This window comes from Pantoea sp. ICBG 1758 (assembly GCF_002928325.1).
Taxonomy (GTDB): Bacteria; Pseudomonadota; Gammaproteobacteria; order Enterobacterales; family Enterobacteriaceae; genus Pantoea; species Pantoea eucrina.
In genome coordinates this window covers 1-113,361 of the sequence record NZ_POWL01000001.1, presented here as the reverse complement: position 1 = coordinate 113,361, position 113,361 = coordinate 1, and the positions used below count along the sequence as shown (strand labels likewise).

The following is a 113,361-nucleotide window of genomic DNA, read 5'->3' as shown; positions in this document are numbered from 1 at the left end:
CCACGCTGATACCCACCAGCACCACCAGCGAATAGAGCTGCAGCGGCAGAAACGTCATCAGCCACCAGAACGGGATCGCGGCCACCGAGCCTACGGTACCCGGCATAAAAGGGCTTAATCCGCTGCCAAAACCGGTTGCCAGCAGATGCCAGGGATTGCGCATCCGCAGGCGACTTTTCGCTACATCTTTATCGCGCGTCAAAATGGTCAAATCCTTTATGGTTAAAGCGGCGCGGCTTGCCGTGCTCCAGCAGCGTCAGCCCTTCCGCTTCCGGGGCGATCTGTCCGATACAGGTATAAGGTGCGCCAAGCCGGCCCAGCGCCACATCCAGCGCGCCGCGGTTAACTTCAGGCACCGTGAAGCAGAGTTCATAATCTTCACCGCCGCTCAGCGCCCAGCGCAGCACCTGCTCCGGCGCAAAATGATCGCGCAGCGTAGCGGAGAGCGGCAGCGCGTCGAGATTCAGGCGTGCGCCAACCCGGCTGGCCGTCAGAATATGGCCAAGATCGGAAATCAGGCCATCAGAGATATCGATCGCCGAGGTAGCAAGGCTGCGCAGCGCCTGGCCCTGCAGCACGCGCGGCATCGGACGCAGATGACGCTTGATCAGCACCTCGTGCACCGCCGGATCGTCAAGACGATGATGATGCTGCAGCAGCGACAGTCCCGCCGCGCTGTCACCCAGCGTGCCGGTAACGTAGATCCAGTCACCTGGCTTTGCACCGGAGCGCTTCAGCGCGCGCCCGACAGGCACCAGCCCGTGAATACCCAGCGTCAGGCTGAGCGGACCGCGCGTGGTGTCGCCGCCAATCAGCTGCATATCGTAGTAGTCGAGCAGCTCAAACAGGCTGTCGCTGAAGCCCGCCAGCCAGGTCTCATCGACCTCAGGCAGCGTCAGTGCCAGCGTCAGCCATGCCGGATCGGCGCCCATCGCAGCTAAATCGCTGAGGTTTACCGCCAGCGCTTTGTAGCCGAGATCGGCCGGATGGATATCGCGTAAGAAATGGACGCCCGCTACCAGCGTATCGGTGCTGATAGCGAGGGTCTGTTTGTCAGGAACGTTCAGTAACGCACAGTCATCACCAATGCCCTTCTCCACGTCGCGACGGGAGCTGGTTACACGGTTGAAATAGCGTGCGATCAGTTCAAATTCACCACAGGACATAAATCAGGTCTCAATGAAAAAAGGCCGGTCACCCGGCCTTCTGCACTACTTTCTGTTTGGTCGTATTTGCGGAGCGGCTTTATCCAGCACGCCGTTGACAAACTTATGGCTGTCTTCAGCGCCAAACACTTTTGCCAGCTCAATACCTTCGTTGATGGCGACTTTATAAGGCACATCCGCACGCTTGCTCAGCTCATAGAGCGAGAGGCGCAGGATCGCTTTTTCTACCTGACCCAGCTCTTCAAGCTGGCGCGACAGCCAGGGTTTCATCAAGCCATCCAGGTACGCGCTGTTGGTCGCCACACCGGCCAGCAGTTCGCGGAAATAGCTAATATCGACGTCTTTGACGTCTTGTTCCGCCAGAAACTGGTATTCCACATCGGCAATGTCGTTGTTGGACAACTGCCAGGAGTAGAGCGCCTGGACAGCGCACTCACGGGCGCGACGACGAGCAGCAGGTTTCACAAAATTCCCCTTACAAAAATCAGGCTTTAATGGCTTTCAATACGTTGATCATTTCAAGTGCGGTCAGCGCGGCTTCTGCGCCTTTGTTACCCGCTTTCGTGCCGGCGCGTTCAATCGCCTGCTCGATATTTTCGGTGGTCAGAACGCCGAAGGTGACCGGGATTTCGCAGCTCATTGCCACGTTAGCGATACCGGAGCTCGCTTCACCTGCCACATATTCGAAGTGGGCAGTGCCGCCACGGATCACCGTGCCCAGCGCAACAATCGCGTCGTGCTTACCGGTATTCGCCAGCGCGCGCGCGGCCAGCGGCAGCTCATAGGCGCCCGGCACCCAGACCACGGTGATGTTTTCAGCTTTAACCTGACCGATACGCTTCAGCGCATCTACCGCGCCATCCAGCAGACTGTCATTGATAAAGTTGTTAAAACGCGCAATCACGATGGCAATTTTAGCATCAGGCGTGGCAACAGCAGCTTCGATAACGTTCATACATATCCTTTGGGTGTGTGTTTTATAGCCCCCGCAGAAGGGGGCGGATTCTATCATACTCTTTAGCCGGGCGCTCAGGCTTTTCCGTGCATGCTTAACGCAGGGTCAGGGTAAGACGCAGATCGTCACCCACTTTGCGCACATCACGAAAATCGAGGCGCGGCGCGGCGCTCAACGCCTCCAGCCCGGGGAGCGTACAGAGCCCGCGTCCGGCGTCGCCAAGCAGTATCGGTGCGATATAAACAATCAGCTCATCCACCAGTCCGGCCTGAATCAGCGCGCCCGCCAGGCCCGCTCCCGCCTCGACCCAGACGCTGTTAATCTGACGCTGACCGAGCAGCATCATCATCGCGACCAGATCAAGCTGTTCGCCGCGCGGCGGCACCGCAATCTGCGTTACGCTCTCCGGCCACGCGGCGTCATCGGGAGCGGTACGCATCAGCCAGCTCTCACCCGGCTGATGAATCAGCCGGTGCTGCGGCGTCACGCGCTGCTGGCTGTCAACCACCACCCGCACCGGCTGCCGCAGAGTCTGCGTATCCAGCTGCTGGAGAACGCTGTCGCTGAGTTCATCTGCGCGTACCGTGAGTGACGGATCGTCGGCCAGCACGGTGGCACTGCTGGTAAGAATGGCGGAACTCTGCGCGCGGAACTGCTGCACATCCCGGCGGGCGGCCGCCGAGGTGATCCACTTGCTCTCACCGCTCGCCATCGCTGTGCGGCCATCCAGTGAAGCGCCAAGCTTGAGCTGTATCCAGGGAAACCCGGTGCGCATACGCTTGAGAAACCCGCGATTGAGCGCTTCCGCTTCCGCCATCATCAGCCCGTGACTGACTTCAATTCCCGCCTGCTGCAGGCGCCAGAGACCGCGCCCTGCGACCTGCGGGTTAGGATCCTGCATGGCGACCACCACGCGGCTGACGCCAGCAGCAATCAGCGCATCGCAGCAGGGTGGCGTCCGGCCATGATGGCTGCACGGCTCCAGCGTAACGTAGGCGGTTGCGCCGCGCGCCTGCTCTCCGGCCATGCGCAGCGCATGCACTTCAGCATGCGGTTCACCCGCGCGCTGATGCCAGCCTTCGCCGACAATTGTGCCGTCACGCACGATCACGCAGCCGACGTTGGGGTTGGGCGTGGTGGTGAAACGACCGCGTCGCGCCAGTTCCAGCGCGCGCGCCATATAGCGAGCATCGGTCATGATTCAGTCCTGTAAGCGGGCGATCTCTTCGCCAAAGTCGCGAATATCTTCAAAGCTGCGGTAGACCGAGGCGAAGCGGATGTAAGCGACCTTATCCAGTTTTTTTAGCTCTTCCATCACCAGATTGCCAATCAGCTTGCTGGCAATCTCACGTTCGCCGGTCGCACGCAGCTGGGTTTTAATGTGATTGACTGCGCTATCGACCGCATCAGCACTGACGGGGCGCTTCTCCAGCGCCTTCATCATGCCGCTGGTCAGCTTATCTTCGTTAAAAGGCTCACGCACGTCGTTGCTTTTTACCACGCGCGGCATCACCAGCTCCGCCATCTCAAACGTGGTAAAGCGCTCATGGCAGACCAGACACTGACGGCGGCGGCGCACCGAGGAACCTTCACTGACCAGGCGTGAGTCGATCACTTTGGTATCCACAGCGGAACAGAATGGGCAATGCATGACGTTTCCTGTCGCGAGATTTTGGGCCACATAGTGTAACGCGAACTCACATTTAACAAAACAGAGGCCGCCTGCGTGGCAGTTTTTTCAGCGCTCATAACCGCTTCTGCCAGCAAATGTCAAAAACGCACTACGCTTAAAGAGCCAATCCGGCACAATCACAGGAGGAACTATGGGTCTGTTTAACTTCGTCAAAGAAGCAGGAGAGAAACTGTGGGACAGCGTGACAGGCGGTGATGACTCCAGCAAAAAGCTGCAGGATCACATCAACAAGCTCGGCCTGCCAGACAGCGATAAAGTCAACGTCAATGTGCAGGGTGATACCGTAACCGTCAGCGGCGATGGCATTTCACAGGAGCTTAAAGAGAAGATTCTGGTGGCAGCCGGTAACGTTGCCGGCATCACTAAAGTGGATGATAAAGTCACCGTCAGCGACACCGCACGCGAAGCCAACCTCTACACAGTGAAAAAAGGCGACACCCTGAGCGCTATTTCCAAACAGGTCTACGGCGATCCGAATCAGTACAACAAAATCTTCGAAGCTAACAAGCCGATGCTGAGCCATCCGGACAAAATCTATCCGGGCCAGGTACTGCGTATTCCGGAATAAGGTGTGGGAGAGAGCATGAGACTCAGGAGCTTACCGGTTCCGGCGGTGCTGTCGCTGCTGCTGCTGAGCAGCTGCAGCACTCCGCCTCCTGCCCCGCAGGTCAGAGAGCTGCATCAGGAGGTGAGCCAGCTCAATCAGCAGATGCGTCATCTCACCCGCCGCGCCGGCGCGCTGGAGCAGCAGGGCCAGCTTAACAGCCGCTCCACTCAGGGCGCATGGCTGGTACCCGGTTCCGCGACGCCGGTTGATCTGGAGACGCAGCTGGGTACGCTGCGTCTCGCACTGCTGAACGTGAGTGCAGAAGCAAACGGCAGCCAGGCCAGCCTGGTTATCCGCTCTGCTGATGACAAGCCGGTACCCGCGCTGAGCGCGACCGTGGTGTGGGGTGAAAGCGATCTCGCCAGTGGTCAGCCGCTGGCCGCCGACAGCCTGAGTCAGCGCATCAGCGTGCCCGCCAGCCTGATGCCGCGCAGCACGGTAACAGTGCCGCTGCACCTGAGTGGCCTGACACCGGATCGGCTCGGCTATGTGCGCGTACATGAGGTAACGGCAGACGCCGCGCCATAAAAAAAGGCCCTTCCGGAGAAGGGCCTTTTTGCATCGGTCAGCGCCGGGCTTACGGCAGAATAGAAGGCTGATCGGCGCCCTCTTTTTCCACTTTCTGCACCAGCATATGCTCACGCTTCATCCCCAGCTTCAGCGCCAGCGCTGAAGAGACGTAGATGGATGAGATCGTACCGATCGTCACACCAATCAGCATCGTGAGCGAGAAGCCTTTCAGCAGCGCGCCGCCAAAGATGAACAGGATCAGGATCATCGCCAGCGTGGTGATAGAAGTGATCAGGGTACGGCTCAGCGTCTGGGTCAGCGACACGTTGGTGATATCGTAAGAAGAACCGCGACGGATCTTACGGAAGTTCTCACGAATACGGTCAGAAACCACAATCTTATCGTTAAGCGAGTAACCAATCACCGACATCAGCGAGGCAACGATGGTCAGATCGATTTCAATGCTGAATAGCGCCAGCAGGCCGCAGGTGATGATAACGTCATGCGCCAGCGCCAGCACGGTGCCCAGCGCCAGACGCCATTCAAAGCGAAACCCGATGTAGATAAGAATAGCGATCAGCGCAGAGAGCAGCGCCATCGCCCCCGCCTGCGCCAGGTCGCTACCTACGCTTGGTCCGACAAACTCAATGCGTTTTACCGTCGCGTTCTGCTGCGTGGTCTGGTTGATAGAGGACAACACCTTGTTGCCCAGCTCCTGACCCGCATTGCCGGTCGCAGGTGGCATCCGCACCATCACGTCGCGGCTGCTGCCGAAGTTCTGCACCAGCGGCTCGTCAAAGCCCGCTTTTACCAGACCTTCGCGCAGCGCATCGAGATCTGCAGGTTTCTCCAGGTTAATCTCAATCACCGTACCGCCGGTGAAATCGAGTCCCCAGTTAAACCCGCGCACGCCGATAATGGCGATTGACGCCACGATCAGCAGACCCGAGATGATAAACGCCAGCGTATCCCAGCGCATAAAGTCTACGACCTTACGCCCGTGGTTCAGCTGTTCAATACTATATTCCTGTGCCACAACGCACTCCTCAGATAGACAGCTTGTTGATGCGTTTGCCGCCGTACACCAGGTTAACGATGGCACGGGTGCCGACGATAGCGGTAAACATCGAGGTTGCAATACCGATAGCGGTGGTGATTGCAAAGCCTTTGATGGAGCCGGTACCCACCGCATAAAGAATGATGACTTTAATCAGCGTGGTGACGTTGGCGTCGACGATACTGGAGAAGGCGCCTTTGTAGCCCTCATGAATCGCCTGCTGTACCGAGCGTCCGTTACGCAGCTCTTCTTTAATACGTTCGTTAATCAACACGTTGGCATCTACGGCAACCGCCAGCGTCAGCACGATACCGGCAATGCCCGGCATGGTGAGCGTGGCGCCTGGCAGCAGCGACATGATGCCGACAATCAGCACCAGGTTACACAGCAGCGCGCTGGTCGCAATCAGACCAAACTTTTTGTAGAACACCACCATAAAGATGATCGAAGCGATCAGACCCCACAGGCAGGCTTCCAGACCCTGGGTGATGTTCTGCTGACCCATAGTCGGGCCAATGGTACGCTCTTCGACAATCTGAATCGGCGCAATCAGCGCACCGGCACGCAGCAGCAGCGACAGCTGACGCGCTTCGTTCGGGTTGCTGATACCGGTGATGCGGAAGCTATTACCCAGCCGTGACTGAATGTTCGCCACGTTGATCACTTCTTCCTGCTTCGCCAGAATCGCTCTGCCGTTGGCATCTTTCTTGCCGCTGTCCTTGTACTCCACAAACAGGGTCGCCATCGGCTTGCCGATGTTGTCCTTGGTGAAATTCGACATGATGTTACCGCCCGCGCCATCCAGTGAAATATTCACCTGCGGCTGGTTGTACTCATCCATGCTGGACGTGGAATCGGTGATGTGATCGCCGGTAAGAATGACACGCTTATAGAGCACAACCGGCTGCCCTTCCCGCGTTTTCTTCACTTCTGAGTCACCCGGCACGCGTCCATTTGCCGCAGCACCCGGATCTACGCTGGTATTAACCAGACGGAACTCCAGCGTCGCGGTGGCACCAAGGATCTCTTTTGCCCGCGCGGTATCCTGGATACCCGGCAGCTCAACCACGATGCGGTCGGCACCCTGACGCTGCACCAGCGGCTCAGCAACGCCCAGCTGGTTAACACGGTTGCGCAGGATATTAATATTCTGCTGTACCGCATATTCCCGCGCTTCACTCAGGCGCGCATCGGTCATCACCGCGCGCATTGCATCGCTGCCCGCACTGGTGAATACCATATCGCGGTGGCGTGGCGTCAGGTAGCCGATCGCGTCATCGCGGCTTTTGGCGTCGCGGAAACGCACTTCCACACCGTAGTTAGCGAGTTTGCTGACGTTGGTATAAGGAATATTCTTTTCACGCAGATCGCTGCGCAGGCCGTCTGCATTCTGCTCCTGCAGCTTGCCCAGCGCGGTATCCATATCCACTTCCATCAGGAAGTGCACCCCGCCCCGCAGGTCCAGACCGAGTTTCATCGGTTCCGCTGCCAGCAGAGTGAGCCAGCGCGGCGTGGCCGGTGCGAGATTGAGGGCTACCACGAAATCGTCACCCAGCGCAGTTGTAAGCGCTTCGCGCGCGCGCAGCTGCACATCGGTGTTAGCGAAACGCGCCAGAATAGCGCCATTTTCCAGTGCGAGGGATTTGCTCTGAATGTTGTCTTGTTTGAGTACGTTCTGGATCTGATCCAACGTCTGCTCACTGGCGGCGCTTCCGCGCGCACCAGTGATCTGAACGGCCGGATCCTCACCATAAAGGTTAGGAAGCGCATACAGCAGGCCGATAAGAATAACGGCGACCAGCATGATGTACTTCCACAAAGGATAACGGTTTAACACGGCAGTTCCCTTCGGGAAGATAAAATTACAGCGCCTTCATCGACCCTTTCGGCAGGACGGCGGCCACGAAATCACGTTTAATCACTACTTCAGTGGTGTCGTTCAGGGCGATAGCGATATAACCGGTATCAGCAACTTTAGTGACACGACCCACCAGGCCGCCGTTGGTCAGCACTTCATCCCCTTTCGAGATGGAGTCCATCAGCTTTTTATGATCTTTGGCGCGCTTCTGCTGCGGACGCAGGATCATGAAGTAGAAAATCAGACCAAAAACCACCAGCATGATCACCAGAGAATACGGACTTCCCTGTGACGGAGCGCCCGCTGCTGCGACGGCGTCAGAAATGAAAAAGCTCATTTAATTTCCCTCATTGATAGAATAATCAGACGTTTAACGGTGGAACCGCTTTGCCCGTCCGTAGGTAGAACTCGCTAACAAAGTGCTCTAATTTACCCTCTTCGATAGCCTGGCGTAAACCCGCCATCAGACGCTGGTAATAGCGCAGATTGTGAATCGTATTCAGGCGTGCGCCCAGTATTTCGTTACAGCGATCAAGATGGTGCAAGTAGGCGCGACTGTAATTGCGACAGGTGTAACAATCACACTCCGCATCCAGCGGCGCGGTGTCATCTTTATACTTCGCGTTGCGGATTTTCACCACGCCGTCGGTAACAAACAGATGACCGTTGCGCGCGTTGCGGGTAGGCATAACGCAGTCAAACATATCGATACCGCGGCGTACGCCTTCCACCAGATCTTCTGGCTTTCCGACGCCCATCAGATAGCGCGGTTTATCCTGCGGAATTTGCGGACAGACATGTTCCAGAATACGGTGCATATCCTCTTTCGGCTCACCCACCGCGAGGCCGCCCACAGCGTACCCATCAAAGCCAATCTCTACCAGACCTTTGACGGAGACATCTCGTAAATCTTCGTAAACACCACCCTGGATAATCCCGAACAGCGCATTTTTATTACCGAGCGAATCGAAGCGATCGCGGCTGCGTTGTGCCCAGCGCAGCGACATCTCCATCGAACGTTTTGCATAATCCCAGTCAGCCGGATATGGCGTGCACTCATCGAAAATCATCACGATATCGGAGCCGAGATCGTACTGGATCTCCATCGATTTTTCCGGATCGAGGAAAATCGGATCGCCGTTGATGGGGTTGCGGAAATGCACGCCCGCTTCGGTGATCTTACGGATATCACCCAGGCTGAATACCTGGAAGCCGCCCGAATCGGTCAGAATCGGTCCCTGCCAGTTCATAAAGTCATGCAGATCGCCGTGCAGCTTCATGATCTCCTGCCCCGGACGCAGCCAGAGGTGGAAAGTGTTGCCCAGCAGGATCTGCGCACCGGTCTCTTTCACTTCTTCCGGCGTCATGCCTTTAACGGTGCCATACGTGCCCACCGGCATAAATGCCGGGGTTTCAACCACGCCGCGATCGAAAACCAGACGTCCGCGACGCGCGCGTCCGTCTATTGTATCTAATTCAAATTTCACATTAACCTCATCAGAGAAACAGTCTGATTTACCCGACTGTAGCCGTGCCACCCGCAGGCGGCACCGGAACATTAAGGGTGTGTGCTTCCGACAGGTTCGTCAGGAGCGTGCGGATTACGGGTGATGTACATCGCATCCCCGTAGCTAAAGAAACGGTACTGTTCGGCCACCGCGCTCTGGTACGCCGCCATGGTGTTTTTATAGCCGGCAAACGCAGAAACCAGCATAATCAGCGTCGATTCCGGCAGATGGAAGTTGGTAATGAGCGCATCGATAATCTGGTAGCGATAGCCAGGATAGATAAAGATCTGCGTGTCATCAAAGAAAGGCGCCAGCGGCGCATCCTGACTCGCCTGAGCGGCGCTCTCCAGCGAGCGCACCGACGTGGTCCCTACCGCGACAACTTTATTGCCGCGTGCTTTACAGGCCAGCACCGCGTCAACCACATCCTGCGGCACCTCTGCATATTCCGAGTGCATGATATGGTCATTGATATTTTCAACGCGCACCGGCTGGAAGGTACCGGCCCCGACGTGCAGCGTCACAAACGCCATCTCCACCCCTTTAGCTTTCAGCGCCTCCAGCAGCGGTTCATCAAAGTGCAGCCCGGCGGTTGGTGCTGCCACCGCGCCAGGACGGGCGCTGTATACCGTCTGGTAAAGCTCGCGATCGGCCTCTTCATCCGGGCGATCGATATAGGGCGGCAGCGGCATATGGCCTACGCTATTGAGAATATCGAGCACCGCGCGTTCATCGGTAAAGGCGATCTCAAACAGCGCATCGTGCCGCGCCACCATGGTCGCTTTTACGCTCTCATCGTCGCCCAGCAGCAGCTCAGTGCCCGGCTTTGGCGCCTTTGAGGCACGCACGTGCGCCAGCACCCGCTTATCATCCAGCATACGCTCTACCAGCATTTCAATCCGGCCGCCGCTGGCTTTACGTCCATAGACGCGCGCCGGGATCACCCGCGTATTATTGAACACCAGCAGATCGCCGGGATTAAGCTTCTCCAGCACATCGGTAAAGACACCGTGCGTCAGGGCGCCGCTCGGGCCATCAAGGGACAGCAGACGGCATCCGCTGCGCTGCGCCTGGGGATAGTGGGCAATCAGGGATTCGGGCAACTCAAAGCTAAAATCGGCGACACGCATGTATAACTTTTCCGGACTCAAAAACAGGCGGCATAGTTTAGCGGAAAAGTGGGAAATTCTGAACAACTGGCTGCAGAGACGCGATTCTGCCTATAATAGCGCATGAATTTTCTTGCTCACCTTCATCTTGCCACGCTGGCAGAAAGCTCGCTGCTGGGCAACCTGCTGGCCGACTTTGTGCGCGGCAACGTTCAGGCGCAGTGGCCGGCACCGGTTGCAGCGGGGATCGCCCTGCACCGCCGTATCGATGTGCTGACGGACAACCTGCCTGAAGTGCGTACCGCCCGGCAGTGGTTTCGTCCGGAAACGCGGCGCGTAGCCCCGATTACGCTTGATGTGATCTGGGATCATTTTCTTGCGCGCCACTGGCAGCAGTTCCAGCCCGATATCTCACTCGCCGCCTTTAGTGAGGCTGCACAGCAGCATATTGTGCCGCAGCTTGCGGGAACGCCAGAAAGCTTTATTGAGCTCAACGCGGTGATGTGGCGCGAACGCTGGTTTGAACACTACGCCGAACCGGCGCGGCTGGAGCGGGTGCTGCGCGGCATGGCGTATCGCCGTCCCCGTCTTGCGGCGCTGCGCGACTCCTATCAGGATTTTGTTGATCACTATGACGCGCTGGAAGCGCTGTTTTTTGCTTTCTATCCGCGTCTGATGGCGGATGCTCGCGCACAGCGCCTCTGAATCCATAATCCGCGCCAATACCTCCTCTCCCCTCTTGCCAGCCGCATATATCTGCGGCTTAATGAAGCCTTTCTTAACTTTACCAGACCCGGCCACACCACCATTCCGCCTGTTCAGGCACGTCTGGTTACTACACCAGCCAGAAAATGATAAGAGGGAAACATGTCATCAGCTACGTTAACTGAATTAGAGGCGCGCTATCAGTTTGCCTGCGAGGTCGCCAGAGCCGCTGGCAGTCGCGCCATGTCGTGGTATCAGCAGCGTAACCAGCTGGTTGCAGAATATAAGAAGGATTTACAGGATCTGGTCAGTGAGGCTGACCGCAACGTTGAGGAGTTAATCCGGCACCTTATCCTTGAACGCTTTCCTGAAGACGCGGTTATCGGTGAGGAGAGCGGCGGAGACGCCGGACAGGCACGCTTTATCTGGGTAGTTGACCCGATTGATGGCACCAGCAACTTTCTCAGCGGTCTGCACAACTGGTGCGTGGCGCTGGCGATTGTGTGTGAAGGCGAACCGGTTATTGGCGTGGTATGCGATCCCAATCATCAGGAGATCTTTCACGCCTGCCGGGGCAAAGGCGCATGGATGAACGAGCAGCGTATCCGGGCACACAGCGCCGGCCAGCTGAGCCAGGGGCTGTTTGGTCTGGGCTGTTCCACCAGTCAGCCTGCGGCTCCGCTGCTCGACTTTATCAGCGCGCTGCTGCAGCAGGGCGGCATGTTTATCCGCAACGGTTCCGGGGCGCTGATGAGCGCGTGGGCGGCGGCCGGGCGGCTGACCGGCTATTACGAAGCGCGCATGCAGCCGTGGGACGGCCTGCCTGGCATCGTACTGATGCGGGAAGCGGGTGGAGAGACCAACCGTTATGAGCAGAATAATGGCCTGACGCAGGGCAATCCGGTGCTGCTGGCTAACGCCACGCTCTGGCCGCAGATCAATGCGCTGCTGGCGGAGCCGCTGACGTGAAATCGCTGCTGATATTGCTGCTGCTGCCGCTGCCGCTGCTCGCCACCGCAGCCGATCCCTGGCAGCTGGAAAAGGTGGTGGAGATCGGCCGGCACGGCGTACGTCCTCCGACGGCGGCTAACCGGGCAGAGATTGAAGCGGCCACGCAGCGCCCCTGGCCGCGCTGGAGCACGGCGGATGGCGAGCTTACCGGTCACGGCTACAGCGCGGTAGTAAATAAAGGACGCTGGCAGGGTAACTACTATCGTCAGGCGGGCCTGCTCCACGCGGGCTGCCCTGACAGCCGGCAAATTTATGTGCGCGCCAGCCCGCTGCAGCGCACGCGGGCCACGGCCCAGGCGCTGACTGACGGCGCGTTTCCCGGCTGCGGTGTGCCGGTGCACGTTGTCGCCGATGGGCCGGACCCCCTGTTTCAGAGCGATAAATTTCCATTTGCCCGGACCGATCCTGCCCGCGAGCAGGCAGCGATTGCCGCACGGGCTGGCGACCTTGCTGCGCTGCAGCAGCGGCTGCAGCCGGCGATCCGGCAGCTAAATGCGGCGGTCTGTGACGGCGATTGCCGCTTTTTTTCGCGCCCGTGGCAGCTGAAGCAGACCCGGAGCGGCCACAGCTATATCCAGGGATTAAGCGTCATGGCGAGCATGGTGGAAACGCTGCGTCTCGGCTGGAGTGAAAATCTGCCGCCAGAGGCGCTGGCGCAGGGGCGCCTGAACAGCGCGCAGCAGATTACGGCGCTGCTGCCACTGCTCACCGCAAATTACGATCTGAGTAACGATGTCCCTTATCTGGCACAAAAGCGCGGCTCAATATTGCTCGATGCGGCGATCGCGGCGCTCGAAGATCGTCCCGGCTCGCCCGATACCCGCTGGCTGCTGCTGGTAGCCCACGATACCAATATCGCAATGGTGCGCACCCTGATGAATTTCAGCTGGCAGCTGCCGGGCTACGCGCGCGGTAATATCCCGCCGGGCAGCAGCCTGGTGTTTGAGCGCTGGCGCGATACGCGTGACAACAGCCGCCGGCTGCGCATTTACTTTCAGGCGCAGAGTCTGGATGCGCTGCGCCAGCTCGCGCCGGTGGATCGGCAGCACCCTTTACTGCAGGCAGAGTGGCATCAGCCAGACTGTCACGACAGCGCCATCGGCACGCTCTGTCCTTATCAATCGACGCTGGCTCAGCTCAGGCAGGGAGTCGACAGCAGCGCCCTCGCCCCCGTCACATGGGCTCCCTGAGTCAGTTGCACCTTTGTTCAGCCCGCCATGCGGGCTTATCAGTTTCCCGGCCGCCTCTTCGTTCTGCTGAAGCGTTTTTATGGCTGAATTGCGATAATTCTATATTTGTCCGCTGTGACATAACGCTATGAAATTTAGCGTATTCTGAGTGCGTCAATCATCCCTTAGTTTTGACCTATTTTTCCGTTTTGGTTCTATTTTTCGGCGACAGGATGCGCCGAATACTTTTTTTCCCATAAAAAAAGTCGCCACACAGGGCGACTCTTTTCTTTTTAGCCTGACGCTCAGCGTTTCTGCTTTTTCACCAGCGGCCACGCCAGCAGCAGCAGCACAATCCAGGCAAAGCCCACGTAGAGTGAAATTCGCGTATCAGGGAAATAGCCAATCAGCGCAATGATAAAGGCGAGAAACAGCACGCCTGCCCAGGTGGTGGCACTGCCGCCCGGTACGGCAAACTGCAGCTGCGCCGCCTGCGCCTTGCCAATTTTGCGCCGGAATGCGATCTGCGACAGCAGGATCATAATCCATACCCAGACCGTGGCAAAGGTCGCCAGCGAGGCGATCACCAGGAAGACTTTTTCCGGCATCAGGTAGTTCAGATAAACGGCGATAAGCATCGCAAACATCATCACCACCACCGTCACCCACGGGATGCCGCGCGAAGAGACTTTCTGGAACACTTTAGGCGCATGGCCCTGCTGCGCCATACCGTGCAGCATACGCCCCACGCCAAACACATCGCTGTTGATGGCAGATAGCGAAGCGGTCAGCACCACAAAGTTAAGAATTGACGCCGCCGCAGCGATACCCAGATGCTGGAACGTCAGCACAAAGGGGCTGCCCTCGGTACCGACCTGATTCCACGGGTAGATCGACATGATGACAAACAGCGTACCCACATAAAACACCAGGATACGCAGCGGCACCGAATTGATCGCGCGCGGAATCGATTTGGCGGGCTCATCCGCTTCACCGGCGGTAATACCGATGATTTCGATCCCGCCATAGGCAAACATCACCATCTGCAGCGAGAGCAGCATACCCACAATACCGTGGGCGAAAAAGCCGCCGTTGCTCCAGAGATTATGGATCCCGGTCGGCGTTCCGCCGTTGCCGATGCCCCAGAAAATCATGCCAAAGCCCGCCACAATCATGATGATAATGGTGGCGACCTTAAAGAAAGAGAACCAGAACTCTACTTCGCCAAACACCTTCACGCTCATCAGGTTGATGGCGCCGATAATCAGCACTACCGACAGCACCCAGATCCAGTGCGGTACATCCGGAAACCAGACGCCCATATAGATGCCAAATGCGGTGACATCCGCGATCGCCACAATCAGGATCTCAAAGCAGTAGGTCCAGCCGGTGATATAGCCCGCCAGCGGACCGAGATAATCCTGCGCATAGCGCGAAAAGGAGCTTGATTGCGGATTGTTAACCGACATTTCCCCCAGCGCACGCATGATGATATAGGCCACCGCGCCACCAATAATATAGGCCAGTAAAACGCTGGGCCCCGCCATCCTGATAGCATCCGCCGAGCCGTAAAACAGCCCGGTACCGATTGCCGATCCCAGCGCCATAAAGCGAATATGGCGCGTGCTCAGTCCGCGTTTGAGCGTGTTGGTTTCTTGCATAACAAACAGGTCCTGTGAAAATGAAAAAACCACGGGCAAGCCCGTGGTCGGAATGAACAGCCGTGTCGTTTACTGCCGGACGACTACCTGCTGTGGTCCTTTAACGCGATCCACGACGGCAGCAATCACCATCATTGCCAGCGAAGGCGGCAGCCAGGCGAGTCCCTGGTCGGCCAGCGGCAGATGCTGGCTGAACAGCGGCAGTATCTCTTTAAAGCTGGTGGTTTTGATTGCATCCACAATGCCAAACAGCAGGCTGACCAGCATGGTTGGCGCAATAATACGCGCGCTGCGGTTCCACCAGTTGAGGGTGAAGCTTAGCACTATCAGCACGATACAGGGCGGATAAATTGCTGTCAGCACCGGGATGGAGATCTGAATCAGATGGCTCAGCCCCAGATTTGACACCACCATCGAGAACAGGCCCAGAATAAACACCAGCGCTTTGTACGAGAGCGGCAGATACTGTGCAAAGAACTCAGCGCAGGCGCAGGTCAGGCCAACGGCCGTTACCATGCAGGCGATAAAGATCAGCGCCGCGAGGAAGAAGCTGCCCATGCTGCCAAACGTCTGCTGTACATAAGCGTGCAGAATAGCGGCGCCGTTGGCATTCTGGTCAACCAGGCCGGCGCTGCCGGAGCCAAGCTTGAACAGGCTCAGGTAGACCAGCGTCAGTCCGACACCGGCGATCAGGCCAGCCAGCATGGTGTAGCGCGTCAGCAGTTTCGCATCTTCAACGCCGCGCGAACGCGCCGCATTCACAATCACGATACCAAACACCAGGGCGCCCAGCGTATCCATGGTGAGATAGCCATTTACAAAACCGGTAGAGAACGCCGCGCGCTGATAGTCTGCCGTCGCAGGCGCAATACCGCCCGCCGGCCAGACCAGCGCGGCAACGCCGAGTATGGTCAGCGCGACAATTTTCAGCGGCGCCAGCACGTGCCCGACGGTATCCAGCAGCTTGCCCGGATAGAGGGAGATCCCGATAACCAGCGCAAAGTAAATAAGGCTATAGATAAACAGCGGCAGCGGGCCGTCACCGGTCAGCGGAGCGATACCGACTTCAAACGAAACGGTCGCGGTACGCGGCGTCGCAAACAGCGGTCCCACGGCCAGATAGCAGACCGTCGCCAGCAGCAGACCCGCTGCTTTACCGATTGGCGAACTGAGCGCATCGATGCCGCCGCCAACGCGCGCCAGCGCGATCACGGTCATGACCGGCAGGCCGACCGCGGTCGCGAGGAAGCCGAGTGCGGCGACCCAGACGTGTTCACCAGACTGAATTCCCACCATCGGTGGAAAGATAATGTTGCCTGCGCCAACGAACAGGGCAAAGGTCATAAAGCCCAGCGCAAGGATGTCCCTCGAGGTTAAACGGTATGTCATAACTTCTGTCGTGCCTGTAGCTGATGTTGCGGTGGAAGTTGAGTTTGTGTTGTCCCCTGATTGCGCGATAACAATGGCTTAGCTGGATTACCCAGTGCGAAATGCGGGCCGAATCGAGACAGCGCAGGTGATTTAATCTGCTTTTCTTCTGTTCACAGAGGGATGAATCGACAACGGCGCAAATTAAAACGTTTATAGCGGAGAAAGACAATACAGGATCGGAAAACCAGAAGGATATCGCGCATAAGCGTACGCAGGCAGTGAATATGGGCGAAATAGCCGCTAAACACCCCAGATGATTTGTTTAAAATTCAGACAAAGCGAAAGTTGTTCTTGCATAAGTGCGGTTCAGGATGCACAAAAGGCGCGATTTACGCGCCTGTCTGCACAACTTTACACTCTCACCACACCTGTTTAGCGATATCCACCACCAGACGGATCTTCTGCCACTGCTCCGCTTCGCTCAGGCTATTACCCTCTTCGGTGGAAGCAAAGCCGCACTGCGGGCTGAGGCAGATCTGATCGAGGCTGACGTACTGCGCCGCTTCCTGTAGCCGCGCTTTAACCTGTTCAGGATCTTCCAGCGCGCCGGTTTTGGTCGTGATAAGGCCGAGTACCGCTTTCTGATGACCTGGCTTAATAAAGCGCAGCGGCTCAAATCCGCCGGAGCGTTCGTTGTCATACTCCAGGAAAAAGGCGTCGATATTCACGCCGCCAAACAGGATCTCCGCTACCGGCTCATAGCCGCCTTCTGATATCCAGGTCGAGCGAAAGTTACCGCGGCACACGTGCAGCCCGACGGTGAGATCGGCCGGTTTATCTGCCAGCGCCGCGTTCAGCACCTGGGCATAAGTGCGGGCCAGCGCCTGCGGATCGTCGCCGCGTGCGCGGATCTGCTCCTGCTGCTCCCCGGAGCAGAGATAGGCCCAGACGGTATCGTCCAGCTGCAGATAGCGGCAGCCGGCAGCATAAAACGCGGCAATGGCGTCTTTATAGGTCTGCGCCAGATCGGCAAAGTAGGCATCCAGATCGGGGTAAACCGTGGCGTCGATAACCTTGCGGCCGCCGCGGAAATGCAGCACGCTCGGGCTGGGAATCGTCATTTTAGCGACCGCGTCGCCGGCGATACTCTGCAGAAAGCGGAAGTGTTCCAGCATCGGATGCGCTGGATTAAACGAGACTTTACCGGTGACTTTTACACCGTGCGCTTTGGTCTGTACGCCGTTGAACTGGATCCCCTGCTCCGCTTCGAACAGCTCTACGCCATTCAGATCGCCAAAGAAATCGAAGTGCCACCACGCGCGACGGAACTCGCCGTCAGTGACAACCTGCAGGCCATTGGCACGCTGCTGCGCGACAACATCGCGAATAGCCTGGTCTTCCACTTCGCGCAGCTGCTCAGCGCTAATCTCACCACGGGCGTGCTGTTCGCGCGCCTGTTTGATCGCAGCGGGACGCAGAAAACTGCCGACGGTATCGGCGCGGAACGGGGCGTGCTGAGCGGGCATAGATTCTCCTTGCAGACCGGTAGTTGCGGTCAGGTATAATTTCTTCTGGTTATTTCAGCCATCTGGATGGCTATATGTCCAAAGAGTGCCACGCTTCCGCGCGCGGGGCAACGGAAGAATTTTCAGCAGACATGAAGAAAATTCATTTTCCTGAGCACGCGCTTGCTGCTTATTCAATGGCCGCCCGCGCAGCGGAGATTTGCGCATCGGAGAGAGGTAAATAGCCCGCTTCCGCCACCCGCCGCTGTCCCTGCGACGACAGTACCTGATGCAGAAATGCCGCCACCAGCGGCGGCAGCGGCTTGCCCGGTGGTTTGTTCACGTAAATATAGAGCGGCCGGGACCAGGGATAGCGGCCGCTGCGGATGGTATCGGCATCGGGCATGATGCTTTCGCCGGTCCGGGTGACAATCGGCACGATCTTCACACCGCTGAGATGAAAGCCAAAGCTGGCGTAGCCGATACTCTCTGGCGTGGTCGCAACCGCCTGCACCACGGCAGCCGAACCGGGAAACTCCGCCACGTCAGCGCGAAAATCGCCGCGGCAAAGCGCCTGCTGCTTGAAGAACCCCCAGGTGCCGGAGGCAGAGTTGCGGCCAAAGCGCTGGATGCGCCGCTGCGCCCACTTATCATCTGTCACGCCCGTATCGCCCCAGCGCTGCGGAACCTGCGTGCCGCCGCACAGCCGGGTAACAGAATAGAGCGCATCAAGCTGCGGCTGGCTGATACGCTGCAGCGGATTAGCCTGGTTCACCACCACGACCAGCGCATCCATGGCGACCGGTACGGCGAGCGGCGGATAGCCGTAGCGGGCAATAAACAGCTGTCGCTCATCGTTCTGCATAGGCCGGCTCATCGCGCCCAGCTGTGCGGCTCCCGCTGCCAGCGCCGTTGGCGCGGTCGAAGAGCCCGCCGCCTGTACCTGAACGTTGACGCCGGGCGCCTGCAGGCTGAAATCTTCCCCCCACAGCGTCATCAGATAGCCCAGCGTATCTGACCCGGCGCTGCTGAGGTTGCCGGCCAGCATCGCTTTTTGCGCCTGCGCCAGCACAGAGAAGAGCAGCAGAAGTGTGAACAGCAGAGATTTCAGCATGGAGCCGCCGTCAGAGAGAAGAAGAGCGCTATTGTGGCAAGCCTGCGAAAACGGCGCAATGCAGATTACCCCGCCCGCTCCTGCGCGGCCTCTTCCACAATCAGACGCGACGGCAGCAGAAAGCGAAAGCAGGTCTCCTGATGCGGCCAGCTGCTGATCTCCAGCCGCGCACCGTGATGGCTCAGCGCATGCTTGACGATCGCCAGCCCCAGTCCACTGCCCCCGGTAGCGCGCGACCGCGCTTTATCAACGCGGTAAAAACGCTCCGTCAGGCGCGGCAGATGCTCCTCGCTGATGCCGGGACCGTTATCGCAGACTTTAAACTCCGCTCCCTGCCGCGTGCGCAGCCAGCTGATATGAATATGCGTGCCTTCCGGCGTGTGGTTAACCGCGTTATAGACCAGGTTAGAGATAGCGCTGCGCAGCTGCTCGTCGTTACCCAGTACGCGCAGATGAGGATCGGTATGGAAGTGAATAACATGGCGCCCCTGGCTCAGCGTTTCCGCTTCGCGCTGCAGCAGATGCAACATGGCCGGTACATCGACCCGCTCTTTGAGATCGAGCGCCGGGGCCGCCTCAATGCGCGACAGCGTCAGCAGCTGCCTGACCAGGCTGTCCATGCGCCGGGTCTGCTCCTGCATCGTGCCCAGCGCTTTGCTGCGCGTGCGCGCATTCATCGCCTCATCGTCCATCATCTCCAGATAGCCCTGCAGCACCGTGAGCGGCGTGCGCAGTTCATGACTGACGTTGGCAAAAAAGTTGCGGCGGGCGCCCTCCAGCTGATGCATCTGGGTCACATCGCGCGCCACCATCAGCCACTGCCCCTCGCTGTAAGGCATCACGCGGAACTCCATGTGCCGCTGATTATTCAGCACTACCGTCAGCGGCCGGGCAAAGTCGCGCTGGCGGATATAGCGGGAGAATTCGGGATAGCGCAGCAGGTTGAGAATATTCTGGCCGTTATCCTCCGGCCAGCGCAGTCCCAGATGCTGCTGAGCGAGGCCGTTGCACCAGAAAATGGTGCCCTCTTCGGTGGTGAGCACCACGGCATCCGGCAGCGACTCCGCGCCGCTGCGAAAGCGCCTGATCAGGTTTCCCAGCTCGCGGCGGCGGCGGCGATTACGCAGCTGCATCTGGTAGAGGCCATAAAACAGCGGTTCCCAGCTGCCGCGCCCGGTGGGCGGCGTCATTGAGCGGTCGACCCACAGCCAGTGGGAGAGCCGCATCAGATTAGTAAAGTGCCAGGCCAGAACGCCTGAGACGGCTGCCAGCAGCCACCACGGCAGATAACCAAACAGCAGGCCGAACAGCAGCGCAGGCAGACAGGCCAGCGCCAGCTCGGTCAGTAATCGCTTCCAGGAGAGGCGTTCCAGCACGGTAGCAGGCTCCGTTTAGTAGCGGGCAGAGAAACGATACCCTGTTCCGCGTACGGTTTGCACCATACGATCGTGGCCGGAGATTTCCAGTGCTTTACGCAGGCGACGAATATGCACATCTACGGTGCGATCTTCGACATAGACATTGGTGCCCCAGACGTGGTTCAGCAGCTGTTCGCGGCTGTAGACCCGCTCCGGATGCGTCATGAAGAAATGCAGCAGCTTATATTCGGTTGGCCCCATCTCCAGCGGCGTGGTCTCTGACATCACGCGGTGTGAGGAGGGATCGAGACTCAGCCCCTGCATCTCAATCACCTCTTCGACCGCCATCGGAGAGATGCGCCGCATGACGGCTTTGATACGCGCCATCAGCTCTTTCGGTGAGAACGGCTTGGTAATGTAATCATCTGCGCCTACTTCCAGTCCACGTACGCGATCCTCTTCCTCACCGCGCGCGGTCAGCATCATGACCGGGATATCGCGCGTCATGGCTTCGCGCTTCAGATGCTTGATAAACTGGATGCCGCTGCCGCCGGGCAACATCCAGTCCAGCAGGATCAGATCGGGCCAGGGTTCAATCAGCCGGCTAATCGCGCTGTCATAATCTTCCGCTTCAATAGGCTGATAGTCGTTCTGTTCCAGCACAAAACATAACATTTCCCGGATGGGCGCTTCATCTTCCACAACCAAAATGCGCTTGGCCATTATTGCTCCTGCGAGTGTGACGGGATGTCACTAGGATATGCGGCGTCATTATGCGTCAGTTTTATGACACTTTTATGAAAAACCCGGCCGGTAAGCAAGAGATAAAAACCACCCTCGCACCGGCAAAAACGTCTTTTTTCCTTTGTGCCCGAAGCCGTTATACTGGCCGCCAGCTTTCAGGCAGGACACCCCATGCGCATTATTCATACCGCAGACTGGCACCTCGGTCAGTTTTTTTACAGCAAGAGTCGCGCCGCCGAACACCAGGCTTTTCTTGACTGGCTGCTCCGGCAAATTGCTGAGCATCAGGTTGATGCACTGATCGTGGCAGGCGATCTGTTTGATACCGGTTCGCCCCCCAGTTACGCCCGTGAAATGTTTAACCGGTTTGTGGTCGCGCTGCAGCCCAGCGGCTGTCAGCTGGTTGTGCTGGCGGGCAATCACGATTCAGTCGCCACGCTGAATGAGTCGCGCGAACTGCTGGCCTGCCTTAACACCCGGGTGATCACCAGCGCTACCCCCGGCGGTGAACAGCAGGTGCTGACGCTGACGCAGCGCGACGGATCGCCGGGCGCGCTGCTGTGCGCCATCCCCTATCTGCGCCCGCGCGATATTCTGCGCAGTCGGGCCGGTCAGTCCGGTCGCGACAAGCAGTTATCGCTGCTGCAGGCGATCGAGCAGCATTACCAGCACTGCTATAGCGCCGCCGTGGCAGAAAGAGAACGGCTGGATGAGCCGCTGCCAATCGTCGCCACCGGCCACCTCACTACCGTGGGCGTGACCAAAAGCGACGCGGTACGCGATATCTATATCGGCACGCTGGATGCGTTTCCGGCGCAGGCGTTTCCGCCCGCAGACTACATTGCACTCGGCCATATTCACCGCGCGCAGCGGATTGCCGGCACGGAACATATTCGCTACAGCGGCTCACCGATCCCGCTCAGTTTTGATGAGAGCGGACGTGATAAAAGCGTCTGGCTACTCGATTTTGGCCGCACGCTGGAAAGCGTAACCGCGCTGACCATACCCGCCTTTCAGCCGATGCAGATGCTAAAAGGTTCGATGGCAGAGATTGAGGCGCAGCTGGCACAGTTTGCCCGCTATGAGGGATCGCTGCCGGTATGGCTGGATATCGAGATCACCACGCAGGAGTACCTCACCGATCTGCAGCGGCGTATTGAACAGCTCACGGCCACGCTGCCGGTAGAGGTGCTGCTGGTGCGCCGCAGCCGCGCGCTGCGTCAGCGCAGCCTGGAACGGCTGACAAATGAGACGCTGAGCGAACTGAAAGTCGAAGAGGTTTTTGCCCGTCGCCTGGCACAGGAGTCAGAGCTGGACGCGCAGCAGAGTGACGGACTGACCCGCCTGTTTCGCAGCGCGCTGGCCGCCCTCGAGGATCCATCCGCATGAAAATTCTGACGCTACGTTTTAAAAATCTCAACGCGCTGCGCGGTGAATGGCTGATCGACTTCCGCCAGGAGCCGTTCGCCAGCAACGGTCTGTTTGCCATCACGGGCGCTACCGGCGCCGGCAAAACCACGCTGCTGGATGCGATCTGCCTGGCGCTCTATCACCAGACGCCGCGCCTTGGCGGGCTGTCGCAGAGTGAGAATCAGCTGATGACGCGCGACACCGCTGAGTGTCTGGCTGAAGTCGAGTTTGAAATCAAAGGTGAAGCCTGGCGCGCCTTCTGGAGCCAGAACCGGGCGCGCGGTCAGGCTGACGGCAAGCTGCAGGCGCCGCGCGTGGAGCTGGCGCGGGTCGCTGATAATCAGATCGTGGCGGATAAAGTCGGCGATAAGCTGAAAGCCATAGAGTCGCTCTCCGGGCTCGATTTTGCCCGCTTCACCCGCTCAATGATGCTGTCACAGGGTCAGTTTGCCGCGTTTCTCAACGCCCGGCCCGGCGAGCGTGCCGAACTGCTGGAGGAGCTGACCGGTACCGAAATTTATGGCGATATCTCCATCTATATCTTTGAACGCTGGCGCGCGGCGCGCGGCGCGCTTGAGACGCTGCGCGCCCGTGCCGGCGGCATCGCGCTGCTGGATGAGGCGCAGCGGGCGTCGCTCACACAGCAGCTGGAGACCTTAAGCGCGGAGGAGCGCGCGCTGAATGCACAGCTTACGCAGGCGCAGACGCAGCAGCAGTGGCTGGCGCAGGCACAGCAGCTGACGCAGGAGCAGCAGGACGCTGACGCGGCGCGCCAGGCAGCGGAGCAGGCGTGGCAGCAGGCGTCCGCAGAGCGCCAGCAGCTGGCGCGCGCCGAGCCGGCAGAGAAGCTGCGCGCCGGACTGCAGCTGCGTGAACAGCTGCAGCAGGACAGTGATGCACAGCAGCAGCTGGTCCGGCAGCTACAGGCGCAGCAGCAGCAGGCTGAAACCACGCTGCAGCAGGCGGAACGCGATTATCAGCAGGCGCTGCAGAAGCGCGATGAGGCGGTGGAAGCCGGACAGCAGCTCGAAACGCTGCTGACTGAGCAGGTGCTGCCGCTCGATCAGCAGATAGCGCGCACCGCGCAGCAGCTGAGTGAACAGCAGCAGCAGCTGACGCAGCAGCAGCAGGCGGTCGCCCGCAGCGAACAGGCGCTGCAGCAGCAGCAACAGGTGAGTGAACGCTTACAGCTACAGCTGGCTGAACAGCAGGCGTGGCGCACGCGCGAAGCGGCTACCGCCGGCTGGGGGCCGGAGCTGGCGCGCTGGCAGGCTGATATCGGACACCTTGAGGAGCGTGAACAGGCGGCGACGCAGCTTGCCGGACAGCAGCAGCGGCAGCAGCAGCAGCTGGCGCAGCTACAGCAGACGCTGGCAGCGCGTGAACAGGCGGCTAAGCCATTAGCGCAGGCGGAGACGGAGAGCCGCCAGCAGCGCGAACAGGCTGAGCAGGCGCTGACCTCTCTGGAAAATCAGCAGCGCAGCGCCGATCTGCGCAATGCTCTTGCGCGCTATCAGCAGCAGCGCGCCCCGCGTCAGCAGCTGACGCTGCTGGCCGCGCAGTGGCAATCGCTGCAACCGCAGCGCGTACAGCGGGCTGCCCGGCTGACGCAGCTGCAGCAGAGTTACCTGCAGGGTGAAGAGACACTGCAGAAACTGCGCGACAGCTGGAAGCGCGAGCATCAGGCGCTGCTCGATCTGCGTCGCCTGTGCGAACTGGAACGGACCATTGCCCGGCTCTCTGATGAGCGCGCCAGACTACAGCCTGACGCCCCCTGCCCGCTGTGTGGTTCCTGTCAGCACCCGGCGGTAGCGGACTATCAGCAGCTCCGGCCGGATGAGAATCAGCAGCGGCTTACCGCGCTGGAGACGGCAGTGGCGCAGCTGAAAGAGGCGGGCACGGCACAGGGCGAACAGCAGAAACTCTCTCTGCAGCAGCAGCAGGCGCTGGAAGAGGAGCTGGCTGAACTGGATCGCCAGCTGGCCACCATCGATACCAGGTGGCAGGCGCTGTGCACCCCGCTGGGGCTGCACTTTACGCCGGCGCAGCATGCAGAGTTCACTGCCTGGCAGCAGCAGCTGGAGGCGCAGGAGCTGACGGAGCAACAGCAGCTGCAGGCGCGTGAAGAGGCGGCAGCAGTGCTGCAGCAGGCTAAAGATGCCCATCTGCAGCAGCAGCAGCGGTGGCAGCAGCATCTGCAGGAGCAGCAGCTTGCACAGCAGCAGCGGGAGAGCGCACAGCAGCAGCTGGTCGATCTGGAGCAGCGTTTCAGAGATGAACAGCAGGCGCTGCAGCACGCTGCGGCGCGGCTGACGGAGCAGCTCGCGGCCCATCAGCTTCGCCTGCCGGAACCCGCCGGACGCGCCAGCTGGTTTGCCGCACAGCGGCAGCGCTGGCTGCGCTGGCAAGAGAGTGAGCAATTACTGACTTCTCTGCAGCCGCAGATCGCCAGAGCGGGGAGCGAGCAGCATAGCCTGCAGCAGACGCTGCAGCGTGAACAGCAGCAGCAGGAGAGCCTGCAGCACGCTCTGACGCTGATGCAGCAGCAGCAGCAGGATCTGCAGCAGCAGCGCAGCCAGCTGTTTGGCACGCGCAGCGTAACGGAGGCGCGCCGGCAGCAGCACACGCTACTGCAGCAGCTGGAACAGGCGCTGGCAGGGGCGCTGCAGCAGTGGCAGCAGGCGCAAAGCGGACTGCACAGCCTGCAGGGTCAGCTGGCGCAGACGTACAGCCAGCAGGCCGCCCTGACGGAGCGCCTGCAGCAGGCGCAACAGCAGTTCAGCCAGGCGCTGCGGCAGAGCGAATTTGCTGATGAAGCAGCACTGCACGCGGCGCTGCTGCCGGAAGAGGTGCTGCTGCCGCTGCGCGCCCGTCTGCAGCAGCTGGAGCAGCAGCGTTTGCAGCAGATTGCTCTTTATGAACAGCTGGAGCAGCGGCTGGCGCAGCATCAGCAGCAGCGTCCCGCTGGCTTCAATGATGAACAGGCTGCCGCTCTCAGCCAGCAGCTGGAGACATTACGCCTGGCGCTGCGTGATAACGCGCGCCAGCAGGGAGAAGCGCAGCAGCAGCTGCAGAGTGATGCACACCTGCGTCAGCAGCAGCAGGCGCTGCTGGCAGAGATCGCCGCCGATGAAGCTGAGCTGGTGCAGCTGAGCCGCCTCAACGATCTGATCGGTTCAGCCAAAGGTGACAAGTTCCGCCGGTTTGCGCAGGGGTTAACGCTGGATCATCTGGTCTGGCTGGCGAATCGTCAGCTCGATCGCCTGCATGGTCGCTATCTGCTGCAGCGACGCCTCAGCGATGAGCTGGAGCTTGAGGTGGTGGATACCTGGCAGGCGGACGCAACCCGCGATACCCGGACGCTTTCGGGCGGTGAGAGTTTTCTGGTGAGTCTGGCGCTGGCGCTGGCGCTCTCCGATCTGGTCAGCCACAAAACCCGCATCGAATCTCTGTTCCTTGATGAAGGGTTTGGCACGCTGGATGCTGAGACGCTCGATACCGCACTCGACGCGCTGGACGCGCTTAACGCCAGCGGGAAAACCATCGGCGTGATCAGCCACGTTGAGGCGATGAAAGAGCGTATCCCGGTTCAGATCCGGGTGCGGAAAATGAATGGTCTGGGATACAGCAAGCTGCAGCTGCCGGGGGAGTAACCTGCGACTGATTCTGGTTCTGCAGAGAGTCAGAGGAATGCCATAGCTTTCCGCCCGGCGCGCGGTAGACTCAGCGGCTGGCTCCCGTTTTTCAGGTTCTGTTATGAGAATAAATTTGATCGCCGCCGCAGCCGGTCTGCTGCTGGCAGCGCTGACGCTGACTGGCTGCGCCCGTCCGCCTGCCACGCCGCCAGCCGCATTAAGCAACCTGTGCGAGCCGGACGTGGCACCGGAAAGCGCCTCCTGCCACTGGACGCGCAGCGTTCAGCATCAGCTTAACCAGCAGTTTCGCGATGCGGCGCACTACGCCGGACAGCAGTGCTGGCTGCGGCTGGAGTGGCAGGCCAGCGGGCGCTTTGCCGTTACCCAGACGCAGGGAGATGAGGCGCTGTGCCTGCGCGCCTGGCAGCTGGTTGGCCAGTCCGCCGCGCTACCGCCGCCGCCCGATCGCACCCAGCCAGCGTGGTTTGGCTTTGCACCGCGTAAGTCATAACGTCGCCTGTCCCTCCAGCGGCCAGAGCCACGCTGCGCCGCGAACGCCGCTGGAGTCGCCGTGCAGCGCTTTACGCACCGGCGTTTCACACTCGCGGCCAAACACCCAGGGTTGCATCAGGCCGGGCAGCGTCTGGTACAGACGGTCCACATTGCTCATTCCGCCGCCCAGCACAATTACGTCGGGATCGAGCAGATTCACCACCTGCGCCAGCGCTTTCGCCAGCCGCTGTTCGTAGCGGTTCATCGCCTGCTCTGCCAGCGGATCCTGCTGCGCAATCAGCTGCATAATCTCCGCACCGCTGAGCGCCTGCCCGCTTAATCGCTGGTAATCAGTGGCAAAACCGGTTCCGGAGACAAAGGTTTCAATACATCCCCGTAAGCCGCAGTAGCACGGCACCTCCTGCTGAAAGCGCTGCTCATCGGCATCCATCCACGGCAGCGGATTGTGCCCCCACTCGCCGGCGTTGCCATTGAGCCCGATACGCGACACGCCGTTCATGGCGATCCCCGCGCCGGATCCGGTGCCGATGATCACCGCAAACACCAGCGGCTGACCGGCGCCGGCGCCGTCGGTGGCTTCAGAGACCGCCAGACAGTTTGCATCATTGGCAATACGCACCTCCCGGCTCAGCGCCTGCGCCAGATCTTTATCCAGCGGCTGTCCGTTCAGCCAGGTGGAGTTGGCATTTTTAACCCGCTGCGCATAGGGCGAAATCGAGCCGGGAATACCGACCCCGACGCTGCCCCGCTCTCCGGTCTGCGCTTCGGCCAGACGAACCAGATCCGCCATCACGCCGACCGTAGCAGCGTAGTCGTTGCGCGGGGTATTCACGCGATGACGGAACAGCTGCGTGCCGTCATCCGATAAAGCAATAACCTCTGTCTTGGTGCCGCCTAAATCGATACCGATACGCACGGGTTATTCCTCATTATTCACATGGGGTGGAGATACAGTAGAGGGGCGATTCGGGAAAGGCAATGAAACCCGGCGCAGGTTTCGCTATCATGCGCGCTCCCTGTTTGAGACTTGTGCGCCCGATCGCACCCACGGTAAGGAATCCCGATGTTGTGGTTTAAAAATATGATGGTTTATCGTCTGAATCGTGACCTTCCGCTGTCCGCAGACGATCTGGAAAAACAGCTTGATGCATTTACGTTCTCACCGTGCGGAAGTCAGGATATGGCCCAGACCGGCTGGGTATCGCCGATGGGTAACCGCGGGGAAGCGCTGGCCCATGAGGTCAACGGACAGATAGTGATCTGCGCCCGTACCGAGCAGAAAATTCTGCCTTCACCGGTCGTGAAGCAGGCGCTGGATGCCAAAATTGAGAAGCTGGAGGCGGAACAGAGCCGCAAGCTGAAGAAAACCGAAAAAGATTCGCTGAAAGATGAAGTGCTGCACAGCCTGCTGCCACGCGCTTTCAGCCGTTTCAGTCAGACCTTTCTGTGGATCGATACGGTCAATAACCTGATCGCTGTTGACTGCGCCAGCGCCAAAAAAGCGGAAGATACGCTGGCGCTGCTGCGCAAAAGTCTCGGCTCGCTGCCGGTCGTGCCGCTGACCATGGAGAAGCCGATTGAGCTGACGCTGACGGAGTGGGTGCGCGGCGGCGACCTGCCCGCAGGCTACGCCCTGATGGATGAGGCGGAGCTGAAAGCGCTGCTGGAAGATGGCGGCGTGATCCGCTGCAAGAAGCAGGATCTGATCTCCGATGAGATCGCCAACCACATTGAAGCGGGCAAAGTGGTGACCAGACTGGCGCTCGACTGGCAGGAGCGAATTCAGTTTGTGATTGCTGATGATGGTTCAGTAAAGCGCCTGAAATTCAGCGATACGCTGCGTGAACAGAATGATGATATCGATCGCGAGGATTTCGCTCTGCGCTTTGACGCTGACTTTACGCTGATGACCGGCGAACTCGCTGCGCTGATCGCCAGCCTGACCGACGCACTCGGCGGCGAAGCACCACGCTAATCAGGCATAAAAAAAGCTGCAGCCTGAAGGTTGCAGCTCTGTCTCTCTTGCGCCGTTTACAGGTAGCGGCAGAGATAGGAGGTAGGCTCAGCTACCTGCAGATGAAACTCACTGTGGCCAGGGACATTAAATGTGCTGCCCGCCTCATACCACTTCCACTCCGCCTCACCTGGCAGCAGCACTTTCAGTGCGCCGCTCACCACCGTCATCTCTTCCGGCTGGCCGGTGCCAAAGGTGTACTCGCCTTCAGCCATAACGCCTACGCTGGCGCGGCCGATGGTCACGCTGTCGAACCCGATCGATTTCACTTTTCCGTCGAAATAATCACTGACATTGAGCATGCTTTTTCCTCGCAGCACATGAAGGTTATCAGCAGATTACAAGGGAAGCCCTCAGGGTGTCACGCAAATAAATCGCTGCTGGCGCAGCGGCAGGAAAATTCAGGAGAGTGCGGAGAATTCACTGGCGTCCCTGCCAGTGCGGCTTATTCTTTTTCCACATCTTCGTAGCGATCTTTCGCATCCTGCGCTTCCTGCTCAGATTCATGCTCGCTGATCAGGGAATTCTCTTTAGGATGATCGGCACGCAGTTCATACCAGGTAACTTTTTTACCTTCGGGCCCTTTTTCGACGGCCACAACACGGGCTTCACGCGGATAGGGTGGTCTGGATGGCATCGTTTTCCCTCTCTTATCAGTGTTCCACACGGCAGTGGCGATCCGCTGCCTGTTACTGAGTATAGACCAGCATGCATTGATGCCAGCAAAGCGGGAGTTTTCTGATAAAAATCAGCTGGCGCGGGCCAGCGCGAGCGAACGGATGATCTGTTCTGCCACCTGCTCCGGCGGCTGCATGGCATCAACCTGATAGTGGGCCGCCTGCTGATAGAGCGGCGCGCGCAGGCGCAGGATCTCATCCATCTCCTCGGCAATTGGCTGGCCGGTAAGCGTGGGCCGCTGCGCGGTTTCAGGCTGCTGCTGCAGCCGGTTCGCCAGCGCTTCCGCCGGCGCGCTGAGCCAGATCACATGCCCCCGCTCGCGCATAAAGCGGCGGTTCACTTCAGCCAGCACCATCCCGCCGCCGGTAGCTATCACCGCTGCTGGCGTGGTGACGGCGCGCAGCGCCTCGGTTTCGCGCGCGCGGAAGCTCTCCCAGCCTTCGCTGGCAACAATTTCAGCCACGCTGCGCTGCGCGGCCTGCTGCAGGTAGTGGTCGGTATCGCAAAAGGTGTAATTCAGCATGCGCGCCAGCACCTGGCCGATAGTGGTTTTGCCGCATCCGCGTGCGCCGATAAGATAGATGGGTAATGACATCCTGGCTTATTCTCCGCCGTGCTCTGCCGCGCCGGCAGGCGATCAGGTCAATAATGCGTCGCATAATATCCGGATTTTATTTCAGCAGCCAGTTTCGAAGCACAAAATACGCGCACTCTGGCGGCTGCTATAATTAGCTCACTGAATTTACAGCGAAAAACCATGCGCATTTTGTGCATTACCCGGGCGGTGTAAGCGGGCAACATTTGCTTACCACGTCAGTGATTTACTTTCGCGCCCCCTGCCCGCATATAGATAGCCTTAACGCCAACGGAGGTTCACCATGCAAAATCAGGAACAGCAACTCATTGAAAATCTCTTTAGCCGGTTAAAACAGGCCGGTGAGCAGAGTGGCCCGCGCGATGCGGGCGCGGAACAGCTTATCCGTCAGCATCTGCAGAACCAGCCCGACGCGCCCTACTACATGGCTCAGGCGATTCTGATTCAGGAAGCTGCGCTGAAAAAGCTGAATGCCCGCATCACCGAGCTGGAAAATAACCAGGCACAGCAGCAGGCTCCGCAGCAGAGCGGCGGCTTTCTTTCCGGTTTATTTGGCGGCGGTTCGCGTCAGCAGCAACCGCAGCAGCAGCAGCCTGGCTGGAACAGCCCGCCCCCGCAGTATGCGCAGCAGCCAGCCGCACCGGCCCGCGGCACGGGCTTTCTCGGCGGCGCGCTGCAGACGGCCGTGGGCGTGGCAGGTGGCGTGGTGATGGCGGATATGCTCACCAGCCTGTTTCATCACTCGCAGCCGGAAGAGATCGTGAATATTATCAACGAACCGGCGCTGCCGCAGGTGGATGAGAACCTGGATACGTTCAACGGCAACGACAGCAGCAATGCGTTTCTCAGTGACAACAGCAGCTGGAATGACAACAGCTTTGCCGACAACAGCGATCTGAATGATTTTGACAACGGCGGCTTTGATGATGATGACAGCTTTGTCTGATCAGCGCTGACGCAGCCACTTGTCGAGTTCGTTGGCAAACAGCTGGCGGTCACGCGGGCTCAGCGCCGCCGGACCGCCGCTCTGAATGCCGCTGGCGCGCATCGTTTCCATAAAATCGCGCATGGTCAGGCGCTGCCGGATGGTATCAGGCGAGTAACGCTCGCCGCGCGGATTCAGCGCAGCAGCCCCTTTTTCCAGCACTTCTGCCGCCAGCGGAATGTCGCCGGTGATCACCAGCTCGCCGGGCTGCACGCGCTTCACAATTTCATTGTCCGCCACGTCAAAACCGGCCGCGACCTGCAGCGTCTTCAGAAAGGGTGAAGGCGGCACGCGCAGCGGCTGGTTAGCGACAAAGGTCACCGTCACTTTTGTCCGTTCGGCAGCGCGGTAAAGTACCTCTTTAATGACCACCGGACAGGCGTCAGCATCGACCCAGATTGACATAATGGTTTCCCTGTAATGAATCACAGGCGCGATCTTGCCGCGCTGGTCAGGAAAGGCAATCGATATTTTGCCGGCACTTGTTATTCACGAGCGCTGACGTAAGCTAACCCGCAGCGAAATCAATACGATTAAGGAGAGAGCGATGCTGGAGAAAAAAATCGGCTTTATCGGCTGCGGCAATATGGCCCGGGCGATTATCAGCGGCCTGGTCAACAGCGGGCTTATCGCCCCGGCCAATATTCTGGTATGGGACCGCAAAGCGGAAACTAACCAGCAGATGGCGCAGCAGTACGGGATCAGCGCGGCGGAGAGCGCAGAAGCACTGGCGCGCGAGGCGGATATCCTGTTTGGCGCGGTCAAACCTGATGTGATTCTGAAAGTGCTCAGCGATCTGGCGGGCGTGATGAAGAAGGATGCGCTGGTGGTCTCGATTGCCGCAGGCGTGACGCTGGATTCGCTGGCCGGCGTGCTGGGTCACGATCGCAAAATTGTGCGGGTGATGCCCAATACGCCGGCGCTGGTCAATGAGGGCATGACCTCGGTGACACCTAACGTGCTGGTGGAGCCGCAGGAAGTGGACGATATCGTCGCTATTTTTGAAAGTTTCGGGAAAGCCGCCGTGGTCAAAGAGTATCTGATCCACGCGGTTGTGGGCGTCAGCGGCTCTGCTCCGGCATATGTATTTATGTTTATTGAAGCGATGGCCGACGCGGCCGTGCTGGGCGGCATGCCGCGCGCGCAGGCGTATCAGTTTGCCGCGCAGGCGGTGAAAGGTGCTGCGCAGATGGTGATCGAGACGGGCACACATCCTGCTGAGCTAAAAGATCAGGTCTGCTCGCCCGGTGGCACCACGATTGAGGCGGTAAAAGCGCTGGAAGAGAATGGTTTTCGCGCGGCGGTGATGAACGCCATGCAGCGCTGCATGGCGAAGTCAGAGGCGCTGAGCAAAGCGTAATCGCAGCCCTCTTCTGCCGGCGATCCGGTCCTCTTTCCTGAACTGAGGACCGGAATTGAGCCGGGCAGTTACGCGGTGTACTGCTCATAGAGCGCCACGCCCTGCGCCAGCGTCAGCGGCTGCTGCATCTGTTCGATTAGCGCGGCGGTAAGCGTGTACAATCCGGCCGAGCAGACCGCTGCAATTCTCCCCTGCTGGCAGTAGAACGCAATAAACCTCTGGTCATCCAGCGAACCCAGCAGACGATATTCATCCCACTCTTCGGCATGCCCGAGATATTCGTAACGGGTGCCGTAGTGCGCCGTCCAGAAAAAAGGTACGCGGTCGTACTCAATCTGCTTATCCAGCATATTCAGCGCGGCAATCCGCCCCTGCTGGTGAGCCACGCGATAGTGCTCGATGCGCTGTTCGCCATCGGCGGTGGGATAGGTGGCGATATCGCCGGCGACCCAGACGCTATCCGTAACCCGCAGCTGGCGATCGGTCAGCAGGCTGCCATCCTCCTGCAGCGTTAAGTCATGCACAAACCCGGTTGCGGGTCTGACGCCGGTGCCGAGCAGCACCCGTCGCGCGGGCAGCGTTTTGCCTCCTTTCAGGCGTAGCGCGGTGACTTCACGCTCTCCCTCCAGCGCCTCCGGCTCTCCCTGCTCAAAGATAACGCCGTTGCTGCGGTGCAGCGCATAAAAATGCTCCGCTATCTCTTCGCCAAACTGTTTTACAAACGGCAGACGCTGGCGGGCAACCACGGTGACCTTGACGTCACGACTGCGCAGCGCTCCGGCAACTTCCATACCGATAAAACTGTTGCCGACAATCACCAGCTCCTGCGTTTCATCGACATCGTTCAGCAGCGCCTCAGCCTGATCGCGCGAACGCAGCAGGTGAACGCCGGCCAGATCCCGGCCGGGAATATCCGGCGCCTGCGGTACGCCGCCGGTCGCCACCAGCAGCCGGTCAAACCTCACCTGCTCTCCGCTTTTCAGCGTTAGCGTCTTTGCACGCGCCTGCAGCTGCACCACCTCATCCTGCAGCAGTTCGACCGGCCCCAGCACATCCTGCTCCAGCAGCGCAGGGACATCCTCAATAGCCATTTTGCCCGACGGCACAAACTTGCTGAGCGCGGTACGGTCATACGGGGCCGCGGCCTCCCGCTCGATACGAATAATCTGTCCGCTGAATCCCTCATCGCGCAGCGTCCAGATTGCCGCGGCGCCCGCCGCTCCGCTGCCGAGAATAACATAGACTGGCGCGCTATCTGCCGCAGCGGGTGCGGATGCCTCAGAAAGCGGCTGTTCACTGACCAGCACCTTGCCCTGCTCGATCCGCACCGGATAACGCGTCAGGTTGGCCAGCGCCAGCGGTTCACACATTTTTCCATCCTGCAGCTGAAATACCGCTTTGTGCCACGGGCAGATCAGTTTGCCGTCACAGACGGCCCCTTCCGCCAGCGGCGCGCCGGCGTGCGGGCATTTGGCCTGAAACGCCTGCACCTGATCGCCATCGCGGATCAAAATAATGTCGGTCTCGCCCACGCTGAACGGCGCGGGCTGCTGCTGCGCCAGCGCGTTAAGCTCTGTGATAGATTGATAGCTCACACCTTGCTCCTTTATTATTTTCGGATGCGGGATGACAAACCCCTGCAAAGAGTAAGTGTGGCAAAGCGTGGGAAACTGGCAGGAAAAATAAAGCAAGCGGCAGCTAAGTCATTAATCAGATGCCGCTTTTATCATCAGGCGCTTTTTTTCAGGCAGGTGCTCATAAAGGTTTTGCGCGCATCGCCCGAGAGATCTTTTTCCCCGGCTGCACTGTTGCAGCTTTTCATTTTCAGCTGCTGCGGCGTCATATTGCCGAGCTTGCTCTCTTTTTTCAGGCAGTCGCTCATAAACGTTTTGCGCTCATCGCCTTTCAGATTTTGCGTGGCGGCGAGCTGATTACAGCGCGCCATCTTCTCCTGCTGCGGCGTTTTTTCTGCAGCGCCGGCGCTGCCGACGGTAAACAGCAGCGCAACGCCAGTCAGAATCAGTAACGAATTTTTCATTGCCGGGATCTCCGTGTAGGGGGGCTTTATCAGTCTGGCACGAAAATCAGTAACACAGCGGCAAATCGCTTACGCGCGCTTACTGGCGAGGATATTTGAGTAATTTTTCGATGTAATTTCGCAGCAGCACCGCATCAGCGCTCTCAGCAACCGGCGCGGCGGGCGGCATCGCGTTTTTAATCGCGCTGGCGATTTGATGGTGCTGTTCCGCATCCAGCTGGCGCAGCATGGCAGTCAGTACTATCTCCAGCGCCTCGATCTGTACCACCAGATCTTTGGACGCCTCTTCTTTCTCCGCCAGCCTGAGCAGGAGTTCTGCAATCAGATTTTTCATGCAATGAACTCGATAAGGAAAGGAGTGCTGACGTTAGCACTGAGCAGAAGAAAACAACAAGCGCTTTTCCTCACTTTTGTGAATAAATAAGCCTTAAAAAAGCGTAACAATTCAACATCTAATGGCGAAACGTTTTGCTGCTGCAGGCAGCCTGCTGCAGATCCTGCTTTTTTGTCACGGTTTCAGCAAAGACCGCTTTACAGCTGATGCTATTTCCATCAATGTGAGCGCATTACAATTTCAGAGATATCATCATGACTTCTGCGCTCTCCTTAGCGGCTATTCTGGCGCGTCGCGACTGGGAAAATCCGGTTATCACCAGCCTGCACCGTCTCGATGCCCATCCGCCCTTTGCCAGCTGGCGCGATGAACAGGCCGCCCGCGAGGATCGCCCGTCGCCTTCCCTGCAGTCGCTGAACGGTGAGTGGCAGTTCAGCTATTTTACCCAGCCTGAAGCGGTGCCAGAGAGCTGGCTGCAGCAGGATCTGCCGGATGCTACGGCGCTTCCGGTACCGGCTAACTGGCAGCTGTACGGTTATGATGCGCCAGTTTATACCAATGTGCAGTACCCTATTCCGGTTAATCCGCCGTTTGTGCCGCAGGCCAACCCTACCGGATGCTATTCGCTCACATTTACCGTTGATGATCGGTGGCTACAGCGGGGCCAGACGCGCATTATTTTTGACGGTGTTAATTCGGCCTGCTTTGTGTGGTGTAACGGACACTGGCTTGGCTACTCTCAGGACAGCCGTTTGCCGGCGGAGTTTGACCTTAGCGCCGCGCTGCAGGCAGGCGAAAATCGCCTGGCCGTGATGGTGCTGCGCTGGTGTGACGGCAGCTATCTGGAAGATCAGGATATGTGGCGCATGAGCGGCATTTTCCGCGATGTGACGCTGCTGCATAAACCGGACGTCCGCTTCGCGGATATCCAGCTTGAAACCGTGCTCAGCCCGGAGTATTCGCAGGGTGACTTGCGCGTCAGCGTCAAGCTTGATGCCAGCCAGACCGCGCTGGCAGGCTGCCATATTCGCGTCTCTTTGTGGCTGGGCGATACCTGCATCGGCACGCAGGAGCAGGCGCCCGGCAGCGCCATTATTGATGAGCGCGGACGCTATCCGGAGCGGGCCACGCTGCGGCTGCCGGTGAGTCAGCCACGGCTCTGGAGCGCGGAGACGCCCCACCTTTACCGCGCGGTGGTCACACTGCTGGATGCGCAGCAGCAGGTACTGGAAGCGGAAGCGTATGATGTCGGGTTCCGGCGCGTCAGCATTGAGCAGGGCCAGCTCTGCCTGAATGGCCAGCCGCTGCTGATCCGCGGCGTTAACCGCCATGAACACCATCCGGAACGCGGTCAGGTAGTGGATGAGGCCAGCATGCGCCGCGATATCGTGCTGATGAAGCGGCATAACTTCAATGCGGTGCGCTGCGCCCACTATCCTAACCATCCGCTCTGGTATCGCCTGTGCGATCGCTACGGTCTCTATGTGGTGGATGAGGCAAATATTGAAACGCACGGTATGCAGCCGATGAACCGGCTCTCTGACGATCCGCGCTGGTTTGCCGCCTTCAGCGAGCGGGTTACGCGTATGGTACAGCGCGACCGCAACCACGCCTGCATTATTATCTGGTCGCTGGGCAATGAATCCGGACATGGCAGCACGCATGACGCCCTCTACCGCTGGGTTAAAAGCAGCGACACAACGCGTCCGGTGCAGTATGAGGGAGGCGGCGCAGACAGCAATGCAACCGATATTATCTGCCCGATGTATGCGCGGGTCGATCAGGATCAGCCCTTCCCGGCCGTGCCCAAGTGGTCGCTGAAAAAGTGGATTGGCCTGCCGGGTGAACAGCGCCCGCTGATCCTGTGTGAATATGCGCACGCAATGGGGAACAGCTTTGGCGGCTTTGCCAGATACTGGCAGGCGTTCCGTGAGTTTCCGCGTCTGCAGGGCGGCTTTGTCTGGGACTGGGCCGATCAGAGCCTGACGCGCTACGACAGCAGCGGTAATGCCTGGCAGGCGTACGGCGGCGATTTTGGCGACACCCCTAACGATCGTCAGTTCTGCATGAATGGCCTGGTCTATGCTGACCGCTCGCCGCACCCCGCCCTGTTTGAGGCGCAGCGCGCGCAGCAGTTTTTCCGCTTTGACCACGACGCCACGCAGCCGGGCCGTATCACCGTTACCAGTGAATATCTGTTCCGGCACAGCGACAACGAGCAGCTGCGCTGGTGCATTGAGCAGGACGGCGTGCCGGTCGCGACCGGCACGGTGCCGCTCGATATTGCGCCGCAGGGCAGTCAGCAGATTGAGATTGCGCTGCCGTCAGGCCTGCAGGGTGCCGCGTGGCTGAATGTTGCGGTGCATCAGCCGGACGCTACCGCCTGGTCCGACGCTGACGCCCGCGTGGCGTGGGATCAGTGGCAGCTGCCTGCCGCGCTGCCGCTGCGCCTGCCGGCGATTGGCGACAGTGCGCCGCAGCTGCTTATGCAGGCGGAGGAGATTGAAGTGGCGATCGCGCAGCAGCGCTGGCGCTTCTCGCGCCTCAGCGGTGAGCTGACCGCGTGGCTGGTGGGTGAGCAGCAGACCCTGCTGACGCCGCTGCAGCCCTGCTTTGTCCGCGCGCCGATTGACAACGATATCGGCACCAGTGAAGCAGCCAGCGTGGATCCCAACGCCTGGGTCGAGCGCTGGCGGCGCGCCGGCTACGAAGAGCTTGAACCGGTGCTGCTGGCGATGCAGGCCGACAGCCTGGCGCACGGGGTACAGATTGAAAGCTGGCATCAGTGGCGCGTGCAGGAGCAGGTCTGCTTTACCACGCACCAGCGCTACTTTATCAGCGCCCGCGGTGAGGTTACGCTTTCCCTGACGGTGGAGCAGGCCGCCGGATTACCGCCGCCGGCGCGTATCGGCTGGCGCTGCCAGCTGGCGCGCTCGCCGGAGCAGGTCAGCTGGCTGGGTCTGGGTCCTCACGAAAACTATCCGGATCGCCAGCTGGCAGCGCAGTTCTCCCGCTGGCAGCTGCCGCTTGCCGATCTCACCACCGACTATGTTTTCCCCGGTGAAAACGGCTTGCGCTGCGGTACCCGGCAGCTCGACAGCGGCAGCTGGCAAATCAGCGGTGATTTCGCCTTTTCACTCAGTCGCTACAGTCTTGAGCAGCTGCGCGATACGTCACATCGTCATCTGCTGCAACCGGAAACAGGCTGCTGGCTGCATCTTGATGGTTTTCATATGGGAGTTGGCGGCGATGACTCCTGGAGCCCGAGCGTCAGCCCGGAATTCCTGCTGACGCAGCAGCGCTGGCAGATGACGCTGACGCTGCATCAGGACGATCGGCAAATGTGAAAAAATATGACGAAACGTTGCTGACAAGCTTACGGCGCGCAACTATGTTTAAAAAATAACCAGACGCGCGGCCACTTTTGCGGGCACGCCGTTCGGGTTCTGTTGCTGCCGCCTGCTGGCGGCACGCCGTGTTGTCTCTGCGGAGGTCAGCCATGAGAACCTATCCTGACAGCGCCAGTCGGGCGATTACCGACTACTTCAACACGCCTGCCTGGCACGTGCCGCATGAGAGCGATCTGCTGGCGGCTATTATGCGGGAACTGATGGCCGAGGGGCAGCCTGCGACCAGTAAAGCGGTTATTGCGCGGGTCATTGAAAAGCTGGAGTTTGAGGGCGATGAGCAGCGTCTGCAGAGCTACCGGACGCTGCTGGCACAATTACTGGGCAGCGAGCCGGGAGCCTGAGGGATGATTTATTTTGCGACCCGCAGCTGATCGGCTTCGCTGACGACGGCTTTACCGCTCTGACGATGGTAGAGGCAGAGTTCACGTCCGGTGCGGTTTTTCATGTGCTTTTGCGGATAGCGTCCCTGCAGCAGCAGCGCGTCATAACCGGTGCGGTCGTCAAACTGCACCGGCTTACCCACAATTTTCGCCTGCGCCAGCGTACTGGCCAGCAGGCACGCCTGACGGCTCTGCTGCTCATTTTCCTGCCAGGCAGCTTCGCCGGATGCATGCGCCAGCGGGGCCAGCAGCGTTAACAGCAGAAAGCCTGAAAATCTTTTCATCATTACCTCTTGTTGCAGTAGCGCGTTCGCCGGTTAAAAAAATTCCCGCCGCAGCGGGAAGAAACAAGACGAACAGTGCATGTCTGAGATGACGAGGCGATCTCTGTTTGTCAGAGTATCCTCGCCGCCGGGCATGACAGCCCGATGACAGTCGCGTGTCCGTCTGGTGTCAGCCGCAGTAGACGCGGGTGATATTGCCCTCTTTATCGCCCATGAAATTGAGCCGGTGCAGATTAAAGTCCATGGTGACGGCACCGTTCCAGGGGATCGCGCGTACCGGACCCGCAAATTTCTGGCTACCGATTGCAGTCAGCGGCTGGCCGACAAAATGCTGATACTGCGATGCGCGGCACTGATCGGTTTCCGGATCCACGCTGGCCTCAGCCTGGGTACTGTTTTTTCCGGCAGACTGACAGGCGCTCAAGGCCATGGCAGCGGTTAGCAACAGGACTTTTCCACAATGCGTCACAACTCTCTCCTTCGAACAGATAACAATGTCGCCTCTGAGAGTAGCAAAGCGCGGCGCCTAAACGAACGCTAACGGCTGAAAAAATGCCCGTTTACACGCCGGAAACGGCTATTTTCTGCGACCAGTTTAGGATTAATCGCACTAAATGACTCACTTTTGCCCAGAAAAAAACTATCATTTCTAAGAATCATCTGAGGAGGCTTACTATGGAACTCATGATTTTTATCGGCTGCGCTATTCTGATGACGTTCGTGGCTGTTCGCGTTCGTTAACGCGCTGGCCGGTGACCGCCAGGCACGCCCGTCGGGTATCTGCCCGCCGTGCCTGGTTTTTATTGTAAAGCTCAGGTGGTACTGAAATCTGAGATCGCGCACCTCGACAGCACTCAGCGCCATTGCTACTATGCCATTCCCCCTGCCCGCTGAGTCGCCTATGGATACTCAATCCGACAAAGTCACCTTAACCCTGTTTTATGCGGGCTGCTTTGTTGTCTATTACCTCGTAACGATGCTGATCACGCTCTTTCCCAACTATAGTGCGTTGCGGAATGATGGCCTGCTGGTGCCGGTACTCTGCCTGTTTGAGTTCGCCGTGATCTATCCGCTCTACCGCTTTTATTGTCAGCGGCGCAGCGATATTCCGCTGGGTGCCCTGCGGCCTCTGCAGACGCTGCTGTTTATTGGTGCCCTGTTTCTGCTGATGGTGGCTCAGACGCAGTTTTTACAGCCGGAGGGCTGGCTGATTGAGCAGAGCCAGCAGGGGCGCAACTCAATGCTGATTTTGCTGCTGACGGCAGTACTGCTGGCGCCGGTATTTGAAGAAGTGCTGTTTCGCGGCTTCCTGCTGCAGGCGTTTCTGCTCTGGGCGCCCCGCAGCCGCTTCGCCTGCATGCTGCTGACGTCGCTGCTGTTTGCGGCGCTGCATACGCAATATGTGCACTGGGAAACGCTGGTAGCGCTGACGCTCTTTTCGCTGCTGCTCTGCTATGCGCGCCTGCGCAGTAATAACCTCGCCCTGCCCATTTTCCTGCATACGCTGAATAATCTGATTGCGATCCTGCCCGCCTGGTTCTTTGCCTGATCGGCTTCACTGTTTACCTGGGCACTCCTCTGCCGCCGCGCATTTTCAGTTACTATCACACTTACACGTGAAGGGATGATGGGACGGAAAAATGATTACAATGCTGGATGTGGCCCGGAAGGCTGGCGTCTCTAAAGCCACCGTATCGCGCGTACTGGCGGGTACGCGCTACGTCAGTAAAGCGACACAGCAGAAAGTATTTCAGGCGATCGAAGAGACCGGCTATCGTCCTAACCTGCTGGCACGCAGTCTGGCAACGCAGAAGTCACAGAATATTGGTCTGATTGTCACCCATTCCCTGTTCAATGGCCCCTATTTCAGCGAGCTGCTTTATCAGACCGCCACCCTGACCAATAACTACGGGCGCCAGCTGATTCTGGCGGACGGTAAAACCAGCGCCGACGATGAACGGGCGGCCATTGAATTTCTGCTCGATCTGCGCTGTGACGCGATCATTATCTATCCGCGCTTTCTGGATACGGCCGCGCTGGAAGCGCTGATTGAGCAGCACGCCATTCCGATTATGGTGGTAAACCGGCAGCTGACGCAGCATGCAGAACACTGCGTCTGGGCCACACATCAGCAGAATACCTTTGATGCCGTACGGTATCTGATCCAGCGCGGGCATCAGGATATTGCCTTTATTACTGGCCTGCCGGGCTCGCCCACCGCTGCCGCACGGCTGGCGGGCTATCAGCAGGCGCTGGCTGCCCATCAGCTGCCCTTTGAGCCTGGCCGGGTCATCCAGGGCGCATGGACCTCGCTCAGCGGTCAGCTGGCCACACAGCAGCTTCTGGCGTCGCAGATCGCGTTCAGCGCGCTGATGGCGAGTAATGACGATATGGCGATGGGCGCGGCACTGGCGCTGCACGAGGCTGGAAAACGGCTGCCGCAGGATGTCTCTCTGGTGGGTTTCGATGACATTAATATGGCCGCCTTTTTTCTGCCGCCGCTGACCACGGTACATGTGCCGGTTGCTGAAATGATCCAGCACACGCTGGCGCAGCTGGTCGCCATGCTGGAAGGCAAGCCGGTTAGCGTGTTACCGCCCTTTAGCGGGCGGCTGATTGAACGCGCGTCGGTTGCTGACGGACCCGCGCGGCGCGATCAGTAGCTGACCGCGTCTTCGAGCGTAGCGCCGTTGCTGGCAATAAGCTGCTGATACCAGAAAAAGCTCTTTTTACGATAGCGCGCCAGATCTTTCAGGTCATGTTCATCGCGGTTTACATAGATAAAGCCGTAGCGTTTACCGATCCCCTGATGGGTACTGACCAGATCGATCGCTGACCACGGGCAGTAGCCAAACAGCACCACGCCATCCGCAATCGCCAGCCGCAGCTGCCGCAGATGATCGCGCAGATAGGCGATACGATAATCGTCATGTACTTTGTTGCCCGCTTCCAGCGTATCAAAGGCGCCCAGGCCATTTTCCGTGACAATCAGCGGCAGCGCATAGCGCGCATAGATCTCACGGGCGGTGATGCGAAAGCCGACCGGATCGATATACCAGCCAAACTGATTCTGCGACAGATGCGGATTATTGCAGCCGACATACACCGTGCTGTCGATGCCCGCCATCTGCTGATCCGCTTTCTGCTTACTGTTGAGTTCACCGCGTGCCGCATCCGGCAGGTCAGCGCTGACGGTAGCGGAGGCGTAGTAGTTAAACGCGATAAAATCGGGTTTGCCCGCTGCAATGATCGCCATATCATCCGCCGCAATCTCCGGCAGCCAGCCACGCTGCTGTAAAAAGGCCCACACCACCGCGTTGTAACGTCCGTGTACCGCAAGATCGAGATAGAGCCAGTTACGAATGGCTGAAAAATTATCGGCGGCCAGCACATCTTCCGGCCGTGAGCTGGCGGCGTAAACGCAGGAGATATTCGGTGCCGGGCCGATTTTTGCACCCGGCAGACGCTGATGACAGGCGATCATCGCCTGCGCCTGCGCCAGCATCATATGGTGATTCTGCTGATAGAGGCTGCGCTGCACATCTTCTGTGCCCTCTGCCAGCGTGCCGATGACCTCGCCCTTGAGGATCATCATGTTCTGCTCATTGATGGTCAGCCAGTATTTTACCTGCTTGCCATAGTGTTCAAAACAGGTGACGGCAAAGCGCTCAAACGCTGCGACGGTTCGCCGGTTTGACCAGCCGCCCGCCTGCTGCAGCGCCCACGGCAGATCAAAATGGTAGAGCGTGACCAGCGGTTCAATGCCGTGCCGGCAGATTTCATCAATCAGCTGCTGGTAAAACGCCACGCCAGCCGGATTAAGCTCGCCGTCGCCGTCGGGATAAAGGCGGCTCCAGGCAATCGAAAACCGGTAGGTTTTCAATCCCATTTCGGCCAGCAGCGCAATATCCTCTTTAAAGCGGTGATAGTGATCGCTGCAGACGGTAAAGTCAGTGACGTTATCGCTGAAGCGCGCGTGGTCGATGACTGACGGTCCTTTGCCATCCGTATTCCATGCGCCCTCAACCTGATACGCCGACGTTGATGCGCCCCAGAGAAATCCATCCGGAAACGCACCGGGATTATGATGCTGCATAGCTGCTCCTTACTGTTGCGCCACCAGTTCACGACGCAGCTGAATGATCTCTTCCGCCAGTTCGCGACAGAGCATGGCGTTCATCAGATGATCCTGGGCATGTACCATAATTAAATTGACCGGAATTTTGCCGCAGCCCTCATCAGCACCAATCAGTTCGGTCTGGATACGATGCGCCGCTTTTGCCGCCTGCGTGGCGGCCGTGAGCTGTGCGTCCGCTTCACTCCACGCCTGATTACGCGCCGCACGCAGCGCCTGCATGGCGCAGGAGCGCGCCTCTCCCGCCTGAATGATCAGCTCCATTACCGTGGTTTCATCAATTTCCATCATGACTCCTTAGCCAGTTGTGCCGCTGCGGCCTGCTCCTGCTCCTGTTGCAGCAGCTGGCGCTCATACATCTTGAAAAACGGGTAGTAAATAAGCGTGGCAATCGCCACCAGCACGGCGATCAGCACGATCACGCGCCAGTCCCAGCCGGTTGACCAGGCGGCACCAATCGGAGCGGGCGTGGTCCACGGCGCCAGTGAGACAACGTGATTAATCAGGTTAGTTTTGGTGGCGGTCCAGGCGATCACGGCGTTAACCAGCGGCGCAAGCAGAAACGGAATAAACAGGATGGGATTCATCACCACCGGTGAGCCAAATATCACCGGCTCGTTGATGTTAAACATGCTGGGCACAATACTCAGTTTGCCAATTGAACGCAGGTGCGCTGAACGGCTGCGCAGATAAAGCAGCACCAGTCCCATGGTGGAACCGGAGCCGCCTATCACAATAAAAAACTGCCAGAAGGGTTCAATAAACACGTGCATGACCGGCTCTCCGGCGTTCAGCGCCTGCTGATTCAGCCCGAGATTGGTCAGCCAGAACGCCTGCAGAATGCCCCCGACGATCACCGCACCATGAATGCCGGCAAACCACAGCATATGGCACAAAAGCACCGCAACCAGTACCGCGGGCAGTGAATCAGATGCGGAGATAACCGGCGCGAAGATGGCCATAATCGCCTGAGGCAGCAGCATGCCAAACTGCGCCTGCACCCACAGGCTGAGCGGAAATAGCGTGAGAAAAATGGCGACAATCGGGATCAGCAGATCGAACGACTGGCGGATTTTTGGCGGAACCTGCTCGGGCAGCTTAAAGCCGATATGGTGTTTCTGCAGGAAATGCATCATTTCTGTGGCAAACAGCGCCACCAGAATCGCCGTGAAGATCCCTTCACCACCCAGCGAGCCTACCGGCAGTGTCTTGTCACTCTGGGGAGCTGCCACCACCAGAAAAGCCATCAGCGACAGGCTGGCTGCCATAAAACCGTTCATTTTGTAGCTGGTGGCAAGGTTATAGGCGATAGCGCTGGCGATGTAGAGCGCCATAATACCCATCGTCATGTTGTAGGGCATCATGATCTGCGCTTCATGCGCCTGCACCATACCCAGCCACCACTGTGCGAAGGCCCATGAACTGTCGGCAGAGAATGGCGGATGGGCAAACAGCAGCATAAACGAGCCGACAATCAGAAACGGCATAGAAGCGATGAAACCATCGCGAATTGCGATGACGTGACGCTGGCTGGAGAGGCGTCCGGCGAATGGGCTGATGCGGTTTTCAATGACGCCAAATAAAGATTCACTGATGCTGCTCATGGGCAAGCTCCTTGCAACAGGCAACAAGAGAATTAACCTGCGCAGCAGCTGCGCAGGCGGAAGAATTATTTGAGTGCGGGCGTTATTTTCAGGGGTGAATCAGTTTTAATGAATCTGCTAATATTTTTTCGCCGTTCATCATGCCGTAATCCATGCTATTTATGACGGCGATAGGCTTATTAAGCTGCTGGGCTATCGGAGCGAAATCAGCCAGTTTATATTTAATTTGCGGACCAAGCAGGCAGCAGTCAAAACCCTGAATTTCTTCATTAAACTCCTCTATGCCCACTGCTTTTATCTCAACATCAACACCCTGCTCTTTTGCCGCTTTTTCCATTTTCTGCACCACCATGCTGGTGGACATTCCGGCGGCACAGCACAGTAAAATCTTTGGCATGATCGTTTCCTTTGAATGATGTTTAATTAACGAATACACAGCCAGAAGATTTTCTGCAACCGGTTTCAGATCTGGATACAGAAAGTGTGAGAAATATCAAAACTCAATCCGGATAAATTAACTGGCAGAAAAATAGTGCAGGAGAGTGATTATACAGGGGCAGGGGCATAATTGCATGAAACAGCCGTCTGGCCGTCGCCGCAGCATCGGTTAGCTGCAGCAGAACGTGCCGGACGGCTGAGGCTGTCAGGAGATAGCAGAATCTTTATGTTTATCCGCTTCAAAGTGACTCTTGAACTGCTCATAAATGGAGATCATATTTGACGCATCGCCATGCAGAGGGCTTAATTTTCCGGCACGGACCAGCTCGATAACCAGCTGCAGTGCAGCCTGTTTTGGACTGCTGGCAGGATGGGCAATATCAGACATGCTTTTCTCACTCGTTTAATAGGGGTCAGCTGCACAGTTTAGCCTGGATTGTGCCGGGTTTGGATGCGCAGCGCGCTGCTGGCAGACCGTTCGGATAAAAAAGCCGCTCGGGGTGTTCATTGACCTGTGAGGCAATTGTCTATACTGGATCAAAAAAGGGAACACACAGCCACACATTCCGTACCAGCGCGAAGGTGTTAAAGGAGCCCGGTTATGCTGATTGGTTTTGTTTTATTAGTGAGTGCCTGCGGGCACGATGCCTGTGACGCGTTGCCGGTATCAGAGCGTATTTATCCGACAAAAACGGCCTGTGAAACCATGGCCAATCGCATCTACAAAGTCCGTCCTAACGTGGTCTTGCTGTGCGGCGAGGTTCATCGCTGAATTGAGGCCAGGATTTACTGCTTTGCTCACATTTTAGCCAGTCGCCATTGCAAGCGCTGGCAATAAGGTTCAAAATATAAGCTGTTTTACACTATCATCGTTGTGAATCCCATGAAGAAATCGCGCCCCCGTCGTCCTGCCGGACGCTGGGTTTATTACATTTTGTATGACGGTATCCTCTGGCCCTGCCCGGTGCGCTGGGAGTGGGAAAATGGCTTCGATGGCTGGCTTCCCTTCTACTATTCACCCACGTTTGAGTTTGTGGCGGGCGATCCGCGCAAGGCGTATCGTATTGCGCGCAGCAGCCTGCGTAACGTACGCGAAGCGCTGCATGATGCAGAGTATGCCTGAGTGCAGAAACAACGATGCGCCCGCAGGCGCATCGTTAAAACATTGACCGTTGCGCGGTGCGCAATCAGTTATTCAGCGTGTAATCCAGCGTGATTTCCGCATTCAGCAGCTGCGATACCGGGCAGCCCGCTTTCGCTTTCTGAATAATCTCGTCAAAGGCATCTTTATCCACGCCTGGCAGCGACACGGTGCTGGTCAGTGCCACTTTAGTGATGGCAAAGCCTTCGCCTTTTTTGTCCAGCGAGACATCGGCGGTGGTGTCGATGCTCTCCGGCTTATGGCCGGCATTGCCCAGCATCAGCGACAGCGCCATGGAGAAACAGGCAGCGTGTGCGGCACCGATCAGCTCTTCCGGGTTGGTCCCTTTCCCGCCTTCAAAGCGCGTATTAAAACCATACGGCTGCTGATTCAGTACGCCACTCTCTGTGCTGACGGTACCTTTACCTTTGATGTCACCTTCCCAATGGGCCGATCCTTTCTTGTGAATGGTCATGTCATTCCTCCTGTTAGTGGACAGCACTGAGTATAGACAACCCGCTCTGTTTTGCCTGGCTCAGCGCACCGCGCGCGGACGCGCGGGCTGTAAACCCGCCTCGCTCAGCAGGGCGTTAGCCTGCACCAGCGAATCCTGGGTGATATCCGCGATCGATTTTGCGCCGGTCAGCGTCATCGCAACCCGCATCTCTTTTTCAATCAGCGTCAGCAGATTTTCCACGCCGCGCTGCCCGTGCGTCGCCAGCGCATAGATAAAGGCGCGTCCCAGCAGCACGCTATCGGCACCGAGCGCCAGCATGCGCACCACATCCAGACCGCTGCGAATGCCGCTGTCTGCCAGAATGGTGATATCGCCTTTAACCGCATCGGCGATGGCCGGCAGCGCACGCGCTGACGAGAGCACGCCATCGAGCTGCCGTCCGCCGTGGTTGGAGACCACGATGCCGTCAGCGCCAAAGCGCACCGCATCGCGCGCATCCTCCGCATCCAGGATGCCTTTAATCACCATCGGTCCCTCCCAGAAATCGCGGATCCACTCCAGATCCTGCCAGGAGATAGAGGGATCGAAGTTGTTAGCCAGCCAGCCAATGTAATCCTCCAGGCCGGTGGGCTTGCCGAGATAAGCTGAAATGTTGCCCAGATCGTGAGGCCGGCCGTGCAGCCCGACGTCCCACGCCCACTGCGGGTGGGTGGCTGCCTGCCAGTAGCGGCGCAGCGCAGCGTGCGGCCCGCTCATGCCGGAGTGCGCATCGCGATAGCGCGCCCCCGGCGTGGGCATATCGACCGTAAACACCAGCGTGGTGCAGCCGGCTGCTTTGGCGCGCTCCAGCGCGTTACGCATAAATCCGCGATCGCGCAGCACATAGAGCTGAAACCACATCGGCCGGTTGATGGCTGGCGCCACCTCTTCGATAGGACAGAGCGAGACGGTAGAGAGCGTAAAGGGGATCCCCTTCTGTGCCGCTGCCCGCGCCGCCTGCACCTCCCCCCGGCGCGCATACATGCCGCATAACCCCACTGGCGCCAGCGCCACCGGCATCGCCAGCGTCTCATTAAACAGCCGGGTTTCCAGACTCAGCGCGGACATATTTTTCAGCACCCGCTGACGCAGCGCGACGTCTGAGAGGTCAGCCACGTTGCGCCGCAGCGTATGCTCAGCATAGGCACCGCCATCAAGATAGTGGAACAGGAACGGAGGCAAAATGCGCTGCGCTGCGGCGCGATAGTCACTGGCAGCAGAGATAATCATCAGGTGTTCTCCTTACGGGTCGCTGCCGTTTCGCCCGGCAGGCGGGTGATGCGCGCCTGACGCGCTTCATCTTCATGCAGCGTTTTCATCGTGGTATGGACAAAGCCGAGGTGATCCATCGCCGCCTGACGCGCGGCGGCGGCATCGCCTGCCATCACCGCATCAAACATTGCCTGATGCTGCTCATTGAGGCGGTTAAAAATCACCGGCTGGGTATACATGCGCTGACGGCTGTGCAGTACCGATGACTGCAGCAAATCGAAAAAGCCGCGCATGGTCTGCAGTAAGACCAGATTGTGTGAAGCCTCTGCAATCGCGAGATGAAAACGCAGATCGGCCTGCGCGGCGAGATCGGGATCGCCGCAGTCGTTCAGCCGCAGCAGCGCATCAAAGGCGTAGCGCAGTTTTTCTTTATCCGCTTCCGTTGCGCGCAGCGCGGCGTGCCAGGCGGTGCTGGCCTCAATGGCGTGGCGCGCCTCCAGAATATCCCAGCGGTAGTCGGGATCGGCCGCCAGCAGCTGACGCATCGGCTCGACGATACGCTGTTCTGACCAGGGTTCCGGCGGCTGACACAGCCAGGTGCCGCCGCCGCGTTTGCTGATCAGTACACCGCTGTTAATCAGCTGCTGAATCGCCTCGCGCAGGGAGGAGCGCGAGACGCCCAGCAGCGCCGCCAGCTGGCGTTCGCCCGGCAGCCGCATGCCGGGCGTCAGCTGCTGCGCGCCGATCCAGGCGCTGAGACGTTCGCGCAGCGGCGCGCTCACGGGATCATCCACGTCAGCACGTAGGCCTGCAGCGTGGTGATCACCCCGACCATGCAGGTAAAAATCAGGCTGTGTTTCACGGTAAAGCGGAACAGATCGGACTCTTTCCCCACCAGCCCGACCGCCGCGCAGGCGATCGCAATCGACTGCGGCGATATCATCTTACCGGTCACGCCGCCGGTGGTATTAGCGGCCACCAGCAGAATATCGGATACGCCAATCTGCTGCGCCGTGGTCGCCTGCAGCGCGGCAAACAGCGCGTTGGAGGAGGTGTCCGATCCGGTCAGAAACACGCCCAGCCAGCCGAGAAACGGTGAGAAAAAGGTAAACGCCTGCCCGGTGTGCGCCAGCGCCAGCGCCAGCGTAGCAGAGAGCCCGGAGTAGTTAGAGATAAAGGCAAACGCCAGCACCATGCCGATAGAGTAGATCGGCAGCGCCAGCTCTTTCAGCGTCTCTGCGAACGTCTGCAGCGCCGCGCGCGGTTTCATCCGCAGCCAGAGGATCGACAGCAGTGCCGCAACCAGAATCGCCGTGCCGGTGGCTGAAACCACATCGAATTTAAACAGTGCAGCGTACGGCGTGGCCTGACTCACCACCGGCGGCATCCGCGCCACCAGCTCATGCAGCAGCGGTACCGGCACGGTAAAGACCCAGTCATAGAGTGCGCCGCCTTTGGCAAACAGCGCCTTGAAGGGCGGAATACTCCACAGCGTCACCGTCGCGGTAAGGAACAGAAACGGCATCCATGCGCGCACAATCTGCGCCAGCGTATAGCGCTGCGCTCCGGGCATGGCGTCAGCTGCATCGCGCTCTTCAAAACGGAAAATGCGTACCGGCTGCCAGCGACGTAAAAACAGCGTCAGACAGATCAATGAGGCGAGCGAGGAGATAATATCGGGCAGCTCCGGCCCGAGGAAGTTGGAGCTCAGGAACTGAGCAATGGCAAACGATCCTCCCGCCACGATCACCGCCGGCCAGGTCTCTTTCACCCCGCGCCAGCCATCCATGATCGCCATGATCCAGAACAGCACAATCAGCGTCAGAAACGGTAGCTGTCGCCCGGCCATCTGGCCAATCTGAAAGCTGTCCAGCCCGGTGACCTGCCCGGCCACAATAATCGGAATCCCCATCGCGCCGAACGCTACCGGCGCCGTATTGACAATCAGACAGAGGCCCGCCGCATAGAGCGGTTTGAAGCCCAGTCCGACCAGCAGTGCAGCGGTAATGGCCACCGGCGCACCAAACCCTGCCGCCCCTTCCAGGAAGGCGCCAAAGGCAAAACCGACGATCAGCATCTGCAGGCGCTGATCCGGCGTGATCGACAGGATCGACGCGCGAATAATGTCGAACTGCCCGGTTTTAACCGAGATCTTATACACAAACACGGCGGCAATGATGATCCAGGCGATCGGCCACAGGCCATAGAAAAAACCATACACCGCCGACGCCAGCGCCTGCCCCACTGGCATGCCATACAGCAGCAGCGCCACCAGCAGCGCCAGCACAACGGTCGCCGTGCCCGCCTGGTAGCCTTTGAGCTTGAGTTTAATCAGCGCAAAAAAGAAAAAAACAATCGGTATCACTGCGACCAGGCTGGAAAGCCACAGATTATTAAGCGGATCATAATTTTGCTGCCATACCTGCATGCCATTATCTCCGGAGGAGTGAAACCGGCACGGTGCAGCAAAACATGCACCGTGCAACAGTGCCCGTGACGCGCTGAAAGTGGTCGGACCGCATTCAGGAAACCGGGCTTATGGCGTCAGATAGTTAATGCGTTGTTAACTGAAAGCAACGCATTGCGGGAGAATTTTGCAGCAGTGTGACCAGGCAAAAAGGTTTTAGCGCTTTTGGTAGGACCAATCAGCGCGACACGTGAGTAAATACGCCGGTATAGCTGTGCGGATGAAAGCGCAGGTTCAGCGCAATCAGGCCCAGCGTAATCATACCCTGCATCAGCCAGACGCTGGAGAAGCTGCCGCTGAACGCCTGCAGCTGGCCGGCGACAAACGGCATGCAGCCGGCAATGATAAACCCGGCGCCCTGCATAAATGCCACCAGGCGTGCGCCCGCCTGCGGGTGTGGCAGGTGATCAAGTGCCAGCACCATCGTCAGCGGAAACGCGGCACCCAGGCCAAACCCGGCCACTGCGGCCCAGCACCAGGGGGCGAACTGCGGCGCAACCAGCAGGCCAGCCATACCGGTCAGCTGACAGAGCAGGCTGAAAATCAGCGGCGGACGCCGGTCGGTGTGGCGGGCCAGCAGCGGCATCAGCAGCGCACCGATAACCTGACACAAAATCATTACGCCAAGCAGTGAACCGCCCGCCTGTTCACTCCAGCCGGCCTGCTGATACGCGTCCGGGAGCCACGCCACGCAGGTGGCGTAGCCGCCGTTTACCAGGCCAAAACTCAGCGCCAGCGACCAGGCGCGCGGCGTGCGCCACAGCGGGGGCAGCGCCGGTGCCGGCTGCGTCGCCGTCGCCGGCAGCCTTATCCGCAGCCAGAGCAGCAGGGCCAGCAGCGCTGGTAAAGCCCAGCTGCTTAACGCCAGCGTCCAGCCCATTCTGGCGCTGATCCAGGGCGTCAGCGTCGCCGCCACCCCGCCGCCGCCCATCAGCGCCCCCGCCCACAGCCCGGTTACGGCAGCGCTGCGCTGTGCAAAACGCTGGCGGATCACACCCGGCATCGCCATCTGCACCACGCCAGCACCGAGGCCCGCAACCAGCGCGCTGGCGACCAGTCCGCTGCCGCTGCCGGTAGCTGCACGCGCCAGCAGCGCCAGCAGCAGCAGCAGTAATCCCGCCTGCAGCAGGCGCTGCAGCGCAATACGCTGTAAAAGCGATGCGCTCAGCAGCGCCACCGCGCCCATCATGATCATCGGCACCGCCGGCAGCAGCGACGCCGCCAGCGGTGACAGGCCGATCGCCTGGCGCAGCTGACCGAGCAACGGGCTGACCGACGTCAGCAGCGGACGCATATTCAGTCCGGCCAGGATCAGGGCGGCCAGCGTCAGCGAATTTCTGTTCATAAACACTCTCAGTGTTAAAAGGTTGCCAGCATCGCAGCAGTAGTTACTATTGGGAAATAAAATAATGCCATAGCGAACAGTGGAAAAATGAATCGTCAGCCTATGTTTACGCCTCAGCAGCTGCTGAGCTTTGTTGCCGTCTGCGAAACCGCCAGCTTTACCCGAGCCGCCGGGCGGGTTCATCTTTCTCAGTCCACCGTCAGCCAGCAGGTGCGCCGGCTGGAGGAGATGCTCGGCAAAGCGCTGCTGGTACGCACGTCACATCAGGTTACGCTGACCGAAGAGGGTGAAAAGATGCTGGCCTACGCGCGCCGCATCATTACGCTTAACGGTGAAGCGTGGGATGTCATGGGCGATACCTGGCGAGACGGCGTTCTGCGGCTTGGCGTACCGGAAGATTTTGCAGCGCCGACCGCCGGGCTGCTGGCGGATTTCAGCCGGGCACACCCGCAGCTGCGTCTTGATGTTATGAGCGGCATGTATGTTGATCTGCACCGTGCATGGCTGCGTGAAGAGCTGGATATCATGCTCATCAAGCAGCCCGGCGGCGAGCGTCCCCTCGCCTCGCGCCCTGAGCCGCTGCTCTGGCTCGATAGCCAGGCTCATCCCTGCTTTACCCGCTCGCCGGTCCCGCTGGTGGTATTCCCGCAGCAGGGACTCTACCGGGAGGAGATGTGCCAGGCGCTGGACCAGCTGGCGCGCAGCTGGCGCATCAGCTACAGCAGTGCCAGCCTGGCGGCGCTCGCCAGCGCCAGCGAAGCCGGACTGGGCCTGACGCTACTGCCCGCCAGCTGCCGTCTCCCCGGCCATCGCGTGCTGGGCCTCGCCGAGGGTCTGCCGCCGGTCACACATTTTGAGCTGGCGCTGTTCTGCCGTCTGCCGCAGGATGCGCTGCAGCAGACGCTGGCGCAGGCGCTGGCTGAGTTCTGCCATCTGCAGTGGCAGTGATTTTTCCACTGCCGGGCAGTGGCAAATATCGCAGCGGCGGCCCGGCAGATTTGTCAGATTAGGGTTTTCCCTGCGATCCGGAGCCTTTTATGTCCGTTACCTCTGCCAGCCGTCGTTCTTTTCTCAGCCAGGGCGTTCGCCTGACCGCCGCCGGAAGCCTGCTGGCTGCCGGTATGAGTCGCGCCGCGCCGTTACCCGCTCTTCCAGCCTGTCAGACTGCCCTACCCCCGCCTGACGCTGCTCACTATCAGCTCTGCAACGTGCGTCTTGAAGAGGCGTTTGAACGCGAAGGCGGCGAGGTGATCGCCACCCGCACCGCGTACTACAACCTCACGATTAAAGAGGGGCTGTTTGTCGCGATTGAGCCAGCCAGCACGCCACGCAACGCTGCGCTGCCGCAGTGGGATGCACAGGGCGCGCTGCTGCTGCCTCGCACCCGTGATATGCATATCCACCTTGATAAGACGTTTTACGGCGGCTCGTGGCAGGCTCCGCGCCCGCGTCAGGGCAAAACCATTATGGATATGATCGCCCGGGAAGAGGTGCTGATCCCGCAGCTGCTCCCCACTTCACAGGCGCGTGCCGAAGCGCTGATTGCCCTGCTGCAGAGCAAAGGCACCACCGAAGCGCGCAGCCACTGCAACATCGATCCGGTCAGCGGCCTGCAGAGCCTGGCGCACCTGCAGCAGGCGCTGGCACAGCATCCCGATTTCCGCTGCGGAATTGTTGCCTTTCCGCAACACGGCCTGCTGCACTCAAAGGTTGATCGGCTGATGCGCGAGGCGATGCAGCCGGGCGTCACGCATGTGGGCGGCCTCGATCCGACCAGCGTTGATGGCGCAATGGAAGCGTCGCTTGATGCGATGTTTCAGATAGCGCTCGACTATCAGCGCGGCGTGGATATCCATCTGCACGAAATCAGCGCGGCGGGCGTAGCGGCTATTCAGTACATGATTGATACCGTTGCCCGTCATCCGCAGCTTAAAGGGCGCGTAACGCTGAGCCACGGCTTTGCACTGGCCACGCTGGAAGGAGATGCGCTGGATCGGATGATTGCCGGCATGGCGGAGCAGCAGATTAGCCTGGCGTCCACCATTCCGATCGGCAGACTGACCATGCCGCTGCCGCAGCTGCAGGCGGCAGGCGTCAACGTGATGACCGGCACTGACAGCGTGATCGATCACTGGTCCCCTTTTGGCACCGGCAGCATGCTGGAAAAAGCCAATCTCTATGCTCAGCTTTACCGCGGCTCTGATGAGTATGGGCTAAGCCGCGCGCTGCATATCGCAACCGGAGGTATTCTGCCGCTCTCTAATCAGGGCGTGCGGCAGTGGCCTGCGCTGCAGGATGAAGCCAGCATGATGCTGGTGTCAGCCAGCTGCTCCGCTGAAGCCGTGGCGCGGATTGCGCCGGTGCAGGCCACCTTTCAGCGGGGCAAAGTGGTGTTTTTTGCCGGTTAAGCGCCGGTTCTGTTCGCCGTCAGCTGCGGCCGGGCAGAGGACGTCTGGCCGCGCCCTCTGCACTCTCCCCGGCCCTGCGCTGCTTAGCGCCCAACCATGGGGCTGGTATGGATGCCGGTTCCGTTCGCTACGGGGTGCCGGGGCCGGTTCCGTTCGCCGTCAGCTGCGGCAGCTGCCTTTGCCCCGGCGCGGCGACCGGGCAGAGGACGCCTGGCCGCGCCCTCTGCACTCCCCGGCCCTGCGCCAGCCCCGCCCGCCGCTGCGCGGTTCCCTCGCTCACGCCCGCTTCCCGGGGACCGGCCGCCATTCGCTCCTGCTCACCGCGCCCTTTCGCCGACGTCCTGTCGGCTCATCCCGGAACCGTGCCCTCCCTCGGCGGACCCGGATGGCGCTTCCCGCCGCTGCTGCTTTTTTTCTCTTCAATAAGTGTCTTATGGCTGAAGGTTTTGTAGAGAAGCTTCAGCGCACACCAAACCAAATTAAAAAAAAGAAATGAAGAATTTGCAGGCGGGGAAAAGGGGCGCCATCCGCAGCGCCGGGCGCAGCGTGACGGCCAGGGGAGCCGGCAGGACGCCGGCGAGAGCGCGGGCTGAGCAGGAGCGAATCCGCGCGGTCCGTTAAGGCCGGAGGGATAAGCCCGGGAATTCGCGAGGACGGCGCGGGGCGCGGATTGCTAAGGGGCGCGCCCACCCGGCCCTTAGCCCGTCCGCATGCGGAGATGCCGCTGAAACTGCCAGAAGCCTGGCGGGCGGAACCCCTCCGGTGCCGCGCACAGCCCTGCCCTGACGGGCGGAACCCCTCCGGTGCCGCGCTCAGCCCTGCCCTGACGGGCGGAACCCTCTCAGTGCCCCGCGCTGCTAAGCACCCAGCCCAAAAACAAAAAAGCCTCCGGCTGGAGGCTTTTGTCTTACTAACCGGCGACACCCGCCGCTGCATAGCGTTTTACGACAACATCTGAATTGCCAGCGCGTAGAGGCGCTGATGATCATCGTCACTGACTGGCTCTTCTTCCGCATAACAGGCGATCATTGAGCTGACTTTATCAGAGGATAAAGCTTCTCCATGAAGGTGCAGCGTTAATACGGCGCGGCCGACGATTTTCAGAATGTCTTCGCTATGTCCCTGGAGACTATGACTCAATGAAATTGACCTCTGAAGTAAATTCGTTCGCCAAATGGCGCGCTCAATATAGATCAGAACAACAAGGGTTTTTAATAAGAATTTCCTTATGCTGCGTAATATATAAGCCTGACCCGGGGAAAATTTATCTTAAATTGCCGCTGAAAAACGCACTAAAAGCGTTAATCTCCTTATTTGCTGAGTGATTTTTATACGCCAACGGATCGTTACGGATAATAACTTATTAAAACTTTGCAACAATAACCCCCCTGATGCGGGACAGGCTTTTGTTCTCTCTCCGGCCGTATGCATCAGGCGAATTACCGTTGCTGCCCGCGTGGCTTTCTGCCAGACTGGCCGCGTTATCTTCCCTCCTATCTGAGACATCTTTGTGACTGCTTTTTCAACCCTGACGCAACTGCCCGCCAGCCAGCTCGACAACCTGCGCGATATGGGCTTTGATGCGATGACGCCTATCCAGGCAGCGTCGCTTCCCGCCATACTTGCCGGCCGCGATGTGCGTGCGCAGGCGAAGACCGGCAGCGGCAAAACCGCTGCGTTCGGTATCGGCCTGCTTAATCGTATCGACAACAGCCAGTTTCATACCCAGGCGCTGGTGCTCTGCCCGACGCGTGAACTGGCTGAACAGGTCAGCAATGTGCTGCGTCAGCTGGCACGTTTTACGCGCAATATTAAAATTCTCACGCTGTGTGGCGGCCAGCCGATGAGCACACAGCGCGATTCGCTGGTGCATGCCCCGCACATCGTCGTCGGCACGCCAGGCCGACTGCTGGATCACCTTAAGCGCGACAATCTCGATCTCAGCCAGCTGCAGACGCTGGTGCTCGACGAAGCCGACCGCATGCTGGAGATGGGTTTCCGCGACGATATGGAAGCGATTATTGGCTTCACGCCCGCGGCACGGCAGACGCTACTTTTCTCCGCCACCTGGCCTGACACCATTGCCAGCCTGAGCCAGCGCTTTCAGCGCGACGCGCTGGCGGTTGCAACGGAAACCGAAGCGGAGCTGCCTGCGATTGAGCAGCAGTTTATCGAAGCGAGCGCAGGCGAGCGCGTTAACCTGTTGTGCGCCCTGCTGAGTCAGCACCAGCCCGCCTCCTGCGTGGTGTTCTGCAACACCAAACGCGAGTGCGATGATATTGCCGCTGCGCTGAACGATCGCGATATCAGCGCGCTGGCGCTGCATGGCGATCTGGAACAGCGCGATCGTGAGCGCGTGCTGATCCGCTTTGCCAACGGCAGCAGCCGCGTCCTGATCGCCACCGACGTAGCCGCACGCGGTCTGGATATCAAATCGCTGGCGCTGGTCGTCAACCTTGAGCTGGCGTGGGATCCAGAAGTGCACCTGCACCGCATTGGTCGCACCGGGCGAGCGGGTGAAAAAGGGCTCGCGGTGAGCTTTGTGGCACCTGACGGCATGGCTCGCGCCCATGCGCTGGAGGATTACCTGCAGCAGAAACTTAACTGGGTGGCGGCCGCTACCTTAAAAGGCAGAGCGGCACAGGCGCTTCCTGCGGCCATGATGACACTCTGTATTGATGGCGGACGCAAAGCAAAAATCCGTCCGGGTGATATCCTGGGCGCGCTGACAGGCGAAGCGGGCTTCAGCGCCGATCAGATCGGTAAAATTGACCTGACACCGTCGCACGCCTATGTCGCTATTGCGGCAGCGCAGGCGAAAAAAGCGCTGATCAGGCTCAAAGAGGGCAAAATCAAAGGGAAAAGCGTACGCGCGATTCTCCTGAAATAGCATGGCCATAGCGTGAGGGCGATCGCGCCCTTGCGCTAAATCTTCCCCTTCTCCCTTCATTTTTCGCGCGCCCTGCCGATAAGTTAATCATGGCACTTCCGCCCTCTCCCTGCTCCGCCCAGATTCTGCCCCGAGGCCATGATGGATAATTTTCAGAAAGAGATCGACGAACGCGCAAACCTGGCGCTGTCCAACAAATTTGAACTGCTGCTGTTTCGGCTGGGTTCCGATCGGCTGAAAGGCAAATCTGAGCTGTATGGCATCAACGTGTTCAAGCTGCGCGAAATTGTGCCGATGCCGGCGATTACGCGCGCGGCCGGTATGAACTCGCCGCTGCTGGGTATGGCCAGTATCCGGGGGCAGTTTATTCCGGTTATCGATCTGCCGGCCGTAACCGGCTGCAAGCCGGAAACCGGTCTGAATCTGCTGCTGGTTACTGAATATGCGCGCAGTACTCAGGCGTTCGCGGTGGAGTCGGTAGAGAATATTGTGCGTCTCGACTGGAGTCAGGTGCATACCGCAGAAGCGGGGATCAGCAGCCGCAATATCACCAGTATCGCCTGTCTTGACAGCGATGGCGAAAGCAACAATCTGGCGCTGGTACTCGACGTAGAGCAGATCCTCTATGACATTATTCCTTCGGTGCGCGGCGTTGAGCCTGACGCTAAGACCGCGAAAAACTTTAACCTGAAGCCGGGCGCAGTCGCTATCGTGGCGGAAGATTCTAAAGTGGCCCGCCAGCTGCTCGAACAGGGACTGAAAAGCATGGGTATTCCGGCCCTGATGCACAATACCGGCCTGGAAGCGTGGATAAAAATCAACGAAATGAAGAAAGAAGCGCAGGCCAGCGGCGAATCGATTCACGATAAAATCGCCCTGGTTCTGACCGATCTGGAGATGCCGGAGATGGATGGCTTCACGCTGACGCGTAATATCAAGCGTGATGACACACTGCGCCATATACCGGTCGTCATCCACTCTTCGCTTTCCGGCAGCGCCAATGAAGATCACGTGCGTAAAGTGGGCGCCGATGGTTATGTGGCAAAATTCGAGATCAATGAGCTCTCCAGTGCCATTTTCAGCGTGCTGGAAAAACAGCGCTAAATCCGCCCTGTTCCCCCTTCCCTTTAAGGCGCGACTATCGCGCCTTTTTTATTGCGGCTATTCCTTCCGCCCTGAAACAGTACCGCTTATTTACCATCATTTAGTACTGCTAACCGATCTTCGCTACCGCGCGCAAAAATTAAAGTAAATATATTAGTTACCGATAACTGTTGCGCCTGCGCTGGCGTTTTCAGGGATAACCTGCGCAGACAGATTTCCATTTTTCTTTTAAAAACAGTCTTTCGCAGCAAATTAATCATTTGCTGACGCATCCTATTACTGTCTGATTTCTGGCAAACAGGGAGAACCAATGTTGAGCATCAAGAATATGAAAGTCGGGGTACGCCTGGGCATCGCCTTTGGCCTGGTAGTGGCCCTGTTAATGGTGGTGGGCGTTACGTCGTGGCTGAAAATCAGCAATATTAAAACCGGCATTACCTCCATTGTAGAAGATCGTTTTGTTAAGGTTCGCCTCGGCTTCGACGTGCGCGATGGCGTGAATGACCAGATAAAATATCTGCGCGGTATCGTGATTGATACCACCCGACCGGAAAATAACGTTAAACGCTTTGCTCAGCTTGCGGATGCGACGGCGCAGACCAACAGCGCGATGAAAAAAATTGAGGCCATTCAGGTTACGCCGGTAGGTAAAAAGAAAATTGCCGGATTACTTGCCGCCAGCAAACTGTTTGAACAGCAAAAAAATGATGTGCTGGCGCTGGTGCGGGACGGCAAGACAGATGAAGCCAGCAACTACGTGCTGAAGAAGATTACCCAGACGCAAAACACCTTTTTGCTCAGCGCGGCCGCTTTTGCCGACTCTCAGGCCAGCCAGCTGCATCAGGAGGGAGTAGGCATCATTAAAGATGGCACCACGGCGATTCAGGTTTCCGTTATTTTTACGGCTATCGCCATCGCGGCTGCCGTGCTGCTGGGCCTGCTGCTGACCCGTTCCATCGTGCGTCCGCTTAATGAAGCTGTCGCCGTCGCCAGCAAAGTTGCCGCCGGCGATCTCAGCTCGCGCATAACGGTCCGCAGTAAAGATGAAACCGGCGTGCTGATGCAGGCGCTGCAGACCATGAACGACAATCTGATGACCATCGTCTCTAACGTGCGCGCCGGCTCCGATACCATCGCCGTCGCCTCTAATCAGATCTCCAGCGGCAATATCGATCTCTCTTCGCGCACCGAGCAGCAGGCGAGCTCGCTGGAAGAGACCGCTTCCGCGATGGAGCAGATGACCGCGACCGTGAAGCACAACGCCGATAACGCGCGCGAAGCAAACTCGCTGGTCTCAAAAACCTCTGAGGTGGCTAAAGAGGGTGGCGTGGTGATGGAGCAGGTTATCGATAAAATGGAGGCGATTACTTACTCCTCGAAGAAGATTGTCGATATTATCAGCGTCATCGACTCTATCGCTTTCCAGACCAATATTCTGTCGCTTAACGCCGCCGTTGAGGCAGCGCGTGCCGGCGAACAGGGACGCGGCTTTGCCGTGGTGGCATCGGAAGTGCGTAACCTGGCCCAGCGCTCCGCCTCCGCCGCTAAAGAGATTAAAGTCCTGATTGAAGATTCCGTGACCAAAGTTGATGAAGGCAGCCGCCTGGTGACGCACGCCGGATCTACCATAAGTGAAGTCGTCAGCAGCGTGCAGAGCGTGGCTGAGATTATGAGCGAAATTACCATTGCCAGCAGCGAACAGAGCAGCGGCATTGGTGAGATTAATCAGGCTATTACGCAGATGGAAGCGGTGACGCAGCAGAATGCCTCGCTGGTGCAGGAAGCATCTGCCGCCTCGCAGGCGCTGCAGGAGCAGGCCGATCGGCTGGCGCAGTCAATGAGCGTGTTTAAAACCGCGCTGGCGTAATGCCCACGGCCGGGCCGCCGGTGACGGCGACCCGGCTGCGGTCAGTTGAACAGCGACCAGGCGACAGAAGAGATCGCCAGCACTCCGATAATCACCACAAAGAGGTTGCTGATTTTCCCGCTGTACTGGCGCATTGCCGGCACTTTCTGAATCGCATACATCGGCATCAAAAACAGGATTGCCGCGATAACCGGCCCGCCCAGCGTTTCAATCATGCCAAGAATACTGGGGTTCAGCGTGGCCACCAGCCAGGTGGTCAGCAGCATAAACAGCGTGGTCAGCCGGTTCAGCTTCTGCGGCGCGATCGCTTTACCCCGGCTGCGCAGCGATTTGGTGACGATGCCGTTAAAGCCTTCGCGCGCCCCCAGGTAGTGACCCAGGAACGATTTCGTGATCGCCACCATCGCGACAATCGGACCCAGCCAGGCGATCATCGGCACCTGAAAATGGTTAGCCAGATAAGAAAGAATGGTAATGTTCTGCGCTTTGGCCGCCTGCAGATCGGCTGGCGACAGGCTCAGCACGCAGCTGAACACAAAAAACATCACCGTGACCACCATCATCAGATGCGCGCTGGCCAGTATGCGCGAGCAGCGTTTTTCCGCACCGGCGCCATATTCGTCGCGTTTTGCGACGGCAAAAGACGAGATAATCGGCGAATGGTTAAATGAAAAAACCATCACCGGAATGGCCAGCCACAGCGTCATCCACAGATTGCCGCTGCCCGTTGCCTCGCTAAACGACAGCGTCTGCAGCGCGGCACCGTGCCAGTGCGGAACCAGCCAGGCGGCCAGCAGCATCAGGACGGCAACAAACGGAAAGACCAGAATACTCATCGCCTTCACGATCATCTGCTCGCCAAAGCGCACGATAACCATCATCCCGCTGATCAGCAGCAGCGACAGCAGCGCGCGCGGCGGCGACACCAGGCCAAGCTGATGCACAATAAAACTGTCTACGGTATTGGTGATGGCCACGCTGTACATCAGCAGAATGGGATAGATAGCAAAAAAGTAGAGCAGCGTGATGATTTTACCCGCCCCGCTGCCAAAGTGCTCTTCCACCACGTCAGTGATATCTTCGCCCGGATTTTTACCCGAGAGGACGAAACGCGTCAGCGCGCGGTGCGCATAGAAGGTCATCGGGAACGCCAGTACGGCCATGATCAGCAGCGGCAGCAGCCCGCCCGCGCCGGCGTTAATCGGCAGAAACAGCACTCCGGCACCAATCGCCGTACCATACAGACCCAGCATCCACACCGTGTCACTCTTGCTCCAGCCCCTGGCCGCTCTGGCGGTTGCCAGCGTGCTGGTTTGTGAGTTGTTCATCACTCTCTCCAGATTCATCATTATTGCAGCCGGTCTCCGGCTCTCTGTTCACGGTCAGCCGCTGCGGGCTGCCGTTTAACCGCGCTCATGCTATACGTTTTTGTCACCGTGCGGGGGTTACAACGCAAGATACGCGTCACAAAAGCAGCAAAAATGCGCAGGCTGGTAAATTTATGCTTTAAAAATGCACAAAACCGGCGCGCAATCGATTGCCTGACGTTATTTGACCTGAGTCACAAAAATTGTGCAAGTGAAGGTAGTAACCGGTGAGTAAAAGCAGCGGTCTCTCCCGGCTGCTGCCCTCTTCTGCCAGAGACAGAGATCGGAGGGCAACGCCGGGAGGGTCAGGGATCAGAATGCGCGCATTCTGTATAACGCATAGAGGAAATAGTACGCTGTGAGTGAGTTCAGATTCATAATCATGTACTTCAGTTTTTCATTTTTATTCAGCAGCGTGAAGATACCTTTCGAGTATTTTCCGCGCTTTATCTGTTCTATTTCTGTTGCGATATCTGCCGGTGAAAAGGAAGCGTGGTACATGGCAGTGACAATCTGCATATCCAGCGCCAGCACGCGCTTTGAGATCCCTTTCAGGAAGTGATCTAGCTCGCTGGCCTGATATTTATCGACGATGGTGTCATACAGCGCGGTCAGCGACTGCTTACGCACCTTTAATTCACTGTACTGTACCTTCTGCTTGGAGAGCGAGCCGCTGGTATCTTCATAGTGATAGGCCGCGTTAGGCGTAATCAGGAAGTTGCTGATGCAGCTGAAATATTTCAGGTTAAACAGCAGATCTTCACTCATTGAGATCCCCTCAAGAAAACGCAGATTCAGGGATTCAATAATCTCCCGGCGGTAGCATTTATTATGCAGATAGCCGATGTTGTCGCTGATCTCCAGTTCGCCCAGCACATAAGGGATATCGTGCTGGCTGAAAAAGCCCGCCTGCGAAACCTTGCCAATGCGATCGTTATTCAGGTGGCCAACCATCAGGTCTACGGTTTCAGCCGGCCAGGCGTTGAGATTCTGCTTAAAACTCATCAGGAAATTGTCATCAACCCAGTCGTCGGCGTCCAGGAAGAGCACGTAGTCGCCGCGCGCCTTTAACAGCCCGGTATTGCGCGCAGCGCTGACGCCGGCGTTGATCTGCTCCAGCACGGTTATCTGCGGATAACAGGCAAACTCAGACAGAATCTGCGCGCTGTTATCGCGGCTGCCGTCGTTAACCACCACCACTTCATAACTGCTGAACGTCTGGTTCAAAACGCTCAGCAGCGTGCGCCGGATGGTATTTTGTGAGTTATAAACGGGAATGATGATACTGAAGAGCGGATTGTCATTCATGATAAACTCTCTTTGCTGTCTGAGGTTTTGTAATTGCTAAATAACTGCCATAGCTTCCTGGGGTTGAAAAAAACCTGGTGGATCCGCGCCACGGGTTGCGCGGTGAAAAAATAATTAAGCAGGGAGAAAGAGACGAATTCGGTAATCACCACGCTCAGTGCAGCGCCGGTCAGGCCGTAATGCGGCACCAGCAGCAGTGAAGAGATCAGGCAGATAACCAGCACCGCGAAGGTCTTTTTGATCAGGAAGCGGTAGCCGTTATATTTCACAATGAAGCGGTCCATCACGCTGCTCAGCACACCGCACATCGCGCCCACGCTCAGCAACAGCGTCGGGGCTACCGCATCCAGATAGGCAGCGCCATAAAAATGGCCAATAAACCAGCCTGACAGCAGCCAGATCGCCACAATCACCAGCGCGGAGACGCCAATCACCAGCAGATGCAGCTGCTGCGCTTTAACGATCGCCCGCTCGCGGTTGCGCTCGGCAAAGAAAGCGGGATAAAACGACGCCAGCAGCGCGGCCGGTAAAAATACCCACGCCGTGGAGAGCGTCAGCGCCACAGAGAAAATGCCCGCCTCTTTTACGCCGAGGAAGTAAGAGACGCTTACCTGGTTGACGCGCGTATAGATGCCGACTGCAATGGCCGAAATAACCAGCGACATACCTGATGCCACCATATAGCGCGAATATTGCTTCAGCTGACGCAGCGCCGGCAGCGGTTCATGGCGGTGCTGGCGCGTAAAGAGCGCGAGCTTAATGACAAAGGGAATAAGGGTGGCGAGCACAATCGGGATCGCCAGATAGTGCGGATCCAGCTCCAGCCAGGAGATAAGGAATCGCACCGAGAGGCTGATCGCCAGCCCGATAACGTTAGCGATCACATTGAGACGGGCATTGAGCATCGCCTCGTTGTAGATGTTAACCAGATCGAGCGCCGAGAAAAGGCAGGCCAGCGCAGCGGCACAGATAAAGACCACCGCGTCCGGGCTCCACTCCGCTTTCATGATCAGCATGCCGCTGATTGCCAGGACGCTGTAGACGCCCAGCACCAGCAGGCCGGCAGCCATCATCAGACGAATACCCGAACGGTGATTCTGCGCAATGCGCTTCAGCAATATGACATCGCTGCCCATTACCGCGATGCTCTGCAAAAACTGAAAAATCAGCATTGAGAGTGAGATAATGCCGAAGGTGGTCGGGCCGACATATTTGGCGACGTAAGAGGTCACAAAAATCAGGCCAAACACGGCGATCAGCTTTTCAGCGATCATCCACATTGAGTTTCTGAGTTTCTCTTTCATTCCGGTTCCCCTTACGCTTTACGCGCCAGGCGGCGCAGCTGTGAAACGCCGCGCGGGCTGACAAAAAAGAGGGTGAAATAGAGGCTCCAGGGATTCAGCATCGGGCCGGACGAGAGATAAGCGCGGAAACTGCGGCGATACAGCGCGATATACTCTTCAATAAAGGCACCGCTGAATTCACGGCTGTTGAGCCCTTTGCTGATATAGGAAGAGGTGACCTTGAGCACGAGATGGTAGTAGTAGCGATGGTGCTGCCGGGTCATAAACGCCTTCATCCGGCCAAACGAACGCGCAAAGGAGAAGTGTTTTTCCCGCAGCGCCGAACGGGTGGCGGAGTTGTCCGACTTTACGTAGTGGTAGACCACGCGTTCGGTGACGATTACCTGCTGGTTCTGCAGCAGATAGAGGTAGTTCATCACAAACAGCAGATCTTCGAAGTTGAAGATCTCCTCGTTAAAGCGCAGCTGATGCTGCCGGATAACGTCCGCGCGAAATACCTTGTCGCAGATGCCGTGACGGGGATGGAAATAGAGCACGTCGTTGACCGCTGCCGCCGCGCTCATCTGCCGCGATGCGTCACGGTTGGCAGGCTGATCCAGCGGCTCACCGGCAGGCGTAAAATGCTGCGACTCGCCGATACACATGCCGATATTTTCCTGCATCAGCCCAGCCCAGGTGGCAAAGGCGTCGTGCGGCAAAAAATCATCAGCGTCTAAAAAACAGATAAATTTACCGCGTGCGCTGCGCAGCCCCTGATTACGTGCCGCAGAGACGCCCATATTGGACTGTTCAATGATGTGAAACTGCGGATGGTGCGCAAACCGCTCAAGAATGGCCTGCGACGTATCCGTTGAGCCATCATTGATAAAAATCGCTTCAAAGCGCATTTCCGTCTGCTGCAGCAGACTATTAATGCTTCTTTCCAGATAAGCAGCCGCGTTATACACCGGCACAATGACGCTCAGTAACACGTCGTTTACGGGATTTTGCATGAGACCTCAGAACTCGTTTTGTCAGTATTAATAAGGCGAACGCAGCGGCGTTAAACATTGCCGTTCAGATAACGCGCGTGCCTGATGGCATATTCCTGCGTCCGGCTTAACTGTATTCCGGATTTTTTTCGGAGTTTCCTCAGTAAGGAATTCCGCTAATTAAATAAATGAATACTCAATGTAATAATAAGAATTTCGCCAGCGCTGCACGCCAGAACTATTTATTATTCGTTTGTAAATGCATACCGCTGACGACGCGCAGCTGCCTGCGCTTCACCCTGCAATCCGGCTGGATGGCGGGCAAAGAGTGGCGGCTTTAGCGTTAGCTTCAGCTGGATATCATTCTTTATCAATAAGTTATCAGCGACTGACCTGCCGCACTCTGCGGCGCGACGTCGCGCAAATCGTTTTACCGACTTTTCAGCGGCCTTAACGTAACGTGTGGCAACATTAATGATATGTGCTGTGCGCCCTGCTCTTTTATTATTCCGCTGCGTCTGTTGCGCCGCGTGAGAAGCAGGAGGCGTTAATCCAGTATGGCTATCGCAGCCATACTGCAATGGGCTTCAGGCCCTTAAAATGCGATCTGTTTCAAAACTTTAAACGGCATTCTCTCCGCTGAACAAGCCAGGGTCAATGGGGAGGTCAGGAAAACAGAATTTACGCAGCGACCCTGCCGTTAATTAAAATGCAGATTGATTAGCTTTAATAAAGCAATATTACGCTGACTGATAAGATAAACGCGTAAAGGTCACCAGGATTAATATCAGTAAAAAAAGATCGCGATTCCGCTGTAAATCACAGCACCGCAGCGCTACAGCGACTTAGGTCAAATAATGGTTAAAATAAAATCACTTTCTGCCGATAACGCTATCAACAGAACAACCGGTGAGCCAGTAAATGATTTCCCTGCAAACCAACCTTTCTGCCCTCAACGCGGTGCAGAACACAAACAAAAGCCAGTCAGCGCTGGGAACAGCGATACGTAATCTCTCTTCCGGGATGCGTATCAATAGCGCAAGTGATGATGCGGCAGGCCAGGCGATAGCCAACCGGATGCAGAGTCAGCAGCGCGGTTTGCAGCAGGCGCAGCGCAACGCAGGCGATGGGCTGTCGCTGGTAAATACCACTGCCGGCGCTCTGGATGAGATCAATAACCGCGTTCAGCGGATCCGGCAGCTGGCGGTACAGGGACTGAACGGTACCCTTTCGCAGAGTGACGCCGACTCCATTCAGGGAGAGATCAACCTTAACCTGAAAGAGATCGACCGTCTGAACAGCACGGCTGCGTTTAATGGCATCAAAACGCTCGACGGCAGCGCCGGACAAATCGGTTTCCAGGTTGGTGCCAACGATCGTGAAAAGATTATGCTGGACCTTTCCGCGCCGGGCTTTAGCGTCGGCGCGCTGGGATTGAAAGATCTGGTGATTGGTGGCATCAGCGGCAAAGTGACGCCGGTTAACCGCGTGACCGGCCTTGCCACCAATATGAATTTCACCAATCCGGCTATTACTGTGACCTATACGCCTTCGTCAGGTGCGCCGCAGCTGATGCGCAGCAGCGCGGATAACCGGCAGTATGTGCAGAGCACCGGCGCTGACGGCAAGCCGGTATACTATCTGGCGGCGGTAAGCGCCCGCTGGGACACCGCTAACGCCGCCGGAACGGTGGCAATCAGCCGCGCCACATCCGCCCCGCTCTACAGCAGCGTAAACACCATAGCGGCGCGTGCTATTCCGGCCGTTAATTTTCAGCAATCGGATGGCACTGCGCTTGCCGCTACGCCCGCCGCGCATCTGACCGTTGATAACGGCAGCTATTATGTTGAGCAAGGCGGTCTCTATCACGCTGCCACGCTGGACTTTGGCAGCAGCGGAAATGTTATTGCGCAGGTCACCAGCGCCCCGACAAAAAGCAGCGCCGATTTTGCTACGCCACCGGCTGCTGTAACGCAAACGCCCGCTATCGATACCAGCAGCGCCACGCTCAGCTTTACGGATGCCAGCGGAAATAGCGTGAGTAATGCGCGGCTGCTGCAGAGCGGTTCACAGTACGTGATGGAAGTTGATAACGGCGGCGGTAATTATCAATATTTTAACGCAGCGGTGGCCGCACATACTGACGAGAACGGCAGCAGCTCGCTGGCTATCAGCGCGGTCAGCAGCAGCGCTATCAACAGTTTTAGCAGCGTAAACAGCGTAACCGGTACGGCTTACGTCACGCTGGACCCGGCAAACGTTGAGTTGCGCTATACCGACGTCTCAGGCCAGAGCGCCAGCGACGTGCTGCGACTGGACGCTGACGGCAACTACTATATGGATGCGCCGGATACCGGCATTGATAAAACAGCGACCTTTGTGACCCACGACAGCAGCGGCAGTATCATGCTGAAAACGCTGCAGGGCACCGGTGATATTCAGATCTATTTTCAGGCGGGCATCTCTTCAACCACTGATGCCTCAACCAATCTGACGACGATGCGTGTTTCAGAGATGGGCGATGAGATCCGCCTGAAGCACCCGGACGATCCGCTGGCAACGCTGGATCGCGCCCTGGCGCTGATTGACAGCCGGCGCAGCCAGCTGGGTGCGATTGCCAACCGGCTGGAGTCGGCGCAGCGGCTGCAGAGCCAGAGCACAACCGATTACGCAACAGCCCGCTCGCGTATTGAAGACGCTGACTATGCGCAGGAAGTGTCAGCGATGGCGCGTCAGCAAATTCTGCAGCAGGCCGGTAACTCCGTGCTGGCAAAGGCGCAGCAGGAACCGCAGCAGGTGCTTAAGCTGCTGCAGGGGTAAGGGGCAACCGCCCCTTTTACTCGTCAGCCGGGGCGATACTGATAATATCGAACTTCGCCACGCCATCTACGCCGGTGCCGGGAGTTTTCATCATCGCAAGATCCTGCAGCACCGCTTCATGCGCCTCTTCATCTGAAGGCTCATTTTCGCTCTCCAGTATCACCTCTTCGCGCTTTTTAACGTCGCCATCCTGATGTTCATAGGTCACTTTGTATCGGGTACTCATTGCGCATTCTCCTTTTCGGGGGGAACGCTAAGTCTGGTCAACGGATGAGAATACGTCCAGCTGGGGTCTGCCGGAGGCTGTGTTATGCAGATGCTGAAAGGGGAAGAAAAATAATCTATAAGAGATGGAATTAACTGGTGCCGGAAACAGGAGTCGAACCTGCGACCTTCGCATTACGAATGCGCTGCTCTACCAACTGAGCTACACCGGCAATGGGGCGGGAACTACGGGGAGTAAAAATAGGAAATGTGACGCGCGGCGTCAAGATGCGGTGATTCAACCGCCCGCTTTTTCAGCAGCGCCGGCGCGTTTTCCACCACAAAAAAAAAGGCGAGGCCGGAGCCTCGCCAAAACGTGCTGGTTTTAATCGTAATAAGGTAACTTACGATCAACACCGTTGATATTGACCAGCACAAAGCCCGAAGGGGCCGTTTTATTGGTGGGATTACCCGCTGCCGTCGCGACAGTGAGCACCCCTTTCTCATTGGCACCAATGCCTGCTACGCCGTTATGAAAACCAAAGCGTGCCGCTGGCTTCAGCGTGCCCATTTTGGTGGTATCGGTCACCACCGAAAAGTCAGTCTGGAACAGCGAGCAGGAGCCTGACTCAAAACGCGTTGGCCCGGTGGTTTTCAGGTTAATCAGCGTATCACCGCTTTTGGCGCGCAGCTTAACCCACACCACCGCATAGGTGGTGCCGACCCGGTTGTAGCGGATATCCATCACCGCAGGCTGGCCCATATGCCAGGCGTCAGCCCAGACGGTATCCAGCCGCTGCAGGTTGATCCAGGTTTTACCGGTGCCGGCCATATTGACCGGCGACGCCGCCGTGCCGGTGGGCTGGGTCGCATCCGCTTTACCAATCAGCTCCATCACCCACTGCTGGTTCGCCACCGGGAAAAAGAGCTGTCCCAGGCGATACCAGTTATCGGTATCGGTGTTATTGGTGACTTTATGGCCGCTGTAGTAACCCGTGCGCAGGGAGCCGGTGATAATAGTGCCGTGGTTCTCCTCACGCCGGTAGCCATACTCAAACGTCGAGAGCCAGCGCGTGCCCGCCAGGTCGTTGGAGATAGTGGCACCCGACTGCAGGCCAATCTGGCGCATGATCACGCGGGCGTTATTGAGGTTAAACGGCGAGCCGCAATCCTCAATGTTCAGCGTATCGATGGTCCAGCCGCCGTCGGAGAGATCGCCAGGGTTACGCGTATGCTCAATCCAGACGTTACGCATAATGCCCTGCGTCACGCGCGGCATATAGAGCGTGGCGTCACCGTAACCGGTCTGGAAGTTACAGTTGCAGATCTCAATCGCGGTGGAGTGGTCCCACTTACCTTTTGGCGAGTTTGACCAGCCGATGTCGAATACGCGCCCGTAGGTCCACAGGGTGTAGATCTGGTCAAACTTACTGTCGAGGGTATCCAGCACTTTAATGACGGTCCCGCCGCTATTCTGCGCGCGGAAACAGTAGATATTTACCGTAGAGCCTTCGATGCAGGTGTTTTCGAAGAAGGGCTGCACGTTGGTACACAGCTCGGCTGTAATGGTACCTGTGTTGGCGGTGGTGTCGGCGGACGCCTGACCGTGCCAGGTAATCCCCTTGATCGCGGTGCGGCGCGCCTTCACTTTGAACACCGTATTGGCGCTCTTGTCGGAAATGATCGTGGTACGCGGCAGCGAACCCAGCTCCACATCATCCCCCTGCAGGCCAAAGAAGGCGACCTCAGTATCACTGATATCTATCGGGTTAATCAGGAATTTACCGCCCGGAAAGCGCACCGGCAGATCGCGGATATTGCCGCTGTAGCCCTGGGTCCACGCCAGCATGCGTTTGAAGGGTTCGGTGTCATTGGCGTAGCCATCTCCCTTCGCACCAAAGTGGTAGACGTTGAGGTCTGCCGGGTCGTTGATCACGCGCTTCCAGTAGAAGCCATTACCGACCGCCAGCGTACCGCCATCGTCAGCCGCCGTGGTCGTCCCGATAAAACCGGTAAAGTCACCGCCACCGCGAAAGTTTGAGTCCGCATTGTAGCGGCGCAAAAACGCAGAATCGCCGTTTTTAGCAGGTGCAGTGGTACGCAGTTCAGCAAATGAATTAACTTCGATCATGTCAGCCTCCTCGGCTTATACAGGGGTATTGGAATAGCGTCAGAAGGAGCGGCGTTAGCGTGCCGGCGTGCGGCAGTGCCGATCCCAGAGGTCGTTGTGATTGTTAATGGCACGCACGGTGCGAATATCCATGCGATCGGCGTCACTGCCGTGGGTATAAATGGGTGAAAACAGAGAGCAGGCGGAGTCGATAACGACCGGCGCCTCAGGGCTGGTGGTACTTCGATTGCTGCAGCTTGTCACGAGCGGCAGCATCATCAAGATTACTGTTGCTGATTTCCACACGTCGGGCCTCCTCACGCAGCTGCTGCTGCTGCTGGTTAACCGCTACCGCCTGCGCCGCTGTTTTTTCTGCGCGTTCGGTGTCTGCTTTAGCCTGCTGCTGCACTTTGCCGATCTTTTTACCGCCAGCGTAGCTGGCTACCAGCGCGGCGATGATGCCGAACAGCGCCGCCAGCCAGTGCCAGCTGCCCGCCAGCAGGGAAAGAAGAAAACTCATGATTTTTCCTCCAGCGCGCTGCGTTTTTCCGCCAGATTTTTCTGTCGCACAAACTGCGCCATAACGCCCATTGCCACCATAAAGGCACCAATTAACCCCAGGTAGTTGTGCGGCAGAACCTCTTTGACGTCCGGCGGCAGCGCATTCCAGGCATCGAGCGCGGAAGCGGGAAAAGATTGCGCCCACGCGCTGAGCATGGAGCCGAGTGAAGCGAGCCACACTGACCAGGTTTTAAACAGCAGGCGCGCGTGTTTAACAAACTCCAGCGTGGTGAAGCGCTGCAGCAGGAGCAGCAGTATGATTGCCGCCAGTACCGCAATGATGAAGATCATCCACTTCATGTTCATAGCAGCCCCCGGTAGATGTCATAGGTGCCGCTGCGCATCGCTTCCGCATGCCGCCGGGCGCGTCCGGCGGTCTGCCGCGCCCAAAGGCTATCCAGCATGGCATTCGCTGCGGCGTCAAAGTCGCCCTGCGTGACCGAGGTGAGCATGCCGCGAAACAGCGCAAGCCCCTCCACGCCCATCTGATACGCCATGCTAATCAGCACGTCACTGCGGGCATCGTTGCACTTCAGCAGCGCCTGGCGGATCAGTTCGCGCTGTTGCATCTCCTGCACTTTTTTCTCCACAATGCACTGCTTCCAGACGTCCCCGACGCGGCGCGGCACCTGAAAGATGTAGTTGCTCAGCGAGGCGCCCTTTGGTCCGATGCGGATGCCGCCCGCCACGGTGGGAAAGCCCTGCGTATCCAGATAGGGCGCTTCGCGATAACCCTCTTCAAAATTTAAAATGGCAATAATCTGGCTCATATCCGTTCCTTCTTTGAGGCGCAACACGGAGTACGCTGCGCACAGGGTCAGCACACTTAAACGTCACTGATCGGTCAGCCATTCGCGCACGCCAGATTCAAGCGCAACGCTCAAGCGTGGTTAAACAGTGAGCAATGTAAAAACGTTCCGTTCAGAACTGGAAAAGCAGGAGAAACTTAACGGGTAGCGTAGAGATGAACGTGGGGTAAACAGCAGTTATCGAAACTGGCGCTTTCACTGTGCGAGCGTCCCGGCGCCAGTACGGCACGCTCTACTCTGGATCGAATCTCCCGCTGACAGATACGTTCAGCAGTGCGCAGCGTGACGTCATCGCATTCGAGCCCGAGTGCGTTGTCGATAGTACGGTTCAGACGTGCGAGTGGCTGGCGTCGTCGATGACGCCGGGTTCGTGCATTACCGGTAAACGCTGATTTGCCATATTGGATAATCGCCATAACTCCTCCTGTGAATGAGTTTTTGGCGATGGGGTGGCAAACGCGGCCTTCCGGCAGAGGCCGGTGCGTCCGGTGTGCCACTGGAATCACCCACAATCCGCTTTCCCGGTCGTTAAAAAACGGCCAGGAAAAAGCAGAGAGAAGTGAAGGCAGGAGACAACTGACAACGCTGCTGAGTGCGTATCCACCCCATCCCAAAATACACTGATTTTGAGTGGGTAGTTTCGCGCTTGTGCAGCGCCTCAATTGTTTAAGAGCGGGCCCATCCGGGGGCAACGATTTCGTCCATCTATGGTCAAATTATTAACATGTTCTAATACTTTGGCAAACACCAACAGTTAATTTTTTATTTACCAGCAGTTAAATTTATGATTTCAGCCGGGTTATTTTTTTCTGCCGATGCCGGCAACGGCTCAGCCCAGGATCTGATAATCACGTGCCTGGCTCATGATAACGCGGGCGATCACCTGCAGAGAATCGGCTTCATCCAGCGTCAGATACCAGGTCTCATAGCGCTTGTTATCTGAGATAACGGCCACTTTTTTATGCTGCAATTGCAGGCGTTTGAGATAGAGCTGATCGTCAAGCGTAAACAGATAAATTCCATCGCCATCAAAGTGATGTACGCTGATATCGACAAACAGCTGATCGCGCGGTGCGAAGGTGCCGGCCATTGAATCGCTGTTCAGCGCAATAAGCCGGATGCTTTCTGCCGGGCGGCCATTAAACAGCACGCGCGCCTCATCCAGACCATATTCTATCGCCTGAATGGTCTCTACCAGCTCATCGCGCGCGGCAATGCCCTGCGCGCTGCGCTGGCCGATATCCAGGCTCTCCACGCGGAACATATGCCCGGCGGAGAGCAGACGCTGCTGCGAAAGCCCGGCATCCGGTTTCTCCATACCAAACTGCAGCCACTCCACGCGCACGCCCAGCAGATCGCTTAGCGCTAACAGATTCCCGTCATCCGGAATCGACTGACCGTTGAACCATTTCCATACCCCCGGCGTTGAAATTTTGCATCCTCTTTGCTGCAACGCCTGTGCAACCTGTTTGTTTCGTCCATGTCCGACAATTCCCGCACTTTCGCATGCGGCAATCAGCCTGGCAGTAAAAGCGTGTTTTGTACTCTCTTTTTTAACCATCAGTTAATTGTCTGCCATCAGTAAAAGACTGAATGTTATTTTGGTTTTTGCTACCAGTTCATTTTATATTACCGCTAGTTTACTACCCACGCGATATTATCAATGAAGCTGGAGGATCATTATCCTCGCCCGTCTGCGCTAAACCAGCAATGAATGTGTGACAGCTTGTTCTGACTGAGGTTTTCAGGAATCTTCTGTTAAACCCGGACCAGCGCTTACACAAAAAAATGGGTGAAAAGCGGCTGACGCGCCACAGATGACAGATAAATTTCAGAAAGCTGTGATATTGAGTGGATCTAAAGCAAAAAAAATGGGTACCTGTACAGGTACCCATCTGAGGCGGGCAGGACGGCTAGCGGCGCAGCGTATCGTCGCCCCAGCCAATCCATTTGTAGGTGGTCAGCGCTTCCAGCCCCATCGGACCGCGCGCGTGCAGTTTTTGCGTACTGACTGCCACCTCAGCGCCCAGACCAAACTGGCCGCCGTCGGTGAAACGGGTACTGGCGTTGACGTAGACCGCAGAAGAGTCCACCTGCTGAACAAACGCATTCGCGTGCCGGATGCTGCGCGTCAGAATGCCGTCGGAGTGCTGGGTGCCATATTCACGAATGTGCGCAATCGCCTCATCCATGTCCGCTACCCGCTTCACGTTGAGATCGTTTGACAGCCACTCATCGCGATAGTGCGCCTCGCTCACTGCGACGACGCTGGCCGGCCCTGTCTGCAGCTGCGCCAGAATATTGGCATCGCCGTGCAGCGTAATATTTTCCTGCGCCATACGCTGCAGGAAAGCTGGCAGGAAACGATCGAGTTGATCCTGATGGATCAGCAGCGTCTCCAGCGAGTTGCAGGCGCTCGGCCGCTGTTTTTTGGCGTTAACGATGATCTCAAGCGCCGGCGCGATCTCCATCGTCTCATCAAGATAGAGATGGCAGACGCCGATACCACCGGTGATCACCGGGATAGTGGAGTGTTCACGGCACAGCTTATGCAGCCCTGCCCCGCCGCGCGGGATCAGCATATCGACATAGCGATCCAGCTTCAGCAGCTGACTGACCAGCTCGCGATCCGGATTTTCAATCGCCTGTATGGCCCCGGCTGGCAGGTTATGTTTTACCAGCGCACGCTGAATGACTCTGACCGTGGCCGCATTGGTGCGCCATGTCTCTTTACCACCGCGCAGGATGGCTGCGTTGCCGGTTTTCAGGCAGAGAGCCGCCACATCAACGGTGACGTTCGGACGCGCTTCGTAAATAACGCCCACTACGCCGAGCGGCACACGACGCCGTTCAATACGCAGGCCGCTGTCGAGCTGGCCCCCGTCAATAAGCTGTCCGACCGGATCGGCCAGCTGGCAGACCTGCCGCACATCATCGGCGATACTCTTCAGCCGCTGCGGCGTCAGCGTCAGGCGATCGAGCAGTGCCGCGCTCATGCCGCTCTGCCGCGCGTCGGCCAGATCCTGTTCATTCGCCGCCAGAATCTCTGCGTGATCCGCCTCCAGCCCTTCAGCCAGGGTGAGCAACACCTGATTTTTCTCTGCGGTGGAGAGCGCCGCCAGCGCGTACGATGCCGCCCGCGCCGCCTTACCCATTTCCTCTAACATTTTCTGCTCCTTAGCTGACAACCATGTCGTCGCGATGCACGGCAACCGGGCCATATTCATAACCGAGAATATCACCGATCTCCTGGCTGTGATGTCCGGCGATCATGCGCATCGCATCGCTGTTGTAACGCGTCACGCCGTGGGCGATATCGCGTCCCTGCAGGTTGCGGATCCGGATCACCTCACCGCGTGAGAAATTTCCCTGCACCTCGCGGATGCCTTTAGGCAGCAGCGAACTGCCGCGCTCCAGCACCGCCGCCAGGGCACCATCATCAATGGTGATTTCGCCGGCCGGCGGCGCGCCGAAGATCCAGCGCTTGCGGTTCTCCAGCGGCGACTGCTGCGCGTGAAAGCGCGTGCCGACCGGTTTGCCGTTCAGCACATCGCTAATCACATCGGGACGGCTGCCGGCAGCGATAATCACATCGATGCCGGCGCGACAGGCGACATCCGCAGCCTGCAGTTTGGTTGCCATACCACCGGTGCCTAATCCTGACACGCTGCCGCCCGCCAGTGTCCGCAGCGCATCATCAATCTGGTGCACGTCGCTAATCAGCTGCGCCTCCGGATTCGTGCGCGGATCGGCGGTAAACAGCCCCTGCTGATCGGTCAGCAGCAGCAGTTTGTCCGCTCCGCCCAGCATTGCCGCCAGCGCCGAGAGGTTGTCGTTATCGCCAACTTTAATTTCCGCCGTAGCGACCGCATCGTTTTCGTTAATCACCGGAACGATGTGGTTATCCAGCAGCGCGCGCAGCATATCGCGCGCATAAAGAAAGCGTTCGCGATCTTCCATATCCGCGCGCGTCAGCAGCATCTGCCCGATATGGATGCCATAAATAGAGAACAGCTGCTCCCACAGCTGGATCAGACGGCTCTGCCCCACCGCAGCCAGCAGCTGCTTTGAGGCGATGGTCGGTGGCAGTTCGGGATAGCCAAGGTGTTCACGTCCGGCCGCAATCGCGCCGGAGGTGACAATAACAATGCGATGTCCCGCCGCGTGCATTTGTGCACACTGGCGAACCAGCTCCACCATGTGCGCCCGATTCAGCCGGCGCGAACCGCCGGTGAGAACGCTGGTACCCAATTTGACCACCAGGGTCTGACTGCCACTCATATTTTCCTGCCATCTGAGAAAAAATCCGCGAACGGACGTTTTATCAGGAGTCAGCAAGGAAGCCAACAGCCACGCCGGGAAAAGCGCGAATTTCCGCAGGCCAGTCAGCACAACTTAACCGCCTCGTTCACCCCGATTGCGCAAATCTGTCATAAAACCTTCATCAGCGATCGGTAAAACGTCCCGTGTTTTACAAACCTTTTCACGGGTACATACTTTTTTTACTCATCGGGATTGATAGCAAATGAAGAAAAGCACACTGGCACTGGTTGTTTCCGCACTGGCTTTGGCCACAACGGCACAAGCCGCAGAAATTTATAATAAAGACGGCAACAAACTGGATCTCTACGGTCGCGTAAAAGGGATGCACTATCTCAGTGACAATGCAGGCGCGGACGGTGATAAAACTTACGTGCGTCTCGGTTTTAAAGGTCAGACGCAGATCAACGATCTGATGACGGGTTACGGCCAGTGGGAATATCAGTTTCAGGGCAACCGCTCTGAAGGCAGTGACGCGAACAACGGCAACAAAACCCGTCTCGGCTTTGCCGGCCTGAAATTTGGCGACTATGGCTCAATCGATTATGGCCGTAACTACGGCGTGCTGTATGACGTGGAAGCCTGGACCGACGTTTTCCCTGAGTTCGGGGGTGACGGCACCGCGCGCACCGATAACTTTATGGCGGCGCGCACGTCAGGCGTGGCAACCTACCGCAACAGTAATTTCTTTGGTCTGGTGGATGGCCTGCGCTTCGCCCTGCAGTATCAGGGTAAAAACGACGCCGACAGCGCAAACAGCCGCGGCAGCGCAGCGGATACCAGCACCCAGAACGGCGACGGCTACGGCGCATCCCTGGGCTACACCATTGGCGATAGCGGCGTCAGCCTGATGTCAGCCATTACCTCATCCGATCGCACCAGTCAGCAGCAGCAGGCCGGCCTGCTCGGACGCGGCGACAAAGCGGAGTCCTGGGGAGCCGGTATTAAATATGATGCCAACGCCCTCTACCTGGCGTCCATCTACACCGAGACTCGCAACATGACGCCAATCGGCACGCGCGGCTTTGCCAACAAAGCGCAGAACATTGAAATGGTGGCGCAGTATCAGTTCGATTCCGGTCTGCGTCCGTCACTCGGCTATGTACAGACCAAAGGCAAGGATATTGAAGGCGTGGGTGATGAAGACCTGGTGAAATATGTTGATCTGGGCCTGACGTACTACTTCAATAAAAACATGTCGACCATGGTGGATTACAAAATCAATCAGCTGGATGACAACAACAAGCTGGGGCTGAACAATGACGATGTGGTTGCCGTTGCGCTGACCTATCAGTTCTGATTACCCGCTGCGGTATCGACACCCTGACAACGCAAGAGCCGGCGCATGACCGGCTCTTTTTTTTACGTTATGCGCTCAGCTTAACCGGCTCTTCTTTAAAACCAGCTGCGGGACGCAGATCGAGCTTCTGCTCGTGCAGCATCGCTTTCAGCCGCTCATGAAAGTTACGCAGGGTGCTCTCTACACGCTCGTTGTTCTCTTTACCTTTAATGGTTGTCACACTCCAGTCGCCCTCTTTATCAAACAGGCCGAAGTGATATTCGTAGGTAAAGTGATCGCTGTGCGCATCCAGCGTCATCCACCAGCCCCAGAACTCGCGGCTCTCCGGTGCAGGCTTTACGTTAACGCAGGCAGCCAGGCAGTCAAAAAAGAAACGCGTATCTTCGCATTTTCCTTCACGGATGTACGGCCCCAATTCGGTGAAGCGCTTAAGCAGGCGACTACGGGGGTGACCACTCGGTAACGTCATGCTAATTCTCTCCCTCAAATAAACCGTAAAAAAAGCAGCGCGCTGAGCAAAAGGCGCAGCGCGTAATATGCCGACATTAAGTTTTAGCAGAGGTTTTGTGTTTTGCCAGTTACCGCTGCAACTGTTTGCTGAGCCAGTCACAAATCTGATTCAGCGCTTTCTCAAAACTGTGAAATACCGGTGAAGCCGGAATAGCCAGCGTTTTGCCCTGCGCCGACGAACCGGCAATCAGGCGTGAGTCCTCCTCCGGGCTGAAAAGATCGTCCGGCCAGTAAGCGGCCAGCATCGGCACCGGGGTGCGGCGTCCCAGCAGCCCCTGTACCTTCAGCGAATAGCGATTCAGCTCAATGCGCAGGTTGCTGTCGGACGTTGACGCCATACCCAGCCGGCTCGCCAGCATATCCATATACATGTCCGGCAGCTGCTGCTGACGCGCCGCGTCAACAAACACGCCGTGTACCATCGCGCCCAGCGTGGCCACGGCACGGATACGCGGTACTTCAAGCCAGGCGAGTCGGGTCGCAATATTGGCACCAAAGCGGTAGCCAAACAGCGCCACGCGGGTGTGATCGATCCACGGCACGTTGCTGAGCTCGCGCAGAACCTGCTGATGCAGATGGCTGGTGTCCTGGTTTAGCGTCCATTTACTGCTATAGCCAACCGATGGCATATCCAGCGTCAGCATAGCGATACCGCGCGGGGCCAGGTAGTCATGAAACAGCCGATAGTGATCGCTCTGCAGCGAATCAAGCCCCCCGCACAGCATCACGGTGGGATAAGGTGCGCTGGCCTGCGCCGGCATATGCAGAAACCCGGTAACCGGGCTGCCGCCACTGACGGGAAACGTCAGCGATTTCAGCTCGCCCGGCAGCCGCCGGGTCGCCTCTTCATAGGCGCGATTAGCCAGCACCTGCGCCTGATCGGCCAGCTCATCGCCTTTAATGTAGGGATAGGCCGCGAGGCTGTAGAGATTCGCCGCATGCAGCCACTGCTGGCCCGCTTCATCATGCTGCTCGCTCTGCATCGCCCGCTGCTGCCAGAGCGCCGCCTGCTTTGACCACTCAAAATTCCAGTTGCCGCCGCGATAGCCGATTACCGTATCCAGCAGCGCCTCATCGGTGTGTTCAAAGCGGCTGACGGCGATGCGCGCCAGGACTTCGCTGATCTCCTGCGGTGACAGGCCGCGCCATGTCCAGAGCAGCTTGTTAAGCATGCGATACCAGCCGCGCTGAGTATCCCCCTCCAGCGCGTTATGCACCTGTGCGGTAGCGTGATGCTGGCGGCGCACCAGGGAAGAGGTTTCGGGATGTTTAAAACGCGGCTTGAATAACTCTTCGCTAAGATTTTTTTCGGCCATCTGATGGTTTCTCCTGCGGCGGTCGCATAGATGGCTATGAGTTTACTGCACCCGCCCCGGCTGCGCGAGGCGCGAATAGCACAACGCCCGGCTTAACCGGGCGTTGTTTGCGTTGCATCAATCAGCTTTTGACGATTGGCGGAATATAGACCACGCCCATGTCCCACGGCTGTTCGATCCAGGTGTTCTGCGGGATATCCACAATGTAATCATCCACCAGCGCGCGGCCAGCAGGCTTGGCGAAGATGGTGCAGAAACGCGCTTTCGGATACATATCACGGATCGCCTGCGCAGTGCCGCCGGTGTCGACCAGATCGTCGATAACGATAAAGCCTTCACCGTCGCCTTCGGCGCGCTTCAGCACTTTCATTTCGCGCTGGTGATCGTGATCGTAACTGGAGATGCAAACGGTATCGACGTAGCGAATACCCAGCTCACGCGCCAGCAGCGATGCCGGAACCAGACCGCCGCGGCTTACCGCGATGATGCCTTTCCACTGTTCCACAGGAAGCAGGCGCTGGGCCAGTTTACGGGCATGAATCTGCAGCATGTCCCAGGTTACGACGTATTTTTCGCTCATAAAAGGAATCCCAACCACCAAAAGTGGCTTAAAAATATGCAAGGGGGAAAAGGTTGCGCGAGATTATAAGGATCTGACGCGTTAAAAACCAGCATCCGTCACACTGGTTGCAGGTTTTTAGCGCGCCTGATGACGCGCCTGCGAATAAAGGGTGATATTCTCTGGCTCATCACGTCAGATGAGCTGACGGCGATCTTAAACCGGAAACTGCGTGCGAGCGGCCTGTCCGCCACGCTGATACAGGAGACGCGTTGTGTCTGAATTGTCTCAACTCTCCCCGCAGCCGCTGTGGGATATCTTCGCCAAAATCTGCTCCATTCCCCACCCTTCTTATCATGAAGAGGCGCTGGCTGAATATGTGGTCAGCTGGGCCAAAGAGCAGAATTTCTGGGTCGAACGCGATCGGGTCGGTAATATTCTGATCCGCAAACCTGCCACGCCCGGCATGGAAAACCGCACGCCGGTTGCCCTGCAGGCGCACCTGGATATGGTGCCGCAAAAGAACAACGATACCGCCCACGATTTCACGAAAGATCCGATTCAGCCGTGGGTGGACGGCGAATGGGTGAAAGCGCGCGGCACCACGCTGGGTGCAGATAACGGTATCGGCATGGCGTCAGCGCTGGCGGTACTGGCTGACAACAGCCTGACGCACGGCCCGCTGGAAGTGCTGCTGACCATGACCGAAGAGTCGGGCATGGATGGCGCGTTTGGCCTGCAGCCGGACTGGCTGCAGGCAGAGATCCTGATCAACACCGACTCTGAAGAAGAGGGTGAGATCTACATGGGTTGCGCGGGCGGCATCGACTTTATTACCACGCTGCCGCTGAGTCGCGAAGCGGTGCCAGCCGGCTATGAAACGCTGAAGCTGACGCTTAAAGGTCTGAAAGGCGGTCATTCCGGTGCGGATATCCATCTTGGTCTCGGCAACGCGAACAAACTGCTGGCACGTTTTCTTGCCGCTCATGCCCGCGAGCTGGATCTGCGTCTGATCGACTTTACCGGCGGCACGCTGCGTAACGCGATCCCGCGTGAAGCCTTTGCCACGCTGGCCGTAGAGAGCCACAAAGTAGACGCGCTGAAATCTGCGGCGATGCACTTCCAGGCGATACTGCTCAACGAGCTCGGCAGCAAAGAGAAGCATATTGTGCTGCAGACCGAGCCGCTGGCGCAGCAGGCTGAGGCGCTGAGCGCGGAGAGCCGCGATCGCTTTATCAACCTGCTCAACAGCACCCCTAACGGCGTGATCCGTAATTCAGACGTGGCGAAAGGCGTGGTTGAAACCTCGCTGAACGTGGGTGTGGTCAGCATGGATCAGGCTAACGCTGAAATCATCTGCCTGATCCGTTCGCTGATCGATACCGGCAGAGAGTGGGTGGTAGAGACGCTGACCTCGCTGGGCGCGCTGGCGGGCGCGCAGACTGCGCCAAAAGGCGGTTATCCGGGCTGGCAGCCTGACGCTGACTCACCGGTCATGGCGCTGACGCGCACCACCTACGAAGCGCTGTTTGGCAAAACGCCAAACATTCAGGTGATCCATGCCGGTCTGGAGTGTGGCCTGTTCAAGAAACCGTATCCGCATATGGATATGGTCTCTATCGGACCGACCATTACCGGCCCGCACTCGCCGGATGAGCAGGTGCATATTGAGAGCGTTGGCCTCTACTGGAAGCTGCTCACTGCGCTACTGAACGCGATTCCGGCAAAAGCGTAATCGATGCCGCTCCCCTGTCCGCTTGCCGGGCGGGGGAGATTTCAGAGTCCCAGCAGCAGCTGACGCTCCAGCTGCGGGTCCACCAGCGTAACGTGCAGTCCCACCAGCCTTACTCCGCGATCTGCCCGACGCGCCTCCCAGACCTGACGCGCCACCGCCACCATATCCTCTTTATTCAGCACCGCCCAGACGTGCTCCTGCGTGGTCTGCTGAAAATCGCTGAACTTAAATTTCACCCCCTGCCGGGCGATCTGCTTATCTGGCCGGATAGCCCCCAGACGGCGATCCAGCTCCGCATAGAGGTAGTCGATAATCGGCAGGCACTGCTCCCAGTGGTGGATATCTTCCGGCAGCGTACGCTCTACCCCCAGCGACTTACGTTCACGTTCGACGATCACTTCGCGGTCATCGATTCCGTTGCTGCGTTCCCAGAGCGAGCGGCCAAACTTTCCGAACCGCTTCAGCAGCAGCGCCAGATCGGCGCGCTGCACGTCAGCACAGGTACGCAGCCCCATCTCTTCCAGCTTTTTGGTCGCCACTTTGCCCACGCCCGGGATCTTGCTGAGCGGCAGCTCATGCAGAAACGCCGGCACCGCCTGCGGGGTGATCACATACTGGCCGTCAGGCTTATTAAGGTCGGAGGCGATTTTCGCCAGAAATTTGATCGGTGCGATGCCGGCTGACGCGGTCAGTCCGGTTTCGCGCAGAATATCCGCGCGGATCGCCTGCGCCATCAGCGTCGCCGACCCCTGGCAGTGCAGACTGCTGGTGACATCCAGATAGGCTTCATCCAGCGAGAGCGGTTCAATCAGCGGCGTGTAGCGGAGAAAGATGTCGCGGATCTGTCGCGAGGCTTCTTTATAGGCGTCAAAGCGTCCCGGCAGCAGGCGCAGGTGCGGACAGAGACGCAGCGCGGTCGAGGTCGGCATGGCGCTGCGCACGCCATATTTGCGCGCCGGATAGTTAGCGGTACTGATCACTCCGCGCTGAACGCGGTTGCCGCCAATCGCGATAGGGATATCCCGCAACGACGGATCGTCACGCATCTCAACCGCTGCGTAAAAGCAGTCCATATCGACATGAATGATTTTGCGCATACCCCCTCCGGACACTGGCTAAGTATACAGTAGCGAAGGCGTTGAGCAATCGTCATCGGCACCGATGCCGCGCCTGAGCGCTTTTACTCCCCGATGCATCACAACTTTGCGCCATTTTGTTGCCCGCTATCTTGATTAAAAGCCAGACAATGTTAATGTTGCGCAGCGATAGCGGATATTTCCGATAATGCAACTGAGTGACGCTGCGCGTCTGAGTTTTTCTTCACTTCAAGGTACACACAGAATGGGCAGAATCGCACTGCTGTTCGCGATGATTCTTATGCCAGTCCTTAGCTGGGCAATCACACCTGAACCCGCACAGCCGCTGGCTCCGGTAAGCAAAGAGTTAAAAAAACAACTGCTGGGTACACCGGTGTTTATTCAGATTTTCAAAGAAGAGCGTACGCTGGAGCTCTATGGCAAAATCGGTAATGAATATCGCCTGCTGGACAGCTATCGCATCTGTAATTTTTCCGGCGGACTCGGTCCCAAGCGCCGCCAGGGCGACTTCAAAAGTCCGGAAGGTTTCTACAACGTCAAACTCAATCAGCTGAAACCTGACAGCCGCTTTTACCGCGCCATCAATACCGGTTTTCCTAACCAGTACGATCGCAGCAAGGGCTATAACGGCAACTATCTGATGATTCACGGCGACTGCGTTTCCGTAGGCTGCTACGCCATGACCAACGGCTCAATGGATGAGATTTTCAACTACGTTAATGCGGCCCTGCGTAACGGCCAGCAGGAGATGCAGCTGAATATTTATCCGTTCCGCATGACGGAAAGCAATCTTCAGCGTCATCGCTATTCGACCTACATCGATTTCTGGCGCGAACTGCAGCCGGGCTACGCCTATTTTGCTAAATATCACGTACCGCCCAGCGTTAACGTCACCGCAACGGGTCAGTATGCGGTGAACAACACGCCGGTACTTTCTGCACCGGACGCGGCGTCCAAATCATTCCTGGCGCTCACCCAGGCAAAATAGTGCCCACTCGCCTGGCGCTATCCGGTGCCAGGTTTCATTTCCGGTCAGCGGCTGCGTGGCGATAACCGTCACCACATCATGCGGCGTGGTCTGCTGCTGGAAATCGATCTCTACATCCTGATCCAGCAGGCGCGCTTTACCAAACGGCGCGCGCCGCGTGATCCAGTAGAGATTGGTGGAGCAGAACGCCATCAGATAGCGACCATCCGATAGCAGCATATTGAAAACGCCCTTTTCACGCAGCTCGCCGGCGATTTCAGCGATATAGCGGAACACGGCGGGCCAGTTACCTGGCGTGCGCGGATAGCGCGCCTGCAGCTGTGAGAGGATCCAGCAAAACGCCTTTTCACTGTCGGTCTCCCCCACCGGGCGGAAGTGGCCGCTGTCGAGCTGGCGATAGCCTTTAAGCTGTCCGTTGTGCGCGTAAGTCCAGTTGCGGCCCCACAGCTCGCGGGTAAACGGATGCGTATTCTCCAGCGAGACTTCGCCCCGGTTTGCCTGACGGATATGCGCGACCACCGAGTGCGATTTGATCGGATACTCCTGCACCAGGCGGGCAACCGGTGAATTTACGCTCGGCAGCGGATCTTTAAATGTGCGGCACCCTTTACCTTCATAAAAGGCGATACCCCAGCCATCTTTATGCGGTCCGGTACCGCCGCCGCGCTGCACCAGTCCGGTAAAACTGAAACAGATATCCGTAGGGACATTGGCGCTCATCCCAAGCAATTCGCACATAGCTTCCCCCCTTCTCACCCCTCCCGGCATGCGGGAAGGCAGCGTAAATTACTTAACCATCTCTTTTTCAATCAGCAGCATCAGGATATGGATCACTTTAATGTGGATCTCCTGGATGCGATCGGCATAGCCAAAATGCGGAACCCGGATCTCAATATCCGCACTGCCCGCCATTTTGCCGCCATCTTTGCCGGTCAGGGTGATCACTTTCATTCCCTGCGCGCGCGCGGCCTCAATCGCTTTGATGATGTTAGCGGAGTTGCCGGAAGTGGAGAGCCCCAGCAGCACATCGCCTTCGCGCCCGACCGCTTCCACGTAGCGCGAAAACACATGGTCATAGCCGAAGTCGTTGCTGACGCAGGAGAGATGGCTGACATCAGAAATCGCAATCGCCGGGTAGCCAGGACGATTTTCGCGATAGCGGCCGGTCAGCTCCTCGGCAAAATGCATCGCGTCACAGTGCGATCCCCCGTTACCGCAGGAGAGCACTTTTCCGCCCGCTTTGAAACTATCTGCCAGCAGCACCGCAGCGCGCTGAATAGCGTGGATGTTCGCGTCGTCACTCAAAAATCGGGTCAGGGTGTCGGCGGCTTCGTTGAGTTCCGAGCGAATGATGTCCTGATACATAAGAGATGTCCTTTAGCGGAGAGGTTAACCCGGCAAGTTTAACGGAATGCCACAGGGGCGCAAAGCGCTGGCAGCAGTGAAAACGCGTCTGCCACAGCGTAGCCAGGCGATAAATGCGCCAGCCGCGATGATTTTGTGAGCCTGGTTGTAATTGTGATGTAAAGGAATTGCTTATTAAGAGCGGCTGCTCTAAACCTGTGACTAACAGGTCAGACCTCTTACTACTTACGGAGCGATTCACTATGCTGCTGGTTTCCATTGTGGCGACGCTACTGCTGGTTAGCGCCCTCTTTTATCATCAGATATCTCTGCGTCTGAGCAGCGCCATCCTGCTGCTCTGGACCGCTGCCATGGCCTTAACCGGCCTCTGGAGCGCCTGGTTGCTGCTGCCGCTGGCGCTGGTCCTGCTGCCGCTTAACCTGACGTCGCTGCGCCAGCGCCTGTTTTCAAAACCAGCCCTGCGGGGCTTTCGTAACGTCATGCCGCCGATGTCACGCACAGAGCAGGAAGCGATCGATGCCGGCACGACCTGGTGGGAAGGCGACCTGTTTCAGGGCAAGCCGGACTGGCAGAAGCTGCACAACTATCCGCGCCCGCACCTCACCGCTGAGGAGCAGGCGTTTCTGGATGGTCCGGTTGAGGAAGCGTGCCGTATGGCAAACGACTTCGCGATTACTCATGAGCTGGCCGATTTGCCGCCGGAGCTGTGGGCCTATCTGAAGCAGCACCGCTTTTTCGCCATGATCATCAAAAAAGAGTATGGCGGACTGGAGTTTTCCGCTTATGCGCAGGCGCGCGTGTTGCAGAAGCTGGCTGGCGTCTCCGGTATTCTGGCAATCACCGTCGGCGTACCGAACTCTCTGGGACCGGGCGAACTGCTGCAGCATTACGGTACTGAGGAGCAGAAAGATCACTATCTGCCCCGTCTGGCACGCGGCGATGAGATCCCCTGCTTTGCCCTGACCAGCCCGGAAGCGGGTTCTGATGCGGGCGCCATTCCTGATACCGGGGTGGTCTGCATGGGCGAGTGGCAGGGTCAGCAGGTGCTGGGCATGCGCCTGACCTGGAACAAACGCTATATTACGCTGGCACCGGTTGCCACCGTGCTGGGCCTGGCGTTTAAACTCTCCGATCCCGATGGTCTGCTGGGCGATAACCCGGAGCCGGGAATTACCTGTGCACTGATCCCGACCCATACGCCGGGCGTGGAGATTGGTAATCGCCACTTCCCGCTCAACGTGCCGTTCCAGAACGGCCCGACGCGCGGCAACAACATTTTCGTGCCGATTGACTATATCATCGGCGGCCCGGCGATGGCCGGTCAGGGCTGGCGCATGCTGGTCGAGTGCCTCTCGGTCGGGCGCGGCATCACCCTGCCCTCTAACTCCACCGGCAGTCTGAAAAGCGTGGCGCTGGCCACCGGCGCTTATGCGCACATCCGCCGTCAGTTCAAAGTGGCGATTGGTAAAATGGAAGGTATTGAAGAGCCGCTGGCGCGTATTGCCGGTAATGCTTACGTTATGGACGCGGCCGCCACGCTGATCACCACCGGCATTATGCAGGGTGAAAAGCCCGCCGTGCTCTCTGCGATTGTGAAGTATCACTGCACCCACCGCGGCCAGCGCGCCATTATTGACGCGATGGATATCGCGGGCGGCAAAGGCATTATGCTCGGAGATAACAACTTCCTCGCCCGCGCCTATCAGGGTGCGCCAATCGCCATTACGGTTGAGGGCGCTAATATCCTGACGCGCAGCATGATTATCTTCGGCCAGGGTGCCATTCGCTGCCATCCCTGGGTGCTTAAAGAGATGGACGCGGCGGCGAAGAACGATCTCTCCCGCTTTGACCACGCGCTGTTCAGCCATGTCGGTCACGTCGGCAGCAGCGCGGTACGCAGCCTGTGGCTCGGCCTGACCAACGGCCGCACCAGCGCCGCGCCGACGCGTGACGCCACGCGCCACTACTATCAGCAGCTTAATCGTCTGAGCGCGAACCTGGCGCTGCTCTCCGATATCTCCATGGCGGTGCTCGGCGGCAGCCTGAAGCGGCGCGAGCGCATCTCTGCCCGCCTTGGCGATGTGCTGAGCCAGATGTATCTGGCCTCCGCCACGCTGAAACGCTATGACGAAGAAGGCCGCCATGAGGCCGATCTGCCGCTGGTGCACTGGGGCGTGCAGGATGCGCTGCATCAGGCAGAAGTGGCGATGGACGATCTGCTGCGTAACTTCCCGAACCGTCTGGCCGCCGGTGCGCTGCGCCTGGCTATCTTCGCCGGCGGCAAACGCTGCCTGCCGCCGTCAGACAAACTTGATCATAAACTGGCGAAGCTGCTGCAGCTGCCTTCTGCCACCCGCTCCCGCCTTGGCCGCGGTCAGTATCTGACGCCAGCTGAGCATAATCCGGCGGGCCAGCTGGAGCAGGCGCTGCAGGATGTGATGGCGGCAGAAGTGATCCACGATCGCCTCTGTCAGCAACAGAAAAAGCATCTCTCCTTTACCCGCCTTGATGCGCTGGCGCAGCGGGCGCTGAAAGAGGGGCTGATCGACGAGAGCGAAGCGCAGGTGCTGATCCGCGCAGAAGCAAGCCGGCTGAAAGCCATTAATGTGGATGAGTTCGTGCCGGAAGCCCTGGCCGCACCGAAGCCACAACCCCGGCCGCGGGCGCAGCCCAGCGAAGCGGCATAATCCCGACACCCGGTGCCAGACGCCTCCTTACGGAGGCGTTTTTTTTTTTGCCTGCGCCAGCGCCTACGCGGCCTGGCGAATGCGGGCAACCAGCGCCTCTTCATCCGCAATATGGTCAGCGGCCAGCATCAGGGTGCGCCCCAGCGCCAGCGCGCTGTGCAGACAGGCGTTGCGCATCTCCTCATCATCGATACCGGAAAAATCACTCAGCGTGATAGCGCTGAGGCTGCGCCGGATCAGCGCTGCACCGCTGTAGCCGAGAGCGTCATGCCAGACCGACTGCAGCAGCAGCTGGTCACATCCGGGCCAGCTGAAGAGCGCTTCGCTGCCGACCCGGCGGCGAAAGCTGGCGGAAAATCCGCGCCACAGCTGCTGAACTGCCTGCAGATGCTGCTCGCGCGCATCGGCGGCTTCGCGCAGCGGCAGCTGGCCGGGGGCAGCGCAGTAGTGGATCAGCAGATCGCTTAACGCCCCGCTGACGGCAAAACCGACAGGCGCAGCGCAGCCGTGCTCAGGCAGCTGCGTTTCAGGACGGGTAAGGAAACGCCAGCGCAGTACACCGAGGATTTGCTGCAGCGCCTCATCCTGCTGCAGTTCGGCCGCCAGCGCCTGCAGGGTAACCGGCACCGTCGCGGGCTGCCAGTTGAACAGCTGTTCCGCCAGCCGGCGTGCCGCTCCGTCATTTATCCCGGTTGATGCCGCCAGCAAAGTCTGCGCCAGCGCCTCGCCGACGGCGCTGTTGTCATGAGGTTGTGCCATTACCTGCTCCTGTAAAAGCTGCATTTAGCCATCTAAGCGTCTCGATTGCCAAAGAGTAGCATCCTGATTATAGTGTCAGCAATACAGGGTTTCTTATCACGCTGCTTACGCGCAAGGCCAGCTTACTATGACGCCATTTGATCTTATTCCCGACAGCAAGCTTCCCGCGACCGGCACCACGATCTTTACGCAGATGAGCGCGCTTGCCGCCAGGCACAGCGCCATTAACCTTTCTCAGGGATTTCCCGATTTCAGCGGCCCCGCACTGCTGCAGGCGCGGCTGGCGCATCACGTCAGTCAGGGAGCCAATCAGTATGCGCCGATGATCGGCACGCCGGAACTGCGCGACGCCATAGCGGATAAAACCGCCGGGCTTTATGGCTACCGGCCCGACGCTGGCAGCGACATTACCGTGACCAGCGGGGCGACGGAAGCGCTCTACGCTGCCATTACCGCGCTGGTGCGCCCCGGCGACGAAGTGATCTGCTTTGACCCCAGCTACGACAGCTATGCGCCCGCGGTAACGCTGGCGGGCGGCGTGATGCAGCGCATCGCCCTGCAGCCGCCTGAGTTTCGCGTCCCCTGGCCTGCGTTTCGCGATCGGCTCAGCGCACATACGCGGCTGGTGATCCTGAATACGCCGCACAATCCCTCCGCTACCGTCTGGCAGCAGAGCGATCTGGAGGCGCTGTGGCAGGCGATTGCGGATCGGGAGATTTATGTGCTGAGCGATGAAGTGTATGAGCATATCTGTTTCAGCACGGCAGGCCACGCCAGCGTGCTGGCGCATGCCGGACTGCGCCAGCGCGCGGTCACCGTCTCCTCATTTGGCAAGACGTATCATATGACCGGCTGGAAAGTGGGCTACGCCATAGCGCCACCCGCTATCAGCGCCGAGCTGCGTAAGGTACATCAGTACCTGACCTTTTCCGTCAATACTCCGGCCCAGCTGGCGCTGGCGGATATGCTGCGTCAGCAGCCGGAACACTACCGGACGCTGCCTGAGTTTTACCGCGCGCGGCGCGATCGTCTGACGCAGGCGCTGGCAGCCAGTCGCTTTCAGGTATTACCCTGTGAAGGCACCTATTTTTTACTGCTGGACTACAGCGCGATCTCCGATCTCGATGACGTCAGCTTCTGCGAGTGGCTGACCAGAGAGGCGGGCGTCGCTGCTATCCCGCTGTCGGTGTTCTGCGCTGATCCTTTCCCGCACCGGCTGATCCGCCTGTGCTTTGCCAAACAAGAGGCGACGCTTGACGCCGCCGCGGAGCGCCTGTGCAAACTTTGAAGATTACTCTGCTGCAGCAGCCGCTGAGCTGGATGAACGGCGCCGCTAACCTGCGTCACTTTGATCGGCTGCTGGAAAAACTGAGCGGACGCGATGTGATTGTGCTGCCGGAGATGTTTACGACCGGCTTTGCCATGGAGGCGGCACAGGCTTCGCTGCCGCAGCAGGAGGTGGTGGCCTGGCTGCAGCATCACGCGCGGGCCACCCAGGCGCTGATCGGCGGCAGCGCGGCCATTCAGACAGAAGCGGGTGCGGTAAACCGGTTTCTGCTGGTGGAGCCAGACGGCACGCTGCATCAGTATGACAAACGCCATCTGTTTCGTATGGCGGAGGAGCATCAGCACTATCTGCCGGGCGAACGCCGGGAGTTGGTTTACTGGCGCGGCTGGCGCATTCTGCCGCAGATTTGCTACGACCTGCGCTTTCCGGTGTTTTCCCGCAACCGCAACGATTACGATCTGGCGCTCTATGTGGCCAACTGGCCGGCTCCACGCGCGCATCACTGGCAGGCGCTGCTGATGGCGCGCGCCATCGAAAATCAGGCGTATATCGCCGGCTGTAACCGGGTGGGCAGCGACGGCAATCATCATCGCTACCGCGGCGACAGCCAGATTATCTCACCGCAGGGGGAGATCCTCGCAGCCGCTGAACCGTTCACCCCGGCACGTCTGGATGCGGAGCTGTCGCTGGAGGCGCTGCAGGCGTACCGCGAGCGCTTTCCGGCGTGGCGCGATGCTGATACGTGGACGCTGGAATAGACCGCCGGCCGGCACCGGTAACGCCGGTGAGAAAAGCAAAAAAACCGGAAGCGCGTGGCTTCCGGTTCTGTTTTTACACGGGCGTATCAGGCGCGATGCAGCGCAGGATAATTACGCCAGATCGAAACGGTCCAGGTTCATCACTTTCGTCCAGGCGGCCACAAAGTCATGGACAAATTTCTGCTTCGCATCGCTGCTGGCGTACACTTCCGCCAGCGCGCGCAGGATGGCGTTAGAGCCGAACACCAGATCGGCGCGCGTGGCGTGATATTTCACTGCACCGCTTTCACGATCGCGTCCTTCAAACAGCTCCGCGCGTTCATCAGTGGCGCGCCATGCGGTGCGCATATCGAGCAGATTGACAAAAAAGTCGTTGCTCAGCACGCCCGGGCGATCGGTAAACACGCCGTGCTGACTGCCGTCATAGTTGGTGCCGAGCACGCGCAGGCCGCCCAGCAGCGCCGTCAGCTCCGGCGCACTCAGCGTCAGCTGCTGCGCTTTATCCAGCAGCAGAGTCTCCGTTGAGGAACCGCTCTGCACGCGACGATAGTTACGGAAGCCATCGGCCAGCGGCTGAAGCACGTTAAACGACTCAATATCGGTCTGATCCTGACGCGCATCCACGCGGCCTGGCATAAACGGCACCTGTACCGCCACGCCAGCGGCGGCTGCCGCCTGCTCAATACCGACGCTGCCCGCCAGCACAAGGATATCCGCCAGTGAGAGCTTGCCGGACGCCTGCTGGATCTGCTGCAAGACCGGCAGCACATCGCTTACCACGCCGGCATTGACCGCCCAGCCGTTCTGCGGTGCCAGCGCCAGACGCGCACCGTTGGCCCCTCCGCGCTTATCGCCGCCACGGAACGTTGAAGCGGATGCCCAGGCCACGGAGACCAGCTGGCTGACGTTCAGGCCCGATGCGGCAATCTGCGCTTTAGCCTGCGCAATATCATCAGCGCCAGGCTGATGCACCGGCTGCGGTAACGGATCCTGCCACAGCAGATCTTCCTTCGGCACTTCCGGGCCGAGGTAGCGCGCTTTGGGTCCCATATCGCGGTGAGTCAGCTTGAACCAGGCGCGGGCGAACGCTTCATTAAACGCCTGCGGATCGTTCAGGAAGCGGCGCGAGATCTTCTCAAACTCCGGATCGAAACGCAGCGTCAGATCGGTCACCAGCATGGTGGGCTTGCGCTTTTTCTCCGGATCAAACGGATCGGGGATGATCGCTTCTGCGTCCGCCGCTTCAAACTGAATCGCGCCCGCCGGGCTGTGCGTCTGCACCCACTCATATTTGAACAGGTTCTCAAAGAAGTAGTTGCTCCACTGGGTTGGCGTCTGCGTCCAGACCACTTCCAGACCAGAGGTGATGGCATCTGCGCCGGCGCCGCTGCCGTAGCTGTTGTGCCAGCCAAAGCCCTGCGCTTCAATCGGTGAGGCTTCAGGATCGACATCAAGGTGGCTGGCGGCCGCCGCCCCGTGCGTTTTACCCAGCGTATGCCCGCCTGCGATAAGCGCGACGATCTCTTCATCGTTCATGCCCATGTTGCCAAAGGTGGCGCGGATCGCCGGTGCTGCAGAACGCGGATCGCCGCTCGCTTCCGGGCCCTCAGGGTTCACATAGATCAGGCCCATTTCGGTGGCGCCCAGCGGGGCATTTGCGAGGCTCTCAGGATGACGGTGGGCCAGCCACTCTTTTTCATGGCCCCAGTCCACATCCATATCCGGCTCCCAGACATCCTCACGACCGGCACCAAAACCAAAGGTACGGAACCCGGCGTTCTCCAGGGAGACGTTACCCGCCAGAATGTAGAGATCGGCCCAGGAAATTTTCTGGCCATACTTCTGTTTTACCGGCCAGAGCAGGCGTCGTGCTTTATCAAGGCTGACGTTATCGGGCCAGGCGTTGAGCGGCGCAAAGCGCTGCTGTCCGCGTCCGGAGCCGCCGCGGCCATCAATGGTGCGGTAGGTACCGGCGCTGTGCCACGCCATACGAATAAACAGGCCAATGTAACTGCCCCAGTCGGCGGGCCACCAGGATTGTGAATCGGTCAGCAGCGCGCGGATATCCGCTTTTAGTGCCGCGTAGTCAAGCTGGCTGAACGCTTCGCGGTAGCTGAAATTTTCATCCAGCGGATTAGAGCGGCTGGAGTGCTGATTCAGCAGGTCGACCCGCAGCATATTAGGCCACCAGTCGCGGTTAGAGGTGCCGCTGCCGGCGCCGCGTGCAAGCACGCTCTTCTCTTCTGACGCTCCATGATGAAAAGGACATTTTCCGGACGCTGCAGCATTATCGTTATGGTCTGGCGTGCTCATTATTCGGCTCCATTGGCTTCACGTTTTGCGGTTAAGATAGCGGCACTCAGGAGCAGAATATATTTGGATGGACCGAAAGCTTTGATAGCTTTTGTCTTTCAAAAAGAAGTTTTGTGACAGGCTGCACAAAATGAAGCGCGGCCGTTCAGCTGCCGCGATAGGTGGACCAGGACCAGGGGGAGATCAGAAACGGCAGATGATAATGGCTGCCCGCCCGTCCGATAACAAAGTCTATCTGCGCGCTGACATAGAGCGCATCGCGCCCGTCAGCGGCAAAATAGTCGCCAATCTCTGCCGTCAGCCGGTAGTGCCCCGGCGCTAAGGGTTCCGGTGTTAAATCGCTGATACGCCCGTCGCGATCGGTTTCTCCTTCACTGACCGGAAACCACCCTTCCGGGCTGTTCTGCTCCAGCGAGACGGCAACGCCTGCGGCCGGTGTGCCGAGCGCGGTATCAAGAATGTGCGTGGTGATGGTGCTCATATGATGCTCTCCTTAAGCCGTAACAGGGTAATTTCCCGCAGCTGCGCCAGCGTCTCCTGCTGTTCGCACGCCTTATTATTGTTAAGCCTGCGCTGCAACTCTGCCAGCATCTGCTCCGCGCTGCGTCCGCTGGCCCGGATCAGAAATACCCGGCCAAAGCGTGCTTCATAGGCCTGATTCCCTGCGCGCATCGCGAGCTGCAGGTCGCGGTCCGCCTGCTGCATCGCAGCCTGCTCCTGACGCGACAGCCTGGCCTCATGCGCCGTACCCTGGGCTGCTTCACCAATACGCGGATGGGCGCTGAGCGCCTGCTCCAGCTCCGCCTGTTGCCAGCGCTGCGCCAGCTGCTGCGCCCGCCCGGCCAGCGCACTCAGGGAGGCATAGGGCCGTGCGGCCACCAGCGCCTGCTGCCAGGCAGGAATGGCGACGCAGTGCGCGATCGCCTGACGGGCGTCAGCCTCATCCGCCTGATTAAACTCATTCAGCTTCATGCCCGCTCCCTTATGCCTGCGCCAGCGCGGTTACCGCCTGCAGATATGCCTGCACGCCCAGCGCCACGTCGTTCGTATTTACCGATTCCGCCGGATGGTGGCTGATACCGTGATGGTTACGCACAAACAGCATGCCGACCGGCCAGCGCTCCGCCATGGCAATTGCATCATGGCCCGCCCCGCTCGGCAGTGCCAGCGTGCAGCCCTGAACGGTTTCAACCGCCGCGCCCAGCGCCTGCTGCAGCCGTTTATCGCACGGCGTCGCGGCAATGCGGTAATATTCGCTGGCGCTGAAGCTCACCCCGCGCCGCAGCGCAATCGCCTGCGCCTGCGTTAACAGCTGCGACAGGTGCCGCTCCAGCGGCTCATCCTGCGGGCCGCGAATATCCAGCGACAGCTGCACCTCTCCCGGAATGACATTCACTGCGCCAGGCTGACAGCTGAGCGTGCCGGTTGTCGCCACCAGCGGCGCCTGCGTCGCCTGTTCGATAAACAGCATCCACTCGGCGGCGGCGGCCAGCGCATCTTTACGCAGCAGCATCGGCACCGTGCCGGCGTGTCCCGCCTCGCCGCTAAAATGGCAGTTAAGGCGGCGCGCGCCGTTGATGGCGGTGACCACGCCCAGAGCTAAATCCGCCTCCTCCAGGCAGGGCCCCTGCTCGATATGCAGCTCCAGATAGGCGGCGATCTCGCTGACATGACGTGCTGCGAGACTTACCTGTGCGGCATCCAGCCCGGCATCCTGCATCGCGGCGGCGACCGTAATGCCGTTGCCGTCGGGATGAGTGATCCAGCTCTCCGGCCAGCTGCCGGTCAGGCCGCGGCTGCCCAGCAGCGTAATGCCGAAGCGGGTCCCCTCCTCATCCGCAAAACCCACTATCTCGACCGCCAGCGGCAGGCGCTGCCGGCGATCGTGCAGCCACTGCACGGTTTCAATTGCGCTCAGCACGCCCAGCATGCCGTCATAGCGTCCGGCGTTGCGCACGGTATCAAGATGGGAACCGAGCAGCAGCGCCGCTGCGCCCGGCTCGGCCGCCTCATAGCGGCCGCAGATATTGCCCACGGCATCCTGCCAGGTCCGCATGCCCGCCACCTGCATCCACTCCGCCACGCAGGCGTTAGCGCGCAGGTGCTCCGGAGAGAGATAAACGCGCGTCAGGCTATCCTCCTCCTCGCTGATCTCCGCCAGCGCATCACAACGCGCCATAATGCGCGCGGCGGCCGACTGCGCCTCTTCAGCGCTCATCTGGCGTGCACTCATGCTTCGCTCCCGTAGCGATCCCAGGCGGCCTGCAGCGCCGCACCCTGCGGCGTACCAAAACCGCAGTGCTGCAGTACCGCTTCAAGCGCGCTCAGGGTCTGCATCACGCAATCTTTACGCGCGTTGTAGCCCATGGTGCCGATGCGCCACACTTTGCCGTGCAGCGGACCAAATGAGGTGCCGATCTCAATGCCAAAATCGTCCAGCATCAGTTTGCGCACCTGGTCACCGTTCACGCCCTGCGGAATGACAACGCCCAGCACGTTGTTCATCTTGTGCTGCAGATCGCCAAAGGTCTCCAGTCCCATGCCCTGGATGCCTTTCAGCAGCGCGTCACCATGCAGCTTGTGCCGGGCGATGCTGTTATCCAGCCCCTCCTGCAAAATGATGCGCGCGCATTCCCGGGCACCAAACAGCGCGCTGGTCGCTTCCGTATGGTGATTAAGCCGCTCCGGCCCCCAGTAATCCATGATCATGCCGAGATCGAAATAGTTGGAGTAGATCATCTCGTCATCACCATCCTGATGCGCCGCCGTGCGGATCCCCTCCTCCACGCATTTACGCTTGCGGATGATCTCCTCCATCTGCGGGCTCAGGGTAACGGGAGAGGTGCCGGAGGGACCGCCCAGGCATTTCTGCATGCCGGCAGAGACCGCATCCAGCCCCCAGGCATCAGTTTCCAGCGCGTTACCCGCCAGAGAGGCGGTGGCATCGGTATAGAACAGTACGCCATACCGGCGACAGATAGCGCCCAGCTCCGCCAGCGGCTGCAGCATAGTGGTTGACGTGTCACCCTGCACCGTCAGCAGCAGGCGCGGCTTAACCCGTTTGATCGCATCCTCAATCTGATCCGGCGAGAACACTTCGCCCCAGGGCACTTCAATCGTATGCACTTCCGCCCGGCAGCGCCGCGCAATCTCGCACAGCAGATGGCCAAAACGGCCAAACACCGGTACCAGTATCCGATCGCCGGGACGGATAGCAGAAAGCAGAATCGCCTCGATGCCGGCGCGAGAGGTGCCGTCAATCAGCAGCGTCCAGCGATTTTCGGTGCGAAAAATGCCGCGATAGAGCGCCATGACTTCATTCATGTAGTGCGTCATCGCCGGATCGTACTGCCCGAGCAGCTGGCTCGACATGGCGCGCAGCACGCGCGGGTCGGCGTTAATCGGCCCTGGCCCCATCAGCAGACGCTGCGGCGGATTGATCTGAGAGAACTGATGAATGTCCATAGTGAATTCCTTAATGGCCCCGCTCAGAGGCGTACGGTCGAGATAAACTGTTTCAGTTCGGCGGTCTGCGGCTGCGCAAACAGCGTTTTACTGCTGCCCTGCTCCCACACCCGCCCCTGATGCATAAATACCACCCGGTCGCCCACGTCGCGGGCAAAATTCATTTCATGCGTCACGAGGATCAGCGTCATCCCCTCCGCCGCCAGCTGCTCCAGCACCTTCAGCACCTCGCCCACCAGCTCCGGATCGAGCGCGGAGGTGATCTCATCGCAGAGCAGCACTTTTGGCTGCATCGCCAGCGCCCGGGCAATCGCCACACGCTGCTGCTGGCCACCGGAGAGGCTGGCCGGGTAGTAGTCCAGTCGCTCACCCAGCCCCACTTTTTCCAGCATTTTTGTTGCCAGCTGCCGGCACTCCGCCGCGCTTTTTTTCAGCACGCGGCGCGGTGCCAGCATCACATTCTCCAGCGCGGTCATGTGCGGAAAAAGATTGAAATTCTGGAACACCATACCGACCGAGCGGCTGATTTCACGCGCCTGAGATTCACGATGCGTAATGGTCATGCCGCCCAGCTTAATGCTGCCCTCCTGGTAGCCCTCCAGCCCGTTCATACAGCGCAGCAGCGTGCTTTTACCGGAGCCGCTGCGGCCGATAATCGAGATCACTTCGCCATTATCGATATCCAGATCAACCCCTTTCAGGACATGATTTTCGCCGTAGTATTTCTGAACCTGATTAATGGTGATGAGCGGCATGGAATTTTTTCTCCAGGTACTGGCTGTAGCGCGACAGCGGATAACACATCAGGAAGTAGCCAAGCGCCACGAGGCCAAACACCTTAAACGGCTGATACGTGACGTTGTTTAAAATAGTGCCGGCTTTCGTCAGCTCGATAAAACCGATGATTGAGGCCAGCGCGGTGCCTTTGATCACCTGCACCGCAAAGCCCACCGTCGGCGCAATGCCGATGCGGATCGCCTGCGGTGCCACGACGCGGCAGAGCGTCTGGCCGAAGTTCAGGCCGAGGCAGCGTGACGCCTCCCACTGACCTTTTGGCAGCGCGCGTATGCTGCCGTACCAGATATCGAGCAGAAAGGCGCTGGTATAAAAGGTCAGCGCCAGCGAGGCGGCGGTCCACGGCGCCACGTCCACGCCAAACAGCCCGACGCCAAAAAACGCGAGAAACAGCTGCATCAGCAGCGGCGTGCCCTGAAACAGCGCGGTATAGCCCTGAATCAGCCGCGTCAGCCACGTCTTTTTCAGCAGGCGCAGCAGCAGCAGCGGCAGCGTCACCAGCGTGCCGCCGGCGAAGGCCACCAGCGACAGCAGCAGCGTCCAGCGTGCGGCCAGCAGCAGATTGCGCAGAATGTCCCAGTCGGTAAAGGTTGTCATGCCGGCTCTACTCCAAACCATTTACGCCCCAGCGCCAGCAGCAGCTGACGCATCGCAACTGACAACGCCAGATAGAGCAGCGTGGTCACCAGGTAGACTTCAAAACTCAAAAATGTGCGGGACTGAATCAGATTGGCCGCAAAGGTCAGCTCCTCATAAGAGACCTGCGACACCACCGATGAGCCGAGCATAACGATGATGCACTGACTGACCAGGGCCGGATAGATGCGCTGCAGCGAAGGTGGCAGCACCACGCGCAGAAAGGTCTGCGCGCGGCTTAAACCCAGCACGCGCCCCGCTTCCCACTGTCCTTTCGGCGTGACCTGAATGCCGGCGCGGATAATCTCTGTGCTGTAAGCGCCGAGATTGATCAGCATCGCCAGCAGCGCAGCTTCTCCGGCGGTAAGTTTTACCCCCAGGTTGGGCAGGCCAAACACGATAAAAAACAGCTGTACGACAAACGGCGTATTGCGGATCAGCTCCACATAGACGCCCCAGAGGCGGCTGGCCCAGCCTGGCCTGCCGCTGCGCAGCGCTGCGCCGATGATGCCGAGGCTGACGCCACCGAGCGTAGCCACCACCGTAAGCTGCACAGTGACCCATAGCCCGGCCAGCAGTTCCGGCCAGTAAGGCCAGAGTTCAGCGAAATTTAGCTGCGCCATGACTCAGGCACCGAGCGAAGCGGGCAGCGGCGCTTTCAGCCACTCTTCTGAGAGCTTATTCAGCGTACCGTCCTTTATACCCTGTTCGATCAGCGTATCGACCTCTGCTTTCAGCGCCGGCTCATTCTTCTTCAGACCGATAAAGCAGGGAGAATCTTTCAGCATAAACTGCGCCACCGGCGCTTTTGCCGCGTTCTGCCGGGTAATGGCCGCCACCACCAGATTACCGGTTGCCACATACTGCACCTGACCGGAGAGATAAGCCGAAAGCGTGGTGTTGTTATCTTCGTAACGCTTGACCTGCGCATCTTTCGGCGCGGCCGCGCTCAGCACCATATCCTCAACCGCGCCACGCGTAACGCCGATCGTTTTGCCGCTCAGTGCGGCGGCATCCTTCAGCGTCTCACCTTTCGGCCCGAACACGCCGAGGAAAAAGGGCGCATAGGCGCGGCTGAAGGCGATGACCTTTTCCCGCTCCGCATTTTTACCCATGCTGGAGATCACCAGATCGACTTTGTCCGTCTGCAGATAAGGTACGCGGTTGGCACTGGAGACCGGCACCAGCTGCAACTTCAGTTTCATCTGCTTTGCCAGATAGCGCGCCATGTCGATGTCATATCCCTGCGGCTGCAGATCGGTGCCCACTGATCCAAACGGCGGGAAATCCTGCGGCACTGCGATGCGGATCACGCCGCGCTTTTGAATATCCTGTAGCTGATCCGCCTGCGCGCTGCCTGCCTGAGCCAGTAAAAGCGCCGCACCCGCTACCGCCAGTAAAACCTTTTTCATTATGCACCCCGGTGTGTTGAACGTGAAACAAAAGATTCTTACATGCAGTGACTGCAACTAATGTGCCAATCAAAGCGACAGAAAAAAACCGGTAACAAACCGGCATAAAAGGGGTCAGCAGCAGGAAAAATCGGGTACTGGCGTACCCTGCTTCAGAGATTCAAAACGGTGCAACGCACCATTTCAGTGCCCGCTATCGGTGTTCCAGCTCATCCAGATGCTGATAGAGATCGGCTATCTGATGAATACGCTGCCGCCCCTGCGACAGGGTTTCATGCAGCAGCGCGTTCGCCAGTAAATTGACCAGGCTCATGGCTGAAGCGTAACTGTCAAAGGCAGACACGCTGTCAAGCGGTGCACAAAGCTGCCAGCGTGCCACGCCCTGAATCCCCTGCGCCTGCGGCTCCGAGAGCGCCAGCAGCGGGATATCACGCTGCTGCAGCTGCTGCATCAGCGGACGCAGCAGGCGCGGACGTCGCCGGAACGCCATCACCACCACCATATCGTCCGGGGTAATATCCACCAGCTCTTCGCCCAGCGTCTGGCCCGGCTGCGGCAGCAGTACCACGTGGGCACGCGCCTGCAGCAGCTGCTGACGCAGATGCAGCGCGACCGGATACGCGTTGCGCATACCGATGATAAAGACGCGTTTTGCGCTGCCCAGTGCGGCGATGACGTCGCTTAACTGCTGGCTGTCGATACGGTTGATCCACTGCGTGAGGTTTGCCATCTCCTGCTTATAGTGGCGCGCCAGCAGCGTGTTGCCCTGCACCGCATCGCGATTGTCGGTGAGCGGCATTCCGCTCTGCCGCAGGGTGCGCAGCTCATCGCGCATATCTTTATATTTTTCATAGCCAAGGCGCCGGAACAGCCGGCTCACCGTTGCTTTGGAGACGCCGCTTAGCCGTGCCAGTTCAGCACTGTTGTAGCTGATCAGGTCATCAAAATGGTCAAACACAAAGTCAGCAATGCGCTGCTCCTGAGGCGACAGCTGCGCGTACTGGCTGCGCAGACGTTCATCGAGTTGTTTCATGCGTTGTCCTGTAACTTTCGTTTCACCCTGCTCTAGCATAAATCGATCCAGCACCCACCGACAGAAAAAGTGGAACAGCTCTTGCTTATGTTTACGTCAGGGAATGCCGCCGCAGCGGGTTTGGCAGCTGTGTCGGATGGAGATGAGCAGAAATCAGCCGGGAACAATTATGATTCAGAGCAACATGGCCCCGCAGGGCATGGTCGTCACCCCCCATCATCTGGCGAGTGAAAGCGCCCTTGCCGTACTGCGCGACGGCGGCAGCGCACTCGAAGCGATGGTCGCCGCCGCCGCAACCATTGCGGTGGTCTATCCGCATATGAACGGGCTGGGCGGCGACGGCTTCTGGCTGGTGGTGCCGCCTGAAGGGGAACCCGTTGCGATTGATGCCAGTGGCGCCGCCGGCTCGCTGGCGACAATGAGTTTTTATCAGGGCCGGCAGACGATCCCGCATCGCGGGCCGGAAGCGGCGCTGACCGTCGCCGGCACCGTCAGCGGCTGGCAGGAGGCGCTGACCCTGTCACAGGAGCTGGGCCATGCGCCGCTGCCGCCACACCGTCTGCTGCGCGATGCTATCCGTTACGCTGCCGACGGCATACCGGTTACCGCCTCGCAGGCGGCCGCTACCGCCGCAAAAGCGCCTGAGCTGCAGCATCAGCCCGGCTTTGCCGCCACGTTTATGCCGGACGGCGGACCGCCACAGCCGGGCAGCCGCTTTACCCAGCCTGCGCTGGCGGCCACGCTCAGCCAGCTGAGTGAAGAGGGGCTGGAGAGCTTTTACCGCGGCCGGCTGGCGCGGTCGCTGGCAGATGACATGCACGCGCTGGGGATGCCGGTCACGCTGAACGATCTGCAGCAGCATCGCGCCCGGCGCTGCACCCCGCTCCACCTTGCACACAGCGAAGGCGATATCTGGAACATGACGCCGCCGACGCAGGGGCTGGTGTCGCTGGCGATTCTGGGTATTACCGATCGTCTGGATATGGCGCAGGCTGATGAAGCTCAGACGCTGCACCGGATTGTGGAGGCGACCAAGCAGGCGTTCAGCCTGCGCGATCGGCATATCACCGATCCGCGCCATAGCGATACCGACGTGCAGGCGCTGCTCAGTGCCGATCATCTTGCCAGCCTTGCGACCAATATTGATGACCATCGCGCCGCGCCGTGGGGAACCGGACGCGGTCCGGGCGATACCGTCTGGATGGGCGCCATCGACAGCAGCGGGCTGGCGGTCTCTTTTATTCAGAGCATCTACCACGAATTTGGCAGCGGCGTGGTGCTGCCAGGCAGCGGCATCACCTGGCAGAATCGCGGCGCGGCGTTCAGCCTGCAGCCCGATCATCTTCTGGCGCTGCTGCCGGGCAAGCAGCCGTTTCACACGCTTAACCCTGCTGCCGCCCGCCTGAAAGATGGCCGGGTCATGGTGTATGGATCGATGGGCGGAGATGGTCAGCCGCAGACGCAGGCGGCCATTTTTACCCGTCACGTCATTCAGGGTATGCCGCTGCAGCAGGCGGTCAGTGCGCCACGCTGGCTGCTGGGGCGCACCTGGGGCGAGGCCTCTGACTCACTCAAACTGGAAGCGCGCGTGGCGCCGGAAACGGTGGGTCGGCTGCGTCTGCTGGGTCATCAGGTTGAGCTGCTCTCTGACTTCAGTGAAGTGGTAGGCCATGCGGGCGCCGTAGTGCGCCACACCAGCGGCATGCTGGAAGGCGCTTTCGATCCGCGCAGCAACGGCAGCGCAGCCGGTTTTTAACAGGAGAGACTCATGACCGAATCCGCAGAGTGGGCGAACTATGTCGCTCAGATGGAGCAGATCCTCGCACTGGATCTGGATGACGCACGTCGTGCTGAGCTGCAGCTGCAGCTCAGCCGGATTGCGGCTATAGCCGCGCCGCTGATGGCGCTGCCGCTGGACGATCGCCTGGAAGTGGCCGGGGTATTCCAGCCATGCGCCTGACATCATTATCGATCGCAGCGCTGCAGCGTGCGCTGCAGCAGGGTGAAATCGGGGCCGCTGAGATTGCCCGCCATACGCTGGCGGCGATTGAGCAGCATAACCCGGCGCTCAACGCCTGGACGGCGATCACCGGGCAGCGCATGCTGCGCGAGGCTGAAGAGCTTGACCGGCAGCGCCTGCGCGGTGAAACGCTGCCACCGCTGGCGGGTATTCCGTATGCGGTAAAAAATCTGTTTGATGTAGCCGGCCATACCACGCTGGCGGGTGCCAGCCTGTTTAGCACGCGGGCGGCGGCGCGTGCAGACGCCTGGGCGGTCAGCCGGATGCGTGAATCGGGCGCGCTACTCTCCGGTATGCTGAACATGGATGCCTACGCTTACGGCTTTACCACCGAAAACAGTCACTATGGCGCCACCTGCAACCCGCGCGATATCACGCGCATCGCCGGTGGATCATCCGGCGGCTCAGCCGCCGCGGTAGCGGCCGGACTGGTGCACTTTTCGCTCGGCAGCGATACCAACGGCTCGATTCGCGTACCGGCGTCGCTGTGCGGCATCTTCGGCCTTAAGCCCACCTTTGGCCGCCTGTCGCGCAGCGGTACGCAGCCGTTTGTCGCCAGCCTCGATCATATCGGCCCGTTTGCCCGCTCGGTTGAGGATCTCAGCCTGGTTTATGATGCGCTGCAGGGCCGCGACGCAGAGGATGCGTTTCAGCTGACGCGGCCGCCGGAGTTGGTCAGCGACCGCCTGCAGGCGGGCAGCGACGGGCTGCGCTGCGCGACGCTGGGCGGTTTTTTTACCACCTGGTGCAATGATGAGGCGCGCGCGGCGGTAGCGGTAGCCGCCAGCGCGCTCGGCGCGGCAGAAGAAGTGACGCTGCCCCAGGCCGAACTGGCGCGCGCGGCCGCGTTTATCATGACCGCGGCGGAAGGCGGCAATCACTATCTGCCCGCTCTGCGCACCCAGCCAGAACGCTTTGAGCCGAATTCACGCGAACGCCTGCTGGCCGGCGCGATGCTGCCCGCCGCGTGGTATGTGCAGGCCCAGCGTTTCCGGCGTCACTTCCAGCAACAGGTGCTGCCGCTGTTCGACCATTATGACGTGCTGATCGCCCCCGCCACGCCCTGTACCGCCACCACCATCGGCCAGGAAACCATTCACATCAACGGTCAGGATTTGCCGACACGCGCCAGCATGGGCATGCTGACGCAGCCGATTTCGTTCGCTGGCCTGCCGGTATGTAGCGTACCGCTGCTCACCGCCAGCGGCTTACCGATTGGCGTACAGCTGATTGCCGCGCCGTTTAACGAACAGCTGGCGCTGCGCGCCGCCTGGGCGCTGCAGCAGCAGGGCCTGACTTACGATCAACCTACTTTAATGGATATCTGATAATGACGACGGACAGGATAAACGATCCGGATACCGTTGCCGCCGTAAGCGCTGCATTTTATCGCTACGAGCAGGCGCTGGTGAGCAATGATGTCGCGGTGCTGGACGAACTGTTCTGGCACGACGCGCGTACCGTCCGGCTGGGTGCCGGAGAGAATCTGTACGGGATTGAGGAGATTCGCGCCTTTCGCGCGGCACGACCGTCAAAAGGGCTCGATCGCACGCTGCGCAATACGGTGATCACCACGTTTGGCGATGACTATGCGGTGTGCAGCACCGAATTCACCCGCGAGGGAACGGCGCGTATCGGACGGCAGCAGCAGACGTGGGTGCGGCTGCCGCAGGGGTGGCGCATTGTGGCCGCGCAGGTCAGCCTGATGAGTGAGTAAGCGCGTCAGCCCTCACCCCTGCGGTGAGGGCATTATCAGGGCGCGGGATGTACCGTCATCCAGTGATCGGCAATCTGCTGGCGGGTGCAGATCCACACCTTTTCATGCTGCTGAATGTGATCAAGAAAAAGCTGCAGCGCGCGGAATTTTCCCGGCCGCCCCAGCAGGCGGCAGTGCATGCCGACCGACATCATTTTCGGGGCGCGCTCTCCTTCTTCATACAGCACATCAAAGGTATCACGCAGGTAGGTGAAGAAGTGTTCGGCGGTGTTGAAGCCCTGCGCCGTGGCGAAGCGCATGTCGTTGCACTCCAGCGTATAGGGGATGATCAGATGCGGTTTGACGGTGCCATCCTGACGTGTGACCTGGGTCCAGAACGGCAGATCGTCACCGTAATAGTCGCTGTCGTAGCTGAAGCCGCCCTGCTCTGCGACCAGCCGGCGAGTGTTCGGACTGTCCCGCCCGGTATACCAGCCCGTCGGCGCTTTGCCAAACAGTTCGGTCAGCACGTCGACCGCCTGCTGCATATGCTGCCGTTCGGTTTTCGCATCCATTCCCTGGTAGTGGATCCAGCGCCAGCCGTGGCTGACCACGTCATAATCCGCCGCTTTAATCGCGGCGACAATTTCCGGGTGCCGCGCCAGCGCCATCGCCACGCCAAACACCGTCAGCGGCAGACCACGCTTCTGAAACTCATGATGAATGCGCCAGAAACCGGCACGCGACCCATACTCATACAGGGAATCCATCGACATGTGGCGATCGGCGTAGCTGGCTGCGCCAATGATATCGGACAGAAACTGCTCCGAACCGGCATCGCCATGCAGCACGTTGTTTTCTGCGCCCTCTTCATAATTGAGTACGAACTGTACCGCCACCCGGGCGTTATCGGGCCACTGCGCATGCGGCGGCTGGCCACCATAGCCGATCAGATCGCGCGGATAATTTTTGTTGAAGCTGTACTCTTTCTTTTCAGATGCGTCATTCATTCAGTCAGTTCCTGTTGTCACACCTCAGCCAGACCTTAGTTTAGGTGCTGAAAGGCGCCGCTGAGGGGTTTTTGCAGCGGATAAGCGAGATCGCCATGCTTGCTGGTGCCCAGGCCAAGCGCCACCAGCGCCTCTATCATTTTTACCGCCGCGCTGACGCCATCGATCACCGGCATATCCAGTTCGCGGGTCAGATCCTGCGCCAGCGACGCCATGCCGCCGCAGCCCAGCACAATCGCGCCGCTGTTATCTTCACGTTTTGCCTGAATGCAGCGCGCCCGGACTTTCTCCTGCGCCACGCCGCTGCCATCCTCCAGCGCCAGTACCGGCAGATCGATGGCGTGCAGCGCCGCACAATGGTGCGTAAAACCATACTGCTGCAGCAGATGGCGGGCGATCACCAGCGTACGCGGCAGCGTGGTGACGATGGTAAAGCGCGTCGCCACCAGCGTGGCGGTATGCATTGCCGCTTCGGCAATACCGATTACCGGGCCGCTGGCCAGCTCGCGCGCCGCCAGCAAGCCGGGATCGCCAAAGCAGGCGATCACATGGCCGCTGACGCCCTGCGCTTCGCCACGCTTAATCTGCTCCAGTACGCCGATCGCGGCTATCGCCTCATCAAAGTGTCCCTCTATGGAGGGTACGCCCTGCTGCGGACAGACCGCCAGAATGTCCGTGCCCGGTGCCGCCACGGCGCGCGCGGCCGCACCAATAGTTTCAGTCATTGCCAGGCTGGTATTGGGGTTGATCACCTGTATCAGGCTCATGATAGGGCTCCTTTATGACCGGCAAATAACCGGCTGAAATCGGGCAGCGTTTCACCGCTGCGCTCAAAGTGCAGGCTGGAGAGAATGTGGTCGAAGTGGTGCGTCAGCGCCTCAGTCAGCGCAGGCAGCGCCCGCTGGCGCAGCAGATCGACCAGCCTGTCGTGATGATCGCAGCGGCAGCCGTGCTGCCAGGGCGTGCCCCAGGCGGCAATCACCAGCGATGAGCGCTGGGTCAGGCGCGTGATGATATCGGTCAGCACCTGATTGCCGGATATCGCCTGCAGCTGGATATGAAACGCGGCTGAAAGACGAATGGCAGCCGCGCCGTCATTCTGCTGATGCGCCTGCTGCTCCTGCGTGATAATCGCCTCCAGCGCCGCGAGGTGTGGCGACTGCAGATGCGTCAGTACAGCGGGCAGGTTGGCGCACTCCAGCATGCTGCGCGTGGCAAAGATATCGCGTGATTCCGCCACATCGGGCGTGCTGACCTGTGCACCACGTCCGGGCGACAGCGTGATCATCTGCACCGCCGCGAGGCGCTGCAGCACTTTACGAATGCCGGTACGGCTGACGCCAAACACCTCTGCCAGCGCCTCTTCAGGCAGCTTGCTGCCCGGCGGAAGCTGGTGCTCAACGATGGCACTAAGCAATGCCTGAAAGATCGCTTCATCTTTTTCAAACGTCACAGCGCGCGGCTTCACTGCGGATTCATGATTCATTACCTGCTCCGGAAAATAGCTGACTGCCAGATATCGTATACACTCCTTTCATTTTTTGTATACAACAAATCACTTCTGGCCTGGATCCTGCAATAGCTCTTTAAACGGTGAATATTTTCCCCATCATGGTGAGAGGAGCAGGTTTCATGCCAATTCATACTGAAGTGACGCCAGCGCAGGCTGATGCCCGCGCGGCCTATAGTCCACGCCTGTGTAATGAGGATCTGGCTCCGACGCGCCAGCAGAACTGGACGTGGTACAACATCTTTTCTTTCTGGATGTCCGATGTGCATAGCATGGGCGGGTATGTGGTTGCCGCCAGCTTTTTTACGCTGGGGCTGGCAAGCTGGCAGGTATTGCTGTGTCTGCTGGCCGGGATCGGTATCGTGCAGCTCTGTGCGAATCTGGTGGCAAAACCCAGCCAGATGGCGGGCGTGCCCTATGCGGTGATCTGCCGCCAGGCATTTGGCGTATTCGGCGCCAATATTCCGGCCGTGATCCGCGGACTGATCGCGTTTGCCTGGTACGGTATTCAGACCTATCTGGCGGCGAATGCCCTGATGCTGGTTCTGCTGAAGTTCTTCCCGGCGCTTAATAGCATGACGCAAAGCAGCTGGCTGGGGCTGTCGCTGCTCGGCTGGTGCTGCTTTGGCATCATGTGGCTGCTGCAGGCGATGGTGTTCTGGCACGGCATGAACGCCATTAAGCGCTTTATCGACGTGGCGGGTCCGGCAGTCTATGTCGTGATGGTCGCGCTGGCGGGCTGGATTGTATACAAAACTGGTCTGGCGGGTATCTCTTTTACGCTGGCCAGCAAATCACTGAGTGCCGGCGAACAGACCTGGCAGATGATCACTGCAACCGCCCTGGTCGTCTCCTACTTTTCCGGTCCTCTGCTTAATTTCGGCGACTTTTCGCGTTACGGCAAAAACATGAGTGAAGTTCGCCGCGGCAACCGCTGGGGATTACCGTTTAACTTCCTGCTGTTCTCCGTGGTTACGGTAGTGATTGTCTCCGGCACCCAGTCGCTGTTTGGCAGAATGATCACCGATCCGATTGAGACGGTAAGTATGGTAGGCAACGACCTGGCCGTCGCTATCGGCCTGCTGACCATGATCACCGCCACCATTGGTATCAATATCGTGGCGAATTTTGTGTCACCCGCCTTCGATTTCTCTAACTGCTCCCCGCAGAAGATCAGTTTCCGCACCGGTGGCATGATCGCCGCGGTGGGTTCCGTGCTGCTGACGCCGTGGAATCTGTTTCAGTCACCTGAACTGATCCACTATACGCTGGATGTGCTGGGCTCGTTTGTGGGCCCGCTGTTCGGTATCCTGATTGCGGATTTTTATCTGATTAAAGGCGGCAGCGTAAGCGTTGATGACCTGTTTAACGCCACGCCGCAGGGACGTTACTGGTACCGCAACGGCTTTAATCCCAAAGCGATCGCGGCGCTGCTGCCGGCGGTCGGGATCTGCCTGACGATAAGTTTTATTCCGGCGCTGCATGCGGTAGCTAACTTCAGCTGGTTTATCGGTGTGGCGCTGGGGGCGGGCTGCTATCGCTGGCTGGCGCGGGCAGAACGGGTCGTACCGGTCTCGTATCGTCCGGAAGCGACGCTGCAAAAAGAGGGTGTATAGTGCTGGCTGAATAGCAGACAGCAAAAAGCCGATTCATTTCTGAATCGGCTTTTTTAAATAGATTGGCGGAACGGACGGGGCTCGAACCCGCGACCCCCTGCGTGACAGGCAGGTATTCTAACCAACTGAACTACCGCTCCGCGCTTTGTTCCCCGTCGGGAACGAGGCGCATATTAATGGCAGCCCCCTCCCCCGTCAACGCTTTTTATATCAAAATGACACGTTTGCCGCTTTTTTCAGCTCGCCGCTGTTTTTAGCAGCAAAATCAGTGCATCAGACGCGCCACAGACAGCTGCCACCTTTTTTTGTGACCAGATCGAGGCGGCTTTCGTGCGCCATGACTTCTTCATCACTGGCATTAATCACGCGCAGGCCTGAACCGGGGCGGCTGATACGCTGAATATGCTCCCCTTCAGCCTGATTACGCTGGTCGCCCTCCATGGAAAATGCCAGCGACGTCTGGCCGCCGGTCATGGTCAGGAAGACTTCCGCCAGAATTTCGGCATCCAGCAGTGCGCCATGCAGCGTACGTTTGCTGTTGTCGATTTCATAACGGTTGCACAACGCATCCAGGCTATTACGCTTGCCCGGAAACATTTTACGCGCCATCGCCAGGCTGTCGGTGATTTTGCAAAAGCTTTCAGTTTTGCCGATATCACGCTGCAGCATGCCAAACTCATAGTCCATAAAGCCGATATCAAACGAGGCGTTATGGATCACCAGCTCAGCTCCGCGAATATAGTCGAGAAACTCATCGGCTATCTGCGCAAAGGTGGGCTTGTCGGCCAGAAACTCATCGGCGATGCCGTGAACACCAAACGCTTCCGGGTCCACCAGCCGGTCGGGCCTGAGATACATATGGAAGTTGTTGCCGGTCAGGCGACGGTTGATGACTTCAACCGCACCGATCTCAATGATGCGATGCCCCTCATAATGAACCCCGATCATGTTCATGCCGGTGGTTTCAGTATCGAGGACAATCTGGCGGTTATTTGCAGTGATCATAGGGCTCGTTTTGTGTCAGACTTGGCGTTTTTTCAGAGGGAAGTCTACCAGAGATGCGCAAACAGGTAGAAATTTTCACCGACGGTTCCTGCCTTGGTAATCCGGGACCGGGCGGCTATGGGGCTATTGTACGCTATCGCGAGCATGAAAAGTTATTCAGCGCGGGCTATCGCCTGACCACCAACAACCGTATGGAGCTGATGGCGGCCATTGTCGCCTTAGAGGCGCTGACGCAGCCGTGCGACGTGGTCATCAGCACAGACAGCCAGTATGTCCGCCAGGGCATTACCAGCTGGATCCACAACTGGAAAAAGCGTGGCTGGAAAACCGCTGATAAAAAAGCGGTTAAGAATACTGACCTGTGGCAGCGTCTGGATACGGCGCTCAGCACCCATATCATTCAATGGGAGTGGGTGAAGGGGCATGCCGGCCATCCGGAGAATGAGCGCTGCGATGAACTGGCGCGCAGCGCTGCCGGTAATCCGGCACTGGAAGACATTGGCTATCAGGTTGCATCCTGATCCTGCGTTTCGCGAAACTGACGCGTAGCATTGACTACCGGACGCAGCTGCGCACTGCTGCGCGCCGTTTTCATTTTAGCTGGCGTAAGCGGGAACGTGCGCTTGCGGGCCACCACGATGTTCAGACACCCCAGAGCGGGCAGATGCGCACTGATCATCCTGCCCCCCTGTCGATGCCACGGCACCACCTGAAAACGCGTGCGGTACACCACTTCATAATTCAGCAGGCTCAGCCAGTCCAGCAGACGCACCTGGCTGAACATTCTGCTGTTCCAGGGCGCTCGCCGGCTCAGACCCGGAATCGCTTTGCTAATCCCCAGCAGGCTGAAAGGATTGAAGCCGCTGATAATCAGCCAGCCATCATCAATCAGCACCCTGTCCACTTCGCGTAACACGCGGTGCGGATCCTGCTCCCATGCCAGCGTGTGCGCCAGCAGGCAGGCATCGATTGATTTAGACTCAAACGGCAGCTGAGCAACGCTGGCGAGCACCTGCAGTGCGTCGCCCTCACTGCCAACATTGACCTGATGAGATATGGCACACTGGCTGGTATTGATTTCTGCGCTCAGGCTGCCAATTTTTAGCATATGGAAGCCATAAAGCCTCGCCAGCCAGGGCTGTAGCTGCTGGGTTAACGCATCGCGAAAGTACTCTCCCCAGGGCATATCATTCCAGGTGCGCGGCGCGGTCAGGATCTGGCGTGTTTTCGCTGGCTTCATGCTCTACCATCTTCCTTTAAGACAACCAGAGAGGTGTTTATGAATCTTACCAGTATTCCCGCATTAACGGATAACTACATCTGGACGCTGACCGATGACGCCGGCAGCTGCCTGATTGTTGACCCCGGTGAAGCCCGGCCGCTGATTGAAAAAATTGAAGCCAATCGCTGGACGCCGGTGGCTGTTCTGCTGACACATCATCATCAGGACCATACCGGCGGGGTTGCTGAACTGCTGCAGCGTTATCCTCAGCTTGAGGTATATGGCCCTCAGGAAACGGCGGCTAAAGGCGCGCAGCATATTGTTCATGAGAGCGAGACCGTTACGCTGCTCGGCCTGCCTTTTCAGGTCATCGCCACGCCGGGCCACACTTTAGGACATATCTCATATTACAGCGCACCTTATCTTTTCTGCGGCGATACGATGTTCTCAGGCGGCTGCGGACGACTTTTTGAAGGTTCAGCAGAACAAATGTTCCATTCCTTTCAAAAACTTAATCAACTTCCCGCCGATACGCTTATCTGCTGCGCACATGAATATACTTTATCTAACATGAAGTTTGCTGCTGCAATTTTACCCCATGATCCGAAAATTCTGGCCAGATATCAGGAAATTAAGGATTTACGGGCAGAAAATCGCACTACTTTACCGACAAAACTGGCGCTGGAACGTGAGATAAATTTATTTTTACGCACACAAGATGCTGATTTACAAAAAGCTTTAGCAATTAATGTGGAATCCGCCCCGTTATGGCAGACTTTTGCTGAATTGCGTAATAAGAAAGACCAATTTTAATTTTTTGGGTTGTGTTGTGCCGGTACGTCACGTATAGTTGCTCGTCTTTTAAGCGAACTACTGACACACACATGAAGGCTAAAGCGATATTATTACTCGCCTCAGTCTTGCTGGTCGGATGTCAGGCATCACGGAATGACGCCAATATCCCCGCTCAGCATGCACAGAGCCTGTCTTCAGCTGGTCAAGGTGAAAATGGAAAGTACGGAAATCGCTTGTTGTCGCCGCGCTGGCAAGATGATGGAACCAGCCTCGCAGAAGACACCGATCTCTGGAATCTCATTAGTGACGAGTTGAAGATGGGGATCCCGGAAAATGCCCGGATCCGCGAACAGAAAACAAAGTTTTTAAAAAATAAGAGCTATCTCCACGATGTAACATTACGGGCAGAGCCGTACATGTACTGGATTGTCGAGCAGATACAGAAACGTAAAATGCCGATGGAACTGGTACTGCTACCCATAGTGGAGAGCGCTTTTGACCCTCACGCAACCTCTTCCGCCAATGCCGCAGGCATCTGGCAGATTGTTGCGCAAACGGGCAAAAATTATGGTCTGAAACAGAACCGCTGGTATGACGGACGCCGTGATGTGGTGGCCTCAACCAAAGTAGCACTGGATATGATGCAGCGTTTGAATCGCATGTTTGATGGCGACTGGCTACTGACGGTGGCAGCCTATAACAGCGGCGAAGGACGCGTGTTGAAAGCGATGAAGCAGAATAAGGCACGGGGTAAGCCGACTGACTTCTGGCATTTATCACTGCCGCGCGAAACAACCATCTATGTCCCGAAAATGCTGGCTTTAAGCGAACTGCTCAAGAACAACAAGCGTTACGGCATTAAACTGCCAGCCCCTAATGAAAGCCGCGCGCTGGCGCGTGTGGAAGTGGGACAGCAGATGCAGTTAACTCAGGCTGCAGAAATGGCGGGTATGTCGCTCAGTAAACTGAAGACATTTAACGCCGGGTACAAAAACGGCACGACTGCGCCAAACGGTCCGCACTATATTATGGTGCCTAAGTCCAACGTGGCACAGCTGCGCAACTCTCTGGCCTCCGGAGATATTGCCTCCGTGCAGCCTGTTGAACTGGCTAAAGCCAGCGCAGCCGGTAACAGCTACAAAGTACGTAAAGGCGACACGCTATCCGGTATCGCCAGTAAGCTGGGTGTCAGCATGAGCTCGCTAAAACAGCAGAACAATCTGCGCAGTGCGGCAGTGCGTATCGGCCAGACCCTGACGGTTAGCGGTACGACAGCAGCATCGCAGTTGGCAGATAACGGCAACAGCATCACCTACCGCGTTCGTAAGGGTGATTCTTTTGCCAGTATTGCAAAACGTCACGGCGTTAACACGCAGGACGTAATGCGCTGGAACAGCGACGCGAAGGATATACAGCCGGGTGATAAGCTCACTCTGTTTGTTAAGAATAGCGCAACGCCAGATACCTGATGCACTGAAAAGGCTGACATTTGTCAGCCTTTTTTCTTTATCGGCATAGCATCATCTATAGCAGTGCCGGCCAGAGCGTCTCGTCGTTACAGGCGGGTGCGTTTAGCGCGCAACAGTGACGGGGTTAAACTCTACCAGCAGCGGATTATGATCGGAGGCACGGGTGACCAGCACCGCTGCTTCACTCACTTTCATATCCCGGTAAAAGACAAAGTCGAGCGGCCGGCCAAACGCTTTACGCCGGTGATCATCTGTAAACGCCACTTCCCGCAGAGACATGGCGCGGGCAAAGCGATAGAGCGCGTTCATCCGCTGACGACTCCATGCATTAAAGTCCCCTGCCATTATCACCGGGCCACGGTGATGCCGGATCTGCTCTCCTATAGGCCCCAGCTGCTTACTGTATACGTCCACACCCAGACTGAAATTAACCGCATGGATATTCACTACCATCAGCATATCGCCGGTTGGCAGAGGGTATGCGGTGACCAGCGCGGATTTTGCCAGCCTTAGCAGCGGCTCGCGCTCGCGCAACGGGCAGCAGTAGACCGGATGCGCCGATGCGAGCGTCATCACCCCTGACGGGTGCTGAGGCAGCACAAAAGCGGGCACCTGATCGGCTGCGAGATAATTGCTGGTAGCAAACTGGATCAGTTCAGGCGTGGTTTGCGCCTCCTGCAGGAGGACCAGATGGGCATCACGACCGAATCCCTGCAACACCGACATCCAGTCAGCGCGCTGCTGCTTGAAGATGTTCCATACCAGCACCCGCAGGGTGGGATCGGCCGGCAGCGGCTCCCCTGGCGGCAGACCCTGACCCAGATGCAGCATCGCACCCGGCGGAAAAATTCGCTCCGCTGGCTGGCCTGCTATATAGCGCATTGCATAGGTTTTCTTTCGCACTTTACCGCCTGGCTGATAACAACAAAAAGTTCACACTGACTGTTATAGGGATTTTAGCGCGGGGTTTCAATTCGTGGTATCGAATGTCGGAATTCACCTCACGACAAAGCTTCACAATGCCGGAGGGAAAAAGAGAATATGAAAAAGCCCTGACTTTAACAGTCAGGGCTTCTCAATATAGTGGCGGAACGGACGGGGCTCGAACCCGCGACCCCCTGCGTGACAGGCAGGTATTCTAACCAACTGAACTACCGCTCCACCGATTCTTTACTGCCCTCAGGACCGCGCCTGAAGCCAGGTGTTTCGCCCTCTCCGCGTCACCGGGAGGTCACGACCAGAAAGTCTGGTCTTAACTGGATGCCTGGCAGTTCCCTACTCTCGCATGGGGAGGCCCCACACTACCATCGGCGCTACGGCGTTTCACTTCTGAGTTCGGCATGGGGTCAGGTGGGACCGCCGCGCTGTGGCCGCCAGGCAAATT

Annotated in this window: 112 protein-coding genes, 3 tRNA genes, 1 rRNA gene and 1 pseudogene (1 of these 117 only partly in view); 38 read left to right on the top strand and 79 right to left on the bottom strand. The window is 58.5% G+C overall.

From position 1 onward, the window contains the following. From pgpA to nrdR, 6 genes are all read right to left on the bottom strand, one after another. Positions 1–202, bottom strand: partial view of a phosphatidylglycerophosphatase A gene (pgpA, locus tag C1Y41_RS00580; protein ID WP_039382968.1) — the 5' end (the start) only. It extends 290 nt beyond the left edge of the window; only the first 202 of its 492 coding nucleotides appear in the window; its start codon is at positions 200–202; its stop codon lies off the left edge, out of view. Further along, complete coding sequence (gene thiL / locus C1Y41_RS00575; protein ID WP_039382967.1) at positions 189–1,166, bottom strand: thiamine-phosphate kinase; 978 nt, start codon at positions 1,164–1,166, stop codon at positions 189–191. The genes pgpA and thiL overlap by 14 nt, the downstream gene beginning before the upstream one ends. Positions 1,167–1,211: 45 nt before the next feature. Beyond that, entirely contained in the window at positions 1,212–1,631 is a 420-nt protein-coding gene (gene nusB, locus C1Y41_RS00570) for a transcription antitermination factor NusB (protein ID WP_039382966.1), read from the bottom strand. A 19-nt stretch (positions 1,632–1,650) separates the two neighbouring features. Beyond that, positions 1,651–2,121, bottom strand: a complete 471-nt coding sequence (gene ribE / locus C1Y41_RS00565) for a 6,7-dimethyl-8-ribityllumazine synthase (protein ID WP_039382965.1) — start codon at positions 2,119–2,121, stop codon at positions 1,651–1,653. A gap of 94 nt (positions 2,122–2,215) precedes the next feature. Beyond that, a complete protein-coding gene (gene ribD / locus C1Y41_RS00560; protein WP_039382964.1) occupies positions 2,216–3,319 on the bottom strand; it encodes a bifunctional diaminohydroxyphosphoribosylaminopyrimidine deaminase/5-amino-6-(5-phosphoribosylamino)uracil reductase RibD in 1,104 nt (367 codons plus the stop codon). A gap of 3 nt (positions 3,320–3,322) precedes the next feature. Further along, positions 3,323–3,772, bottom strand: a complete 450-nt coding sequence (gene nrdR / locus C1Y41_RS00555) for a transcriptional regulator NrdR (RefSeq protein WP_039382963.1) — start codon at positions 3,770–3,772, stop codon at positions 3,323–3,325. A gap of 172 nt (positions 3,773–3,944) precedes the next feature. Between nrdR and lysM the strand changes: the two genes are divergently transcribed. Both lysM and C1Y41_RS00545 read left to right on the top strand, forming a co-directional pair. Continuing rightward, positions 3,945–4,382: a peptidoglycan-binding protein LysM gene (gene lysM, locus C1Y41_RS00550; protein WP_039382962.1), complete on the top strand. Its 438-nt coding sequence runs from the start codon at positions 3,945–3,947 to the stop codon at positions 4,380–4,382. Positions 4,383–4,397: 15 nt separating this feature from the next. Continuing rightward, complete coding sequence (locus C1Y41_RS00545; RefSeq protein ID WP_104084626.1) at positions 4,398–4,949, top strand: DUF3251 domain-containing protein; 552 nt, start codon at positions 4,398–4,400, stop codon at positions 4,947–4,949. Positions 4,950–4,998: 49 nt separating this feature from the next. On the opposite strand, the gene secF is transcribed toward C1Y41_RS00545, so the two are convergent. From secF to queA, 5 genes are all read right to left on the bottom strand, one after another. After that, positions 4,999–5,967 (bottom strand): protein translocase subunit SecF, encoded by a 969-nt coding sequence (gene secF / locus C1Y41_RS00540; RefSeq protein WP_065649969.1) that lies wholly within the window; start codon positions 5,965–5,967, stop codon positions 4,999–5,001. 10 nt (positions 5,968–5,977) lie between these two features. Further along, the gene (gene secD, locus C1Y41_RS00535; protein WP_071668617.1) at positions 5,978–7,825 is read right to left on the bottom strand and encodes a protein translocase subunit SecD; all 1,848 of its coding nucleotides are present in this window, start codon (positions 7,823–7,825) and stop codon (positions 5,978–5,980) included. 25 nt (positions 7,826–7,850) lie between these two features. Next, positions 7,851–8,183: a preprotein translocase subunit YajC gene (gene yajC, locus C1Y41_RS00530; RefSeq protein ID WP_039382958.1), complete on the bottom strand. Its 333-nt coding sequence runs from the start codon at positions 8,181–8,183 to the stop codon at positions 7,851–7,853. Positions 8,184–8,208: 25 nt separating this feature from the next. Further along, positions 8,209–9,333, bottom strand: a complete 1,125-nt coding sequence (tgt, locus tag C1Y41_RS00525) for a tRNA guanosine(34) transglycosylase Tgt (protein WP_104085325.1) — start codon at positions 9,331–9,333, stop codon at positions 8,209–8,211. A 71-nt stretch (positions 9,334–9,404) separates the two neighbouring features. Next, the gene (queA, locus tag C1Y41_RS00520) at positions 9,405–10,484 is read right to left on the bottom strand and encodes a tRNA preQ1(34) S-adenosylmethionine ribosyltransferase-isomerase QueA (protein WP_094111493.1); all 1,080 of its coding nucleotides are present in this window, start codon (positions 10,482–10,484) and stop codon (positions 9,405–9,407) included. A gap of 102 nt (positions 10,485–10,586) precedes the next feature. On the opposite strand from queA, the gene C1Y41_RS00515 reads away from it, so the two are divergent. The 3 genes from C1Y41_RS00515 (at position 10,587) to C1Y41_RS00505 (ending at position 13,369) form a co-directional block, all read left to right on the top strand. Next, positions 10,587–11,168: an ACP phosphodiesterase gene (locus tag C1Y41_RS00515; RefSeq protein WP_039382956.1), complete on the top strand. Its 582-nt coding sequence runs from the start codon at positions 10,587–10,589 to the stop codon at positions 11,166–11,168. A 162-nt stretch (positions 11,169–11,330) separates the two neighbouring features. Next, positions 11,331–12,137: an inositol monophosphatase gene (locus C1Y41_RS00510; protein ID WP_039382955.1), complete on the top strand. Its 807-nt coding sequence runs from the start codon at positions 11,331–11,333 to the stop codon at positions 12,135–12,137. Then, positions 12,134–13,369 carry a histidine-type phosphatase gene (locus C1Y41_RS00505; RefSeq protein ID WP_104084625.1) on the top strand — a complete coding sequence of 412 codons (1,236 nt, stop codon included), beginning with the start codon at positions 12,134–12,136 and terminating at the stop codon, positions 13,367–13,369. The genes C1Y41_RS00510 and C1Y41_RS00505 overlap by 4 nt, the downstream gene beginning before the upstream one ends. A gap of 284 nt (positions 13,370–13,653) precedes the next feature. Here the strand turns inward: C1Y41_RS00505 and proY are convergent, their stop codons facing one another. From proY to phoB, 6 genes are all read right to left on the bottom strand, one after another. Further along, complete coding sequence (proY, locus tag C1Y41_RS00500) at positions 13,654–15,009, bottom strand: proline-specific permease ProY (RefSeq protein ID WP_039382953.1); 1,356 nt, start codon at positions 15,007–15,009, stop codon at positions 13,654–13,656. A 69-nt stretch (positions 15,010–15,078) separates the two neighbouring features. Then, a complete protein-coding gene (gene brnQ / locus C1Y41_RS00495; RefSeq protein WP_039382952.1) occupies positions 15,079–16,398 on the bottom strand; it encodes a branched-chain amino acid transport system II carrier protein in 1,320 nt (439 codons plus the stop codon). Between the two features lie 401 nt (positions 16,399–16,799). Next, positions 16,800–17,906: a cobalamin-independent methionine synthase II family protein gene (locus C1Y41_RS00490; RefSeq protein ID WP_039382951.1), complete on the bottom strand. Its 1,107-nt coding sequence runs from the start codon at positions 17,904–17,906 to the stop codon at positions 16,800–16,802. Positions 17,907–18,075: 169 nt separating this feature from the next. Next, entirely contained in the window at positions 18,076–18,996 is a 921-nt protein-coding gene (locus C1Y41_RS00485; protein WP_104085324.1) for a PstS family phosphate ABC transporter substrate-binding protein, read from the bottom strand. A gap of 68 nt (positions 18,997–19,064) precedes the next feature. Beyond that, on the bottom strand, positions 19,065–20,375 hold the full coding sequence (phoR, locus tag C1Y41_RS00480) for a phosphate regulon sensor histidine kinase PhoR (RefSeq protein WP_071668615.1): 1,311 nt from the start codon (positions 20,373–20,375) through the stop codon (positions 19,065–19,067). Between the two features lie 15 nt (positions 20,376–20,390). Beyond that, positions 20,391–21,080: a phosphate response regulator transcription factor PhoB gene (gene phoB, locus C1Y41_RS00475; RefSeq protein WP_039382949.1), complete on the bottom strand. Its 690-nt coding sequence runs from the start codon at positions 21,078–21,080 to the stop codon at positions 20,391–20,393. Positions 21,081–21,272: 192 nt separating this feature from the next. Here phoB and sbcD point away from each other — a divergent pair, with 192 nt between their 5' ends. From sbcD to C1Y41_RS00460, 3 genes are all read left to right on the top strand, one after another. After that, the gene (gene sbcD / locus C1Y41_RS00470; RefSeq protein ID WP_071668614.1) at positions 21,273–22,490 is read left to right on the top strand and encodes an exonuclease subunit SbcD; all 1,218 of its coding nucleotides are present in this window, start codon (positions 21,273–21,275) and stop codon (positions 22,488–22,490) included. Next, the gene (locus tag C1Y41_RS00465) at positions 22,487–26,164 is read left to right on the top strand and encodes an AAA family ATPase (RefSeq protein WP_104084624.1); all 3,678 of its coding nucleotides are present in this window, start codon (positions 22,487–22,489) and stop codon (positions 26,162–26,164) included. Before sbcD ends, C1Y41_RS00465 begins: the two co-directional genes overlap by 4 nt. Before the next feature lie 103 nt (positions 26,165–26,267). Further along, positions 26,268–26,657, top strand: coding sequence for a cell envelope integrity TolA C-terminal domain-containing protein (locus C1Y41_RS00460; protein WP_082032647.1), 390 nt, complete (start codon positions 26,268–26,270; stop codon positions 26,655–26,657). Here C1Y41_RS00460 and mak read toward each other — a convergent pair. Then, the gene (gene mak, locus C1Y41_RS00455; protein ID WP_039382946.1) at positions 26,652–27,575 is read right to left on the bottom strand and encodes a fructokinase; all 924 of its coding nucleotides are present in this window, start codon (positions 27,573–27,575) and stop codon (positions 26,652–26,654) included. The genes C1Y41_RS00460 and mak overlap by 6 nt on opposite strands. A 147-nt stretch (positions 27,576–27,722) precedes the next feature. Here mak and rdgC point away from each other — a divergent pair, with 147 nt between their 5' ends. Then, positions 27,723–28,634, top strand: coding sequence for a recombination-associated protein RdgC (gene rdgC / locus C1Y41_RS00450; RefSeq protein WP_039382945.1), 912 nt, complete (start codon positions 27,723–27,725; stop codon positions 28,632–28,634). A 56-nt stretch (positions 28,635–28,690) separates the two neighbouring features. On the opposite strand, the gene ppnP is transcribed toward rdgC, so the two are convergent. From ppnP to aroL, 3 genes are all read right to left on the bottom strand, one after another. Next, positions 28,691–28,975, bottom strand: coding sequence for a pyrimidine/purine nucleoside phosphorylase (gene ppnP, locus C1Y41_RS00445; protein WP_039382944.1), 285 nt, complete (start codon positions 28,973–28,975; stop codon positions 28,691–28,693). Between the two features lie 143 nt (positions 28,976–29,118). Beyond that, positions 29,119–29,310 carry a YaiA family protein gene (locus tag C1Y41_RS00440; RefSeq protein WP_039382943.1) on the bottom strand — a complete coding sequence of 64 codons (192 nt, stop codon included), beginning with the start codon at positions 29,308–29,310 and terminating at the stop codon, positions 29,119–29,121. Between the two features lie 111 nt (positions 29,311–29,421). Then, positions 29,422–29,946 (bottom strand): shikimate kinase AroL, encoded by a 525-nt coding sequence (gene aroL / locus C1Y41_RS00435; RefSeq protein ID WP_039382942.1) that lies wholly within the window; start codon positions 29,944–29,946, stop codon positions 29,422–29,424. 283 nt (positions 29,947–30,229) lie between these two features. Here aroL and C1Y41_RS00430 point away from each other — a divergent pair, with 283 nt between their 5' ends. Beyond that, positions 30,230–30,892, top strand: a complete 663-nt coding sequence (locus tag C1Y41_RS00430; RefSeq protein WP_039382941.1) for a DUF2076 domain-containing protein — start codon at positions 30,230–30,232, stop codon at positions 30,890–30,892. Here C1Y41_RS00430 and C1Y41_RS00425 read toward each other — a convergent pair whose 3' ends face one another. Then, a complete protein-coding gene (locus C1Y41_RS00425; protein ID WP_039382940.1) occupies positions 30,893–31,336 on the bottom strand; it encodes a YaiI/YqxD family protein in 444 nt (147 codons plus the stop codon). It lies immediately after the preceding gene. A gap of 142 nt (positions 31,337–31,478) precedes the next feature. Here C1Y41_RS00425 and proC point away from each other — a divergent pair, with 142 nt between their 5' ends. Next, positions 31,479–32,291 (top strand): pyrroline-5-carboxylate reductase, encoded by an 813-nt coding sequence (gene proC / locus C1Y41_RS00420; protein WP_104084623.1) that lies wholly within the window; start codon positions 31,479–31,481, stop codon positions 32,289–32,291. Between the two features lie 68 nt (positions 32,292–32,359). Here the strand turns inward: proC and C1Y41_RS00415 are convergent, their stop codons facing one another. The 3 genes from C1Y41_RS00415 to iraP form a co-directional block, all read right to left on the bottom strand. Then, complete coding sequence (locus C1Y41_RS00415; RefSeq protein WP_104084622.1) at positions 32,360–33,886, bottom strand: FAD-dependent oxidoreductase; 1,527 nt, start codon at positions 33,884–33,886, stop codon at positions 32,360–32,362. A gap of 134 nt (positions 33,887–34,020) precedes the next feature. After that, the gene (locus C1Y41_RS00410; protein WP_104084621.1) at positions 34,021–34,329 is read right to left on the bottom strand and encodes a PsiF family protein; all 309 of its coding nucleotides are present in this window, start codon (positions 34,327–34,329) and stop codon (positions 34,021–34,023) included. Between the two features lie 79 nt (positions 34,330–34,408). Continuing rightward, the gene (gene iraP / locus C1Y41_RS00405; RefSeq protein WP_094112120.1) at positions 34,409–34,663 is read right to left on the bottom strand and encodes an anti-adapter protein IraP; all 255 of its coding nucleotides are present in this window, start codon (positions 34,661–34,663) and stop codon (positions 34,409–34,411) included. 254 nt (positions 34,664–34,917) lie between these two features. Between iraP and C1Y41_RS00400 the strand changes: the two genes are divergently transcribed. Together C1Y41_RS00400 and C1Y41_RS00395 are read left to right on the top strand one after the other, a co-directional pair. Then, complete coding sequence (locus tag C1Y41_RS00400; RefSeq protein WP_104084620.1) at positions 34,918–38,010, top strand: beta-galactosidase; 3,093 nt, start codon at positions 34,918–34,920, stop codon at positions 38,008–38,010. 152 nt (positions 38,011–38,162) lie between these two features. Further along, positions 38,163–38,414, top strand: a complete 252-nt coding sequence (locus C1Y41_RS00395; RefSeq protein WP_039382934.1) for a biofilm development regulator YmgB/AriR family protein — start codon at positions 38,163–38,165, stop codon at positions 38,412–38,414. 8 nt (positions 38,415–38,422) lie between these two features. Here C1Y41_RS00395 and C1Y41_RS00390 read toward each other — a convergent pair whose 3' ends face one another. Next, the gene (locus C1Y41_RS00390) at positions 38,423–38,737 is read right to left on the bottom strand and encodes a hypothetical protein (RefSeq protein WP_039385730.1); all 315 of its coding nucleotides are present in this window, start codon (positions 38,735–38,737) and stop codon (positions 38,423–38,425) included. Positions 38,738–38,906: 169 nt separating this feature from the next. Next, the gene (locus C1Y41_RS00385) at positions 38,907–39,206 is read right to left on the bottom strand and encodes an I78 family peptidase inhibitor (protein WP_104084619.1); all 300 of its coding nucleotides are present in this window, start codon (positions 39,204–39,206) and stop codon (positions 38,907–38,909) included. Positions 39,207–39,638: 432 nt separating this feature from the next. Between C1Y41_RS00385 and C1Y41_RS00375 the strand changes: the two genes are divergently transcribed. Next, complete coding sequence (locus tag C1Y41_RS00375) at positions 39,639–40,286, top strand: CPBP family intramembrane glutamic endopeptidase (protein ID WP_039382931.1); 648 nt, start codon at positions 39,639–39,641, stop codon at positions 40,284–40,286. A 91-nt stretch (positions 40,287–40,377) separates the two neighbouring features. Beyond that, positions 40,378–41,400: a LacI family DNA-binding transcriptional regulator gene (locus C1Y41_RS00370; protein WP_039382930.1), complete on the top strand. Its 1,023-nt coding sequence runs from the start codon at positions 40,378–40,380 to the stop codon at positions 41,398–41,400. Here the strand turns inward: C1Y41_RS00370 and C1Y41_RS00365 are convergent. The 5 genes from C1Y41_RS00365 to C1Y41_RS00345 form a co-directional block, all read right to left on the bottom strand. After that, positions 41,394–42,833 carry a glycoside hydrolase family 1 protein gene (locus C1Y41_RS00365; protein WP_104084618.1) on the bottom strand — a complete coding sequence of 480 codons (1,440 nt, stop codon included), beginning with the start codon at positions 42,831–42,833 and terminating at the stop codon, positions 41,394–41,396. The genes C1Y41_RS00370 and C1Y41_RS00365 overlap by 7 nt on opposite strands. Before the next feature lie 9 nt (positions 42,834–42,842). After that, positions 42,843–43,160: a PTS lactose/cellobiose transporter subunit IIA gene (locus C1Y41_RS00360; RefSeq protein WP_104084617.1), complete on the bottom strand. Its 318-nt coding sequence runs from the start codon at positions 43,158–43,160 to the stop codon at positions 42,843–42,845. Further along, positions 43,160–44,476, bottom strand: a complete 1,317-nt coding sequence (locus C1Y41_RS00355; RefSeq protein ID WP_104084616.1) for a PTS sugar transporter subunit IIC — start codon at positions 44,474–44,476, stop codon at positions 43,160–43,162. The genes C1Y41_RS00360 and C1Y41_RS00355 overlap by 1 nt, the downstream gene beginning before the upstream one ends. An 88-nt stretch (positions 44,477–44,564) precedes the next feature. Continuing rightward, on the bottom strand, positions 44,565–44,873 hold the full coding sequence (locus tag C1Y41_RS00350) for a PTS sugar transporter subunit IIB (RefSeq protein ID WP_104084615.1): 309 nt from the start codon (positions 44,871–44,873) through the stop codon (positions 44,565–44,567). A gap of 246 nt (positions 44,874–45,119) precedes the next feature. Further along, positions 45,120–45,302 carry a hypothetical protein gene (locus C1Y41_RS00345; RefSeq protein WP_039382925.1) on the bottom strand — a complete coding sequence of 61 codons (183 nt, stop codon included), beginning with the start codon at positions 45,300–45,302 and terminating at the stop codon, positions 45,120–45,122. 213 nt (positions 45,303–45,515) lie between these two features. On the opposite strand from C1Y41_RS00345, the gene C1Y41_RS20075 reads away from it, so the two are divergent. Both C1Y41_RS20075 and C1Y41_RS00340 read left to right on the top strand, forming a co-directional pair. After that, complete coding sequence (locus C1Y41_RS20075) at positions 45,516–45,686, top strand: hypothetical protein (protein WP_166713742.1); 171 nt, start codon at positions 45,516–45,518, stop codon at positions 45,684–45,686. Positions 45,687–45,797: 111 nt separating this feature from the next. Beyond that, entirely contained in the window at positions 45,798–46,037 is a 240-nt protein-coding gene (locus C1Y41_RS00340; RefSeq protein ID WP_039382924.1) for a hypothetical protein, read from the top strand. Between the two features lie 64 nt (positions 46,038–46,101). Here C1Y41_RS00340 and C1Y41_RS00335 read toward each other — a convergent pair whose 3' ends face one another. The 5 genes from C1Y41_RS00335 to C1Y41_RS00315 all read right to left on the bottom strand — a co-directional run bounded on the left by C1Y41_RS00335 (position 46,102) and on the right by C1Y41_RS00315 (position 51,575). Beyond that, a complete protein-coding gene (locus C1Y41_RS00335) occupies positions 46,102–46,530 on the bottom strand; it encodes an OsmC family protein (RefSeq protein WP_071668603.1) in 429 nt (142 codons plus the stop codon). Positions 46,531–46,590: 60 nt separating this feature from the next. Next, on the bottom strand, positions 46,591–47,781 hold the full coding sequence (lldD, locus tag C1Y41_RS00330; protein ID WP_071668602.1) for an FMN-dependent L-lactate dehydrogenase LldD: 1,191 nt from the start codon (positions 47,779–47,781) through the stop codon (positions 46,591–46,593). Continuing rightward, entirely contained in the window at positions 47,781–48,545 is a 765-nt protein-coding gene (gene lldR, locus C1Y41_RS00325) for a transcriptional regulator LldR (RefSeq protein ID WP_233207401.1), read from the bottom strand. The genes lldD and lldR overlap by 1 nt, the downstream gene beginning before the upstream one ends. Then, complete coding sequence (lldP, locus tag C1Y41_RS00320; protein WP_039382920.1) at positions 48,542–50,191, bottom strand: L-lactate permease; 1,650 nt, start codon at positions 50,189–50,191, stop codon at positions 48,542–48,544. Before lldP ends, lldR begins: the two co-directional genes overlap by 4 nt. Before the next feature lie 217 nt (positions 50,192–50,408). Continuing rightward, a complete protein-coding gene (locus C1Y41_RS00315) occupies positions 50,409–51,575 on the bottom strand; it encodes a cyanate transporter (protein ID WP_104084613.1) in 1,167 nt (388 codons plus the stop codon). Positions 51,576–51,662: 87 nt separating this feature from the next. Here C1Y41_RS00315 and C1Y41_RS00310 point away from each other — a divergent pair, with 87 nt between their 5' ends. Together C1Y41_RS00310 and C1Y41_RS00305 are read left to right on the top strand one after the other, a co-directional pair. Beyond that, complete coding sequence (locus tag C1Y41_RS00310) at positions 51,663–52,523, top strand: LysR family transcriptional regulator (RefSeq protein WP_071668600.1); 861 nt, start codon at positions 51,663–51,665, stop codon at positions 52,521–52,523. A gap of 89 nt (positions 52,524–52,612) precedes the next feature. Then, entirely contained in the window at positions 52,613–53,983 is a 1,371-nt protein-coding gene (locus C1Y41_RS00305) for an amidohydrolase (RefSeq protein WP_104084612.1), read from the top strand. A gap of 942 nt (positions 53,984–54,925) precedes the next feature. Here the strand turns inward: C1Y41_RS00305 and C1Y41_RS00295 are convergent. After that, on the bottom strand, positions 54,926–55,123 hold the full coding sequence (locus tag C1Y41_RS00295) for a hypothetical protein (protein ID WP_039382914.1): 198 nt from the start codon (positions 55,121–55,123) through the stop codon (positions 54,926–54,928). A gap of 370 nt (positions 55,124–55,493) precedes the next feature. Between C1Y41_RS00295 and dbpA the strand changes: the two genes are divergently transcribed. From dbpA to C1Y41_RS00280, 3 genes are all read left to right on the top strand, one after another. After that, positions 55,494–56,873: an ATP-dependent RNA helicase DbpA gene (gene dbpA, locus C1Y41_RS00290; protein WP_104084610.1), complete on the top strand. Its 1,380-nt coding sequence runs from the start codon at positions 55,494–55,496 to the stop codon at positions 56,871–56,873. Positions 56,874–57,014: 141 nt separating this feature from the next. Then, complete coding sequence (locus C1Y41_RS00285; protein ID WP_039382912.1) at positions 57,015–57,977, top strand: chemotaxis protein; 963 nt, start codon at positions 57,015–57,017, stop codon at positions 57,975–57,977. Between the two features lie 310 nt (positions 57,978–58,287). Beyond that, entirely contained in the window at positions 58,288–59,844 is a 1,557-nt protein-coding gene (locus tag C1Y41_RS00280; protein ID WP_104084609.1) for a methyl-accepting chemotaxis protein, read from the top strand. A 41-nt stretch (positions 59,845–59,885) separates the two neighbouring features. On the opposite strand, the gene C1Y41_RS00275 is transcribed toward C1Y41_RS00280, so the two are convergent. From C1Y41_RS00275 to C1Y41_RS00260, 4 genes are all read right to left on the bottom strand, one after another. Continuing rightward, positions 59,886–61,172 carry an HAAAP family serine/threonine permease gene (locus tag C1Y41_RS00275; RefSeq protein WP_104084608.1) on the bottom strand — a complete coding sequence of 429 codons (1,287 nt, stop codon included), beginning with the start codon at positions 61,170–61,172 and terminating at the stop codon, positions 59,886–59,888. Between the two features lie 351 nt (positions 61,173–61,523). Next, the gene (locus tag C1Y41_RS00270; protein ID WP_104084607.1) at positions 61,524–62,519 is read right to left on the bottom strand and encodes a glycosyltransferase family A protein; all 996 of its coding nucleotides are present in this window, start codon (positions 62,517–62,519) and stop codon (positions 61,524–61,526) included. Further along, on the bottom strand, positions 62,516–63,823 hold the full coding sequence (locus C1Y41_RS00265; protein WP_071668493.1) for a flippase: 1,308 nt from the start codon (positions 63,821–63,823) through the stop codon (positions 62,516–62,518). Before C1Y41_RS00265 ends, C1Y41_RS00270 begins: the two co-directional genes overlap by 4 nt. Before the next feature lie 11 nt (positions 63,824–63,834). Then, on the bottom strand, positions 63,835–64,815 hold the full coding sequence (locus tag C1Y41_RS00260; protein WP_104084606.1) for a glycosyltransferase family 2 protein: 981 nt from the start codon (positions 64,813–64,815) through the stop codon (positions 63,835–63,837). Positions 64,816–65,715: 900 nt separating this feature from the next. Here C1Y41_RS00260 and C1Y41_RS00255 point away from each other — a divergent pair. Further along, a complete protein-coding gene (locus C1Y41_RS00255) occupies positions 65,716–67,614 on the top strand; it encodes a flagellin (protein WP_039382900.1) in 1,899 nt (632 codons plus the stop codon). Between the two features lie 16 nt (positions 67,615–67,630). Here the strand turns inward: C1Y41_RS00255 and C1Y41_RS00250 are convergent, their stop codons facing one another. The 11 genes from C1Y41_RS00250 to proB form a co-directional block, all read right to left on the bottom strand. Beyond that, positions 67,631–67,840, bottom strand: a complete 210-nt coding sequence (locus C1Y41_RS00250; protein ID WP_039382899.1) for a hypothetical protein — start codon at positions 67,838–67,840, stop codon at positions 67,631–67,633. A gap of 135 nt (positions 67,841–67,975) precedes the next feature. Continuing rightward, positions 67,976–68,051, bottom strand: a tRNA-Thr gene (locus C1Y41_RS00245). 152 nt (positions 68,052–68,203) lie between these two features. After that, positions 68,204–69,949: an amylovoran biosynthesis protein AmsF gene (locus tag C1Y41_RS00240; RefSeq protein ID WP_104084605.1), complete on the bottom strand. Its 1,746-nt coding sequence runs from the start codon at positions 69,947–69,949 to the stop codon at positions 68,204–68,206. A gap of 54 nt (positions 69,950–70,003) precedes the next feature. Then, positions 70,004–70,192 (bottom strand): hypothetical protein, encoded by a 189-nt coding sequence (locus C1Y41_RS19960; RefSeq protein WP_128083791.1) that lies wholly within the window; start codon positions 70,190–70,192, stop codon positions 70,004–70,006. After that, complete coding sequence (locus C1Y41_RS00235) at positions 70,155–70,448, bottom strand: hypothetical protein (RefSeq protein ID WP_039382893.1); 294 nt, start codon at positions 70,446–70,448, stop codon at positions 70,155–70,157. The genes C1Y41_RS19960 and C1Y41_RS00235 overlap by 38 nt, the downstream gene beginning before the upstream one ends. Next, positions 70,445–70,789, bottom strand: a complete 345-nt coding sequence (locus C1Y41_RS00230; protein WP_175540454.1) for a hypothetical protein — start codon at positions 70,787–70,789, stop codon at positions 70,445–70,447. The genes C1Y41_RS00235 and C1Y41_RS00230 overlap by 4 nt, the downstream gene beginning before the upstream one ends. Positions 70,790–70,791: 2 nt before the next feature. Next, on the bottom strand, positions 70,792–71,259 hold the full coding sequence (locus C1Y41_RS00225) for a glycoside hydrolase family protein (RefSeq protein ID WP_039382888.1): 468 nt from the start codon (positions 71,257–71,259) through the stop codon (positions 70,792–70,794). Positions 71,260–71,435: 176 nt separating this feature from the next. Next, on the bottom strand, positions 71,436–71,714 hold the full coding sequence (locus C1Y41_RS00220; RefSeq protein ID WP_071668492.1) for a hypothetical protein: 279 nt from the start codon (positions 71,712–71,714) through the stop codon (positions 71,436–71,438). A gap of 413 nt (positions 71,715–72,127) precedes the next feature. Beyond that, positions 72,128–72,859 (bottom strand): XRE family transcriptional regulator, encoded by a 732-nt coding sequence (locus C1Y41_RS00215; protein ID WP_039382885.1) that lies wholly within the window; start codon positions 72,857–72,859, stop codon positions 72,128–72,130. A 352-nt stretch (positions 72,860–73,211) separates the two neighbouring features. Beyond that, positions 73,212–74,465, bottom strand: a complete 1,254-nt coding sequence (gene proA, locus C1Y41_RS00210; protein WP_039382883.1) for a glutamate-5-semialdehyde dehydrogenase — start codon at positions 74,463–74,465, stop codon at positions 73,212–73,214. A gap of 10 nt (positions 74,466–74,475) precedes the next feature. After that, the gene (gene proB / locus C1Y41_RS00205; protein WP_039382881.1) at positions 74,476–75,579 is read right to left on the bottom strand and encodes a glutamate 5-kinase; all 1,104 of its coding nucleotides are present in this window, start codon (positions 75,577–75,579) and stop codon (positions 74,476–74,478) included. Positions 75,580–75,823: 244 nt separating this feature from the next. Here proB and ompC point away from each other — a divergent pair, with 244 nt between their 5' ends. Next, complete coding sequence (gene ompC, locus C1Y41_RS00200; RefSeq protein WP_104084604.1) at positions 75,824–76,918, top strand: porin OmpC; 1,095 nt, start codon at positions 75,824–75,826, stop codon at positions 76,916–76,918. Between the two features lie 67 nt (positions 76,919–76,985). Here ompC and crl read toward each other — a convergent pair whose 3' ends face one another. The 3 genes from crl to gpt form a co-directional block, all read right to left on the bottom strand. Continuing rightward, complete coding sequence (gene crl / locus C1Y41_RS00195; RefSeq protein ID WP_039382877.1) at positions 76,986–77,387, bottom strand: sigma factor-binding protein Crl; 402 nt, start codon at positions 77,385–77,387, stop codon at positions 76,986–76,988. A gap of 109 nt (positions 77,388–77,496) precedes the next feature. Continuing rightward, positions 77,497–78,744, bottom strand: a complete 1,248-nt coding sequence (frsA, locus tag C1Y41_RS00190) for an esterase FrsA (RefSeq protein ID WP_039382875.1) — start codon at positions 78,742–78,744, stop codon at positions 77,497–77,499. A 121-nt stretch (positions 78,745–78,865) separates the two neighbouring features. Further along, entirely contained in the window at positions 78,866–79,324 is a 459-nt protein-coding gene (gpt, locus tag C1Y41_RS00185) for a xanthine phosphoribosyltransferase (RefSeq protein ID WP_007887137.1), read from the bottom strand. A gap of 253 nt (positions 79,325–79,577) precedes the next feature. Here gpt and pepD point away from each other — a divergent pair, with 253 nt between their 5' ends. Next, entirely contained in the window at positions 79,578–81,038 is a 1,461-nt protein-coding gene (pepD, locus tag C1Y41_RS00180) for a beta-Ala-His dipeptidase (protein ID WP_039382873.1), read from the top strand. A gap of 41 nt (positions 81,039–81,079) precedes the next feature. Here the strand turns inward: pepD and dinB are convergent, their stop codons facing one another. Further along, entirely contained in the window at positions 81,080–82,135 is a 1,056-nt protein-coding gene (gene dinB, locus C1Y41_RS00175) for a DNA polymerase IV (RefSeq protein WP_071668489.1), read from the bottom strand. 244 nt (positions 82,136–82,379) lie between these two features. Between dinB and dpaA the strand changes: the two genes are divergently transcribed. Continuing rightward, a complete protein-coding gene (gene dpaA, locus C1Y41_RS00170) occupies positions 82,380–83,123 on the top strand; it encodes a peptidoglycan meso-diaminopimelic acid protein amidase (RefSeq protein WP_039382866.1) in 744 nt (247 codons plus the stop codon). Here dpaA and C1Y41_RS00165 read toward each other — a convergent pair. Then, positions 83,094–83,861, bottom strand: coding sequence for a class II glutamine amidotransferase (locus C1Y41_RS00165; protein ID WP_039382863.1), 768 nt, complete (start codon positions 83,859–83,861; stop codon positions 83,094–83,096). The genes dpaA and C1Y41_RS00165 overlap by 30 nt on opposite strands. 48 nt (positions 83,862–83,909) lie before the next feature. Next, positions 83,910–84,488: a D-sedoheptulose 7-phosphate isomerase gene (gene lpcA / locus C1Y41_RS00160; protein ID WP_065650032.1), complete on the bottom strand. Its 579-nt coding sequence runs from the start codon at positions 84,486–84,488 to the stop codon at positions 83,910–83,912. 242 nt (positions 84,489–84,730) lie between these two features. Between lpcA and fadE the strand changes: the two genes are divergently transcribed. Then, positions 84,731–87,175 (top strand): acyl-CoA dehydrogenase FadE, encoded by a 2,445-nt coding sequence (gene fadE / locus C1Y41_RS00155; protein ID WP_104084603.1) that lies wholly within the window; start codon positions 84,731–84,733, stop codon positions 87,173–87,175. Between the two features lie 63 nt (positions 87,176–87,238). Here the strand turns inward: fadE and C1Y41_RS00150 are convergent, their stop codons facing one another. Next, the gene (locus C1Y41_RS00150; RefSeq protein ID WP_104084602.1) at positions 87,239–87,934 is read right to left on the bottom strand and encodes a hypothetical protein; all 696 of its coding nucleotides are present in this window, start codon (positions 87,932–87,934) and stop codon (positions 87,239–87,241) included. A 127-nt stretch (positions 87,935–88,061) separates the two neighbouring features. On the opposite strand from C1Y41_RS00150, the gene C1Y41_RS00145 reads away from it, so the two are divergent. Beyond that, a complete protein-coding gene (locus tag C1Y41_RS00145; protein ID WP_104084601.1) occupies positions 88,062–89,222 on the top strand; it encodes a pyridoxal phosphate-dependent aminotransferase in 1,161 nt (386 codons plus the stop codon). Next, positions 89,210–89,980 carry an amidohydrolase gene (locus tag C1Y41_RS00140; RefSeq protein ID WP_104084600.1) on the top strand — a complete coding sequence of 257 codons (771 nt, stop codon included), beginning with the start codon at positions 89,210–89,212 and terminating at the stop codon, positions 89,978–89,980. The genes C1Y41_RS00145 and C1Y41_RS00140 overlap by 13 nt, the downstream gene beginning before the upstream one ends. 111 nt (positions 89,981–90,091) lie before the next feature. On the opposite strand, the gene katG is transcribed toward C1Y41_RS00140, so the two are convergent. The 10 genes from katG to hpxU form a co-directional block, all read right to left on the bottom strand. Then, positions 90,092–92,293 carry a catalase/peroxidase HPI gene (gene katG / locus C1Y41_RS00135; protein ID WP_104084599.1) on the bottom strand — a complete coding sequence of 734 codons (2,202 nt, stop codon included), beginning with the start codon at positions 92,291–92,293 and terminating at the stop codon, positions 90,092–90,094. A gap of 145 nt (positions 92,294–92,438) precedes the next feature. Further along, entirely contained in the window at positions 92,439–92,774 is a 336-nt protein-coding gene (gene uraH, locus C1Y41_RS00130; protein ID WP_071668481.1) for a hydroxyisourate hydrolase, read from the bottom strand. Next, the gene (gene uraD, locus C1Y41_RS00125; RefSeq protein WP_104084598.1) at positions 92,771–93,265 is read right to left on the bottom strand and encodes a 2-oxo-4-hydroxy-4-carboxy-5-ureidoimidazoline decarboxylase; all 495 of its coding nucleotides are present in this window, start codon (positions 93,263–93,265) and stop codon (positions 92,771–92,773) included. Before uraD ends, uraH begins: the two co-directional genes overlap by 4 nt. 10 nt (positions 93,266–93,275) lie before the next feature. After that, the gene (hpxK, locus tag C1Y41_RS00120; protein ID WP_104084597.1) at positions 93,276–94,526 is read right to left on the bottom strand and encodes an allantoate amidohydrolase; all 1,251 of its coding nucleotides are present in this window, start codon (positions 94,524–94,526) and stop codon (positions 93,276–93,278) included. After that, the gene (locus C1Y41_RS00115; RefSeq protein ID WP_104084596.1) at positions 94,523–95,758 is read right to left on the bottom strand and encodes an alanine--glyoxylate aminotransferase family protein; all 1,236 of its coding nucleotides are present in this window, start codon (positions 95,756–95,758) and stop codon (positions 94,523–94,525) included. The genes hpxK and C1Y41_RS00115 overlap by 4 nt, the downstream gene beginning before the upstream one ends. A 23-nt stretch (positions 95,759–95,781) precedes the next feature. After that, the gene (locus C1Y41_RS00110; RefSeq protein ID WP_039382834.1) at positions 95,782–96,513 is read right to left on the bottom strand and encodes an amino acid ABC transporter ATP-binding protein; all 732 of its coding nucleotides are present in this window, start codon (positions 96,511–96,513) and stop codon (positions 95,782–95,784) included. After that, positions 96,494–97,150, bottom strand: coding sequence for an amino acid ABC transporter permease (locus tag C1Y41_RS00105; protein ID WP_039382833.1), 657 nt, complete (start codon positions 97,148–97,150; stop codon positions 96,494–96,496). The genes C1Y41_RS00110 and C1Y41_RS00105 overlap by 20 nt, the downstream gene beginning before the upstream one ends. Further along, the gene (locus tag C1Y41_RS00100) at positions 97,147–97,812 is read right to left on the bottom strand and encodes an amino acid ABC transporter permease (RefSeq protein WP_104084595.1); all 666 of its coding nucleotides are present in this window, start codon (positions 97,810–97,812) and stop codon (positions 97,147–97,149) included. Before C1Y41_RS00100 ends, C1Y41_RS00105 begins: the two co-directional genes overlap by 4 nt. A 3-nt stretch (positions 97,813–97,815) precedes the next feature. Beyond that, positions 97,816–98,601, bottom strand: coding sequence for a transporter substrate-binding domain-containing protein (locus C1Y41_RS00095; RefSeq protein WP_039382831.1), 786 nt, complete (start codon positions 98,599–98,601; stop codon positions 97,816–97,818). 193 nt (positions 98,602–98,794) lie between these two features. Beyond that, positions 98,795–99,634, bottom strand: coding sequence for a MurR/RpiR family transcriptional regulator HpxU (gene hpxU, locus C1Y41_RS00090; protein WP_039382830.1), 840 nt, complete (start codon positions 99,632–99,634; stop codon positions 98,795–98,797). A gap of 169 nt (positions 99,635–99,803) precedes the next feature. Between hpxU and C1Y41_RS00085 the strand changes: the two genes are divergently transcribed. The 4 genes from C1Y41_RS00085 to hpxZ are packed head-to-tail and all read left to right on the top strand — an operon-like array spanning position 99,804 to position 103,371. Then, positions 99,804–101,390 carry a gamma-glutamyltransferase family protein gene (locus C1Y41_RS00085; protein ID WP_039385720.1) on the top strand — a complete coding sequence of 529 codons (1,587 nt, stop codon included), beginning with the start codon at positions 99,804–99,806 and terminating at the stop codon, positions 101,388–101,390. Between the two features lie 12 nt (positions 101,391–101,402). Further along, positions 101,403–101,594, top strand: coding sequence for an oxalurate catabolism protein HpxX (hpxX, locus tag C1Y41_RS00080; protein WP_039382827.1), 192 nt, complete (start codon positions 101,403–101,405; stop codon positions 101,592–101,594). Beyond that, complete coding sequence (locus C1Y41_RS00075; protein WP_039382825.1) at positions 101,585–102,982, top strand: AtzE family amidohydrolase; 1,398 nt, start codon at positions 101,585–101,587, stop codon at positions 102,980–102,982. The genes hpxX and C1Y41_RS00075 overlap by 10 nt, the downstream gene beginning before the upstream one ends. Before the next feature lie 2 nt (positions 102,983–102,984). Beyond that, complete coding sequence (gene hpxZ / locus C1Y41_RS00070; RefSeq protein WP_039382822.1) at positions 102,985–103,371, top strand: oxalurate catabolism protein HpxZ; 387 nt, start codon at positions 102,985–102,987, stop codon at positions 103,369–103,371. 35 nt (positions 103,372–103,406) lie between these two features. Here the strand turns inward: hpxZ and puuE are convergent, their stop codons facing one another. From puuE to C1Y41_RS00055, 3 genes are read right to left on the bottom strand one after another with little or no spacing between them, the layout of a single operon-like run. Next, the gene (gene puuE, locus C1Y41_RS00065) at positions 103,407–104,360 is read right to left on the bottom strand and encodes an allantoinase PuuE (RefSeq protein WP_071668478.1); all 954 of its coding nucleotides are present in this window, start codon (positions 104,358–104,360) and stop codon (positions 103,407–103,409) included. A gap of 35 nt (positions 104,361–104,395) precedes the next feature. Continuing rightward, positions 104,396–105,127, bottom strand: a complete 732-nt coding sequence (hpxA, locus tag C1Y41_RS00060) for an allantoin racemase (RefSeq protein WP_039382816.1) — start codon at positions 105,125–105,127, stop codon at positions 104,396–104,398. After that, positions 105,124–105,846 carry a GntR family transcriptional regulator gene (locus C1Y41_RS00055; protein ID WP_039382814.1) on the bottom strand — a complete coding sequence of 241 codons (723 nt, stop codon included), beginning with the start codon at positions 105,844–105,846 and terminating at the stop codon, positions 105,124–105,126. Before C1Y41_RS00055 ends, hpxA begins: the two co-directional genes overlap by 4 nt. 146 nt (positions 105,847–105,992) lie before the next feature. Between C1Y41_RS00055 and C1Y41_RS00050 the strand changes: the two genes are divergently transcribed. After that, positions 105,993–107,486 carry an NCS1 family nucleobase:cation symporter-1 gene (locus tag C1Y41_RS00050; RefSeq protein WP_039382812.1) on the top strand — a complete coding sequence of 498 codons (1,494 nt, stop codon included), beginning with the start codon at positions 105,993–105,995 and terminating at the stop codon, positions 107,484–107,486. A 63-nt stretch (positions 107,487–107,549) separates the two neighbouring features. Here the strand turns inward: C1Y41_RS00050 and C1Y41_RS00045 are convergent. Together C1Y41_RS00045 and dnaQ are read right to left on the bottom strand one after the other, a co-directional pair. Then, positions 107,550–107,626 (bottom strand) — tRNA-Asp (locus C1Y41_RS00045). Positions 107,627–107,759: 133 nt separating this feature from the next. Next, positions 107,760–108,440 carry a DNA polymerase III subunit epsilon gene (dnaQ, locus tag C1Y41_RS00040; protein ID WP_349919431.1) on the bottom strand — a complete coding sequence of 227 codons (681 nt, stop codon included), beginning with the start codon at positions 108,438–108,440 and terminating at the stop codon, positions 107,760–107,762. Here dnaQ and C1Y41_RS20420 point away from each other — a divergent pair. Next, positions 108,437–108,487: pseudogene (locus C1Y41_RS20420) on the top strand (hypothetical protein); the annotation flags it as partial. The gene dnaQ and the pseudogene C1Y41_RS20420 sit on opposite strands and share 4 nt — an antisense overlap. Positions 108,488–108,544: 57 nt before the next feature. Continuing rightward, a complete protein-coding gene (gene rnhA / locus C1Y41_RS00035) occupies positions 108,545–109,012 on the top strand; it encodes a ribonuclease HI (RefSeq protein WP_104084594.1) in 468 nt (155 codons plus the stop codon). Here rnhA and C1Y41_RS00030 read toward each other — a convergent pair. Beyond that, positions 108,997–109,731: a class I SAM-dependent methyltransferase gene (locus C1Y41_RS00030; protein WP_094112074.1), complete on the bottom strand. Its 735-nt coding sequence runs from the start codon at positions 109,729–109,731 to the stop codon at positions 108,997–108,999. The genes rnhA and C1Y41_RS00030 overlap by 16 nt on opposite strands. A 39-nt stretch (positions 109,732–109,770) precedes the next feature. On the opposite strand from C1Y41_RS00030, the gene gloB reads away from it, so the two are divergent. Together gloB and mltD are read left to right on the top strand one after the other, a co-directional pair. Continuing rightward, positions 109,771–110,526, top strand: a complete 756-nt coding sequence (gene gloB / locus C1Y41_RS00025; RefSeq protein ID WP_104084593.1) for a hydroxyacylglutathione hydrolase — start codon at positions 109,771–109,773, stop codon at positions 110,524–110,526. A 71-nt stretch (positions 110,527–110,597) separates the two neighbouring features. Next, positions 110,598–111,977 carry a murein transglycosylase D gene (gene mltD / locus C1Y41_RS00020; RefSeq protein WP_039382798.1) on the top strand — a complete coding sequence of 460 codons (1,380 nt, stop codon included), beginning with the start codon at positions 110,598–110,600 and terminating at the stop codon, positions 111,975–111,977. A gap of 102 nt (positions 111,978–112,079) precedes the next feature. Here mltD and C1Y41_RS00015 read toward each other — a convergent pair whose 3' ends face one another. The 3 genes from C1Y41_RS00015 to rrf all read right to left on the bottom strand — a co-directional run bounded on the left by C1Y41_RS00015 (position 112,080) and on the right by rrf (position 113,355). Continuing rightward, a complete protein-coding gene (locus C1Y41_RS00015; protein WP_071668473.1) occupies positions 112,080–112,880 on the bottom strand; it encodes an endonuclease/exonuclease/phosphatase family protein in 801 nt (266 codons plus the stop codon). 181 nt (positions 112,881–113,061) lie between these two features. Further along, positions 113,062–113,138, bottom strand: a tRNA-Asp gene (locus C1Y41_RS00010). A 101-nt stretch (positions 113,139–113,239) separates the two neighbouring features. Beyond that, positions 113,240–113,355, bottom strand: a 5S ribosomal RNA gene (gene rrf / locus C1Y41_RS00005). Positions 113,356–113,361 lie beyond the last annotated feature (6 nt).

Coding starts and splice junctions, on each gene's coding strand:
- thiL (WP_039382967.1), bottom strand. CDS start 1,166: ATGTCCTGTGGTGAATTTGAACTGATCGCACGCTATTTCAACCGTGTA.
- ribE (WP_039382965.1), bottom strand. CDS start 2,121: ATGAACGTTATCGAAGCTGCTGTTGCCACGCCTGATGCTAAAATTGCC.
- ribD (WP_039382964.1), bottom strand. CDS start 3,319: ATGACCGATGCTCGCTATATGGCGCGCGCGCTGGAACTGGCGCGACGC.
- nrdR (WP_039382963.1), bottom strand. CDS start 3,772: ATGCATTGCCCATTCTGTTCCGCTGTGGATACCAAAGTGATCGACTCA.
- lysM (WP_039382962.1), top strand. CDS start 3,945: ATGGGTCTGTTTAACTTCGTCAAAGAAGCAGGAGAGAAACTGTGGGAC.
- C1Y41_RS00545 (WP_104084626.1), top strand. CDS start 4,398: ATGAGACTCAGGAGCTTACCGGTTCCGGCGGTGCTGTCGCTGCTGCTG.
- yajC (WP_039382958.1), bottom strand. CDS start 8,183: ATGAGCTTTTTCATTTCTGACGCCGTCGCAGCAGCGGGCGCTCCGTCA.
- queA (WP_094111493.1), bottom strand. CDS start 10,484: ATGCGTGTCGCCGATTTTAGCTTTGAGTTGCCCGAATCCCTGATTGCC.
- C1Y41_RS00515 (WP_039382956.1), top strand. CDS start 10,587: ATGAATTTTCTTGCTCACCTTCATCTTGCCACGCTGGCAGAAAGCTCG.
- C1Y41_RS00510 (WP_039382955.1), top strand. CDS start 11,331: ATGTCATCAGCTACGTTAACTGAATTAGAGGCGCGCTATCAGTTTGCC.
- proY (WP_039382953.1), bottom strand. CDS start 15,009: ATGCAAGAAACCAACACGCTCAAACGCGGACTGAGCACGCGCCATATT.
- brnQ (WP_039382952.1), bottom strand. CDS start 16,398: ATGACATACCGTTTAACCTCGAGGGACATCCTTGCGCTGGGCTTTATG.
- C1Y41_RS00490 (WP_039382951.1), bottom strand. CDS start 17,906: ATGCCCGCTCAGCACGCCCCGTTCCGCGCCGATACCGTCGGCAGTTTT.
- phoB (WP_039382949.1), bottom strand. CDS start 21,080: ATGGCCAAGCGCATTTTGGTTGTGGAAGATGAAGCGCCCATCCGGGAA.
- sbcD (WP_071668614.1), top strand. CDS start 21,273: ATGCGCATTATTCATACCGCAGACTGGCACCTCGGTCAGTTTTTTTAC.
- C1Y41_RS00465 (WP_104084624.1), top strand. CDS start 22,487: ATGAAAATTCTGACGCTACGTTTTAAAAATCTCAACGCGCTGCGCGGT.
- C1Y41_RS00460 (WP_082032647.1), top strand. CDS start 26,268: ATGAGAATAAATTTGATCGCCGCCGCAGCCGGTCTGCTGCTGGCAGCG.
- rdgC (WP_039382945.1), top strand. CDS start 27,723: ATGTTGTGGTTTAAAAATATGATGGTTTATCGTCTGAATCGTGACCTT.
- ppnP (WP_039382944.1), bottom strand. CDS start 28,975: ATGCTCAATGTCAGTGATTATTTCGACGGAAAAGTGAAATCGATCGGG.
- C1Y41_RS00440 (WP_039382943.1), bottom strand. CDS start 29,310: ATGCCATCCAGACCACCCTATCCGCGTGAAGCCCGTGTTGTGGCCGTC.
- aroL (WP_039382942.1), bottom strand. CDS start 29,946: ATGTCATTACCCATCTATCTTATCGGCGCACGCGGATGCGGCAAAACC.
- C1Y41_RS00430 (WP_039382941.1), top strand. CDS start 30,230: ATGCAAAATCAGGAACAGCAACTCATTGAAAATCTCTTTAGCCGGTTA.
- C1Y41_RS00425 (WP_039382940.1), bottom strand. CDS start 31,336: ATGTCAATCTGGGTCGATGCTGACGCCTGTCCGGTGGTCATTAAAGAG.
- proC (WP_104084623.1), top strand. CDS start 31,479: ATGCTGGAGAAAAAAATCGGCTTTATCGGCTGCGGCAATATGGCCCGG.
- C1Y41_RS00410 (WP_104084621.1), bottom strand. CDS start 34,329: ATGAAAAATTCGTTACTGATTCTGACTGGCGTTGCGCTGCTGTTTACC.
- iraP (WP_094112120.1), bottom strand. CDS start 34,663: ATGAAAAATCTGATTGCAGAACTCCTGCTCAGGCTGGCGGAGAAAGAA.
- C1Y41_RS00400 (WP_104084620.1), top strand. CDS start 34,918: ATGACTTCTGCGCTCTCCTTAGCGGCTATTCTGGCGCGTCGCGACTGG.
- C1Y41_RS00395 (WP_039382934.1), top strand. CDS start 38,163: ATGAGAACCTATCCTGACAGCGCCAGTCGGGCGATTACCGACTACTTC.
- C1Y41_RS00390 (WP_039385730.1), bottom strand. CDS start 38,737: ATGAAAAGATTTTCAGGCTTTCTGCTGTTAACGCTGCTGGCCCCGCTG.
- C1Y41_RS00375 (WP_039382931.1), top strand. CDS start 39,639: ATGGATACTCAATCCGACAAAGTCACCTTAACCCTGTTTTATGCGGGC.
- C1Y41_RS00370 (WP_039382930.1), top strand. CDS start 40,378: ATGATTACAATGCTGGATGTGGCCCGGAAGGCTGGCGTCTCTAAAGCC.
- C1Y41_RS00365 (WP_104084618.1), bottom strand. CDS start 42,833: ATGCAGCATCATAATCCCGGTGCGTTTCCGGATGGATTTCTCTGGGGC.
- C1Y41_RS00360 (WP_104084617.1), bottom strand. CDS start 43,160: ATGGAAATTGATGAAACCACGGTAATGGAGCTGATCATTCAGGCGGGA.
- C1Y41_RS00355 (WP_104084616.1), bottom strand. CDS start 44,476: ATGAGCAGCATCAGTGAATCTTTATTTGGCGTCATTGAAAACCGCATC.
- C1Y41_RS00350 (WP_104084615.1), bottom strand. CDS start 44,873: ATGCCAAAGATTTTACTGTGCTGTGCCGCCGGAATGTCCACCAGCATG.
- C1Y41_RS00345 (WP_039382925.1), bottom strand. CDS start 45,302: ATGTCTGATATTGCCCATCCTGCCAGCAGTCCAAAACAGGCTGCACTG.
- C1Y41_RS20075 (WP_166713742.1), top strand. CDS start 45,516: ATGCTGATTGGTTTTGTTTTATTAGTGAGTGCCTGCGGGCACGATGCC.
- C1Y41_RS00340 (WP_039382924.1), top strand. CDS start 45,798: ATGAAGAAATCGCGCCCCCGTCGTCCTGCCGGACGCTGGGTTTATTAC.
- C1Y41_RS00335 (WP_071668603.1), bottom strand. CDS start 46,530: ATGACCATTCACAAGAAAGGATCGGCCCATTGGGAAGGTGACATCAAA.
- lldD (WP_071668602.1), bottom strand. CDS start 47,781: ATGATTATCTCTGCTGCCAGTGACTATCGCGCCGCAGCGCAGCGCATT.
- lldP (WP_039382920.1), bottom strand. CDS start 50,191: ATGCAGGTATGGCAGCAAAATTATGATCCGCTTAATAATCTGTGGCTT.
- C1Y41_RS00315 (WP_104084613.1), bottom strand. CDS start 51,575: ATGAACAGAAATTCGCTGACGCTGGCCGCCCTGATCCTGGCCGGACTG.
- C1Y41_RS00310 (WP_071668600.1), top strand. CDS start 51,663: ATGAATCGTCAGCCTATGTTTACGCCTCAGCAGCTGCTGAGCTTTGTT.
- C1Y41_RS00305 (WP_104084612.1), top strand. CDS start 52,613: ATGTCCGTTACCTCTGCCAGCCGTCGTTCTTTTCTCAGCCAGGGCGTT.
- C1Y41_RS00285 (WP_039382912.1), top strand. CDS start 57,015: ATGGATAATTTTCAGAAAGAGATCGACGAACGCGCAAACCTGGCGCTG.
- C1Y41_RS00280 (WP_104084609.1), top strand. CDS start 58,288: ATGTTGAGCATCAAGAATATGAAAGTCGGGGTACGCCTGGGCATCGCC.
- C1Y41_RS00275 (WP_104084608.1), bottom strand. CDS start 61,172: ATGAACAACTCACAAACCAGCACGCTGGCAACCGCCAGAGCGGCCAGG.
- C1Y41_RS00270 (WP_104084607.1), bottom strand. CDS start 62,519: ATGAATGACAATCCGCTCTTCAGTATCATCATTCCCGTTTATAACTCA.
- C1Y41_RS00265 (WP_071668493.1), bottom strand. CDS start 63,823: ATGAAAGAGAAACTCAGAAACTCAATGTGGATGATCGCTGAAAAGCTG.
- C1Y41_RS00260 (WP_104084606.1), bottom strand. CDS start 64,815: ATGCAAAATCCCGTAAACGACGTGTTACTGAGCGTCATTGTGCCGGTG.
- C1Y41_RS00255 (WP_039382900.1), top strand. CDS start 65,716: ATGATTTCCCTGCAAACCAACCTTTCTGCCCTCAACGCGGTGCAGAAC.
- C1Y41_RS00250 (WP_039382899.1), bottom strand. CDS start 67,840: ATGAGTACCCGATACAAAGTGACCTATGAACATCAGGATGGCGACGTT.
- C1Y41_RS00240 (WP_104084605.1), bottom strand. CDS start 69,949: ATGATCGAAGTTAATTCATTTGCTGAACTGCGTACCACTGCACCTGCT.
- C1Y41_RS00235 (WP_039382893.1), bottom strand. CDS start 70,448: ATGAGTTTTCTTCTTTCCCTGCTGGCGGGCAGCTGGCACTGGCTGGCG.
- C1Y41_RS00230 (WP_175540454.1), bottom strand. CDS start 70,789: ATGAAGTGGATGATCTTCATCATTGCGGTACTGGCGGCAATCATACTG.
- C1Y41_RS00225 (WP_039382888.1), bottom strand. CDS start 71,259: ATGAGCCAGATTATTGCCATTTTAAATTTTGAAGAGGGTTATCGCGAA.
- C1Y41_RS00220 (WP_071668492.1), bottom strand. CDS start 71,714: ATGGCGATTATCCAATATGGCAAATCAGCGTTTACCGGTAATGCACGA.
- C1Y41_RS00215 (WP_039382885.1), bottom strand. CDS start 72,859: ATGGTTAAAAAAGAGAGTACAAAACACGCTTTTACTGCCAGGCTGATT.
- proA (WP_039382883.1), bottom strand. CDS start 74,465: ATGTTAGAGGAAATGGGTAAGGCGGCGCGGGCGGCATCGTACGCGCTG.
- proB (WP_039382881.1), bottom strand. CDS start 75,579: ATGAGTGGCAGTCAGACCCTGGTGGTCAAATTGGGTACCAGCGTTCTC.
- ompC (WP_104084604.1), top strand. CDS start 75,824: ATGAAGAAAAGCACACTGGCACTGGTTGTTTCCGCACTGGCTTTGGCC.
- crl (WP_039382877.1), bottom strand. CDS start 77,387: ATGACGTTACCGAGTGGTCACCCCCGTAGTCGCCTGCTTAAGCGCTTC.
- frsA (WP_039382875.1), bottom strand. CDS start 78,744: ATGGCCGAAAAAAATCTTAGCGAAGAGTTATTCAAGCCGCGTTTTAAA.
- gpt (WP_007887137.1), bottom strand. CDS start 79,324: ATGAGCGAAAAATACGTCGTAACCTGGGACATGCTGCAGATTCATGCC.
- dinB (WP_071668489.1), bottom strand. CDS start 82,135: ATGCGCAAAATCATTCATGTCGATATGGACTGCTTTTACGCAGCGGTT.
- dpaA (WP_039382866.1), top strand. CDS start 82,380: ATGGGCAGAATCGCACTGCTGTTCGCGATGATTCTTATGCCAGTCCTT.
- C1Y41_RS00165 (WP_039382863.1), bottom strand. CDS start 83,861: ATGTGCGAATTGCTTGGGATGAGCGCCAATGTCCCTACGGATATCTGT.
- lpcA (WP_065650032.1), bottom strand. CDS start 84,488: ATGTATCAGGACATCATTCGCTCGGAACTCAACGAAGCCGCCGACACC.
- fadE (WP_104084603.1), top strand. CDS start 84,731: ATGCTGCTGGTTTCCATTGTGGCGACGCTACTGCTGGTTAGCGCCCTC.
- C1Y41_RS00150 (WP_104084602.1), bottom strand. CDS start 87,934: ATGGCACAACCTCATGACAACAGCGCCGTCGGCGAGGCGCTGGCGCAG.
- C1Y41_RS00145 (WP_104084601.1), top strand. CDS start 88,062: ATGACGCCATTTGATCTTATTCCCGACAGCAAGCTTCCCGCGACCGGC.
- katG (WP_104084599.1), bottom strand. CDS start 92,293: ATGAGCACGCCAGACCATAACGATAATGCTGCAGCGTCCGGAAAATGT.
- uraH (WP_071668481.1), bottom strand. CDS start 92,774: ATGAGCACCATCACCACGCACATTCTTGATACCGCGCTCGGCACACCG.
- uraD (WP_104084598.1), bottom strand. CDS start 93,265: ATGAAGCTGAATGAGTTTAATCAGGCGGATGAGGCTGACGCCCGTCAG.
- hpxK (WP_104084597.1), bottom strand. CDS start 94,526: ATGAGTGCACGCCAGATGAGCGCTGAAGAGGCGCAGTCGGCCGCCGCG.
- C1Y41_RS00115 (WP_104084596.1), bottom strand. CDS start 95,758: ATGGACATTCATCAGTTCTCTCAGATCAATCCGCCGCAGCGTCTGCTG.
- C1Y41_RS00110 (WP_039382834.1), bottom strand. CDS start 96,513: ATGCCGCTCATCACCATTAATCAGGTTCAGAAATACTACGGCGAAAAT.
- C1Y41_RS00105 (WP_039382833.1), bottom strand. CDS start 97,150: ATGACAACCTTTACCGACTGGGACATTCTGCGCAATCTGCTGCTGGCC.
- C1Y41_RS00100 (WP_104084595.1), bottom strand. CDS start 97,812: ATGGCGCAGCTAAATTTCGCTGAACTCTGGCCTTACTGGCCGGAACTG.
- C1Y41_RS00095 (WP_039382831.1), bottom strand. CDS start 98,601: ATGAAAAAGGTTTTACTGGCGGTAGCGGGTGCGGCGCTTTTACTGGCT.
- hpxU (WP_039382830.1), bottom strand. CDS start 99,634: ATGAAACAACTCGATGAACGTCTGCGCAGCCAGTACGCGCAGCTGTCG.
- C1Y41_RS00085 (WP_039385720.1), top strand. CDS start 99,804: ATGATTCAGAGCAACATGGCCCCGCAGGGCATGGTCGTCACCCCCCAT.
- hpxX (WP_039382827.1), top strand. CDS start 101,403: ATGACCGAATCCGCAGAGTGGGCGAACTATGTCGCTCAGATGGAGCAG.
- C1Y41_RS00075 (WP_039382825.1), top strand. CDS start 101,585: ATGCGCCTGACATCATTATCGATCGCAGCGCTGCAGCGTGCGCTGCAG.
- hpxZ (WP_039382822.1), top strand. CDS start 102,985: ATGACGACGGACAGGATAAACGATCCGGATACCGTTGCCGCCGTAAGC.
- puuE (WP_071668478.1), bottom strand. CDS start 104,360: ATGAATGACGCATCTGAAAAGAAAGAGTACAGCTTCAACAAAAATTAT.
- hpxA (WP_039382816.1), bottom strand. CDS start 105,127: ATGAGCCTGATACAGGTGATCAACCCCAATACCAGCCTGGCAATGACT.
- C1Y41_RS00055 (WP_039382814.1), bottom strand. CDS start 105,846: ATGAATCATGAATCCGCAGTGAAGCCGCGCGCTGTGACGTTTGAAAAA.
- C1Y41_RS00050 (WP_039382812.1), top strand. CDS start 105,993: ATGCCAATTCATACTGAAGTGACGCCAGCGCAGGCTGATGCCCGCGCG.
- dnaQ (WP_349919431.1), bottom strand. CDS start 108,440: ATGAACATGATCGGGGTTCATTATGAGGGGCATCGCATCATTGAGATC.
- rnhA (WP_104084594.1), top strand. CDS start 108,545: ATGCGCAAACAGGTAGAAATTTTCACCGACGGTTCCTGCCTTGGTAAT.
- C1Y41_RS00030 (WP_094112074.1), bottom strand. CDS start 109,731: ATGAAGCCAGCGAAAACACGCCAGATCCTGACCGCGCCGCGCACCTGG.
- gloB (WP_104084593.1), top strand. CDS start 109,771: ATGAATCTTACCAGTATTCCCGCATTAACGGATAACTACATCTGGACG.
- mltD (WP_039382798.1), top strand. CDS start 110,598: ATGAAGGCTAAAGCGATATTATTACTCGCCTCAGTCTTGCTGGTCGGA.